We start from the raw sequence: 115,343 nt of genomic DNA on the forward strand, positions 1-115,343 counted from the left end.
GCAATTGAACTATTATTTAGATTCCAAGAAATCCTGTACCACCTGTTACTAAAACATTATTCTGCATCTTTTTTCCCTCCGCTAATCATAAAATTGAATCTATCATTCATTTGATGAATTATCATCATAGAACCTAAAGTACTGTTTAGGTCAAGAGTTTTGATTAACTTTTTTGAGGAGAGAAACAATGACTTATTCTATTAAAGAGGTCTCAGAGCTATTTAGCTTGTCGATTCCTACAATTCATTTTTATGACAAACAAGGGCTGCTGCCATTTGTTTCAAAAAATTCGTCTGGACACCGTGCTCTTACTGAGTCTGATTTGTACTTAATGCAACCCATTTGCTGTCTAAAAAATACGGGCATGCCAATCAAAGATATCCGAGCCTTTATTGATTGTGTTCTTAAAGGACCTGATACAATTGCTGCCCGCAAAGAATTACTTTCTACCCATAAAAGTAACGTATTAGCACAAATTCAGGAATTAAATGAGAATCTAAAAGAAATAGAAATAGAAATTGATACCTACAGTTCTACAGATGCTGTAAAAATCATTAATCTACAACGAAATTTTGCTTCTGCTGAAAAGGACGCGTATCACCTGCCAAATCCTTATACAAAAGTAACTCAGGGTTAAATTAGAAAAAAGAGTGATGACCTCAATCAGTCATCACTCTTTTTTCAATCCAACGATAACGAAACTATTTTTTTATTTATCTTCTCCCAGCGCTGCTTTTAAAGCTTGTGCCAAGGCGCTTTCTCCTGGTTCTTCTTTTTGAGAATACTTTTTCATCAGTTGGCGTTCTTCATGTTTAGTAATTTTTTTATTGCGCTGCTTTTTATCTGGAATCTTTTCACTTATGGAGCAAGTATTGCATTTGAAATAAGAGCCGTTCTTACCATCAATAATCACCATTTTCTTGTGGCATTGAGGACAACGGTGATTGGATACCTTGGGATCCTTTCTTCTTCTGTAGCTGCACTCCTGATTTGAACAAACATAAATTTTTCCATCACGAGTATTTTTTTCACGCAAGTTTTCACCACAGTCCGGACACTTTTTTTGTGTCAGGGAAAAATCCTGGTAGCGGCTTTCGCTTTTCTTGATTTCACTTACCAAACGGCTGGTATCCTGTTCAATCTCTTTCAAAAATTCCTTGCTGTTTTTCTTACCATGAGCAATTTGCTCCAATGTTTTTTCCCATTTCTCAGTTAGCTCAGGTGTCACCAGAGATGGATTCACCAACTGAAGCAGCTGCTTCCCTTTAGGAGAAACCAGCAAACCTTGTGTTGTTCTTTCCATCAATTCTGATTTAATCAGCTTTTCAATAATCTCAGCTCTAGTTGCAGGAGTGCCAAGGCTATGTTTTTCCATTGCTCCCAGCAGTGTTCCTTCATTAAGTGGTTTAGGGGGAGTCGTCATTTCCTTATTAATTGAAAAATTCGGCTGAATACTCATTCCAGTTTTCCAATCCGCTGTTGGGGCAGCAGCGGCTTCTTTTTCTTTTTTCCAACCAGCAACCTCTACTTTATTCTGTCTAAAAACAAAATTTTCCTTGCCGAAAGAAACGGTAATTTTTCGCTGATTTACTTTATGAGGCTGGGCAAAGATTCCTAGAAAACGTTCAACAATCATTAAATAAATTTTTTGTTCGTCATTGCTCAATTTTTCAAAGCGAGGACGCTGTTCAGTAGGAATCAAGGCATGGTGATCGCTAACCTTCTCATTATTAAATACTTTGTTCAAGACAACCTGACCATTATTTTTCAGGTATTCCTTCGCTTCTGGAAAGCTGGAGCTGATAGCCTGTAAACGTTCCTTCATTGTGTCTTTCATATCTGTTGTCAAATACTTACTGTCTGTCCGAGGATAAGATACGATTTTGTGGTATTCATACAGACTTTGTACCAGCGACAATGTTTTCTTTGCCGAGAACTGATAGCGCTGGTTGGCATCCCGCTGAATTTCAGTCAAATCGTAAGGTAATGGAGCAGCTTCTGTTTTCATCTTATCCTGTATATCTGAAACCTTTCCATTATTCTTACTTAGCTCTTTCACAAAAGCTTCTACCTCGCTGCGTTCTTTAAACGCAAATTGATTTTTTTGAACCAAGCGTCCTTTTTCTTTATGATAATTTAAATCTACACTAAAATAATTTTGCGGACGAAAGCCTTCAATTTTTTTCTCTTGATCTCTTACCAATGCCAATGTGGGTGTTTGCACACGACCGGCTGAAAGACTGTCCTGATATTTTACAGTGAGAGCCCGTGTCACATTCAGACCAACCAGCCAATCAGCCTTGGCCCGTGCCAGCGCAGAGTAGTAAAGGTTATCGTACTCTTTAGCTGGGCGCAGCTTTCTGAACCCATCCTTGATTGCCTTATCTGTCTGTGAAGAAATCCATAAGCGCTTCACTGGTTTTTCAAAGCGGATATATTCAAGAATCCAACGGGCAACCAGCTCGCCTTCCCGTCCAGCGTCTGTAGCAATCACTGCTTCTGTGACATCTTTGCGGCTTGCTAATTGCTTAATTGCCTTTAACTGATGTCCAGTTTTAGGCAGAGGCTTGATGCCTAAATTCTTTGGCACCATTGGCAACGTCTCCATTTGCCAAGACTGCCATTCTTTATTAATATCCTCCGGCATTTTTAATCCTAAAAGATGACCCAGTGCCCAAGTTACAATTACCGTAGGCCCTTCATAATAGCTTTTATTTTTTTGGTTTGCACCCAGCACTTTACTTAAATCTTTAGCAACACTAGGCTTCTCAGCAATAATCAGTTGTTTGTTCGCCATATATTTCACTCACTTTCCTGTTTCATCTATAATAATCTCTGAAAAATCAATTCCTACATAAAGCACAGCAAGATGCTTTTTTAGCCGAGTGTCTCGGGTATTTATTAGCATTTATTGCTTTAATCATCGACCAAAGAAAATAACATGAATTCCTAGTCTTTTACAGTATTAATATAGTTTTTCTCTTAATTAAAAAATTCAATGCCTTTATTCTACCACATTCTTCTCTCTCTTTGCTTTTTACTTAAGTCTTTCTTATTGAAATATAAAGTCAAAAACTACATACTTACTAATTGTAAGTGTAAAATTCAAAATAAAGGAGTTCTTATGATAGCAATCGAATTTTTTCATGATGTCATCTGTAGCTTTTGTTTTCCTGTGTCTTACCGAATGAGACAAATTCAAAAACTGTTGCCTGAAGTCCAAATTGTTCACCGTTCATTTCCACTAGCAAAAGAACCACAGGATCTAGCACAAATGTTTGGCAGTAGAGAACAAGCCAAATCGGAAATTCTTTCTCACTGGGTACATGCCAATCAAAATGATGAGCTTCACCGGTTTAATATTAAAGGAATGAAAAAAACAGATTTTTTATTTCCAACTTCAATGAATGGCTTGCTTGCTGCAAAAGCCGCTGGCGTTGTTGCAGGAGAAGCCGGTTACTGGGATATCTTTGTTGCTCTTCAAGAGGAGCTATTTGTCAAAAACCAAAATATCGAAGATTTGGCTGTCATTGAACGCCTAATCAAATCATCTTCAATCGACTTCACAAAGTGGCAGGAAGCCTTTGATTCACCAGAAACCCTGGCCTTGGTTGAAGCTGACTTTCATTTGGCTGATACCTACCAGCTGACAGGTGTCCCGGCATTAATTGTAAATGGAAAATATTTGATTAACGGGGCTCAGCCTCTGGAACAGATTATTCAAGCACTTCAGACAATTAAAGAAAAAGAGGCGCCCGTGATTGAAATTCTTGAACCAATAGACGCAAACAACAGGGCTTGTACAATAGAAAACGGGAAATGAGTATGTAACGATTAAAAGCAATTCTGCTATAGAAAATATGGCATAATCTGCCGGATTTAGTCATTTATTCCACGTGTAGCTTTTAATAAAGCAATTAAAAAAATAAGCTGCATATCTAAAATAGTTTTCCTATTTTAGATATGCAGCTTATTTCTAAATACGTCTATCTTACCTAATTAAACTACTTTTTTTGCTGTTAGTTGGCAACACTTCTTTTGCAGCACTTGGCTTTGCCGCATTGGTCGCCAGCTTCATAGAGATCCTTGCCGCTTTCAAAATTTACCGGCTGATCATCCTGCAGCAGGGCAAGTCCCATATACTGCTGTAAATCATCATCGCACTCTTCACACCAGCGCTCATCCCCATCATTCCAAAAGGCTGAAAGATAGTTAGGCTTTGCATTTGTATATGTATATTTTGAGGAAATTTCCTGCCACTTTTCTATGTAATATGCAGCTGCTTCGTCCAAACAGTCAAACGTCTTCTCTTCAATGATGTCATCCCGCCACTCTTCAAAAAACCACCATGGTTCATTATCACCATACATTAAAATTACTTGATACACTCTTTTCACCTCTTCAATTCATACAAATGCTATTGTAGTCAGTTCCAGATAAAGATGCAAGCAATTGAGCTTAAAAAGAACATCCGTTATCTTATTTTAACATAAAAGCTGGTCTAGCTATTAGAAAGATGCCTCTGATAAATCAATCAAAGGCATCCCATACTTTTAAACATATTGAAGAACTTCTGCGTCTTTATATGCCTGATCAATCAGACCGCCGCCAAGGCATTCCATGCCATCATAAAATACGACTGCTTGCCCTGGTGTTACTGCACGGACTGGTTCATCAAAAATGACTTCGGCCCGATCATCAGCTAAAAGCTTAACAGTCACGGGAACATCCTGCTGACGATAACGGAACTTTGCTGTACAGCGGAATTCCTTTACTCTTTCTTCATTTGTCGTAAAATGAATTTGGCTGGCATCCAGACGTGTAGCATAGAGTGTCGGATGATGGAAGCCTTGACCAACATAAAGAGTATTTGTTTCCAACTCCTTGCCAATCACAAACCAAGGTTCTTGCGATTGACCGCCTCCTCCAATTCCAAGTCCTTGCCGCTGACCAATTGTATAATACATTAATCCGTCATGCTGACCTTTCACTTCACCATCTTCAGTGACCATATTGCCGCGCTTAGCTGGTAAATAATTACTTAAGAATTCCTTGAAATTCTTTTCTCCGATAAAGCAAACACCAGTTGAATCCTTCTTCTTTGCAGTTGCTAAACCTGCTTCTTCTGCAATACGACGGACTTCTGATTTTTCCATGCTGCCTAACGGAAACATAGTTTTAGCTAACTGTTCTTGTGACAGCTGACTTAGAAAATATGTTTGATCCTTATTATTATCTACACCTCTCAGCATATGGACGGTTCCGTCTTCATCACGTGCTACTTGTGCATAGTGTCCTGTAGCCACATAATCTGCACCTAACTGCATAGCATAGTCTAAAAAGGCTTTAAATTTGATTTCTTTATTACACATGACATCGGGATTCGGTGTTCTGCCAAGTCGATATTCTGCTAAAAAATATTCAAACACACGATCCCAATATTCCTTTTCAAAATTCACCGAATAGTAGGGAATACCAATTTGATCGGCTACCTTAGCAACATCCTTATAGTCCTCTGTCGCTGTACAGACACCATTTTCATCGGTGTCATCCCAATTTTTCATAAAGATGCCTACAACATCATAGCCCTGCTCCTTTAAAAGCAATGCTGTAACCGACGAGTCAACCCCGCCGCTCATTCCGACGACAACACGTATCTTGCTGTTTGTCATTCTCTCACCATCATTCTTATAGATTCTGAAACATCCACGATTTGAAGGTCGCTGTTTTCCAGTGCTTTCCATTATACTAGGAATTCATGAGATGTAAAGATGTTCGCAAAATTATAAAAAAACCTAAATAATTATTGCCAATAAATACTGTTCCCCCGACAGGCATGGTCGCAGCTGCTGCCGTTCAATTAACTAATCACTTGCTGCAGCCATGCTTGATAAAAAGCCAGCTGCTTCTCTGTATGGAAAAAATGCTCACTGTCTTCCATAATCGTTAAACCAACTGTAAATCGGCTGGAAAAATCCTTTATCACTGACATATCTGTTAAGTTATCAAGGGTACCGTATAAAACAGCAGTTGGTATATCCCACATTACAATAGGGTGTGCCTTAACATAAGTATAGTACGCCCAATAGAGAGTCTTGAAGGGTGTGGCTATAACCTGCTGCTTTTGCAGCTGTTCAGGATTAACTCCCGCCCAAAGCATCATCTTTTCAATAAGCTGACCCATATCTAAAATGGGGGATAGAAATAAGGTCTGCTTTAGCTTTTCATCAGAAAAAGCTAGTAAGCTAAAATAGGCGCCAATACTATTGGCAAACAAATAAATGTCTTTTGCCTGTTTTTTTGCATAGACCATTACTTGTTCAAGCTCTTCAATATATATTTGAGCATTTTGAGGTTCTGCACCTATTCTTTCTCCATGAACAGGTAAATCGAAGCTGAGCACCTGAAACCCCTTCTTCACTGCTTCTTCAGCCAGCAGTGCAATAACTTTGTCTTCTTTGTTAGACTGATCGCCATGAACCGCAATGTATAATCGGTCTGATTGCTTTCCCCATAAAAGTGCTGGAATATGTTGGATTTTAATGTATTCTTTTTGCATGTTCTTCCTCTGTTTCTTTCAATTATTCTTTTACTTCCTGCTATTAATAAAATCAAGTTCTTTTTTCATTTAAAAATAGCTTTTCATTAGTCGATTGACCCACTCCGGAACAATTGCCTCATCTTTACAATCATACATGGGATAATATGGTTTAATGTCTAAAACCGGCGTGCCGTCAATTGCATCCAGCCCTTTCACTGTTAACGTAGTTTCCGAAACAGAAACTACCTCTACTGCTGTAATCCCGATTTGGTTTGGGCGATCCTTTCCTCTTTGGGAAAAAATTCCTACTAAAGGCATATCTTCCCTGTTCTGCGGCTTTCTTTGCAAATGATTTTTTTCATCAAAATGTGCTTGATTCAGATAATAGAGTATCAGAACATGAGAAAATTCTGATAAGTCTTTCAATCCACCAAAATAATTTGATTTTAGAATAACCTTGGATAGGTCTGTTCCCCATGAGTTATCCTTACGCTGGCTTATTTGATTATCTACAATTCCAATTGCTTAGACTTCAATAGGCATAGACACTCTCCTTTTTTCAACAGCCGTCTCTTCTTTTACAAATGACTGACAACTATTCTCTTTTCTCATTTTAGCATAAAGAGAACTTTCTTATAGCAGTAGTTTCACTTTTTGGGGAAACTAAACGCAGGGATATCATCATTTGCATTCATAGCAAATTTTAATCGTAACGATACAAGAACGGTTGACTGAAAGTATTAATCATGGAGAATAAGGAACGCAATCGTAATAGCACCTATTCTTTAGGCTATACTTTTTCTTGCTGCTTCGAAACTTTCAATAAAAATGCAGCTTATTTCAAAAAATCACTTCTACTTCTTCTTTTGTTCAGTTTTAAAACAAAAAAACGTGAGTGAGATATAACTCAAAGAGTTATGTTTCACTCACATGAAATTCGAATAAACAGTAATGCAGGAGCGCTTGTCAGATTTTAAACTGCGATGAGTAACCGCAGGAGTTGCCCGCTCCCATACAACTTAGACCTTCTATCTTGACTCCATTATAAAATTATCAGTCACTTAAATTTTTAAACTAATAATTCGTAAAGTCCAGCAACAACCCTGTCTGCCTCTGGAAGATTCTCTTTTGTTCCGATTCCAACTACATACATTCCTGCCGCTTTTCCAGCCTGAACTCCTGCTTCGGCGTCCTCAAAAACAGTACACACTGACGAATCTAATCCTAGTGCTTCTGCTGCCTTTAAAAAAACCTCTGGATCAGGCTTAGCCTTGGATACTTGATTACCATCAATAATTGCATCAAAAAGATCATAAATGTCTAAATTCTTTAGAATTAAAACTGCATTCTTACTGGCAGACCCTAAAGAAATCTTAATTCCGGCTTTTTTAAGCTGCAGGATGTATTCCTTTGCCCCTTTTAAAAGCTCATTTGTTTTCATATCTTTAATATAATCCAGATACCACTCATTTTTCAGTTCTCTGTACTTTTCCTGCTCTTCCTCAGTTAAATTAATACCGCCAATCTCCAAAAGAATTTCCAGTGAACGCACTCGGCTGACACCTTTCAATCGTTCATTTTGCTCTTCAGTAAAATCGAATCCTAGCTGATTTGCCAGCTTTTTCCAAGCCAGATAATGATACTTTGCAGTATCCACAATTACACCATCCAGATCAAATATTGCACCTTTCATCGTTTCCATATTTTACTTCCGTCCTTTCCTGCTTCCACTTGATAAATTCCGTCATTTCTACAAACTTTAAAGCTTAGCTTTGTCCATTTTTTTGGTAGCTTGGGGTTTGCTGAAAGCTTGCCGTTTTCTACCTTCAATCCGCCAAAGCCAAGAACTGCAGCCATCCAAGCGCCACCGTTCGCTGCCGGATGGGTTCCACCAATATAAATGGTTCCAGCAAATTGTTTCGTCTGTCCCGTTAAATCAACGGAGGCAGTCTTCATGAAGTACGGATATGCCCACTCAGGATCGCCAACATCACAGGCAAGCAAGGCATAAATACAGTGACTTAAAGAAGAACCATGCTCTGTTCGTGGTTCATAGTAGGTCCAGTTGGCTTTTTTTACTTCTTTTGAATAATCCTCTTTAAATAAGTTCAGCATCAACACGACATCTGCCTGCTTGATGATTTGTGTATCTGAAGCCACACCATAGGCACCGCCCCAGTATTCTTTCGGGTCGATTAGCCGCGAGCGAACCTCATCCACAGTTGTATCCTCCAGCTTAAAGTAGTCGTCAAACTGCTCAATAACACCGGTTTCTTCATCAGGTTCCGGAATATATAAAGCGACTTTCATTTTTTTTAGATTTAGAATTTCTTCCTCGTAATTCAGCTTTTCAATAAGCGCTCGGTAAAAATCCGGTTTTTCACTAATAATTTCCAGTGTTTTTAGTGCAATATCCAGTGTGTAAGACGCTATTTTATTTGTATACACATTATTATAAACACGTTCATGGTATTCATCCGGACCAATTACATCAATCAACTCAAACTGTTCTTTCTCAGAACGATAATAGGAATAGGAATAATAAAAACGGGCACATTCAAGAATGACTTCAGCTCCTCCATCGAATAAAATCTCCTGATCACCAGTCATTAAATAGGTTTGCCAAATACCGTAGGCAACATCGCCGCTAATATGAATTTGCTTATCACGGAAGTAGGTCCGCATTGGTCGTTTAGTGAACACATCTGTAACATTGTAGTCTGAACAAGCATCCTGTCCATTTTCCTGGCTTTCCCAGGCATAGAAAGCACCTTTAAAGCCATATTCAGCTGCTTTTGCTCTGGCCCCATCCAATGTGCGAATTCGATAATCCATCAAGCTTTTTGCTACATCAGGTGCTGTATGCAGGAAAAAAGGCAGCATAAACATCTCTGTATCCCAGAAAACAGCTCCTTTATACGTCTGACCTGACAGCCCCCGAGCCGGTATTGATACTGGTTGTCCTTTTCTAGGGGCGATACTTAGCAGCTGATAAATACTGTAACGTAATGCCAGCTGAGCTTCTTCATCCCCTTCAATTTCAACATCTGATACATACCAATAGTTTTTCCACTGTTCCTCATGCTGTTCTTTCAAGACTTCATAGCCGATATTGTTCGCCTTCCGGCTGCTCTCAAGTGCTGTTTCGACAGGATTCTCTGTATCCTTTGATGTGTAAACCGCAATTGTTTTAGTCAAAGTATATGTTTTCCCCGCTTCAGCGGTAAATGTAAATTTATGAAAAACACCGGCTTCTGAATCAATCAGCTGCGGCTGTATATCTTCGTCAAAAGCAGCTGTTTCAGCTGTGACTACGGTCTCTCCTAATTCACTGGTTACAGCAGATAAACCAATGACGCTTGTCTCTTTATGAACGGTAAAATCCGTTAAATGAGGACCATTAATATCCCAAATCTGCTTATCAATTCCTGTTAAAAGCCGAACTTCCCCAGTTTTCTCTAAAGAAAAAGAATAGCTCATGACCAGGAGATGGACGTCGCTGCTGCTTGCGAAACGCTCACTTTCAACTGTCACTAGCCCGTTGCTTCCCTTAAAAACTGTTTTTCGCTGATGAACGGCTTTGTACATGTCTAATTGCTGAAGATGCTCTTCAACATCGCTGGTTGTTAAATCGATGTTTTCTCCATCTACTGTTAGCTTTGTAAACAATCCATTAGGCGCATTAACGGGTTCCCGCCAAGCGGTTCCCCGTTGATCGTAAATTCCAGATAGATTACAGGCAACCAGCTCTTTCTTTGTATACTCCTCCAGCGTCCCCCGATAGCCGAAATAGCCATTACCGATAAGGAATTTATTTCCAAAATCTACAGCTTTGTCCAGCTGTTTTCCAGTCTCTGAAATAATCCAGCTCATGTTTTCTCCTCCAATTTTTCTTAATTTCGACAAAAAGGAAGATTGAGAGAAAATTCTTCATCCCTGCCCAATCTCCCTAATAGTGATTCGCCTATTTTCAAGTCCAGCTACTCCTCAGGCAGGTCTCACCAGTCGAGAAAAGCTACTGACAGTTCTTTAAACTTGCCATTGTTCTGGAATCATCAACTGACTGCTTGCTTCAGCAATCGTTCTTTCCTGTCCATAGACGGTCATTGTTACTGGCTTGCCGGCAACTGTTCGAAGAGTCGCCTGTTTATCAGCAACAGCAACTTCAATGATGCTGCCGTTATATTGGATTCTAAAGGAATAGCCTGTCCACTGTACCGGCAGTATTGGGTTCAAAACCAGCTGGCTGCCGTCACTCCGAAGTCCACCAAAGCCATAGACAATATTCATCCAGGCGGCGGCAATAGATGTCGTATGAAGCCCTTCATTCGTATTGCGGTTGTAATTGTCCAAATCCATCCGAGTCGCAAAGCTGAAGAAATCAAAGGCTTCATCAAATTTGCCTAATTCAGCCGCTAATACAGAATGAATAGACGGTGACAATGAAGATTCATGAATCGTTCTAGGTTCATAGTACTCGTAGTTTACCCGCTTAGATTCTTTAGAAAACTGTTGATTGTATAAGAATTGGAACATCAAAACATCCGGCTGTTTGATCATATCATTGCGATAGATACGATCATAGGACCAGTGAGAATACAATGGAAAATCCGTCACAGGAATCTTTTGAATATCAATATGAGGCAAATCAAAAAATCCATCGTGTTGTTCGATAACACCATCTTCTCTTTCAAAGAACAGCGCTTCTTCTGCACAATGCGCCCAGTTTTCCCACTCATCCTTTGTTACGCCAGTTTTTTCCTGTACTGCCGCAAATTGCTCTGGCGCTTCTTTAAGCATTTGTTTCAGTATCTTCACTGTATACTCAAATGTCATTTTTGCCATATAGTTGGTATATGCGTTATGGTTGACCATCACCTGAAACTCATCCGGTCCCATTACACCGTAAAAACCGAATTTATTTGTCAGCTGACTCCAATCTCCCCGTGCTTCCAAAAAGCGGGAAATTTCTACCAGCATCTCTGCTCCATGACTGTATAGAAATTCTTTATCTCCTGTTAGGTGACTGTAATGCCAGATACCATATGCTACTCCTGTACTTGGCTGAAACTGTGTACTGGCATGCTGCCAAAGGTCACACGCCTCATCCCCATTCAGCGTAGCAATTGGATAACAGGCACCTTGACAATCCAATTCTTTGGCTCTGCGCTTTGCAGCCTCCAAAGTTGAATAGCGGAATTCAAGCAGGTTTTTAGCCGCCTTTGGATTGTTAAATAGATAGTAAGGTAAACAGCAGGTTTCTGTGTCCCAAAATGCATGACCGCTGTATGCTTCTCCTGTTAAACCTTTAGCCCCAATGTTGTTTGAAGCATTTTGTCCATGATAAGTCTGCTGCAGCTGGAAGATGCAAAACCGGATTCCCTGCTGGTTCTTTTCATCCCCGTCAATTCGAATATCAAAGTTATCCCAGATATTTTGCCAATAGTTTTGCTGAGCTTCTTGTCCTTTCGTATAGCCTTGAAGAGAAAGTGCTTCGACTGCGTCTGTTCCTTCCTGCCACAATTCATCTGTATCAGCAGGCTGTTTCTTAATAAGATTAGAAACAAGCTTTTCTACAATGACTTCTTGTCCTTCTTCTAAAATCAGCTGAAGCTCATATCCGATTAGCTTGTCTGATTCTATCAGTTTCTTTTCTGCTTTCTGATTACTATTCAGATGAAATCCGGAAAATATTTGCTGACCAGTAGAAATCGTTTGGCCGATAATTGCTAAATCTTCCTGCGCATTAAGCTGTCCTTTTCGTGTTTCTTTCCAGAAGGGGACTGGCTCCTGACCATGTTTTGTATTGAAATCAACTCCACTAATCAGCTGAAGATTTCCGTTAAAATTCAAAGGTTCAAACGAAATTTTTTGATAGCCGCTGCTTGAATTTTCCATATGTAGAAAGCGTTCAAATTGAACCTTTAAACGTTTTCCAGTTTTCGTTATCCAAACAAAAGATCGTGTTAAACAACCGGTTTTTAAATCGAGTACCCTAGAAAAATCTTCAAAAGTAATCGCATTCATATCCAACCGCTCACCGTCAATCATAATTCTTGTATATAACCAGTCAACCGTATTTAGCATGAAATGAGGTTTAGTAACAATTCCTTTGTAATGAGAAAGCGCCTCTTTTCGGCTGAACTCATAAATTCCATTAAAATAGCTGCCTAATAGAGTTTCCCCCGACGATCCTTCTTCAAAATAGCCGCGAACGCCCATATATTCATTTCCTAGAGAGAAAATAGACTCTGACACCTGCTCATATTCAGGATTAAAGCCATTTTCGATAATCTTCCAAGGATTAAGTTTAAAGTATTCATCTGCAATTTTTGCCATGTGCCTACACACCACCCGTTTTATTTAAAGTACGTTTTTTGAAACAGGCTGCAGAAATGTCCCAAAAAGACATTCCTTTGTTTACTGAATTTCTTACTCAGTCACTTTCGTTACAGATTGCCGGACAATCAATTCTCCAGAAAGAAAATAAAGCGATTGATTCTCTTTATCTGGCTCCTCAATAATTTCAAGCAGCTTAATTAATGCCATTTCTCCTTTTTTGACATGATCCAAACGAATAGTTGTCAATGGGGGATCATTAATTTCTGCATACTTAATATCATCGAAACCAATAACTGCTATTTTCTCTCTGTCGTATAATCCCTTCACCTTTAATGAATGAATAAAGGAAACTGCCAGAAAATCTGCAGTAACTACTACTGCGGTAAATTCAGTTAACCGGGCAGCCATCTGATCAAAATCATCTCTCGTATAAAGATGTCTGCGCTCAAAACTCAAATTACTGTTTCTCAAGGCTTTATTAAAGCCTTGATAGCGTTGCTCGATAACTCCTGTTGTATCTTCGTCAAAAGGATAGGTCAGAAACGCAAACCTTTTATGCCCATTTTCTATCAGGAAGCGGGTTGCTATAAGCCCCGCTTCAAAATCATCTGTATTGATGAACACCCGGTTATTCGAGTGCTCTGCCAGATAGCTCTCTTCATCTGTGAGATGGGTATCAACAAACACAACAGGTGCTTGAATAATTTTGTTAATCTCACTGAAGAATTCTGCGGATACACCAACAGCAATAAATCCCTCAAATTTCCAGTTTCTCTGAACAGCCTCTACGTCCTCCACTGAAGTAACATTATGAATCAAAGTAAACATACCGGCTTCCTTTGCCCGACGTTCAATTCCTTCCAGAACCTCAGTAACAAAAGGGTCGGAGAAATCAATATCTACTTTGTCTGAATAATAAAGCAGACCAATCAGCTTTGAAGAGGATTGTACCAGTGCTCTGGCATTCATATTTGGTGCATAATTATATTTTTTTATGATTTCCTCAATCAGATCAATCTTATCTTTTGAAACTCGATGGGCTTTTTTATTGATGACATTGGAAACCGTTGTAATACTTACGCCAGCCTCCTGTGCAATTTGTTTGATTGTTACCCGCATTTTCTTCACCATCTTCTTGTTTATTTACAACTATTATATCCATAAGGTAAAGAAGTATCCAATCTTTCTTTTTTTACTTCCCTGAACCGCTGGCCACACCAGCAATAAATTGCTTCTGGAAAATGATATAAACAATGATAACCGGGATGATTGAAATTGAAGTTGCCGCAAATAATCCGCCGTAGTCTGTTCCGTACTGTCCGTTGAACATTCTCAATCCGACAGAAATCAGCTGTTTCTTCTCATCATTAATCATCAGGAACGGCCATAGATAGTCTTCCCAGCTCCATAAAAACTGAAAAATTGCCAAACTTGCAATCGTGTTGCGCGACATGGGTAGAATGATTTTATGAAAGATGAAGAATTCAGATGCACCGTCTACTCTCGCCGCTTCCAGCATCTCATCAGAAATCTGAGAAATTGACTGCCGGAACAGGAAGATACCAAAACCACTGATCATTGCTGGAATAATTAGCGACTTATAGGAATCCAGCCAACCAAAATCAAGCATCATCTCATATTTAGGAATAATTGTTACTGCCCAAGGCAGCATCATCGTACTGAGTACCACACCAAAGAGCAAATTTCTTCCTCTAAAGCGATACTTAGCAAAAACAAATCCTACTAAAGCACTGGTGTAAATTGTGATTGCAGTTATCGTTACAGAGATGAACAGACTATTGAAAAACATCCGCATAAAATCAAACTTTTCCTGAACATCTATGTAGTTTTGAAAGGTATTCGGTGTAGGAAACAAACCGCCGTCTACCCGCACAATTTCCTGATTCGTAGCAAATGAGGAAAGCAGCATCCAAATGAATGGAACCACTGTTATCAATGCAAGGACTAGCAGAAGCAGATTGAACAGAATCCGTTTTATTTTCATTTGTCCAACTTCCCTTCTCCAGTGATTTTAAACATAATAATGGTTAAAATACCAATGATGACAAATAGGATGATTGCCATTGCTGAGGCTGTCCCAAAATTGTATTTTTCAAAGGCCTCGTCATAAATTAAATAAGAAATAACATAAGTGCTGGTTCCTGGTCCGCCTTTGGTCATAATCAAAACCTGAATATACGCCTGCAGATAAGTGATTAGTGAAGTAATAACTACAAACAGTGTTGTTGGACGAAGTAATGGCCAGGTAATCTGACTGAAACGCTGCCACTTATTTGCTCCATCAATATCTGCTGCTTCAAATACATCCTCCGGCAGCCCCATTAATCCGCCTAAAAAGATTACCGTAGCATAACCAAAGTCCTTCCATATTGTCATGATAATAATTGCCGGCATCGCCCATTTAGAGTTCATCAGCCAGTTAATATCCAGTTGAAAGAGTTTATTAATTAAACCAAACTGAGGATTGAACATCCACATCCAAACAAAGGAAACCGCAACTAATGGTGTGATTGTCGGCATGTAAAACATCCCTCTAAAGAATGTTTTGAAACGTGCCAATTTTGAATACAGCAGCGTTGCAAGACCTAATCCGATAATCACCCGGAACACCACTGAGAAAAATGCAAAGATAAATGTGTTGCTCATTGAGCTCCAAAACAGCTTATTCGTTAAGACATTTTTAAAATTATCCAGACCAACAAAATTATATTTATCAATCAGCGGATTCCAGTCATGAAGACTTCCGGCAAAAGCTTTATAAATCGGATAGACTAGAAAAACCGTAAAATATAGCACAAGTAAAGTAACCGTAATATTTTTCAAGCTGAAAAACGTAGGTTTAACTGATTTTTGTTCCATCATTATCCCTCCTTCATTCTTTTATTAAGTGGGGAAGGGACATGAATATCCCCATCCCCTCTAAGCTATACTTATTTTGCTTCGTCAAAGAATTCGTAACTAGATTCTAATGATGTAAAATCTGTATCCTTCATTTCAGATTCCATTTTTTCCTGTGCATCTTTAATCGCTTGTTTCATATCTTTACCATTGTATAAAACATCATCTAATGTCTGATCTGCTGTTTTTTCAACTGTTGCAGGAAATGCACCAGGCCAGATTAGACGGTCTACACGAGGAGCAATCGCATTCAATACAGGATTTTCTAAAATTTCAGAGTCATCCGCTAATGATTTCTTTGTCGGGAATGACGCTAATGCCAAAGCACCTTTTTTAGAATATTCATCATTAGCCAGACAATATCTCAGGAAGTCCTGTGCTACAGCTTGCTGTTCTTCTGACTGATTCTTGTTAATTCCTGGCGTACTTTCTCCATTGTAACGGTCATAAGCAAATGGTACATCTTCTGTTGGCGTCGGCGTTGCAAAAACACCAAAATCAATATCTGGATAGTTTGTATTCAGTTCATTTAAATACCAGCCCCACATATAAACCATTGCTGTTTGACCATTACCAAAGCTTTGTTTTGCTTCTTTCCCAAAGTCCTTTGAACCAACCTTATCTTTTTCATATAGATCAATTAGGAACTGCATGTTTTCTTCAGTTGTTTTATTATCGTAGTTTACGACCTTACCATCGTCTTTAAACAACAATGTGCCTTTTTGGTAATTCAACCCTTCATAGATTGCACTATAGTTTTCAAAGTTATAGTTAAAACCAGCCTGAGTGATTTGTCCATTTTCTGTTTTAGTCAGCTTCTTCGCGACTTCTCTAAACTGATCCCAGGTTTTTGGAATATCCGCATCGGTTAATCCAGCATCTTTCCACATTGCTTTATTATAATAGAAGTTTCCGGTATTAATTAAGCTGTCAGTATAATATACTTTTCCATCAATCACATGAGGATCAACTGATGTAAAATCAGCCTTTAAATCATCTACTGAAATATCATAAGGTGCTAAATAAGGGATTAGAATATCATGTTGTGAATTATGAATATTAAAAATTGCCGGACCATCTTTCCCTTTTAATGATAATGGCAGCTTTGTCCAATAATCTTCCCAAGGCTGGTTAACGACTTTGATTTCAACATTCGGATAGATTTTTTCATACTCTTTAGCCATCTCAATTGCTGGATCGCCCTCGTTCCAAGTCCAGTAATCAATTTTAATCGATTCGCCATCATTCACTAGCTTATTTGGATCAAATTTCACTGTTTCGCCGATTACGTCCATTCCTTTATCTTCTGTTGTGTCTTTGGTACCTGATGATGTTTGGCTTTCCTTGCCTGATGAGCATGCTGCCAAACCACCAATTAATAAAACTGAGAACAACGCTGCGATGACTTTCTTCTTCATTTGTAAGCCCTCCTATATTTTGTAGGTTTAACGTTAAACTTATACTTACAAAACAAGTTTAACGTTAAACTAAAATCTTGTCAAGCGCTTTCATTTGTTTTATTATTATTTTGTTTGTATTTTTTTTATTTGTTATTAATCGTTTGTTATTAAATCCAACGAATTTTTGCTGATTTCCAAGCTTCATAATTTTTGTAGATGTTATCGAATTTTTTTATTTTTTCGAATGATTTTTTATAACTAATTCTTTTACACACTTCAAATGCTTTAACATGTTTTTCAGCCTTTACACAAAAAAAGAATACCAGGTAAATCTTGAACTAGTTGTTGTATTGTGAGATGTATTACAGCTGATTTTTCCAGTTTTGTTTGTACTGAAGTCTTTAGTTAAATGATAGGCACAGTAATAACATAGCCATTTAAACAAGAAAAAAGACCCAAGTAATTTCTTGAGTCTTTGTCTACGAATCAATGATTCAAATCAATTAAGCTTTTTCCAGAACACCACGGCTAATCATTCCATCCATCAGGAAATAAAACTTCTCCTGACTCATTTGATGATTATCTCCATTGAAAATATTCATAGACTTTAGCCCATTTGCAGTTGTCACTGACATCTTCAATAATTTCAAATCCTTGGAAATCGTGAGTTTCAGCTTGAATCCTTCTTTACTTTGAGGGGTTGCATCCAGTGAACGAATCAGTTGGAAATTCCCAGAATTGGTTTCAGTAAACCCATTATCTCTAAGTGTGTATCGTTTTGCAGCGGGATTCACTTTATAAAATATTTCCGATCCTTGTGCTGCTGCTTTTTCTGTAAACGCCATTTATTTCACCTCTTTTGTTCAATTCATCTTTTATTATAGTGGTTGACACGAGTTTTTTCTAGTCTATTTTCATTAATTTCCTTTATTCAGTCAGTCGTTTTACTGTCTGAATCAGAATATCCATAAATTTTGCTATCTCTTCCTCTGTATTTTCATAACCGAAGCTAATCCGGATCGATTCATTAACAGCAGGATGTCCCTCACCATAAATAGCTTCCAGTACATGAGAAGGCTCAACTGTTCCAGCTGTACAAGCTGATCCTGTCGATACAGCAACGTGATTGAGGTCAAGGTGCATTAATAATAAATCATTAGGAACCCCTTTAAACCAAAGATTTAGGATATGAGAAAGTTTTTGCTCCTGCGAACCGTTTAGCTGGTAAGCAATTTCTGCTTCAGTCAGTTGCTTCAAGATCAATAATTGAAACTGTTGATTTTTCTTTTTTTGTTGCAGCTTCGCCTCAGTTGACAAACGTTCCACTGCTTTTCCCATTCCTGCAATACCAGCCAGATTTTCTGTACCAGCTCGTCTTTTTTCTTCCTGTTCCCCTCCATGCATAAAGGGGAGTAAACGGATTCCTTCTCTTTTATATAAAAAGCCAACACCTTTGGGACCATTTATTTTGTGGGCCGAAGCACTTAAAAAGTCAATTCCTATTTTCTGTAAATCAATTTCTTCTGAACCATAAGCTTGAACAGCGTCTGTATGAAAAACTGCTTGATGCTCTTTTAAAAGTTCACCGATCTCCTTAATTGGCATCAATTGACCCGTTTCGTTATTTCCATACATAATAGAAACAAGAATCGTTTCCTCATTTAACGCTTCTTCAAATGCTTCAATTGTTACCCTACCTGAGCTGTCTACAGGAAGATACGTTACATCAAAGCCCATCGTCTCCAGATATTTCATCGGCTCAAGTACCGCAGGATGTTCTACAGCAGTAGTGATGAGATGTTTCCCTTTGTCCTTCATTCTCAATGCAGTCTCAATAATCGCTGTATTATCGCTTTCTGTTCCACCACTAGTAAAGATAATCTCATGGGGTGCAGCATGAAGACTTTCCGCAATAATTTGACGAACAGCTTCCAGCTTCCGATGAGCCTCTCGACCAACACCATGGATGCTTGAAGGATTGCCGTAATTGGTGGTCATTACCTCAGTCATCTCGTTAATCACATCAGGATGCATAGGGGTTGTTGCTGCATGATCTAAATAAATGTATTTCATCGGATTCGTCCTTTCTTCATTATTACCGAGTTATTCTAACATAGAGCTTAGATTTCATCAAAGTATCCTTATTCTTCTTTTAAAAATTGCTGTTCCTTTCGATAGGAAAGAAAACTGCCGTACATAAAGACTGCGATTCCCAACCAAATAAAGCCAAATGCGGTAAATTGAGCAGTTGAATAAGGCTCGTGAAATAAGAAAACAGCAAATAAAAGCATAATTGTCGGATTAACATATTGAATAAACCCAACAATAATATAAGAAATCCGTTTAGCCGCCTCCGCAAACAACAATAGTGGAATAGCCGTTACAACACCAGCACCCATTAATAGTAGATTTGTTGAGCCGGTATAAGCCATAAATCCCTGTTTTGAAAAAAATAATAGATAAATCAGTGCAATTGGCAAAATAATTAGTGTTTCCAGTGTTAGACCTGTATACGAACTGACTTCTATCTGCTTTTTCAACAGCCCATATAGGCTAAAAGAAAAAGCCATGATGAGTGACGCATAAGGAATAACACCTGTTTGAATAGTTAGCAGCACTACCCCTGTCAAAGCCAGCAGGCAAGCGACAATTCCTATCCGATTCAGTCGTTCCTTCAAGATAACTGTTCCTAATAAAACATTAACTAACGGATTCATATAATATCCTAAGCTAGCTTCAGTCACCCGCCCCTGACTAACGGAATAGATAAAGGTGAACCAGTTGATTGAAATTAAAACCGCGGCTGCAACGATCCCTACTGTTTTCTTTTTGCTTTTTAGAACAGCCTTAACTTCTGCTAAAAATGCGGCGCCTTTTCTGGTCAGAAAAATATAGAGGCTCATAAATAAAAAAGACCAGACGATTCGGTAGCATAAAATATCCAATGCATCTACTTCTGGAAGCAGCTTCCAATACAGCGGGATAATTCCCCATAGTATATATGCTGCAAACCCTAATATAATTCCCTTTTTCTGTTCCTTCATTTTTTCTCCTCCCATCAAAACATCTATTAAAAAAATCATTATATAAATATTGAAAGCAAAAAAAATTCAAACAACTCCGTGCAGCATCCGTTTGTAAAAACCAAGAACTATTTTTTTTAGCCTTATGCTTTTTTCAGCAAACCTCTTTCACTGGTAAATGGGGTTTAAAAGAGTCTGGGACATAAAAATAAATTCCCAGACTTTTAGTATGCCTAAAACCGAATAAATGGTGGGACAGAAACAATTTATTCGGCAATAAGCTGTAATTTAGCAAAAATTTATAAGTCAATTTTCACAAATTCCTTCTTACTGCTTGAAATCAACTGTTTCTGTTCCAACCTCTTTATCTCAGCTCTAAAACTATTATTTTTTTAAGTGAAACAGCGGACTCATTGGTGTATTCTCGTGAATCCTCTTCAGCGCTTCGCCCATTAAATCAGCACAGGAAACAATGGTCAAACACTCTGGTCTACGGTCCTCTGAAACAACAACGGAATCTGTCACACACAGCTGCTTAATCGGCGAAGCATCAATCCGTTCTTTACCTCCCTGTGAAAGCAGCCCATGAGAGCCGCAAGCATACACTTCAGAAGCACCGTTTTCAGCTAAAATATCAGCTGCTGTTGTCAATGTCTCCCCAGTATTAATAATATCGTCAACCAGAATACAGATTTTATCTTGGACCTCACCAATAACATAGCCGGAACGCTTACCGTCTTCCTCATACTGATCCACAATCGCTAAAGACGCGTTCAGATATTCAGACAGACTGCGCGCCCGCTGAACCCCGCTGTTTTTTGGTGAAACCACTACAATATTTTCTCCAGTTAGTTTTTGATCTTGATAATGCTGAGCAAACAAAGGCATTGTAAAAAGATTATCTACCGGGATATCAAAGAACCCCTGAACCTGAACAGTGTGCAAATCCAATGTAAGCAGTCTGGTTGCACCAGCCTCCACAAGCATATTTGCCACCAGTTTGGCGGTTATCGGTTCTCTTGGCTTTGCTGTTCGATCCTGACGGGCGTAACCGTAATAAGGCAGTACCACATTAATTGTTTTAGCACTGGCTCTTTTCAATGCATCAATCATAATCAAAAGCTCCATCAGATGATCGTTGACAGGTGCATTTGTAGATTGAATGAGGTAAACATGGTCTCCCCGTATACTTTCTTCAATATTGATTTGAATTTCTCCGTCACTGAACTGACGAACTGTACTTTTTCCTAATTCTGTACCAATTCCAGCGGCAATCTTTTCTGCTAAGGGTTGATTGGCATTCAAACTAAAAATCCGCAGCGTTTCATCTTCATATTTCCGAACCATGATTTCCTCCATTTGTTATTTTTTCTTCGCTCATTTATTTTACCACTGATTGAGCGAAAAATCATGAAACATTGAAAACTATTGCTAAAAGTAGGAACCATTCCTATCTAACCAGCCTATTTAGTAAATAACGTTTAAGACTATTTATACTTTTGAAACTGAAATAATAGTTCTCCTTAAAAAAATCTCTGCAAAAGCTGCTCTTTCACGTTCATCAAAATTTCTGTGAACATAGAAAAGCCGAGGACTGAAATCCTCGGCATTCCTCCCTAATATTTCATTTACAGAAAACTAGGGTTATATCAGACTGGAAATTTAAAAAGATAGACTCAATTCCCAGCCTTTTAGCATAAATTTTGGGGAAATTTATGTGCATAACTACAATTAATTATAAGCAAATGCAATCAGATTGGTATCATCATTGATACATGCCTGCAGTGAGATTCGCTCGCCGCCGCCAGAACCAGTAATCATGTCCCACATGTCTGCTCCACTGCTCAGCTCTGCGCCATAATCATCGACCCGTACCATACTGCTGACTGTATAAGTCGTTGGTACTCCGGTACCATCTGTTACGATTATCTGGCTGCCGCTTCCTAAAGAAAAAACAGCATTAAAAATACCTGGGTTATGACCAATAAAATGTGTATTTAGTCCGTCGCTGCCAGACTGCACTGCCGCTCCTCCCCAAGTAGAGGCGGTTCCGTAAGGATTGCCGTCAATGATACTTTGACCGCTGCCCTGACCACCATTTTGATAGGGAATTGCCTGACCATTTATATAAATAGTCATAGGTTGATAAGCAGACGCTGAGTCATTTCCCTCAGTATTCTGCTGACTAGTTGAAGCAGCCGGTGCGGTCACAACTGCTGGTTGTTGCACAGCCTCTACCTGTTGCACGCTTTCAGGTGCAGTAATCGTAAAAGTTTTATCTGCCCAACCAATATTCCCACTGCTGTCAGCAACAGAAAAACGAATAGTTTGTGTACCGGCTTTAGATGTATCTAAATTTCCTTCTGCCCCAACTGCTGCAGAAAGATCTCCATCGTAATCATCATACGCTGTTACGCCTTCATAAATATTTACCAGTTGGCCGACACTGACCGTTACAGCATTTGCTGTAACTACTGGCGGCACAAAATCTGCACCTGTGTTACTGCTGCTCTCTGCTTCTTTCTTCGCTTTCAGCTCAGCTTTTGTGTCAATCGGCTTAGCTTCGGCTATAGAATCTGCAGTTTTGCTGCTTGTTTGATCTGTGGCAGCATCTGTACTTACTTGTGTGTGTTTTTTTTGTTCATCAGCTGATTTGTCATAGATTTCGGCAAAAGTAGTTCCTCCCGCAAAAGTTAGTAATCCTACAGCCATTGCGATTTTCATTACATTTGTTTTCATGTCGATCCCTCCAAGCTAATTGGTGAGATTTACATTTATCGATAAATTCAAATCTGCTTTTTATTAAATTTTTATGTCTTTTCAAAATTTATTGCTTTTCTATATTCTTATAATATACCTGTTAGTCTCAAACACATAACAATTCGATTGTTTTAAATTTAAAAAAATAGAAAAAAAATGGTATAATCGCTTATATAACAAGGCTATGTCAAAATGTTCTCAAACATAGGAAGATTTTGAAACGAGGAGCGAATTTATTATGGAACGATTATTATCAACAGATATGTCTCGACGTATCTTACTATTAAACCTGCTCTACGGCAGCGAGGACTGGCTAACAACTGAGAAACTCTCTAAAAAACTTCACTGTTCGACTAAAACAGTTATGATGGATTGTCGCTATATAGAAGGACGCTGGCCTGAACACCTCTCCATAGACATGTCCAAGAAATACGGTGTGAAGCTGTCTGTCTCCGCCCATCACTCGATTCATGATATCTATACAGATATCATTAAAAACTCAGATACTTTTTCTCTTTTGGAAACTGTCTTTTTTCATCCAGGAGAGTACTCGGAAAGTATCGAAAAAAGATGTTTTACCAGCAGTTCATCAATCTACAGATTATCGAAAAGAATTAATATTCCTTTGCGGGAAAGAAATATTATGATGGAGAGAAATCCGTTTATTTTTTCAGGGAAAAGCGAACGGGAAATCCGTTACTTTTTTACTTCCTATTTTGTAGAAGTTTACGGTATTCATCACTGGCCTTTTCAGTTAGATAAAGAGAAAATACTGGAACTAGTCAAGCAGATTAATGAAGACTTTCAGCTTTATCTCAGCGACATTCGTCTTATTCATATGGTGTTCTCAATCGCAGTAACCTTAACTAGAATTAATCAAGGTTTCTCTACAGAAAATGAATGGCCAACTTCTTCAGCCTTTTCCGGATTTTTAGCACAATCAAAGGTGCCTGATTATCAAGAAAAACTGGATTCAATCAATTCCTTTTCTAAAAAGGATCAAAATTACGACTGGTATAAAGATTTTTATTATACTGTTTTTTGGTGGATTTTTGGACAAGAAAAAGAAACGGACAAAGAAATAATCTCATCTGCTGCGGCCTCTTTAATAGAGGATCTTGTGAATGAACTAGATATCCCAATAGATGCGATTAGCAGTCAAAAAATCAAACAGGTCATTGAAAATATTTATTATCTCCATCAAGTGTTTCCCTATAAAAAGCACATTATTTATTCACGTTTCTTTTACTCAAGTAAGTCAATTCGCCAAAACTTTATTTTGTTCTCAAACACTATTTCTAAAACCTTAAGCCACTTGGAAAAGCGAGATCAGTTTCCTTGGAAATCCATGTATCTGAACGAAATTCTCCATGATTTTATGATGTACTGGAAAAATCTTCCTACCTACTTATACAGTAAACGCAGTCCCATTTCAATTACTGTACTTAGCGACCTTGGCAAAGAACATGCCGAAGTCTTGGGTTCCATCTTAAAATTGAATTTCTGCAATACTATTAATGTTGTCACTCAAAATACTTCGTATTTTGATTTCAATGCCCGCAAATCAACGAATAATTGTGACCTCTATGTTAGCAACCATCATATTGATTACTTTGCTAAGGATAAGATTGTCGTCGTAGAAGATATTTTATCCCCGCGAAACATTATTGAGTTGAGAAAGATCATTGAACGCAGTCAGTTGCGAGCACATAGAAATGCTAAAACTACTGCAGCGAATATGTGCTAAAGGATACGTGAAAAAATAAATGGGACGAAGCAAAAAGCTAAAAAAAGCATAGTCTCTCTCATATTGATGATTAGTTCCCAAAACGATTCATCATCAAACTAAGACAGTAAACGCAGGACATCAATTGTTCTTGCGTTCACTGTTTTTAAAAGATATCATATATCCAAACTACTTTATTTACATAAACATTTTTAGATTTATCTGTTGTTATAATTCAACCTTTGCGATGAAAATCACGAAAAAAGGTGATGATGCTAACTTAATCATCGGGGTTACACAGGTTAGCTCTATCTGCAGCTGAAATCGACGGTTAATTTTATAAAAACCAGTTGACAAGCTTATAGCTATACGTTATCCTGTATCTTGTGTTATGTAAATGCCGCCTTAGCTCAGTTGGTAGAGCACCACCATGGTAAGGTGGGGGTCGACGGTTCGAGCCCGTCAGGTGGCTTTCTAATAAACGCTGAGACGATTATTTTTTAATCGCTTCGTCGTTTTTTTATTTATGTATTTTTTCCCTTTCTAATCTTTAATTATCTCCATATAATTTGAAATTTTTGATTTCAAAAAATTCAGAGAATGTTGTGCTTAAATAAATAAAATGAGGAACAACTCTTGAGAAGCAATCCTTGTTACTTTTACGGATGAAATGTTTTCATTAGGCGAGCCTGTTGCAACAGAAGATATTGTAATTGAGTAGACTATTTTAAAGAAATTTATAAATAAGAAAGCTTTCTGGCTTTTTTATTTTGTTCAACGAAGTAGGAATAGCTGAAATCAAAAGTAAGCTTCAGTTCTTCCATCTATTCCCTTCCTCACTTATTTCCCCTAATTCAAAAGCAGAACAGCTGGAAGCTACTCTGCTTTTGATTCTATTCACCTTACAATAATTTTCATTTTATTCAATCTAACCTCAATTATCTCTATCAAACATTCATGCACTACTTATTCATTCTTCCTCAATGAATTGGTGTATCTCTTGCGCTAGCTGTTCAGCATTCGTGCCTATGGCAGGATGTCCACCTTCATCGAAAAGAACAATTTTTGCTTGTGGAATGTCTTTCTGAATGTTTTTATACTCCTGCTCAATCATTGGGCGAATCATTTTATCTTCCTTAGAAGCTGTAAGAAGCAGTCCGCTTTTAAAGGCTGACAAAGGTTTGAGAAATAATTCTTGTTCGGACTTTGAAAGTCTCAATAAGGCAGCAGTATCCTTGGCTACAACCTCTTGCCAATCACTACCTATACACCACTCGTAAAACTCAGCAGCTGCTGGATTGGATTGAGCAGTAGCTCTTTCTTGCACAAGCTCTTCAGCAAAACCAGTATGAAGCGTTCTTCCATCGAAGCTATCAGCTACGACACCTTTAATTAAATCCGGACGAAGTAATCCTGCATTAACTGCTGCCCATGCCCCTCCACTTGTCCCAACTAGATAAATACTCTTTAAATTGAGATGTTCAATCAGCTTAACCACTTGTCGAGCTTCATCCATCCATAGATTAGTTGGAAACTCTTCGACTCTATCCGACTTTCCATATCCTAAAAAATCAATCAATATAATTCGGTAGCAATTATAAAGAGGCAATAACGGCTCAAACATTTTTGATGAGGACGTATTTCCATGAAGAAAGAGCACTGGCTCTCCTTCTCCAGCTACTGAAAAATAAATATTCTTCTGTTTGTACTTGAAATAGCTCATAGCATTTCCCTCCTGTATTCATTTAATTGATTCTGATGAACAAGCAAGGCAACAGCAGTACTTAACCTTGCTGTTCTATTTTTTTATTCCAGCAGCCCATCACAAGCCCACCCTTCTCTATTTCTTTTAATAAATTGTACCATAATTTTGGTAAGACCCTGCTGAGAATCATGGTTTAGTTATCTACCCATGACTATTGTTTTCTTGACTGAATAACGACTCCGGCTAGATAATTCGAGTAAAGAAACTTTGTATTCCTTTTTTGAAATTCACTTTTTAGTCAATTTTCTTTTTAATGCTTTTACTAAAAATTTTACTTTAAGCAGTATCTTTTATGCTTATATTAAAAGATGAGAGACAGCTTTTGGTTGGCTCATTATAGCAACTGTTCCGCTATACCTCTTCTGATGCTGCCACTAAGGTTGACCAGTCAGATGCTGGCATTTCTTTACTATTTTGCTATAAAAATTTTTTCAAAATAATTAGAAATTCGGTGCCCTGTATAAAAATATTAAGCCACGAGCAATAAACCGGATATACTGAAAACAGACACAGCAATTTTCAGTATATCCGGCTTATTCTTATAGATGTTTTTTTGAATCAATATTTCTCGCCAACGATTATTCAACTGTAATTCTCTAGTCTTAAAGAAATTTTCTTCGATCGTTTCTTTAATCATACCTTTTACGTTTAGAGGACGCTGGAATTCCCAAAGCCTCTCTATATTTGGCTACCGTCCTGCGGGCAATATCGATATTCTTTTCTTTTAAGCTTTCAACCAGTTTTTGATCTGAAATGGGTCTGCTTTTGTCCTCAGCTGCAATCAGCTGCTGGATTTGTTGTTTCACATCAACTGCTGAACGATCTTCGCCATTCCGCTCAGTACTAGCAATCCCCTGAGAAAAAAAGGAACGCAGTTCAAACGAACCAAATTCGGTTTCCATATATTTTCCATTGACTGTCCTACTTACTGTGGATTCATGAATATCTAAAGTTTTAGCAATTTCTTTTAGGGTCATTGGCCTTAGCGGACGACTAACTTCAAGGAAAAACGCCTGCTGACGTTCCACGATTTCTTTTCCTACACGTAAAATAGTATCTCCACGTTGAACGATTGTTTTCTGCAGCCATTCAAATTCCTTTTTCTTTTCTACAATATATGCTTTTACTTCCTGATCATCCGTCTGCTCCATTTTTTTAAAATAGGCCTCTTGAAAACGTATTGCCGGCATTCCCTCCTTACTGGAAATCACCGTCAACTGCCCTTCATGATTCACAACCTTTAAATCTGGACGAATATATAGTCCTGCAGTCGAACCAAATATACTGCCGGGCGATGGAGTCAGTGTTTGAATAAAATCAAAAATCTCTTGTATCTCCGATAGTTCAATATCAAATTTTTTACTAATAATTGCCCATTTCTTTTGTGCAAAAGCTTCAAATTCTTCTTCAATAACTATATAGGCAAGCGCTGGAGCTTGATCATCCCTTTCAATTTGAAGCAACAGACATTCTTTCAAGTCTCTTGCACCAACCCCAGCAGGATCAAGCTGTTGCAGTAAAACTAATGCGTCCAGCATTTGGACTGCATCTGCTCCAATCTGCTTTTCTGCTTCCTCCAAAGAAATTGTTAGATAGCCATTCAAGTCAAGAAATTCTGCTAAAAATAAAATCAGACTCCGCAAATATGTATCTCGATAATTCAAGTGAATCTGATCAATCACATACTCAAACAAGGAAAGCGAATTATCTGGTATCTGATTCATTAGATTGGACTCTTTGTCATTATTATATTGACCGGTACCTCCGGCGGAGTATGTATGCGAGTTAAGACCACTTTGCAGCTCAATCAAAGGATTTTCCAACGCCTTATTTTCTATATATGTTTGCAGTTCTTCTGAATTATACTGCAATACCTGAATTGATTGCTGGAGCTGTTGGGTCATAGCAAGCTTTTGTGTTTGCTTCTGCTGCTGCGACAAATGCTGCTCAAATTTCATAAATTTCAATCTCCTACTTGTTTTTTTTCGAAATATCAGCTAAACTAGTATTCGTGCTTGCGTCCTTAGTGTAGTGGATATCACGTAAGATTCCGGTTCTTGAGACGGGGGTTCGATTCCCTCAGGACGCGTTTTTCAAACAGGAAAATAATATACTTTTAGTTACGTAAACCCTATGATATAAGGCTTCATACAGGATTATAACATACTTTTAGTTACATTCAAAATTCAAGTTTTTAGGTGAATTTGGGTGAATCTATGGTAAAACTATTAAATAGTCGGTCAATTTGAATATTTTTAAAATAACACATTTCGATGTGTTATTTTTTGTTTTTCCTGTTATAAAAATAACCCTACCTCATAACGAGATAGGGTTTCTTATTATCTATTTAGGTATTGTTAAATACCATTCATTAAAACGCAAATCAGAGGACCCTTTTCGGGTATTACCTGTTGAATCATTTGTACAACGAGCCATGATGTATACAGTTTTCCCTTTAAACTTTTTCGCATCAAAAGAAACATCAAATCCAGTTGTATTACCTGTTGAATACATTCTCGCTACATCCGGACGATTTTTCCCAGGCGCTTTAACTCTCGCTAACTCTCTTCCGGTTTTATAATCCATCACGAAAATATATTCGTAATCATAGTTTCCAATATGCCAACCAGCTGCAACAATTTTATTTCCTGAAAGTCCAAACTTATCCAAATGACCTTTAGACAACACTACATCTTTGACTGGGTAGTATGCTCCTGCTGTTAAACTATCAGAACCTGACGGCTTACTAGGCATTTCCGGAGTTGTTGCGCTTCCTGAGAGCTGAAATCCTTCCGCAATTGCATTAGCCATGTCACTAATAATTGAATTGAAATTATTATTATAAGCGGCCATATCTGAAGCATTATCAATAAAGCAGACTTCATATAAGCATGAGGACATTCCTAGTTGCTTAGCAATAGAAATGACCGAGAAATTCGTGCGCTTAACTCCGCGGTTCACAAAATACTTACTAAGCTTAGATACAATCTTTTGCTCTACTGCATCACTTGATTCAGATGTAGTAATGTATGCTTCAGTTCCTTTTGCCTGTTCATTAAACGAATTGAAATGAACTTCGAAAACATAATCAAATGTACCGCTAAAATTTAAACGTCCTGCTTGTGCTTCTGCAAATGCATTTTTGCGTTGGTCATAGACAGAAACATCTAATCCTTTATTACGTAAAGGAGATACCAGCGCATTAACAACCCTGCGGGTTTCAATTGCTTCGTTTGTATTAGTTCCCAATGCACCTGGGTCACCGGCACCATGTCCAGCTATTAATAGAATTTTAACCATTATCATTCCTCCTTTCGTGTGTTATATTTATTTGTCGCATCATACAGACCGCAAGCCATACCACCCGCAACCAATCCGCCAATCGTCATTTCAGCAACGTTTTGATCGAAACAAACACCCATGATAAAACCTAAAATAATCCCTAAAGTGATTGAAATTAAGGGTAAATATTTAGATGTAATAACCCCGGTCTGCTTCACTGCTTCAGTGACAATCATCATGATTGGTGCAAAACTCAAACCTGTCGCAAGTACGTGTGTAATAATCTCATCCATTATTTTTCCATCCTCTCATTGATTTTATTTACTGTTTTTTCAATATTTTCAACTTGTTTCAATGATTCAGTTAACTCATCAATTGTGTTTAAATACCTTTCTTCCCTTGAATTATTCTGTCTCATAACCCAAACTAGGAGAAAACAAAAAAGCACTGGGAAACCAATGCTTTCTGGATTCTCTAAAAAAGTTGAAATAAAATTGTCCATGTTTCACCAACTTCCTACGCTGTTCGTTTCCAAATATATACCGTCTGGTAAGGTTGTAAACTCGAAGCTGATGTTGCCTTCCCGGAGATATTGACACCTTGGTCTTTTGCCGCGGTATCAGCTACACCAGTAAAACTACTAGCCTTTACATTCGCGGTATAGGTACCGGACCTTGTTTTTGCTCCCAAATAAGTAGCTGAAATCTGCATTTGAGCATACGCATCTAAATCATGTGTGTGTGTCTTACTCCCGCCAGTTTTATTTGCTACAAAATCACTATCACTTTCATCAACACCAACCAGAACACGCCCTTTTATTCTCGTCCATGTACCACCCATGAAACTCGCTGGGTCATCTGCCTTTTCAGATTGGTAAATACTACCAACTGGATAAAACACATCGATTAAAGCTGCTATACTCGCACCTAATTTGGAAAAATTATCATTTATAGGTACATGATAATCCGGGTCCCCTTTTTTAAGTTCGTATAAATCCATTTATATTCCTCCTAATTTTAATGATAATAATGTAATGTAAGTGAGCCATAATCTGCTTTCATCTGAGCGGGTGCAGCTGCTGTTGCTGGGGCGGTATATAGAACAACATTGATAAAGCCTTGTGTGTCTACACTGTCTTTAACAAGGGCGGTTGTTTTAATTTCTGCAACTGAATTAGTATTGTTCGCTTTAACATTTTGCAAAAGTCTATCTATACGCTCAATACCCAAAACTACAGCAGGTACAGTTCCAACATTGCCAGTAGCTAAAATTCTAGCTTCTATAGTGTCAGTTAAATTAGTACGTAGTTTATTTACTTTTTGCTCAGTAGTTGTTAAACCTTCGAAAAATGATTCATCTATTTTTTCATACAATGCAACAGCATCATAACGTTGTCTTAGTAAACAACGTGCCCCTGTTGCGCTCGTCGAAAATGTTGCAAATGTTCCGTCTTCAATAGCAAAATTATCAATGTTTGCCTGGTCAACTTCTACATAAGTTGTTGTCGTGTGACTCGCATAATATGCTATTGTTAAACTATTCTTATTTAATAAAAAATTACCTGCTACCTTATTTTTAAAATCCGTAGTAACAGCGACATTTGTTCCAATACAGATATCATCTTCTATGAAATCAATCTGAAGAACCTTATGATTTGAAATCATTCGAACCGATTTATCTAACAGCATGACTTCTGGGTTAGTAAATTTATAGTAGCGAGGTACCTTTACTTTTAAACTGAACCTATCGAGATATTCAATTGCTGATTCAATCGTTTGTACATTTCCACCTCCAAGCCCCGTTGGTTCTTTTTCTAAGGGAACTGTTGACATTCCATATTCCCAATATAACACTCTTAGTTTAGGATACCCCTTAAAATCATGGTCAATTTTAATAATCTCAGCATTCGGATTGATTTTATCAAACTGATTCTGTAAGTTGCCAGCTGCATTTTCATCTAAGATATCCCGTATAGATTCAAACCAATCGAGGAAATTATTTTTATTTTCATTAAGCCATTCATCGTAAATATCTTGATTTGAGGAAATCCAAGACAGAAATTCTTCAATGATTCGTTGTAATTCTTCTTTCGCTTCCTCATACCAACCGTCATAGGTGTTTTGAGATTCTTTAATCCATTCCATGAAATACCGCAACATTTCTTCAAAGGTCCAGATATAGTTGCTGTCATGAATTCCTTCAGAAAATACACTTTTCATTACATAGAAAGAAAAATCTTTTGTTGAATATTGAAAGGTTCGCTCAAATTTTTCTTTTACATCACCATCTTCTTTTAAATCCAGAAATGCAAAATAACCTTTATTCTTACCTAAATTCTGCATATCATAATGAGAAAGTGTATAACGTAGCTTTCCATTTTTAGCATCCACAATTTCAGTAACCTTTTGTTCAGATATCCAATTGGATGTATTAGGATTACCCCGGACATAAAAGAGCGGTGTTAATCCTGTAAAGTCAACAGGAACACCGTTCTCAGTAATCGTTACATCAAATGTTTGTGATTCAGTGTCGTACTGTCGCACTCGGATGATTCCGACGTAGCTATTTGGTTCTGTCGTACTTAGATTCATTTGATACGTTGTCATTGACTCACTCCTTTCTAAAAATTAATAACATCGCGCGGGTTAATACGATTCCACTGTGAACCTTTCCAAACTTCGAAATGTAAATGAACACCTGAAGCTAATCCGGTTGCGCCCATTATTCCAATTACATCTGCATTAGTTACCTTCTGACCTTGCGAAACGTTAACACTGTCAAAGTGACCATAATAACTCCAATATCCTTCACCATGGTCAATAACTACATAATTACCACCCTCCGGGTGATTGTAAACTATCTCGATAACAGTTCCGTTTTTGGCTGCATAAATCGGCGGCTTACTACCTGCTGGCACACTCGCTAAATCAATACCACCATGAATTACAGTAGTTCCCCAGCCGATGTGGTCCCATTCTTGGGTAACCACATAATCGGAACGAACTGGATTTTGCCAACCTTCAGTACCTGAACCTAAATTCTTAAACTTATCGTACCAACGTTGCGCCATCCCTATTCGTTCAGGATGGGTATCACGCGGACGTTCAAAGTTCGCCTCAAATGCAGTTGTAGCAACTGAAATATCGGTGAGTTGTTTGAATTGGTCAACACTGAATGGATAAGCACTAGTAGGAATATACTGACCGTTATACATATGCCATTCTAGTAATTGCAATTGAACATTTAGACTTCGATAATCACCAGTAATCCCGGCTTGTTGAAGCAGTCTTTGAACATATGCCCGACCGCTTTCCCCCGCGAGTGGTGAAGTCCATTGCACTAATCCATAACCAGGACCGCCATTTCCTTCATCTGTATCCGGGATAATTCCGGATTCTTGTTCCATATTTCCTAAAATAGCTGCGGCGGCTTGTTCAGTGTATCCTTTTGATTTTAGAAATTGCCACACTTGCCAAGCATTTTTCTCTTGTTCTGTCGTCAATTCTGGCGGTGTGATTCCTCCACCTGTACCAGGAGTTATTTCTTTACCTCCAACAAACAACTTACCTGATACATTTAAGTCACCATGTATTTCTACATCTTTGTGGAATACTGTATTAGAACCAATGATGACAGCTTCAGCATTTTTATTTCCAGCCCAGGTATTCGGTATAATAGTAATAGGATAGCTTTTACTACCATCCTCATTTTCAATGATAAATCGCTGCAAATACGGAGCTTTTAATCCGAAAAATAAACCAGTTGATTTTGAACCATCCACCGTTACGGAATTTCCTTGGATGTACCCTAATGCTTTATTGCTTTTTAGGTCAAGAAAATTAATAATTCCATTATCCAACTTGATATCATAGTCATTATTCATAGAATGAATTTCAATTCCTTTTAAAATACCAGCAGTAATGAAATTAGCTACAATCGCACCGTCTTGTGTAATTGCAGTTTCAAAAGGACCATTCACACCATTTTTAGAATAACCAAGACCACCAAGATTCCAACGCCAAACCTTTTTGGCGTTGGAAGCCTTCGGTTTATCCATGATTAATATTTCTTCAGGCGCATCCTTCGGACGAAAACGGACATAACCACCTTTACTTCCAGTTATCCAATTGGAAGCATTGATGATTGCATTTTGTAATTCAGTAGACTTATTTTCTAATTTTTTAGCTACCTGGTTAACACTTGTGGTTACTGAACTGGTATACATTCCCAAACTATTACCTAATATGACTGATTTATATTTTTTAAGAGTAGGTAACCAAACGCATTCAACAACACGTTCTTCAACGTCACGAATTCCCATGTAATCAATAGTACAGTGGATAGTATCACCAAAGTGTAGCTTCGCTATTTCACTATACAAATCTTGATATTCAATTGTATTTTCAAGTGTCACCATGTCAATTACATGTGTCACAATCGGTTCATGAATTCGATCATTGTCAAAAAGTGATTGTCCCCATTTTTTCAGTTCTTCAATGGTTAAACAATCACTATTTTCCCTTTTACCAATTCGCCTATTTTCATCATTAACGCCCGCGACTTCCAAATATTTAAAAGTAATCGGTTCTTGTTCTTGATTATAATCAGTATCTTCAGGGACACCTCCGATTAAATACAGACTATTCACAATTCCTAAATCATCAGCCGTTTCTTGAATAGATGCCAGATTCACCCCTAAATCAACACGATAGCCATTGTCGTTGCCTATACGGTCAGTTAAGGTAAGCCTATAGTTATTCATATCCAATTCGGCTCCGGCAACGCCTACGAGGTTCTGATTGCCATTATTTGAACCTATAATGGCATCAATCGCATTGACTTCTTTTGCCGTAAACTGGTGATAGGTAGCTACATCACTTTCAAAAATAAAAGGCTGTTTAAAAGAAAGATTCTCCTTTAAACTAGTCATGATTTGTTTACCATTTCCGTTCGCGGTATATGACAGTTGAATGAAATTCCGATTCGCTTCATATCCCAAATGTAACGCGTTAAATGAAATGGATTCCATCGTTTTATTGATAGTTGTGATTTTAAAATATTGCCAGGTTAAATCCGACCATTGGGCTTTAATCCAGCTACCTTTTTTAATAAAATTAGAATTTTGACCTTTGATATGATAATTTCCATAGAAGCTATATTGCTGATTAATAATCCTTGAGATTTCAGGAGGGTCCATCCAGTCAATCAATGAAAAACCATTTTCTTCTAAATCAACCGGAATTTTCTCATAAATATAAATTTGTTCCATTATAGAAATACACTCCTTACTTTCATTTTAGCAGCTTTAATATTTCCGGATAGAATCAACTTATTTTCTCCCGGTTGCAATCTAATCCAGTTACCCTTACTTCGTTGTTGACTGTTGTTTTGAACATACATTCCCAGCTCATTATCAATAGTTAATAATCCCTCAAATGTATCCGAAAGAAAAAGAGAAGTTTCACCACATGAAATTGTGATATTTCCGCCACCAGATTCTATTTCAATATATGGTTTTGAAGGTTCATCACCTAAATCATAGATAATATTCTGACCAACTCGCAGTGATAAAAATTCTTCCCTCACTTTTCGTTTAAGAGGTTCACAACGAAATTCAATGCTGAAGGTATAAAAAACACCCCATTCATTTAAGAATTCCTGTTCTTTTCCCATGTTACAAATAGCTTGTGAATATTTATCCGAATCATTATGAGTAATTAATTTACCGGGACCTCTCAGCCATTTTTTAACCTCAGTTAAATTTTCATAAGGTATACTAACATTTGAAATCGTAAGCGTGTATGGTTCATAATCACCAAACCATTCATGTAACACACGATTACTACCAGCAACAACCGTCTCATTATATTTTCGAGCAGGAAGGATTTCAGATAATTCTTCTTCAATAATTAAACCAAAATCTTCAAAGGCGTTTAGGTTATTCCAAATGAAGTTTGGTGTGTCCTTATCTAAGAACATTTAAACGCCTCCTGTTCCTGCAGCAGCCATTCGCCCAGCTTGATAGACTTGTCTATTCACTTTTGAAAGTTCACTTGGATTATTCGCGTCTACTTTGCCGATATTCACCGTTTGATAAACATTAGGCGTGTTAGTTGCTCCGCTGATTCCTTTCCGGCGTTCATCATCGGAAAGAGGGGTGACCGTTGTTTTTCCATTTTTAGCAGTTAATAGTTCGGGTCCAGCTTCACCAACGATGGCTTGACCTTGTAATAAATGCCCTCCTTTAGCTAAATAAGGAATCTTAGAAATATTAATCCCTTTACCTCCAACACCAGGCACCCATTTTGGAACTTTTATACTATTCAAACCGCCAATGAAACTATTAATCAGTGTGATTAATGAATTTATTGGTGCTTTAAATACCGCAACAATTCCACTAACAATACCATCGAAAATACTAACCACACCCTCCCAGGCTTTACCCCAATCACCAGTAAAAACCCCGGTGATAAAATCAACGATTCCAGTGAATACTTTTTTAGCAGCCTCATAGAAATTATTAATATTATTCATAAAACCATCGAACCAAGTTGTGAAAAATCCAGCTAAGTAATTGAATATCTCAACTGCTACATCACTCACGCCCTGAAAGAATGCATTCACACCATCCCGGAACCATTTGACATTCTGATAAGCCCAAACCAAACCAGCAATCAGGGCTGCAATTGCTGCTATAACCAGGATAAACGGATTAGCACCTAAGAATGTAATCATTGATTGCCAAACACCAATGAAAGCTTTTACGCCAGTGATTATTTTAGTGACGGAACCCATCAGTGTACCAATGATTACCAGCACTGGACCAATCGCAGCGACAACCATTCCAATAGTTACAACCATTTGTTTTTGTCCATCATCCAAGGAATCTAACCATCCTTTGAATTTCTTTAACGCATCAATAGCAGCGTTAAAGAACGGTAACAATGCTATTTGAACAGATTCCCCTACACTAGCCATTGCCAATTTAGCATTATTCATCGCCCGGTTCGCTTCATCGATTGGATCTAATGTTGCTCCAAAAGTGTCTTCTACTGCTCCACCAGCACTTGCCGCAGATTCTGCTAAACCGTCAAAATTTAAAGCACCTCTTTTTATCGCATCTTCAACAACTGCTGCGCCTTTTGTTCCGAAAACCTCACTTGCAATAGTTAATGCCTCAGCTTCACTAGTGGCATTACTCAATTTATTACTTGTTTCTTCTAATCCTTGAATCAAATTCTTATTATCTTTAGCATAAGTAACTGAAGCTTTAGAAAGATAAGAAATCATTTTACTAGAATCAACACCAGACTGTTCAAATTTCCCAAGAATCGCCACACTTTCACCGAAACTTAAATCCAACGCTTTCAATTGTGGCGCACCTTTGACAGCAGCATCAAAAAGTTTATCTACGGATTGACCTGTATTTTGTGCGGTCTTGGTTACTGAATCTAAAACACTATTTAAATCGGAGTATTCCAAACCATATGCCTCGATTGACTGGCGCGCAGATATCGCTGATTGTGAAACATCAGTATCATTAATTTCAGCAAACATTAGCATGTAATCTGTTGATGATTCTAATTGTTCATCAAGAAATCCAAATTGGGTGTTAACCTCTCCAATTGCCTCACCAACTGTTTGTAATTCTAGGTGTGTATTTCCAGCCACATTTTCAAATGATTCAGCTAGACGGTCAGCCTGTTCACCTGTAGCACCTGTTTTTACAATAATTGTGTCTAGTGCTTCATCAACTTCATTGAAAGCAGATAGACTTGCAGCACCAATTCCAACTATCCCGGCTGACAAAATACTTAATTTTTCACCAACACCTTTTATTTTGTCCCCAGCTTCTTCAATTTTTTGAAGCTTCTCCGCTGTAGAAATAGATAAATTTCCTTGTTCTTCAAGTGCTTCATTCGTTGCTTCTAATGCCGAGCGAAGTTTATTTTCGCCAGTTTCAGAATTAACAAGCTGCTTATACAATTTTTGAGACTGTTCAGAATATTCACCAGTTTCACGAACGGATTTTTCATATTCTTCACGTAATAATGCAGTCCGCCTTTCAGCAAGCTGCAATTGCTTTTCAAGTTTTTCCTTAGTAGCTCTTAATTTTTCTGTTGCGGTCGCATCACTATCCATTGCAGATACGTGACGTTTATATTCAGCAGCAGCAAGATTCATTTCATTGTTAATCTGCTTCACTGTCTTTGCATATTCAACTTCGCCATTCATTCGAAAATTCAGAACTACATCAGATTCATTTCCATTTGCCAAGTTTTTTTCCTCCTTTCTACCACCATGGGCTGTTATCTAAAGTACGTGTTTCAGGTGCTTCAAATTCAGTGTTACTTTCTAACCACTGAATATATGATTTAAGCCACAAGTTAGGTGTAGACTTTAAAAAGAAAACCTCACTCCAATTTAAAAGAGTGAGGGCGACATAAATATAGAAAGACCAAGGTGTTCCTATTTCAGTTGTTTTCTTTTTTGATTTTTTCGTTGGTGGTCCTGTGGCTTCCTCGATTTTTTTAAGTCTTCAACCTGAAAAGTTTGATTAGTAAATAGTTCCATACAAACACCATATACACTAATAACATCTTTCCCCATTCCGATAAATGTCGTAATCGTTTCAAGGTCTTCATCTAATCCACCGGAACGCAGCATGCCATAGATAAGTGCTCGCATGATTTTAAAGTCCCCTGGTGACAATGTACTTAGTGTAATCTTACCGCCGGAACGTTTTAACATATCATTCATGTCATTTTCAAAAATAGAATAATCGCCACCATAACAATCAGCTACATATTCCATAGTTTCCATTGTAAAATTAATCGGGAAATCTTTTCCTTTAATTGTTACGGTAGCTTGATTTGATAATTTACTAGTATCAAAACCGTAATCACTCAAACGTGCCAATTATTTATCCTCCTTTTCTATTTTTAAAGAAGCTGGTGAAACAGCAGCTAATTCTTGCCATTGTGTTTCATCAAAAACAGGCTGCTTAATGAATTTTTCAAATAAATCAATTGTTGCACTTTCACGTGTGGTATCAAAAGAGGCGTGCATAACATGATTATTTACTAGTCCAGTTGCAACCATATTCAGCGTTACGTCTTGAATATCACTAAGTTCTTCCTCAGTCGTCACATATTCTTCATCAGTGACATTTGAGATTTGTACTTTTGGATACCAGACTGCTTTCTTATGTCCTCCTTCAATATTTCCAATGAAACCAAACGCAAAAAATGGATATTCTTTCGCTAAATTTTTAGCAAATGCTGCACCATCCACTGAATTCACCGCAGTCAAAACATCCAATAATGAAATAGGTATTCCAACATGGTCAAGTCCTAATTCGTGTTTAGTCTCCCGGCTCACACGCCGGAACATTTTACTTGATGCCCATTTTTCCTTTGTTGAACCATTTCCCTTTACGGATAATTTAGTCGCAATCGGCAACCGCACAATTTCACCGTAAACAGGTTCTGTTTGAAAGTCTTCAGTTGTTGTCATTGGTACAAAAAACACGTCGTCAATACCTTCAAAATAAAAGATATCCGCCATTTACTCATCCCTCCATTTGATTCATTACTTGCTGAATCATAATATTTTCAATTTTTGTTTTATTTTGTTGATAAGTTCCACTTGCAAAGTGTTGTGCGCGCTGATTTACAGTCCCATTTTCAGCAAAGCGCCAATAAAAAGCTGTATCTTCAAACATTACTTTGACTTCAGTCTCAAAGATTTCAACTTTAATGTGTTCTCGCATGTGTTTTTTTCGCAACAAGCTTTGTGGAATATTCGGCAATAGTTGTTCTAAATAAAAAGTTGCAGCAGCTTCAAGTGATTCGATTGCAATCTTTTTCGGGTCTACCCTGCTTAATCTTCCAAAATAATCCGCTTGCTGCTGAAATCCATTAGACATTTTCTATCACCCTCACCTGTGTATAAAATTGTGTGATTGTTTCATCATTTTCATCACCCTGCATGGAAGCAAAAGAAGAATATGATATTTGATTTGATTCAAATACGCTCTCAATTGGCTTTAAATCTCTTTCAGTTCCATCTGTGAACAAAGATACTTGATACATCGGAAGTCGCTTAAAAACGCTACTAGATGCCATTTTCTTACGCTTTACTATGAATGAATAAACAATATATGGGTAGTCCGTTCCCTTAGGTGCCTTATTCCTGAAAACCTGATAATTCGTTTCATCCAATAAAGCGCGAAGTCGTTCAAAACTAGTCAACATATGTTAAACTCAACTCCATTTCACGAGTATCCATATTGGTAAAAATACGCGTGATATTATAGTCAATATTTCCAATTCTAACGCCGTTGAATTTCTCGGTGATAGATTTATCCAGACGTATCTTAATACGTCTCACAACGTCTGTACGAGCCTGTTGTGATAGATATTTTTCTTGTGCTGTGATTCCAATATCTTGATAGCGTAATACACGTTTGTTTTGGCGATAAACTGCCGGGCGGTCGTCCCGGTCAACAAACTCCCAAATGACTTGTAAATCAGCTATCCATCTCAGATTGTTCGTTTGTCGTTTCATCCTTCACCAAACTTTCTTGTAAAATAAGTGGTGTTAACGCATTAAATGCTGATTGCATATCAGCTTCAGGAATACGGAATTCAAAAAAGATTCCGCCAATGTAATAAGCAACAAGTGAGTTTTCATCACCTGTTGCTATCTTTGCGTATTTTTTCCCTTGTTCAAAATAAAAAGAAAGTAAGGAATCATCCATACCTTCTTCAAATTGAATATGGTTTTTAAATCCGTCTAGGCTAATCATAGTGACAAGCTATAAACAGGTGTTTCAAAAGGTCCATAAATCAACTGACCATCATTAATATGGTAAATCTTATACCCAATTTTATTTTCACGAGTAAATAATTGGTCAAGTTTTTCAATTTCCATTGAATCAATTACATCCTGGACGTGGAAGTATGAGTAATTACCAAAATAAACAACTGGTACCGCTGGATCAAAACTTTTAGCTGATTCATCATACTTATCAGTATAATCAGTAACTTCCACTGGGAAATTAAATAATTTAAACTCAAAATCATCATTTCCGGAATCCTTTAGAATTGGATTTCCGTTATTGTCAAGCATTGATTCAAGTTCAGTCTGTGCGGCGCGATTAATCATCCAGCAAGCATTCTTACGCATTGACGTTTGCAATGCATTTTTAACCTGCACTAACTTCAAATATTTGTTTGTTCCAGTCGCAGCAAATGCTACTGCTTTATTGCTTAAACTCCCAGGGTTTTCAGGATTTGAAAAATACCAGAATGTTTCTTTTCTTAAGTACGCTTTTTTCAATTCATCAAGCACAATTGCTTCAATGTCATAATCTGACATATGTGTTAATTTCTTGGTAACCTTAATAATCGCATCGAACTCAATAGGATTTAAATAAACATCTGTGAATTCAATTTCAGTGAAAGGAATCAAAGTATTTTCATCACGTTCACTGGTAACAATATTTGCATCACTCTTTTTAACCTGAACTGGAAAACCTTGAGTACCACTTGTATTATGTTTGGTTGCAAATTTACGAAGTGGGTTTTCCTCTTGTAAATACGTGATAATTTCTTTTGACAATTCTTCAGGAACTAAGACCTTTCCGTTATTAAATGCAATCCCAAACGAACGCGCTTGTCCTACTGTAATTCGACCAGCTAAAACGCGTAAGAATGCACTACGTTTTGAAATTTGTTTCAATTTACTTTCACCTCTACTAGATAATCCCTTTCCAATAATGCCAAGCACTCGATTACGTGATTGTTCATCAACCGGATTATCTTCATCCTGATTTTCTTCTGCAGCATCAATTTCATCAGAAACATTTTCAGCTGCTGCACCTAAATCTTCCACGACATCACCAAGTTCAGTGACATCTTCTTCAGGTAATTCAGCTATAGCATCGGAAATTTCTTCAAGTTCAGATGTTATTTCTTCCACTTTCACCTCGATTTCTGTTAACGCATCACGACTGATATTGTTAACTTTTGCAAGACCTTCTAATTCTTTTAACCGCGCTTTCAATTTTGCAGCTCGTTTTTCTAATATCTTTCTCATTTTCATTATTTATATTCTCCAATCGTACTTAGTATTTTTTTTCGTAACTTAATTAATTCAATGTTTTGCTCCTGGAATTTACTCCTTAAATTTGCTTCAGTATCTTCATATGCCGGAAGCGGTACAATGCTAACTTCCCACAAATCAACATTCGTAATTCTGATAAGAGGTATTTCACCAGAAAAATCTTCTTCTTGACCTGTAATCCAAAAACCAAATGAACATTGATTGATATCGCCGCGTGACATAGATTCCTTCAAATCATTCGCAACCGTAGTATTAGGTAATGTAACTTCAAATCGTAGCCCTTTTGAATCTTCTTCGAGCTTCAAAGTATTCGCACTAGTTCGACCTAATACATAATTCCAGTCGTGATTAAATAAACATCTTACATCTTTATTTTTTGACAAAGATTCAATAAACGCCCCTGGTGCAATTTCTTCTTCATACCAACCTTCAATATTTGTTCTTGAATTAAAAACAGACGCATACCCTTCAATGACAGTTACTTCACTACCATCATTCAAAGTTCGCGTCTGCATATTCTTAATATCAAAACTTCGCGTTTCTAACTTAACCAGTTGATTCACCTTCTTTCATTTTGGATTCATTTAATTCACTTAATTCATCTAATCCAATCAAATCCTTAGAAGCGTATAGCTTCGTTGAGGCATCAGTATTTAATCTATCTGCTCCCAAATCAACACGCGCATCATCCGGCGTGTATGTCATCGTACGAATTAAACCTGAAGCATTATTAATTTTTTGTGACATTGTCAAATATTTCTTAATATCAATATTCAAATTAATCTGTTTATCACTATCAGCTCCAAAAAATAAATAGCTTAAATGTTCACACACATTTTGAACAAATGGGTCAACAACAAAAGACTTCAAATAGATAGCCGCCTTTTCCAAATCAACTTTTAATAATGCATTATAAGCATCTGGATCAAATCCTAAAAACTTCGCTAACTCAGGTTTATAAACATTCAGATATGAAAGAATCTTGTCGTCCTGGACTGGACTTTCAAAACCCTCTAATGAATATCCTTTTGATAGTGGAATGATTAACGTTTTTCCTTCATCCGGTATTTCTTCTAGTAAATCTGTTATAGCTTGAACCATTGTATTTTGAAGTGTATTTTTAGGTGATAAATGTGTTTCTAGTTTTAAAAGGTAAGCCAGCAAGCCACCTTTTTTATATTTATCAGTCAATGCCTTTTCTGCATTCATAACACCTTCAAGTGTGTTTTTCGCTAAATCCATAATGCCGTAGCCTTCATTATTGGATACGCCCATATTTTTAATTTGACACACTTCATTTTGAGATAACGTATATCCGTTATACTTGAAAACTTTAATCGCCTGGTCTGTTATCTCCGGTTGAATTCCTTTGATAATGTGCAATTGCTTACTATCCTTCGCAATAAAAACTTCACCATTCAGCAAATAAATATTTGCTAACAACTTTTTAAATTCAAATCCTGATAAATATCCATTCGGACGGTTGAGAACCTTCAGGGTGTTTTTATCAACAAAATTCACACCATCAGTTTTTTCCACTTCCCACTTCCCACATGCAAACATATTGCTAATAGCTGACATGTAATGATAAATATCGCTGGAAGATAAAATATTTTCATCGCCCAATGCAAGTTGACCAGATAAAATTGAACTCCCAAGGTCATATTTATTTGAACGTTTTCTTAATTTACGAATCCATGACCTAATACCCAAACTCCCACCACCTTTCTATTTTCTTTTATATAGTTGGCGAATATATTCAATGTTTTCTTCTTCATTTCCTACATCATCCATTAGTGTCATACTTTCCTTATGACCAATTAAAAAAGCCACAAAGCCGTCTATATGCTCCGGTGACTTTCTTTTTGAAGGTGCTTTTTGATTATTTATATTAGTAACCACTTTTGCGTTATTGGTACAAAAAATAAAAAGTGGATTGTCTGTTTTAACTCGTCCCTGGTCAACTAACGCTTCAAAATCATCAAAAGGTTCATTCATAACAGTCGGGTATTGTGGCACCTCAACACAAACAAAACCATTTAGTTCGAATCGTTCAACTAATTTCTCAGCCATCGCCGGGTCATAATTGATTTGCATAATATCAAGTTCATACTTTTCATACATGTCAATGACAAAATCAAAAACTTCATCATAGTCAACTGTACGACCTTCACACAAGGTCACAAACCCTTCTTCGGCATAATGAGAATATGGAATATTTCGTTGTTTTTCTTTTTCCTCAACGTTGTGTTCAGGAATAAAATACATCTGCTTTATGAGTAAAATATTTTTCCCTTCATCATCATATGTTGGAATATTAAATGAAACACAAGTTAAATCTGTTGTGCGCGATAAATCAATTCCAACAAATACCTGGTGACCAGAATAATCACCAAGGTCATCCACTAAGCAATTTTCTATTTGTTGCTTATCAAAATACGTTTCGGCATAATTAACAAACACATCCAAGTGTTTACTCATGAATTCTGCTTTTCGAAAAGGATTTCGTTTAGCATCTTTAAATTCGCCTCTAAGAAAATCAAGGGTCAATGAAATACCAAGATTTGGATTAACCATTTTCCAAACTTTTTCATCTTCCCAATCGTACCCCTTGTTTGGTTCATAAATCATTATTAACCAGTCATCATCATTATCGTTATCAAGTATATCTGTACCATCGTGATATATTTGAACACCTAGCGCACCGCTGTTTTTCCCCGCAGTGCTACAAACATTAAAAAAAGGCTCAGGTTGCGCCGCTTGTCCAGATTTTAATGAATCGTATCGTTCGGTATCTTGCCATTCATGCACTTCATCCGCAACTACAATATAAGTGTTTTTCCCATCTGTCTTTTCACGTTTAGAAAGAACACGCAAAGTATTTTGATACTGATAATCACCTTCAAAGAAAGAATAATTTATGGTTGTTACTTTCTTTTCTTTCCTATAAACATAAGTACCTTCTAAAAGCTCTTTATCATTCTCTATAACGGTTGCAATTGGATGTGCAACATTTTGTGCCTGGTCAAAATCAGAAGCTACACAATAGAATTGTGCGCCTTTCATTCCTTCACCGTACATTCCATATAGAATGGGGGCACCTTCCATTAAGCTCTTACCATTTTTTTTTGGCACTTGTAAATATGTTTTTCGAATCACCCTGATGTCTCTTTGCCATTCATCACTCCATTTATACCATCCATACATATTTGAAAAATAGAATTTTTGCCAATCTTCCAAAATAAGTGGCTTCCCAGCCCACTCACCAGTTGAATGTTTATAAAATGTTTCAGTGAACAGCAACATCAGATTTGCTTTTTCTAAATCAAAAAAGATATCAGTACGTTTTTTCCATCGCTCGTAGCGTTTGACTGATTTTATTATTGAATCAGGATATGCCAATTGATTATTTAAAACATCATTCGCAAACTTATCCGCATAATTGACCTTCATATCAATCATGATGAATCACCAGCCATTTTTTTAAACTGTACCAATTTATTATTGGTTGATTCGTCAGGAATTGAATCTTCTTTTTTGGATTTTTTTTCATTTTCTGAAGATAGTGGTTTCACATATCCTAATTCTTTACCCTTCATATCCAAACCAAGTTGATTCAGCAGCTTCGCTTTTTTATCGCTCCAAACTTCCACTTGTTGTGCTAAAGGGTGCTTCATTTCGTTTCGTGAACCATTTTTATTCGTGTGCTGCTTTGTTGATTTGAAACCACTGTCTTTCCACTCAGAATACTTAATGTGATAGACTTCGAACGCATCCAGATACACTTCAATCAAAGGGTGTAAAGCTGGCGTGTACTTTCCAAGTGATTTTAATATTTCCTCAATTCTTTGACGTTCAAAATCCTTTTCTGTCAATGCTTCATCAAGTAATTTTTGACGTTTTGATTTTCTTCCCAAGCATTTAACCCCCTTTCATAATTTGAAAATGCTCCGGAGGTGTCCGTTGTGGTCCCCCTACCCTATCCCCATGAAAAAATTATTTTTTAAAATTGACAGGGGGGCTTAAAAATAATCAGCCGGATTAAAATTTTTTCGTTGAATTTTCTGATATTCGTTTTGTGGTTGATATTCAACTTTAGGATGACATGATGAACACACAAGTCTTAGATTATCAGTATTCAATTTCATTTCAGGTCTTAACCAAATTGGCTTGATATGATCGACTTGACTATCTCGACCAAAGACAGGTTTACCACATACCGTACATTTATACTTATCCCTTAAACGTACATAATCAGAAACTTCTTTCCATTCAGCAGACTTATAAAAAGACTTATTCTTTGAATAGTATCTTTTAGCTACCTTCTTACGTCTCTTATGTTCCTCACAATACTGACCTTGTTCAATCAGTGCCTTACAACCATCTTGCCTACAATATTTAGCCATATTATTTATTCGTTAGGCTGCATAATAGTAGACTTTGTTTTCGGGTCCCACACCTCAGTGCCGAAAGGTGTACGTCTGATATAGGTAGTGACATTTTCAACACCTTCAGATAAATCATCACTAGTTGCAGCTTCAAGTGATTCGGGTGCAGCAGCTTCATCATTTTCATTGATTGCGGGTTCAATTACTTCAGGTACTTTGATTTCATTATCAACTGATTCAATCACTTCTTGTTCTTCTTTTTTTTTTCGTCCCATTTCCTTCATTCCTTTCAAAGTAAAAAGCACCACACAAAGCTTGAATAAGTCATAAAAGGAGTTGTTCACATCCTTTAATATGATTTGCTTGTGTAGTGCTTTTATATATTTTTCTCACAATAACATTTTACAATATTTTTATGAAGATAAACATCAGGTAAAAAACTTACATTTTCCTTATAAAAACCTTATGTTTTTCGGATGAAAATCGGATGATTTTCTTATTGTTTCCGGATATCAATTTCTTCTAATGCTTTAGAATACAAGTATCCTACGTGTTGAACTGAATAAGCTTTATCTTCAGCTATTTCTTCAAGTGTTTTATTATCTACAAAATATGATTCTAGTATTTCAGCAAAGCGAAAATCATCAATCTTATCAATACAATCATATATTTCAGTTTTAACTTTCTTACTATTAGTTGTTAGCCGTTTAATTCGATGTTCAATTTCTTCTTTTTCTTCAAATAAATCATCTTTTGATAAAGGTATTCCTCCGGATGGCATATCTTTAATTTGAACTGACTGCAATCCTATTAATCGATTTTCAATCAGTTTTAGTTTATCTTTTAACCGCTCAATTCTTAGTAAGTAGTTGCGGTATCGTTTAAGATAATACTTTTTTGCCTTTACTTCCTCTTTCAACTATAAACCTCCCTTATCAGTTACGATGAATTTTTAGCATCGTAACCGTCATAAACATTGACGTATCAATGGATACAGCGATTTTTTTGTAAAAAGGTTACGGTGAAACCCTTATTTTTTTTATTATATAAATATATACTCAAATTTTAGTACACTATTATATAAAAAGAAGTTGAAAACCACCGTAACACCGTAACTAAATCGCTGTAATCCTTGTTACTCTAAGTGTCTAGTGGTTACGGTATATCGTAACTAGTTACGATGAACACCGTAACCATGACCTTTTTTTTTATTTTAACCATGATTATAAGGTGAAAAATGGGTGAAAAATACTCCAAATGGAGCAAAATCACCCCACCTTAAAATGGTTAAAAAATAATTATGTTTCATTTTTTATGAAGATTCTTTTTGATTTCCCATTAATCTTTTGTACTTTTGTTGTCATTCCTTTTAGCCGATTAACTTCACGACTAAAATTATTTGTTGCTATAGCCTGATAACCATTTTCTACACACCACACTTGATACATTCGATGAATATCAGCAACGGTTTCATTTTCAAGTTTAGGCTCAACGTCTTTAAGGAAACCAATGACAGGATTGTTTTGTTCTTCATATTGTTTCGTTTCTTTTTCGACTGTCCTGGAAGGCGAAAATTTTCTGTTTTTTAACAATCGTTTTAATCCAGTTATTGCAAGTTGCAGCACATATTCCATCGATTGTTGCGATACTAATTTGTCTTGAATAAATGGGTCAAAATCTTCATCATCGGCGGTAAATTTTGCATTGAAAGGAATCATCATCAATCGCCGCATCAATCCGTTGCTAGTATCATTAATTCGCGGCATCCGGTTAGCACTAAAAATTAACTTTGCATAATTGGCAAAATCAAAAGGGTCACGTCCTTTTCTTTCCACGTTCAATGCCTCACCAGTAACCAGCTTTTTAAATTCTGAATTATCTTTGATGTATTCACCGGAAATATCATCACCGATATTTGCTAACTTACCGAAAAGTTCAGCAGTTTTAAATCGTTGATTTAATTCTTTAAGGTCCAATGATGACGTATTACTTTCACCAGCTAGTGTTCTAACAATTTTTAAAAACGATGATTTACCGTTTGAACCACCGCCAGTTAAAATAAAGGCTTTACCTAATTCATTACGTCGTAAAAGGATATAACCAAACACTTCTTCTAAAATCTTTCGCAGTGATTTATCATTACATGCTATTTTATTTAATGTGTTATCAGTCACATCATAGTATGAATCTTTCACATAATTAACCGGTATTTTATTTTTGATAATTATATCGGGGTTAAAATCCGATAGTTCCCAATTATCTAAATTTAAGATACCATTTTGGACAGCGACAAATTTAGTTTGCGCAAGTGGTTTTTCTTCAGCTTTCAATTGAATGTAACTTAATACTTCCAACCGCCTCGCCTTTGTTAGATTTGGCAAATGCTTAATCATAGCGCGTTCAATGTCATTCTGTTTATCTGAATAAACACCATCAACGTAAATGTGCAGCACGTCTTGAATGGATACAATGTGATGTTCTGCAATTAGATATTTAGCAAACTGGTCATGTAGAAATACCTTATCTTTATAGAACGACTGCTTCATAAAAGCTTCATCGCGTAAAATAGTATTAATTTCACTATCCGGAAGTGGTGATGACAATACAAACTTATTAATGATACGGATTGTTTGCCGGATTTCCTTTTTACTCATTCCAACGGATTGTAATTTCAAGATATAATTGAATAGTTCTTGATTACGATTACCATCATCTATTTCAGTAATTGGACTATGTTTATCTGTTTTTTTCACTTTCAACATAGGATGTAGCCATTTTGGAAGTGAATCATGGTCAGTTGCTTTTCTCAGCCATTTTCTAGTTTTCCCATCCATTCGCAGCGGGTCGGCAGTGTTTTTAATACCTAATTTAACAGTAACTTTTACACCGATTGCAGAATACCAATCGATACTATTTTTTGTTAATTCATATCCCTTGAAATAAATATGGATTCCCTGATTGGTTTTTAAGATACTACAATTGATGTCTAATGACTTGATGATTTTTATCAAAAGTTTCGATTCTTCAGGCGTATCGATATCAATCATCACAAATTCATCTTCCAAAATTCCTACATAATTATCAAACTTTCGAACAGTCTCATAGGATAGTAATTTTTTTGAATCGTTTTTAAATTTTTCAGCAGCATGTTTTTCAGTACCTTTTAGATAACCTCTATAAATTTTTCTCACCTACCTTTCATTCGAAAGTAATTCATTTTAAAAAATTATAATTGTATCACCATATTGACACGTTCAATCGATTTCTCATAATATTCCTTCTCTTTTTCAAAGCAGATATATTTTCTATTAGTATTCAAGCAAGCGACTGCTGTAGTTCCTGAACCGCTGCAATTGTCCAGCACCGTCTCGCCGGGTTTAGTGTACGTTCTTATCAGGCACTCAAAAAGGCTGACTGGCTTCTGTGTTGGATGTAGTTTTGATTTCTGTTTATCTGTGCCAAATTTCAAAACACTGCGTGGATAACGTTCAGTACTATCGTAAGACGTCAATTGGTAGTCGTTATAGTTTGTTGATTTTTTACTATTCCTCTTATGCTCAGCAGAAGACACCTTTCTAGTATGACCTTGTGTCATTTGTGGGATATACTGTGGCAGTTTCTTGTAAAATATAAGAATGTTTTCATGTGCTCTTAAAGGCATTCTTTTTGCATTCAGATGTCCAGTAGCAGTTGTTTTTTCCCATATCAGCTCATAACGGAATAATTTAGTGTTACTCATGATAAGCTGGCTTGTGAAGGGCTGGCATCCTGTCAAAACTATTGCACCATTATCCTTGATGATTCTTTCATACTGCGCCCAAAGTGGCTCTAATGGAATAATTGAATCCCACTTATTCTGCGTAGTCCCATAAGGTAAATCCGTTAATATCATATCTACTGACTTATCAGCTATACTCTGCATACCTATCAAACAGTCTTCGTTATAAATTTTGTTTAGTTCTATCACTTAAGATCTCCTTCATATACTACGATTGCACATGGAAAAGGTGCGTTGTGTGGATGTGGAACACCTTTATTTTCAAATCTTAAACGACCTTCTAGAAATTGAATCTCTGTTTTTCCAAAAATGTATTGATGCCACCTTTTTGTTTCAACCCTTGCTGGAAGTAACAAAACAATCGTATTACCATTTTTCTGGTGCTCCTCATACGCTTTCTTAACAAACGCATTTTGCAATTTAGTTTCATATGGAGGGTTACAGAAAATACTGTTGTAAGACCCCCAATCCTGAACAAGGGAATCGTCCTCTTCAGTAAAATAGTTTTCTAGTTTTGCATTTTCTTTACTTGCTGCAGCATCTAAATCAAAGTGATATTTTTCATTTAGCTTATTGAACAGCTGCTGTGGTGTTTCCCAATCTTGCTTCTTGCTACTGAAATGTAATTCTGTTTTCATATCTGAAAGGAGTAAAGATATCTTTCTGCTGGCCAGCAAACCTCCAGCCCCTTTCTGTTAAATTTTTAACCAAGAAAATCAATTACTCTTTTTTTAGCTAGTTGAATATACCAGTCCCGGTTTAACCAATCGGGCACCTTTTTATTTTCAACATTTGTATTAATGATTCGGCATATCTCAGGTGTATATCCGATTTTTTCAGTTTTCCCATTCTTCATTTTTCTAAGTTCTTTCCCTGTTTTACTAGCAAACAAACGAAAAACTTTTTCTTGCTGTCTTCGTTTTCCATAAACAGCACATTCATATTTATTTGATATCTTAACGACTTTTTGGAACTCAATTAATTCGTTACATTCAGATATTGTTTTTTCAACTGGTATCCCATGAACCAAATTAGCAACTACCGCCTTATTGACAATTGGCAAGTCATAATCTAATGAGTTTAATTCTTTTACATAAGCACCTTTAGATTTATATCCACCTGCGTAGTCAACGATTACATAATTGTTTACATCTTTTTGGAAAATCTTTTTATAGAAATCAAAGCTCATGTGTAAATTACTTCGTTCTTCCCATTCAAAAACAATATCATCAAATAGTTCAAAATCAGATTTCTTAATTTTGACTAAAATACCATCAGTATTTGACTGAATCAATTTGAATGACGGTATAAATTCTAATTTCTCAATTAAATCAAGAATGAACAACTGACCATAAATACACACCAGTAACCGATTGCGCGGGTCATACATTGCATTATACTTATCACCCATAGCACCATAGGTGATATTACAAATTCGCTTATATGGTTCACGTTCAGTTTTCCTTCCCTCAGCTTTTAATTTTAGGCTAGTATCTAAAATGTATTGGAATTTTTCTGGTTTTGAAACACCACGCGATAATAAGTCATATTCAGTCATTACAGTTGGATACAGTTGATCCACATCCGCCATAATCATATATTCATCTTCTGAACATTCATAGGTGAATTTAGGCAATGCACCATGTACTCCACCAGCTGCAAAAACATGTTTTACATCAGAAACCACACACTTTAATTCTTTTGGTTCACCAGTGTACGTTTTAAAAAACTCAAAGACATTGGTGTATTTTTCAATCTGTAGATTATCCGGTAAAAAAATATCAAATTCATCATCATATTCCGTTTTACGCGCTTCTAAAATTGTACTGGCAAGTTGGGCTTGAGTTTTACTAAGATGTTTCAATGGTAATTTGAATTCGGTCACAAGTGCCAGGTGCGATTGAAACTCGACAATTTGACGACTAAAAACTTCCATTGTTTCGTGCACATCATGTTGACAATAAAAAATGACTTCTTCAATCTCTTCCTTTGTCAATTTTCTATCAATATCAAATGGTACGGTTGTCTCCCTGATGTCGTGTCCCATAAATGCTTCAAGCTGCTTCAAGCTATAGTTTCGCTTAACCATCGCATCATAGGATATTAAAGGTATATTGTTAAATTGCCTACTAAACTCCCAGCCCTTCTTTTTTTTCACAATAATCCAATCGTTTACTTCTTTTGGATTGAAACCACATGTTAATGCTTTTAAAATATATCGGTCATATCCATTTGAATTAAAACCAACACACACATTTTTTTTATTCTGATTATAAAAATCAATCATTAAATTTCTATCGTTCACGATAGCTGTCACCTTTTTCAGTTCAGTATCAACGATTACAACTAACCAATCATATTTAAAAACTTCAAAGTCATAAAATAAGATGATAAATCACCTCTCATAAAATTAGGACCGGGATTCCTCCCGGTCTTGTGGTTATTAATCAAGAATTTCGATAATCTCAAACTCAGCAAATTCCGGATTCTTTGCACGACGTTGTTCAAGTATATAATTCCATTCATCTTCAATAATTTCCTCAGCGATATCCAAAATCAAGTCACTATAATCCTTGAAATTATCAAATTTCACTTCATCGTCATCAGCATCATATAATGCTCGAAGAATCTCATTATTTTTATGCACTTGGTACCCAAATGCCTTTTCATTGTGCGGCTGCATCACTCCATTGTAAAAAACTAGATTTCCAGCAAATTCACCTTCTAAAATTTCAAACTGAATTTTGACCATTGGGTCACCAGCTTTGGAGTGTCCTAGTTCCATGTTTCTCACTTTAACTTCATACTGGTCATCCGGAATGGTAGGGAAATCGCCACCACCATTTTCTTCCGCTGTTTTCACATCTGCTTGTAATGCATCAAGGTCTACTGTTTTATCAAATTTCGCCCAATCAAATTGTTTTTCCGTCATTATTCATCTTCCTTTTCTAAAATAGTTAATGCTACACTGTCATCATTCATTGAAACTTCATAACTAATATCATTACAATCCGAATCGTAAATGGTAAAGGTTTCATCTAAATCCGGATGATGGGTTAAAGCCCGAATCATTTCACGATAAGTTAAATCACGAAATATCATTCTTCATCACCGTCTTCATTTTCATCCCAATCGTTTTCAGTTTCATCATTCATCAATTCAGATTCCATTATTCCAGCTGGTGTATTGTATTTAAATTCCAGCTTAACAAGATAATATTCACCCGACTTATTAGCTTTTAAATTGATACTATGACCAATCAACTCGTCCGGCTGGTCCTTTCTAGCTTCAGTAACAATTGCATTTGCTTCTTCCTCAGTTGTTGCAAACCATTCTTCTTTTAGTGATAATTGACGTTTCATTTAGCTTCCTCCTTTAAAATGGTAAATCATCATCTGATATGTCTATTGTGGTCCCACGACGACGTGGGTTATTTACTTTGACTCTCTACGACGACGGCGACGAGTTGCTTTTTCTTCCTCAACTGGTTCATCTTCCGTCTTTGGTTTACGTTCCCGGCGCTTCCGTTTTGGAGGTTCTTCAGTGTCAGCAATCTTCATTTCGGTTGGTTCATCTTCTCCCGGTAAGGTCTCCATAGTTGTAGTTTCACCTGGCGGTGTTTCTTCATCTTCAGTTGTATCAACATCAGCTTTTTTACGCCGTTTACGTTTAGTTGCGGTTGGTTCTTCATCTGGATCGAAATCAGCGACTTCCTTCTTTTCAACTGATTTACGTTTTTTAAGTCCTTTGTTCGCAGCATCATACAGTTCAATTAATTCCTCATAATCAAGATTGATTTCATCAGCGGGTAAGTTCTTAATACGACCACCGCCAAAAACATAGTCCTTCGATTTAAATACAATTTTCCGTTCGTCATCATTGGCAACAACACGTGCCACAATATCTACCATTCCGGCAATTTTCAATGCTGGCTTATCTGCTAAATTGGGCTTGATTGCGGTGGTCTTGTCGCCACCCTTTTTTGTGATATCCTTTGATGTATCTTCATGTGAAATGAGAATGATATTTTCATACGGAAGATGGACAAGCCGCTTCATGGTACTTAGAAACTCAGTTCGTACCTTATCCCACGCCCGGAATGAATCATCTGATTCATGTTCAATTCCTAACTTTTCATACATGTAAAGTCGACAAGATTCATACGTATCTTCAAGTAAATCTAATACGATTGTTTTAAACTCATTCTCACCCTTTTCCAGCTCGAAAATAGCATCTTTCAGTTTGTCCCAGGCTAAAATTGTTTTAGTGATTCGCCCGGTAGTTTGAACCTCATTTGCGATATCGTAAAACGGTGCATCAACAAATTTAATATTGCCATCCGTATTCAGCATTAAAGGATTAGGGAAATCATTAGCAAACGTCGTTTTTCCAGTGAACGGTGCGCCGTATATCCAAATTACTCTTTTTTCTACTTTTTCAATGTTTCTTCGTTTCATTTCAGGTAAAATCATTTCTATCTCTCCATTCTCGTCTTGTATAGCTTCTAAATATTCAGGTGGGGTTAGTGTTGTGTAACGACCTTGCTTTTTCGCGTTAATGGCTGCGCAACTAAAACAATCATCGTTTGGATTTCTTTCATAAAACGTAGCTTGTTCAATGTCGCTTATCTGATTGAAGAAACTATCCACTTTAGATTTATCAAATTGAATATCTATGAATGTTACTTTTGCATTTTTCACTGTTTGCATTAGTCGCACTCTAAACTGATGCAGGCTTTCAGTTTTCTTTTGTCTGATATTCGTTTTTCCAACAAACAAATACCCTAATTTCTTAATCTTAAAACCAGCTTTTTCTAAAAAATATTTATAAATATGAAGCTGTTCTGATTCTCGATAGCTATCAATGTTATTACTGTATTTAAAATCAATAACCAGACATTGACCATCCGGACATTTAACAATTAAATCCACATATCCAACGTACTCAGGTTCATCAATTTTATACTCATGGATTAATTCACATCCAGGAAAATTAGATGCTAAAAATTCATTAACTTTCGGCAACATTCCTTCTAGCTTAATCGCTTCATTGACAATTTCATCAGTAATGATTGGATATGAATCATAGTAATGTTTAATCATTGTGTCCTTATTTGTCTCTATACCTTTGTGTAGTGCATTTCCAATAATCAATGGACTATTTGCTTCATAGTTTGGAATCTCAGCAAGTGAATCAATATAACGCAGTTTAAAGTGATACGGACATTGATTGAACAATGAAACACGTGAATAACTGTACTGCATTAAGATGCACCACCCTGTTCCGATTTGGGTGTATATTCGGTTTTGATATAAAAACTCATTGTTTTTAATTTTGATAGATTGAGTGGACAGTTGAGTAAGGGATATAAATTCGAGTGACTTTGAAAATATACATTTTCAAGTGTTCCATCTTCAATTAATTCAAACAAGTCTGCGAGTTCAATCGGTAAATAGATTGGTCGTTTACTCATAAAACCACCGTTCCTTCCATTCTTCGAAATCTTTTGGACGTAATATATACGCTTCTCCGCCGGATCCTTGTATTTTATTAATGTTATATATTTGTAGTTGTGAAGGTCTTCCCACGTCAGTTTTTAATTCGATACCATGAAAAGTTCCATCGATACACGCTAAAATATCAGGAATACCTTCTTTAGTGAATTTACTACCAGCCCAATATTTTACATACCAAGCATCGTGTTCTTTAAGGTAATCAATCACTTTTTTTTGAAATGCTGATTCCCTCATAATTTCACCAGGTCATCATAATTAATGACTGTCCTTTCACCGTCGCTGTATTGGACTAGCGCGCTACAATTATATTTCTTTTCAATTAAAACGGTATCTGAACCAAACGCGGTTGCTTTATCACCAACCGACAAATCATTTTCAATAAAGCTTCGTGCTTCATAAAATGAACCGTTTTGACCAGATTTCATTCGTATTTCCACATTACTAACTCGAATGTTTTTACGTGCGGGAGCTGTCATTTGTTCATTTCCTCCTTCTCAAAAAGTACATCAGTGTAATCTTTTCTCATTTTCAATGTTTCCAGTATTTTCCATTCAACACTTCCTTGTGTGAGTGGGTAATAATAAAAACATGGTCGTTCTTGTCCTATTCGGTGCGTACGCTTTTTACTTTGTTCGAATTGTTCCGATGATTCAGGAAGCGTAAAATAGATAATTTTGTTTGCCTTTTGGAAATTGTGTCCCATTGCACCAGCTTTGTATTGAATCAATGTCACGCTGTTTTCATATAATTCATACGCTGATTTATCTTTTAGAATTCCATTAATAGTTGAGATTGGGCGGCCTAAATATTCACAAATTTCTTTTAACGCATCATATTCAGCATTGAAATTATAGAAAATCACGATTCGATCATTGGTTGATTCAATTAAATCTTTTACCGCTGTTAATTTATGCTCATTTAAATGTCCTGCTAGCTGGCGACTGTATAATTTTGCTGTTGCTGGTGTATCACCAATAATCATTTCACCCGCAAATTCAACAATATGATGTTCTGAAAACTCACGATAATACTTTGTACTTTTTACTTGAATGTTTACATGTGTTTGTTCAGGTAAATCAAACACTTCATCAGTCTTCATAAATATCGCGCCATACGCTCGTAGTTTGCGTTTTAAACGTTCTACATTCTTATACCCGACAATCTTATAGCTACTGTCTACATCGTCCCATTCGCGCTCAGTGTACTGTTTAAGAAACGTGTTTTTACTTATCTTCCAACCAAGTAAATTTATTTGTGATATTAATTCTTCATACTTGCCACCAGTAGGTGTTCCTGATAACAAAATCACGTTGTCTGGACACAACTCATTTAAGATGAATTTAGAGCGTTTAGAGCGTTCATTTTTAATCAAAGAAGATTCATCTAACATCATTGTGAAATGCCTTAAACGTGATAATTCAGGTCTTCTCCATGCTAACTCATAGTTGATAATTAATATAGATTCTTCCGGAATAATATCCATCGATTGTTTGTCAAAAATTATCACTTTATACTCCGGATAGAATTCTTCAAAATGATTTTTCCAATCTTCAATTTTGGATTTTTGACAAATAACTAGATTATATTGCGTGTTAAGTTCATACATTTTTTCAGAACCAACGAAGGTTTTACCAAGTCCCATGTCCAAATAATAAGCTACTCGATTAAAATCATAAGTTTCATTTAATGCTTGCTCTTGATGTGGAAAAAGGTTTATCAATTTATCACCTTCTTTTTCCTCCTAAAATTTAATAGTTGTGTTACGATTCTAGACTATCTAATGTATCTAACAAGGCTTTAAGCTCAGCATCTTCAGCAGCTAATTCATTTAGTTTTCTACGTTGAAGGGCGGCTTTGGCTTTTTCATTAATTTCACTTCGCAATATTGATATTTTTACCAGTCGTTCTTTCTCAGATTCAATTTCACTAATATCGACTTTCTGAACGATGAAGGATTGAACTTCTTTGGAAAATGGTTGTTTCACATATTCGATAAATTCGGCAACTGAATAACCAAAACGAGTTTCTACAACAACCAAGTCACCTTCAACTAAGTCATCAATTAATGTGATATAGTGATAACTTCTGTTTAACTCATTATTTTTATCAATTTTGTTAATAAATTTTACGGATGCATACTTTCTTTTCCTGTGTTACACTCTCCTTAGAATCGTTATATTTATTTAGTGGCTTGTATCGTCGGCAAACGGTACAGGCTCTTGTTTTTGTTCAATAAGATTTTTCACTTTCCCGACTGATTCATTCAATATTGGAATACTCTTACAATCAGTTGATTTAAATACACTTCGTATGAGTGATTGAATTAAAATATTTTGACTAGCCGTTAAGCATACAGGATAATACTGATTACTTTTAATATAGAAAATCGCAAATTGGTCATTCATACTTTCCTCAACACTCCCAATCAATTTTTAATTGTTGAAAATCAGCATCGCCGATTGGTATACGTCCCTCAACTTGTTGGGCGATGTTATTCGTGACGTTATCGATTTCATTGTTTCTTTCATAGAAGAACGCGCCCACACCTAAGACTGGTCCAAAACTAACCACTGACCAAACTAAGTTGGTTGCTTCTAAAAACTGATTCATAATCTTAGGAGTAATTTGCTTAATGTGTAAATCTGGTGCAGTGATAAAATTTCCGTTTGTATGGCAACTCAATACTTTTTTTACGGCTTCATGTGTAGTCATTTACTCAACACCCCACTCTCAAAAGTTCATCATAAATAGCTTCATAGTTGTTGTGGTCAATAATGAGACGGTCAATCTGTTTGATGTTTTGCTCTCTCAGTGACTTTGCATTTTCCTGTTCGATAAGGATAGATAGGTTATGAACCTTCTCCCGGATTGCTTCCCTGACAAGATGAGTCTGCTTTTCTGTTAACATTTCGATTCCTCCTTAGTTTTTCATTTCGTAGGTTGGACGTTAATCTCTTCGGGACACACTCGCATTAGAGCGGAGATTATTTTTTTAACATCGTCAGTAGTCAATCTGTTGGTGATATTTGTGGAACCTTTACTACATGAAAGTTCAACCGTTCCATCATTAACAGCAGTAATATCAATAATTTCGGCACGTGGTCCGATTAATACTAAAAGTTTTTCTTTCATCGTTTATTCCTCCTTCCAAATTGGTTTTCTACAGCAATATCATATGAAAATAGCCAAATGACAATTAGCAGTAAAAAGAAAATTACAGATACATTCATTCCTAGCTTTCCAATTAGTATGCCAATACCTAGAGATACAATCAGCAAACCTTGTCTACGTAGTGAGTGAATTTTTTTCATATCTTTTCACCAGATACTCGCTCGATTTCTCTAAAACCGTTAATAATTCCTTCTAGGTAAACATCTTTAAAATTCCAATCCACCTGAATCAACTTATCCAATTCTTCCAAAATCACTAATGCTTTTTCATGTTCCTGCATTATTAAGTTCCTCCTTCATTTGGAAATCTCCCTATTTTTTATTTCCAGCAACCTCAAACCTTCTAACTCGTTGAGCATTTGACAAGTATGATATGGTTTCAGTTTCCCAGCATGTTTCAATGCATCGTGTTCAGCCTTGATTGCTTTCCTTCTCGATTGAATCAATGATAGGATTATTTTTTCCTGTTCAGTAGTGTATGCCATCTAAGTTCCTCCTTACTGATTCTTAAACCATTCAGTATGAACAAATTGGAGAAATTCCGGATGAAGAAATAACCACTCTCCACTGACCTTTTTAACCAATCCTTTATCAATCAAATATTGTTCAGTGAATGTTTCTCTAACCCATCTAACCGTTTTGCTTAGTTCTTCAGCAACTTGTTCAGTAGACAGCCATGGACGGATATCCACTTGTTGAACTGTCATTTCTGATAGTCGCTCATTTAAGCGTTTGTCAATTAGTTGTTCAAATTCATTAATTAAATTCATGTTTATCATTCCTTTAAGGTTGACCGACCTTTTAATTAAAATAGCTTTTATGATAATGTGAGTATTTTAATTTGATTAAAAATAGCGTAAATGCTATTATGCATTTAATAGATAATTATCACTATTTTCACCATTGTTATTTAACTAGTTAATTCAATGTTTTCTTTTGCATAATAACTACTAAACTCGTTTTTGTTGCCAAAAAAAATTGATTCAGTTGATACCAAATAAATTGACGGTATCATTTGGATATGTTCGAATTTCATGATGCTGGGATTAGTTTCCCATTTTGCTAATGTCTGGTAGTGTACACCAAATTTTTCAGCGGCTTCTTTTTGAGAATATCCCATTAATTTTCTTGCAGCTTCCAATGATATTTTCTTTGTCATTTGTAATCACTCCCTTCGTTGCTAATAATATATCACGACTAAAGTCGTTTAGTCAACGATTATTTTCGTTTTTTTAATTAAAGAACACTGTTATTTAAAGAAATCTCTCTTGATTTTAACGAAAAAACTCGTTATCATTAACAAAACTAGAATTTTATGAGGTGAATAAATAACATGGGAAGACCAGCTATAACTGAATTCGAGCAAAAATTAAGAGAAACAATTTCTAATAACCTAAAACGAATAACTTATGGTTACACGCAAGCCCAAGTGTCTGAAATGACTGGGATACCAGCTTCAACGCTATCCGGGTATTTTGCAAAGCGCTCTACTATTAAACGAGATAACCTAAAGAAAATAGCTGAAGCATTTAATGTTAAGGAATCCGACATTGACCCTAGAGCTAAGGAAAAGATTGATTGGAGTGAGTACGATAAGCAGTTAACACCTAAACATTTTGAGTTAATCAAGGAAGCTGAAGAACTTGACCTTAACCCAAAGGCATTGACCGTTGCAGCACATATTGATGATGATACGAGTGAAGAAGAACTGGATGAAATAATGAATTATATAAAATTCAAGAAGTCACAACGAAAAAAAGAATTATAGGAGATTAGTTTTATTTTAGGAGATAGAGCAATACTAAAAACTTACTACGCAGAAGGTGTTTCATTTGAATAATGTAGAGTTATTAATGACAAGATTTCCCCAAATCGAGTTTGAATTTGATAAAAAAATGCCAAAGGCATTGAAAGGACTGTATCTTGAAAACAAAATATATTTAAACCCTCACCAAACACAAGCTGAAATGTTTGGAACAGTTGCTGAAGAAGTGGCGCATCATTACACGTCAGCAGGTGAAAGGGAAAATCAAGATGATCTAGAGACAAGAAAGCAAGAATGGAAAGCCCGGTTAGTTGGTTCAGAATTAATTGCACACCCTGTTAATTTAATTGCTGCTAAAAGATATGGATGTAAATCACAATGGGAAACTGCTGAATTTCTAGGTATAACAGTTGAACATCTTCAACAAGCCCTTAGATTATATAAAGAAAAATATGGTACTTGCTTCGAATTTGAAGGGTACGTATTTGATTTTGGAACAACAGATACCCTTAATATCTATAAATTGCATAAAAAAATAAGCTGATTAGTGCAGCAACACCAATCAGCTCAACACCTTATTTCTAAAGTGTATTAGTCAAAAATATTATACCATAGAAATGAGGAAATAGAGTGAAAAAGTTAATTACATTGTTTGCATTATTGGGTACAGTATTCTTATTGGTTGCGTGCGGTTCATCTGAAGAAAAAGCTGATGATGGTAAAGATTTAGAAACAACAAACACATCTGTTTTAGAAACAAACAATGAAGAAAAAGCTGATTTCATTACTTTAGCAAAAAAGCATATTGAAGAATTTTATAATATAAATGGTGTTGATGTTGCAATGGATGTTAATCCATTCTGGATGCCTGATGATAAGAATGCAGACACTGGTGAAGAATATAAAAATATTCTTAGTGGAAATAGTACATTCAAGTATGATGGCAACACTTATAAATACGTATTCATTTACTCTAAGAAAGATGAAAAAAATTACACTGTATTATATTTGACTAGTGATTATAGTTCTAATGAAATATCAGTTCCATTGGAATCAGATTAATCACCATATCACTGAAAGGAGTGATGCCAAGCCAATTCTTCATAGGGTTGACCGACCGGGAAGGAACTGGAATAATGGCAAAACCAAAAAAATTACAAAACGGATTGTTTTCATATAGGTTTAAAGTTAAGAATCCTATCAATGGAAAATGGATAGACAAATATGTTAGAGGATACACCGCACAAGAATGCTATGATAAAGAAATCAAAATGAAAGCTGATGCTCTTATTGGAGTATCACCCGAACGCATTAACTTATTTTCATTCTTTGATTTATGGGTGAATACGTTTAAACGTGGTATTGTTGGTGAAGACCATTTGAATAAAATAGCTTCAACAAGAAAAACACTTGTTGAATTCTTCGGAGAATCTATTTTATTGCAGCAAGTAGACCGGATAAAATATCAACAATGGATTAACCACATGGGACTTAATCAGAATCGGGCTAGAAGAACGGTAATGGATAAACACAAGATTGCGAAGGCAATGTTCCAAGAAGCTATTGAAAGTGGTTATTTACTTAGAAATCCGGGTAATAAAATTACCATTGTTGGACGTGATACAACTGGTGAACGCAAAGTGACACTTGATTTGGATGAATGGAAAAAGCTTAGAGAAGTTATAGTAAACTCTAAAAGTACAGCTTCCAAATATGTTTGTTTGGTCATGATGTACTTAGGTACTCGTTTTAGTGAAGCTGCGGGGCTTTTAAAGGGTGATTTTGACTTTGATAATCACACCGTATCAATTACTAAGGCATATGACTATAAACGCACCAAGGCGAATACAACGACCAAAACAGCAAGCTCAGTTCGTGTCATTCATCTACCTAAACAACTAGAGGATATCATGAAAGAATATATGAACGAATTAGAGAAGCGGCGAAAAGTCGTTTCACTTCATTCACCTGATGATATCTATTTATTTACAAATGAATTGGGCTATCCAATTACTAATGCATCAATCAACAAGTATTTAGCAAAAAAATGTAAATCTGCTGGTATTCAAAGAATTACGTCACATGCCTTCAGACATGCCAAAACAGATTTATTAGTTCTTGCTGGCAATGATATGATATACACGCAGAAACAACTTGGTCACTCAGACACATCTACAACCCTTAAATATTATAGTTCATTAAATAACGATATTAAGGAAAAGAATGATAAAATAATAGATTCATTCTTTGAAAATGTAAAATGACTTAGGTGTGACTTAGGTGAATCAAAAAGAAAAAAGGCTGTACCCCTTGCGCAAGAAGGGATACAGCGATTCGCGTTTTGGCGCTCAGGACGCGTTTTTCAAAAAAGAGAGTAATAACTTATAGTGATATAAACATTGTCCCATAAGGCTTCTTACAGGATTATAACACACTTTTAACAGCAATCAAAACGTCGGTTTTCAAAGAAAACCGACGTTTTGATTTAATCTCCAGACTGTCGACTGAGCGAAAGTAAACAAGAGCAATATTGGTTTTTATACATCTTAGGATGTGTTTTTTTATAAAAAAGAACTGCACCATTTGTCAAGTTGACATTGATGCAGCTCTTTAAATTCAGATAAAGATACATTTGAAATAAGACAGTTCTTGTACACAGTCTTTTAGCAGCGACCAGTTTGCCTGCTTAGGGCTTGTCAATTTCTTTAAAAACAGTGGTTCCATATTGGTGAATTTTAGCAGTATACACTTCAAAAGAAAGAATAACCGGATTCTTATGATTCAGCAATTTTTGATAATCATTCAAGCGGTCTTCAATCACTTGATAATCCTCAATCGAATGAACAGAGAAAACACCTTTCAGCAGCAGGCTCTCAAATGTTCCATCATTATAACAGCAAACGTTCCCTTTGTTGTTTTGCTGAATATTCTTGACAGTATCGCCATCACCATCTACATAAAACTTCAATGTATGAAAATCAACTCTTGCAATCGGTTTAGACACAACTATTGTATTTGGAAATCCATTTCGATCATTCGTGGACAGTAAAAAAGAATTGCCCCCTGCAATTAATTTGCGAATTTCTTCAATCATCTCCACGCCGCCTCTTTTCATCTTTAATCTATTATACCTAAAGTGAAATGAATTAGGAATTATAAACCCCGAATTTTGAAGCAGAACTTCTGATTTTTCTACTAACACAAGAATACTTTACCAATGGTCTGGATAGCTAATCAGAAGCAGCTGACTTTATTGATGAGCAGCTTGCCTATTTTTTTGTTACCATAAACAACCTGCAGCATTAAATATAGTTGAATCGTTATCAACATTATCTGTCTGAGTCAGCAGACTTTTGAGCAAGAGGTGATAATGACAATATTGCTATCCACCCGTACAGCTAAATCTTTTTTATCCATTTATTGTTCTTTTCTTGCGTTTAAACACTAAAAAATGTTGGCAGATTTTCCTTAAGGACTTTCTACCAACATAAATTATTATAGAGACAAGCACCAATTAGTTCAGTCAAAAAACAAGCCATTTTGTCCATAAATATCTATCCAGCTAAATCCATCCTTTTACTTTACAGTAGAGATTGAGGTCGTGGAAAATAACTCGCCTAATACTGAGACATCTGGCGTATTAATATACTCAGCTAAGTCATCTTTCACTGTTTCAAATATGACTCGTGCAATTTCAGAATGACCAAATTCATTTGGATGCATATCGTTGATTAACTGTTTATCTGAATAGCCTAAATAACTATTTTTAGATTTGGGATCAATCGTATCTTTTCTCTCTGTCCACAATTCTCTGATATTCGCTACTGGTACTCCATATTTTTCACCGGTTTGAATAATAACATCATCATAAAGCTGAGAAATTTTCTCATCTCTATTCCAGGTTGTAACCAGTACGATGACTCTATTTTTTTCTTGCAGCTCAGTAATAACGTATGATAGATTTGCTTTGAACTGAGTCAAGCTTTCTTCACCACTATATGATTTAATATCATTGGTCCCATATTCAATCGTAATAAAATCAGGCTCCTGACTTTTTATCTGCTCAACACTCGAAATACCTAAGTCGCTTAGCTTGGCACCCGATTTATATACACCCATTTCATTTACTTCAATATTAAAATAAGCGCTGATTGCATCAGCCAAAACACTGATGAAACGTTGATCCTGTCTATAAGTAATTGCGCCATTGGAGATACTGTCTCCCATAGGAGAGTAGGTAATCCTATTTAAAGAAGAGAATGCTGGTACAGCATAAACATCTTCTCCTTGAACCTCATCGATAGAGAAAAACGTCTCATATCCCCAGAAAGCAAAACCGCCAACTACTAACACTATCAGCAGCCCAATAATCTTTTTCATCTATAATCCTCCCCTAAATAAACACTCCAAGGGTAATTATAGCAAATATGAAAATGATTGTTAACCCAATCCTAACATCTGTTATTTTTTCCAAGGTAAGCAGCAATGCTTGCTTAACAAGCAAATACGCATAAAACATGAAGCTAGCTTTAAAACAGAAGCATCTTTCTGCTTTTACTGCTTATTTCCAGCGAATCGGTATTTGACCTTCACCAGAAAAACTATAGTTGTCTTTTTCAATATTCCAGCTGAATGAGAGAAATTCTTCTTGACCTGTTAAGTTATGCCATTTTAGCCGTTCATTGCTTTCCATTAAAGAAGTCCCGCCTTCATCCTGAGAACTATAGCTCATTTCTGCATCCTGAAATTGGTCAGAAGGAACAATTGGATCATATAGCTCATAGGAAGTTGTCCCTCTTTTTAAAGTTATTGTCGGCATGATTCCTTCTGAAGAAATCATGATATGTTCCAGTTGATTTAACTCAGAAAGCGCAGAGATATCAGTTAATAAAGCTTGTGTATGCAGCTGCTCTTCTGCTTCTTCCTCTTCATTACCATAACCTCTCGTATAAAGTCTTAGGTCTTTAAGATTCTGTGCATTTTTTAGATCATATAAATTAAGCTGGTTTGTTATTTCGATATTGAGCTCTTCTAATTTAGTTAATTTTCTTAGTGGTCGGATGTCTTTAGTGTTCCCTTCTTCACCTACAAAGCTTTTGAGATTTACAGCAACCTCCAAACCATTAAAAGAGGTATAGTTATCATCAAAACCTCCGCTAAAGCGTTCCATTGAAGTTAAAAATTCTGGAGTAAACAAACCAAACTGCTGAGTGAAATCCATCTTTTCTTCCCATTTTTGATAAATTGCTTCATATGCTACATCATAATCGTTTTCAGAAATCAGACCAAGCTCCAGCTTCTCAGCTAGCTCTTCTAATTCTACATACCTCTGATCGTAAGCATAGCTATCAAAGGTACTACTTAAATCGTAAGTAATAGACCTGTCGTTAAAACGAACATAATCCCGATTCTCTGCCCTTGCTGTAGTCGGTAGTCCAAACAACAACCCTAACCCAACTATTCCCGTAACTTTTTTCCATCTTTTCACTTAATCATTCCTTTCTTATTGCTAATTAAATCATAACAGATGATTATATTTTGATAAATACAAAAAATAAATTTTAATATAAAAATTATTAAAAATATTTCGTAAATATAATGTTAAAAAAAATGATCAAATCTATTGTTAAAAATTTCAGAAGCTACTGACTGGCTATCCAGATAATTGGCGATGCTTCTCTTCTTTAAAAAGAAGAACTTGAAACAAAACCAGTAATTTCCTGGTTTTGTTTCAAGTCCTAAGAATTAATTTCACTTTTTTGTCCGGCCAACACAATTTTATATAGTGTGTTTTACTTATCTGCATTGCTCAGTAAGCCTTAGCTTTTTTATTTAATTATGCATTTAGCCCAGCTAATTCAAACCGGACATTTTGCTGCATTTCTTTGATTTGCTCTGCTTCCTCTGTATCCAGGTAATCTCGGTAGGCTTCTGCATCACTATCACTATAAGAATGAATATAACACATGGCCCATAGCTTGGGATCTTTAATCAGCTTATCTGAAAATGGATACAATAAAGCGAAATGTAGCTGGACCTCCTCCTGTAAATCAAAATAAAGAATATGATTATCATGAAGCAGCTCTTTTTCTAAAAACAGCTTAATTCGCTGATAAGAGGAGGTTTCCAGTGGTTTAGTCAGAGAAGCAGGAACGACTTGATATGTACGTCCGTCACGCCATAAAAACGTAACCTCTTTTTTATAATGTAAATGCGCCAATTCTTCCAGTACCCATGAACGGACGAGCTTATGAACGGCTTTATCAACTAGAACGACTTGTGCCATCTCCACAAACTCTTTCTGAGGTAGATAAACAGATTTTCTTATCAGTGCCAGCTGCTGATAGTAATCAACATTTTTCAGCTGAGCAAGCTCCTCTTTAAGGGCATTAATTTTTTTTACTTCAAACTGCTGATGAAGGAGTTCGGCCTGACGAATTTTTTTCTTTATTCTAACCAGTGAACGCATTTCACCGCAGTTTTCTTTTAAAATCTGTTCGTTCACAATACTGTGAGCACTAATGAAACGTTGATTCAGAATAAGCAGTTGAACAAATGTATCCATGTATTCCAGGCAGGAAAGATATTGTTCCCTCATCTCTTCAGCAAGAGCAAGTCCTTGTTTATTTTCTCCAGCTTTCACATATACACTCACCAGCAGATAATTTAAGGGAAATTCTTGACGAATAGCATACGCTTCTTCAAAATAGTCTATTGCTTCAAGATAATTTTCCTGATTTGCCGCTTCTTTTCCCAACTCGATAAATCGATCATAATTTCTTGGAAATTGTATTTTATTCGTCATCGGAAGTACCACCTTTCTATTTCCTTGCATTCACTATTTATACTGATAATAACAAAAAAAGAAAAGCCTGTATACTTGAAAAAAGGATTTTCAAATAAGCTTTTCTTTGTTTTTAGAAAATACTTAATATAAATTTCTCAAAATAACTGCCGTTTCTTCTGGTCCATCTGCCTTCATTTTTTCTGACTTCTTTAATAATGAAAAACCTGAATACCATTCCTTAGTCAGCTCGTCTTCAACTTTAAACTGTTTTATTTTTTCTACGTGAAAGGCTTCCGGATCCACTTCCTGAACACTATCCCAGCCAGTATCAATAAAAATTCTGGTTTCATCTGTAACAGCTTCGTTGCTCTCTAACTCTGTCACAATCTTTTTAAGTTCCCCAAACGTCATTGCTTGTACCTGATGTTCCATATCATGTTTCCTCCGCTCTTGTATTCGCTGTTGTGTTTCATTCTAACATATCTCAACCGCAGTTAGAAACATAACTGTATACTTTACATTTTAATAACAGCCGTTTTTTAATTAGGATATTCCACAATATAAAGTCTCCAAAGAAAAAATCCTATGATTCTTTCTTTGGAGATATTTTCAATGACTTGAAACAGGAATTTCATGATTGTTTAATCACCTGTATCAGCTACTATTCTACTGTTACACTCTTTGCCAGATTTCTCGGCTTATCTACATCATAGCCTCTTTGCAAAGTTGCAAAATAGGCGATTAACTGTGTAGGAACCACACTGACTAAGGCACTCAACAGTGGATGGACATCGGGAATAACCAGTTGGTCTGTTTCCTTAGCCAAAGCTTCTGTAACAATCACTATGGTCTGTGCTCCCCGGCTCTCAACTTCTTTTAAGTTTCCACGGGTATGGGCTGCTGTTTTTTTGTCAGTAATGATCCCAATAACTGGTGTTCCTTCTTCAATTAGGGCAATTGTTCCATGTTTCAGCTCCCCAGCTGCAAAGCCTTCCGCTTGAATATAAGAAATTTCCTTTAACTTCAACGCTGCTTCCATCGAAACATAATAGTCCATCCCGCGTCCGATATAGAATGCGTTGCGAGTGCTGTTAAGAAATGTTTCCACTAATTGACTAATCAGCATTTTTTCGTCGATAACTGCCTCCATTACAGATGCTGCTACGCTCAGCTCATGAGCAATATCAAACGCTTCAGCAGCCTGCGTCTTCTGGTATCTGCCTGCACTAACAGCCAAAATTGCCAAAACAGCAATTTGTGCCGTATATGCCTTCGTTGAAGCAACTGCAATTTCTGGTCCCGCATGAAGCAGCAGTGTATAGGTCGCTTCTCTAGAAAGAGTTGAACCGGCAGCATTGGTCAGCGTTAATGACGGAAGACCTAATTGATTGATTTGTACTAGCACCTGACGGCTGTCAGCTGTTTCACCACTTTGACTTAAAAAGATGAACATCGGTTTTTTGGACAACAACGGCATATTATAACTAAATTCACTGGACAGATGAACCTCTACTGGAATTCCTGTCATTTGTTCCAGAATTTTTTGTCCTGCCCAGCCTGCATGATAGCTTGTTCCACAAGCAATGATATATAACCGATCACTTTCAGAGACGGTTTTGACAATCTCTTTATTAATCAAATCTTTTCCGGAATCATCTAGATAGTTTTCAATAATTCTACGCATAACTCCCGGCTGTTCATCAATCTCCTTCAGCATATAATAAGGATAGGTCCCTTTTTCAATATCATTTAAATCCAGCTGTGCCTCATAAGATTCACGGAAAACCAAATTTCCTTTCTGATCCTCAATGTGAATACTGTCTGCTTTGACTGTCACTAGTTCTCCATCAGCAATTTCTACAAAATGGTTTGTCTCCTGAAGCATAGCCATCGCATCACTGCAAATCACATTAAACCCGTCACCCAAGCCAATCAGCAAGGGGCTTTTATTCTTAGCCACGTAGATAACCTCTGGGTGTTGATTATCTATCAAAGCAAAAGCGTAAGAGCCTCTAATTACATTTAAAGCAGCTTTCAGTGCTTCTCCAGCATTCGCTGTTTCTTTCGAAAAATATTCGATTAGATACACAACAATCTCTGTATCTGTTTCTCCCTTCAGCGTTGTTCCTTGAAGAAATTCCTGTTTTAATTCTTCAAAATTTTCTATAACGCCATTGTGAACTAATGTGAAGCGTCCTGTCGCTGAAGTATGAGGATGAGCATTTCTTTCACTCGGTTTTCCATGAGTTGCCCAGCGCGTGTGACCAATCCCAATGCTTCCATTGACTTCTTCTTTTATTTTACTTTGTAAGTCAGCGATTCTCCCTTGAGATTTTATCAAATGATCTTCACCAGCTTCATTCGTTACATAAATCCCGGCTGAATCGTAGCCTCGATATTCAAGTTTTTCCAATCCCTGTAATAATATTCCTGCTGCATTTTCTTTACCAATGATTCCGACAATTCCGCACATAATGTCTTTTCCTACCTTCTTCAATTGAGTCTTACACTACAATTTCATCATGTGTTTCCATCTGTGTGATTAGCTCTTTGTTATAATTTTACAATTATTTTTTAGACTAATCTGTAGAGTACAGTCCCTGAAGTCACCCGCCGAATCCTCGATAAACTTCTCCCTCGTCACCTGGTTATTTGCCAGGCCTGGCGCTCCCCTTTAATTGGTATACATAATCCTCCTTCTAAAAAGAATCATGGAAACATAATAAATAATATATCAACTCAGAGTATTTTGTCAACAAAAAAAACAAAACAAATAATTGGTATATACACAAAAGAAAGAATTTGATTGTCCATAATCATCTAAAAAAGCGTGTTTTCTTCTCATTGAAAACGATATTTTATACTAGACAGCCATTGAAAAAGTAAAAATAATTATTTTAATTTCTTTCAAAAAATAGAGTTTGGCAATAGTCGATTTTTGAAATAAAATTAAATCGTTCAACTTCTGATTTGATCTTTAAGAAAAGCAAAAAAGTTTAAAAAAGGCATATGCTGCACTTTTTTAAACTTTCTTTTTTTATATTATTTAACCCCAATTTCTGCTTCAACAACAGCAGAAATCGTATCTACATAATAATCAACTTTTTCTTTAGTTGGTGCTTCTGCCATCACTCGAAGCAGCGGTTCAGTTCCTGATGGACGCACTAAAATTCTGCCATCACCATTCATTTCTGCTTCCATTTTTTCAACAATTGCCTTGATTGCTGGCACTTCCATCGCATTATGCTTATCAGTGACGCGAATATTAACCAGCTTTTGCGGGTAGACTGTAATCTCTCCAGCCAGTTCAGAAAGTTTCTTGCCAGTCTGCTTCATTACATTCAGCAGTTGAATCCCTGAAAGCATCCCGTCTCCTGTTGTATTATAATCCAGAAAAACCATATGACCAGACTGCTCACCGCCAAAATTATAGTCATTTTTTCTCATTTCTTCTACAACATAGCGATCGCCGACTTGAGTAATGACATCTTCCATGCCAGCGGCTTCCACAGCTTTACGGAAACCTAAGTTACTCATAACTGTTGTAACGATTGTATTTTTTTTCAAGCGTTTTTTCTCAGCCAGATACTTTGCGCAAATGAACATTATTTTGTCACCGTCAACTATATTTCCCAGCTCATCTACAGCTATCAAGCGATCACCATCACCATCGAAAGCCAGACCTGCATCTGCCCCTTTTTCAACAACCATTTCCGCTAGTTTCTCAGGATGGGTAGAGCCTACACCATCATTAATATTCAAGCCGTTGGGACTCGTTCCCATAGTGAAGAAATCTGTCTCTAAATCAGCAAACAAACGATTGACAGAAGTTGCTGTTGCACCATTAGCAGCATCAATACAAACTGTCAAATCATTCAAATCTCCGGGAATAGTTTGTACAAGAAACTGAGAGTACTTTAGAAGCCCTTCTGGAAATTCTTCAACTGAGCCCAAGCCTTCAGCTGAGGGGCGCGGTAATGTATCTTCTTCGCTGTCAAGTAATGCTTCAATCTCCAGCTCCTGATCATCAACCAATTTGAAACCGTCTGAACCGAAAAATTTAATACCGTTGTCTTCAGCGGGATTATGTGAGGCAGATATCATTACTCCTGCAGAAGCCTTCTGCAGACGTGTTAGATAAGCCACACCCGGGGTTGCAATGACGCCTAGCTGGAAGACTTCAATACCTACAGACAACAAGCCTGCAATTAATGCTTGTTCAAGCATTTGTCCGGATACCCGAGTATCTCTGCCTACAAGTACTCGAGGCTTGCGCGATTCATCCTCTGCGTGCTGACTTAATACATAGCCGCCATAACGCCCCAATTTAAATGCCAGTTCAGGTGTCAGCTCCTTATTGGCTATTCCTCTAACTCCATCTGTACCAAAATATTTGCCCATCACTATTCTCCTTAATCACATTAGTTAATTTTGTGCACCTCTTATTTACTAGGATGACTCTTGGGTATCTGACGAGGAGGTTGAAGAAGAAGGCTTTTCGCCACCACTGCCACTCACCTCACTGCTAGTTTCCGAGGTTTTTGTTTCTTCTGTTTTACTCGAATTGCTAGTAGCTGTCCCTTCACCAGTCCCGCCGTTCACCTGACTATCAGAGCCTGAACGTAAGTATACTGGATTAATTGTTACTTCAATTTTAGTTGGTGACACTGTATAATCACCGTTTGCCGGAATACCGACTGTCTGCTTCACAGAGGTACTGATGCCCGTCACATCTACAGGGACTTCCAGAGTATCAATCGTTTCTAATACAGAATTAGAACCGCTGATTTCTACCATTTGTTCAGACACATCAAATGTATAGCCGGAAACATCTGCAGGAGGCGAGCCTGTACTTACAACCCTTAGAGCAGCTTCTTTCTTAGGCAGAGAAAGCTGTACAGTAACTTTAACCTGTGGTGCCGGATTTTCGATACTTAACACTTGACCTCTGCTGTCTAAAGCCTGTACATTGACCGTTTGTTTAATTGTATCGCTTGATTGAGTAACACTGGATAACGGTGCAACCACTTTAGCGATTTCTGCCATTGTCTCTTCACCAGTGGTTATTTCAACTTTTTTAGGACTAACTGCAATGCTTTCCACCTTATACCCTTCTGCGTTAAAGCTGTCGGGAATCTGTGCCTCTACGTCGAAGCTCTTTGTTACTTTTTTCTCAATCGTAACGGTAATTGTTGCCGGTTCAATATTTGCCGTAACTGCTGAACTCAAGCCTGTCACTCTTAGAGGAACCTCTGAAGTTCCAACAGAAACGTTCGTTAAATCAGCGACTACTTGAAATTTCCTAGTATCTTCATTCGCTTCAAGGTTTAGCTGAATCCGGTTTGCACTACTTAGATGCACTGTTACTGTATCTTCATAGCCGGAAACAAAGTATTGGTCTTGATCATAGTTCAATTGAATAGGGATACTGTAGAGCATTTCATCGTATACCTGACTAGTTGTAACCGTGTTTCCAGAATTTCCGTCTGAGTTAGCATTAAAGAAAAGCAGCAAGGCAAACAATAATGCCAGCAATCCGGAAAACCAATTGCTTTGTGAAGCCTTCTTCATTTCTTTTTCCCTCCTTTAGTCACACCATCAATAAAATGCTGTAGGAGGTTCTTTTTATCTTTTTCATCTTCGGCAGGAACCAGCTCTTCTCTGAGGATTTTCAAATATTCCTCTTGGGTGAGCTTGGAGATTAATTCATTGTTCAATGTCAAACTAACATCTCCCGTCTCTTCAGAGACGATGATTGTCACTGCATCGCTTACTTCACTAATCCCCACGGCGGCTCTATGCCGAGTACCAAATTCTTTAGGAATTAGATTACTTTCGGAAAGAGGCAGATACGCTGAAGCTACCGCAATTTTTCCGTCTTCAACAATAACCGCGCCGTCATGAAGCGGTGTGTTTGGAATAAAAATATTTATTAGCAGTTCTCCGGTAATATCCGCATCCAAATCGATTCCTGTCTCAATATACTCCTCTAAACCTGTGTTTCTTGCAACAGTAATCAGAGCACCAATTTTACGCTTTGACATATATTGAATCGCCTTGTCAAAAGCCAAAATCATTTTTTCATCTTCCTGCTGCTCATTTTTAGAAGGTTTGAAGAAAGAGCTTCTGCCCAAGTGTTCCAAGCCACGCCGGACTTCCGGCTGAAAAATGACTACGGCTGCAATTACGCCATACATAATCACCTGATTCATCAGCCAGGATAAGGTATGCAGTCCGACAATCTCACTGACTATTCGGATAATGATAAAAACAGCTACACCTTTTAGAAGCTGAACAGCTTTGGTTCCTCTGACCAGCATAATTAATTTATATACTAAGTACCAGACAACCAGAATATCGATAATATTTATAATAAAATTGCGGGATAATAAATCCGTCGAGATGAATTTCTGCCAATAACTTACATCAAAAAACTGACTGATTTGAAAAGATATCATATAGGTTATCACTTCTCTCTGAAGAATTCCTTTTTAGTATAGCATAAATTTTTTACAGATTACAGAATACTGATAAGCAAAAGAAACTTTTAGAAAAATGAACACACATTTTTCTAAAAGTTATGAAAAAACTAATCAATTTTCAATTTATCAACAGTTAACCCCGTTTGCTACGCTCAAAATCATACAGCCCAGTTTCCAGCCTTGATAAAGTAAAAACCGTATTTTTATCTATTCGTTTGATTCCTGACTTCTTTTAGCAGCCCGTTCTGCTCTTCTTGCAGCCCGGCGTGCTTCCGCTTCCGGATCTTTCACACGTTCTTTCTTTTCTCTGACAGGGCGACTTTCTGCTGTTACAGACATTTCGCTTTTTTCAAGTTTTTCCCGCAGCTTTTCTTCCTGTCCAGCTAGCCGTGCATAATTATAGAATCTTGTCTTGGCGTCATTAACCGTTTTTTCAAAGAGCTTACCAGCATATTCAGCTTGTGTCGCTTCTAAAGCCGAGAATCTAACTTGCTTGCGCATAAAGTCTTTCATCTCATCAAATACTGGTTTTTTGAAGTCCAAGGTCATCGGAAGTTTGCCTTTTTCTCTTAACTCAGGGTTATAGCGGTAAAGCGACCAGTATCCTGACTGGACAGCTTCTTTTGCTTCTTGAAGCGTCTGACTCATCCCGCCTTTTAAACCGTGAGCAATACAAGGAGTATATGCAATGATAATTGATGGTCCAGGGAATTTTTCTGCCTCTTCAAATGCTTTAATTGTTTGCATTTGATTAGCTCCAGAGGCTATTTGAGCAACATATACATTTCCGTACGTCATCGCCATCATCCCAAGGTCTTTCTTGGATACATATTTCCCGCTGGCTGAAAACTTCGCAATAGCTGAAGCTGGAGTTGCTTTCGATGTCTGACCACCAGTATTAGAGTAAACCTCATTATCCAACACCAGCATATTCACATCCGCTCCGCTGGCCAGTACATGATCGATACCTCCATAACCTATATCATAAGCCCAGCCGTCGCCGCCAATCATCCATTGACTAGGTTTGGCAAAAAGATCATTGTCTTGATACACCGCTTCAAGCAGCGGCTGTCCAGATTTTTCATTTTCTAAAGCTGCTTTTAACTTAGCTGCCCGTTGCTGTGTACCATCGCTGTCATGAAGATGAATCTGCCAGTCTTTCATTAATGCCTGCAGTTCTTCTGAAGCAGCAGACATACCTTCATCCATTTTTTCAGCTAGGTATTCCCGTCTTGTCTGATTTGCCAAAAACATTCCATAGCCAAACTCCGCATTGTCTTCCAATAGGGAATTCGACCAGGCAGGTCCTTGTCCTTGATCATTGGTTGTGTATGGTGCCACTGGTGCAGCAGCACCCCAGATAGAGGAACAGCCTGTTGCATTAGCTATCATCATACGGTCGCCAAACATTTGCGTCAGCAGCTTTACATAAGGCGTTTCGCCACAGCCTGAGCAGGCACCGGAAAATTCAAGTAACGGCTTGTTGAACTGAGAGCCTAGAACCGTATTGGCTTTTGCAGGGTTTTCCTTTTGTCTCAAGGTCATTGAGAAGGCCCAGTTCATTGCTTGTTCTTTTTGTTCATTGTATGGCTTCATCACAAGCGCTTTTCCTTTTGCCGGACACGCTTCTACACATAGTCCACAGCCGGTACAGTCTTCGATAGAAACCTGAATACGATATTTCAAGCCGTCTGCGCCGCGCATTTCTCTGACAATGTAGCCTGCTGGTGCTTCCGTCATTTCTTCATCATCAGCTAAGAAAGGACGAATTGCCGCATGAGGACAAACAAAGGAACACTCATTACACATTGTACAGCGGTCGCTAATCCATTCCGGAACTTCCAGAGCAACGCCCCGTTTTTCTACAGCAGTTGTTCCTAACGGCATTCGGCCATCCACCATGCCGTTATCAATCAATGTTCCGACAGAGAGCGCATTCCCCTCTTGTCGATTAATCGGTTCAACGATTTCTCTTACATATTTTGAAACGGTCAAATCAGTTTTTTCTGTACTTAGTTCACAGTCTTTCCAAGCCATTGGAACATCCACTTTATGAAGCAGTTCTACTGTTCGGTCGATTGCCTGAATATTTTTTTCAACGACTGCCATTGATTTATGCCCATAACTCTTCAAGGCTTCATCTTTTAGTATTGGTAAAACCTCTTCAAAAGGAATAATGTTTGCCAACTTAAAGAAGGCTGTTTCCATAACAGTATTGATTCTGCCGCCTAGTCCTACTTCACTAGCTAGCTTTACAGCATTAATTGTATAGAACTGAATATCATTTTCAGCAATATATTTTTTTAGCTTATTTGGCAAAAATCGTTCCAGCTGTTCGTCACTCCAAATAGAGTTCAGCAGGAAGGTCCCACCCTTTTTCAAGCCTTTCAGCAAGTCATACGTATGCAGATATGCAGCTGTATGGCAGGCAATAAAGTCTGCATTTTCAATCAGATAAGTGGAACGAATCGGTGTTTCTCCAAAACGTAAATGGGAGACAGTCAGCCCACCTGATTTTTTAGAATCGTAATGAAAATAGCCCTGTGCAAATTTATCCGTATGATTACCAATAATTTTAATAGCGGATTTATTCGCTCCAACTGTTCCATCTGATCCAAATCCCCAGAACTTAGCCTGATAGGTTTTTGGGTTAGTTAAGTCTAGTGACTCTCCTGAATCAAGAGATGTATTTGTGACATCATCGACAATTCCCAAAGTAAAACGGGTATTTCTTTCATTTTTTTCTTTTAATAGCTCGTCATAAACAGCAATAATCTGGTTAGGCAAAACATCTTTCGAGCCCAATCCATAGCGCCCGCCGATTACAGCAGGACGGCTGTCACTTTCATAAAGCGCACTCTGAACATCAAGCAGCAGCGGTTCACCGCCGGCACCAGCTTCCTTTGTTCGGTCAAGCACAGCTACTGATTTTACTGTTTTAGGCAGCTTCTCTAAAAACGTCTCAAGAGGAAACGGCCGGAATAAATGAATATTTAAGAAACCGACTTTTCGGCCAGCCGCTGTTAAATAATCTACAGTCTGCTCAATTGTCTGAGCAACAGAACCCATCGATACAATAATTTCTTCTGCGTCCTCTGCACCATAATAAGTAACCAAATCATAATTGGTTCCACGCAGCTTATTGATTTCTTTCATATAATTTCTGACAATAGCCGGGAGCTGCTCATAATATTGATTCACTGTTTCCCGCTGTTGAAAATGGATATCCGGATTTTGATTTGTTCCGCTAACTGAAGGATGGTTGGGATTCATACTTCTCTCTCTGAAATCCTGTAAGGCATCCTCGTTTAGCAGCGGTAGCAGTTCGTCATATTCCAGCACTTCAATTTTTTGAATTTCATGACTCGTTCTAAATCCATCAAAGAAGTTCATGAATGGTATTTTGGATTCCAATGATGCCAAATGCGCCACTGGAGATAAATCCATCACTTCCTGAACACTACTCTCACAAAGCATAGCAAAGCCAGTCTGACGGGCTGCCATCACATCTCCATGATCACCAAAAATATTTAATGCACCTGTTGTAACTGCTCTACTGGCAACATGAAAAACAGTCGGCAGCAGTTCACCGGCAATTTTATACATATTAGGAATCATCAATAGTAGTCCTTGCGATGCTGTATAAGTAGTAGTCAAGGCTCCTGTTTTTAATGAGCCGTGAACAACACCGGCAGCTCCAGCTTCTGACTGCATTTCAACAATTTTAACTGGTTGCCCAAACAAATTTTTTCGACCTTCAGCAGACCACTGATCCACCAGTTCAGCCATCGTTGAGCTTGGTGTAATTGGATAAATTGCTGCAAGCTCTGTAAACGCATAGGAGATATAAGCAGCTGCTGTGTTTCCGTCCATTGTTTTCATTTTACGCATTTAATTTCATCATCCTTCTATTTCAAAAAATAATTTCATCATTTATACATACCAGTTTATTATAACGGATACTTGAAGGTATTGAAACATTTTATAGATTTTTTCACAAACTTACAATAATTTATTATTTCTTTTTCCTCTGTTTCCTTCATAGACTGCCATATAATGCATAAAAGTCTTATTTTTTTCTGCTGACATACTATAGTTTTTACGATCAGCATTTGAAAAAATTGTGAAAAAAATAGTTATTTCTTCATCGGAAGAGTGTTTAGAATGGCATAAAAAAAGAACTATGCAATACAACGGCTGCATAGTTCTTCAATAGATATTAATACAATTCCAAATATTGTTCTCTTTCCCACTCAGAAACGGTCTGACGGAAGGCTGCCCATTCCATACGTTTTGCTTCAACAAAGTTTGCAAAGATATGTTCGCCCAAGGCATCTCTCATCACTTCATTTTTACGAAGCTCTTTAATTGCATTGTGGATTGTAGAAGGCAAGTCTTCAATTTGTGCTTCTTTTCGTTCTTCTTCATTCATAATGTAGATATTGCGGTCTACAGCGTTTGGCGGCGTTAGTTCATTCCTGATGCCGTCCAGTCCTGCTTGAAGCAGCACAGCCATAGCTAGATAAGGGTTAGCCGAAGGATCAACCGAGCGCAGCTCCAAACGAGTAGATAAGCCTCTTGATTCAGGTACACGAACTAGGGGCGATCTGTTTCTACCACTCCAGGCAACGTATACAGGTGCCTCATAGCCTGGAACCAAACGTTTGTATGAGTTTACTGTTGGATTGCACACAGCCGTATATGCACGAGCATGTTTCAGCAAGCCACCAAGAAAATGATAAGCAGTTTGGCTCAGCTGCATTGGTCCTTCTTCATCAAAAAAGGCATTTCCAGCTTCAGTAAATAATGACATGTTACAGTGCATGCCTGATCCATTGATCCCGAACAACGGCTTAGGCATGAAGGTTGCATGTAGTCCATGTTTTCTGGCAATTGTTTTTACAACCAATTTAAAGGTTTGAATATTGTCACAAGCTTCAATCACATCCGCATACTTGAAGTCAATTTCGTGCTGACCTGGAGCCACTTCATGGTGAGAAGCTTCGACTTCAAAGCCCAGACTTTCTAATTCCAAGACAATATCACGACGGCAGTTTTCACCTAAATCAGTAGGTGCAAAGTCAAAGTAACCACCTTTATCATTCAGGTCTGTTGTAATTTCCCCATCTTCATCAAGCTTGAATAAGAAGAATTCCGGCTCTGGTCCTAAGTTGAATGAAGAAAAACCAAGCTCCTTCATATCTGTCAAAGCCCGTTTTAAATTCCCACGAGGGTCGCCTGCAAAAGGTTCGCCATTTGGATTATAAATATCACAAATTAAACGAGCAACTTTCCCATGATCACTTTCCCATGGAAAAATCATCCATGTCGATAAATCAGGATACAAGTACATATCGCTTTCTTCAATACGTACAAAGCCTTCAATTGATGATCCGTCAAACATCATTTTGTTGCTTAATACCTTTTCCAACTGACTGACAGGTACCTCAACATTTTTAATCGTTCCCATAATATCCGTAAACATTAATCGTAAAAAACGGACATTCTCTTCCTCGGCAATTCGTTTGATATCATCCACACTGTTTTCTTTTCTTGTCATAAGTTCCCTTCACGTCCTTCATTTTTTTATCCGAAATTATAGTTTTGGTCCTTGCGATTGGAATGGATTCTGTTGAGCAAGTCCTCCCTGAGAAAGAATTTCATCGTATAGAATTTTCCGGACATCTTCATCAGTTAAAGGCCTGCCGGAATTTTTGCCGTTTTTCTGTTCCTCTAGCTTCATTGTGTATACCCGTTTGATTCCTGCCATATTTAGACCATCTGAAAGATAATCCTTTATCTCAAGCAGTGTATCAATATCATTCAATGAATACATTCGGCGATTGCCATCACTTCTTTCCGGATGAATCAGGTCCTGTTCCTCATAATACCGAATTTGACGTGCTGATAAATCAGTTAATTTCATAACTGTACCAATCGGAAAAACTGACATTGATCTCCTCAGTTCCTTTTCTCTCATATCCACCCCCCTCTCTTAGTTGGTAATAGAATAACAGCACTTTTTTCTCTTGTCAACGATTAATGTTAGGTTTCCTCACATTAATTATTTTTCGTTCGGTTTTAACGGTTTTTTCTTGTCTGGAAGCTGCTTTATCTTTTAAGCCGCTCTTTTCCGTTGTTTGTTTTTATTAAACTATTAAAATTAGGCTGTCTTGAATAGATCATTAGTCGAAACCTTAGACAGCTTTTACAAAAAACAGCAGAAGAATAATTGAAAAAAAACCAACTATCTCCTGCTGCTTGTAAAAATTTAAAAAATCCACTTAAACAAATTTATTGTTTTTTTGAATAAAAAACTTCATTTACTGCGTTAGAAACTGCAATTTTCACATGCTCTAAGGTAAGCCCCCCTTGTACATATAAGATATAAGGTGCCCGAATAGGACCATCAGCACTCAGCTCCATGCTTGCCCCCTGGACAAAGGTTCCTGCTGCCATGATAATATCATCTTCGTATCCCGGCATATAAGCAGGAATAGGAGTAACAAACGCATCGATTGGTGAAAATTTTTGAATTGCCTGACAGAAAGCTATCATCGCATCCTTATTTTTTAGTTCTACCATTTGAATTAGATCCGTCCGTTCATCATTCCATTTTGGCGTTGATTCCACACCGAACGATTCCAATAACGCCGCGGTGAAAACAGCTCCCTGGATTGCCTGACTAACCACATGAGGAGCAAGGAAAAAGCCCTGTAGCATATCATAGACAGCATAGAGCATGGCACCACCCTCACTCCCTACCCCAGGCGTCGTTAAACGATAGGCACAACGCTCTACCAATTCTGCCTTTCCTGCTAAATAGCCTCCAGTTTTAGCGATGCCTCCCCCAGGATTTTTAATCAATGAACCTGCCATAATATCCGCACCAACTTGAGTGGGCTCTAGTTCCTCTGCAAATTCGCCATAACAATTATCAACAAAAACTACTATATCGGGAGCAATAGCTCGAACTCTTTCAATCATTTCCTTGATAGCCTCAATCGTAAAAGAGGGTCTTGCTGCGTATCCTCTGGAGCGTTGAATTGCAATCATTTTGGTTTTCGCTGTTATTTTTCCTGCCAAGCTCTGAAAATCAACTGTACCATCCGCTAATAAATCAATTTGATCATAGCCAATATTATACTCTTTCATTGAGCCGATTCCATTGCCAGTAAGACCAATAACTTCCAGCAGTGTGTCATATGGTGTTCCTGTAATATACAGCAACTCATCTCCAGGTCGCAAAATGCCAAATAATGCTGTTGCTATTGCATGGGTACCGGAAATAATCTGTGGACGAACTAGTGCTTGTTCTGCACCAAAAACCTCCGCATATACATTTTCCAGAGCCGTTCTGCCCAAATCATCGTAACCATAGCCTGTCACCGGCTGAAAATGTACTTCTGATATTTGCTGGTTTCTAAAGGCTGTCAGCACCTTCGCCTGATTTGACAACGCAGTTTGCTGCAGCTTTTTTATCCGAGGTTCAATCTGCTGAGTTACTTCAGCTATTTTTTGAACTAGTTCGGGATGAAATTGTTCTGTCCAGCTCATTCTTCATTTCTCCTAACCCATTTTGATTCTTTTTTCGCAAAGCCGCGCACTAAATAGCTGTTTTGATCTTCCAAAAATTCTTCTGAAAATAAGATTGTCTGTCTTTTTAACGCGCTTAGCTCATGGCCTTGATCCGCACTTACTTCAAACTCATAAGGCACCAGCAGCTCCATCATTTTTTCGCGGATTCTATTAATCAGTTTTTCTTTATCCTGACTATTCTTAGCAGAAATCAACACGTTAGGGAACAAAGTTGGTACGAACTCATCCGTCTGCAGCAAATCACTCTTATTATAAATTGTTAAAACAGGAATTTTTCCCAAATCCAGTTCTGTTATTAGCTTTGTTACCGTTTGCTCATGCTGCGGTCGATTTTCAGCACTGGCATCCACTACATGAAGAAGCAAATCCATTTCTCTACTTTCCTCAAGCGTCGAGTGAAATGCTTCAATCAGCTGTGTCGGCAAGTCTTGAATAAAACCTACTGTATCCGTAATTGTAACAACCATCCCGTTAGGCAGCTGCCATTTCTTTGTTAAAGGATCGAGCGTTGCAAAAAGCTGGTCTTCTGAATATGTTTTAGCTGCTGTCAATAAATTAATAATTGTAGATTTTCCCGCGTTTGTATAACCAATCAAGCCGATTTGAAATACATCTGCATTTTGTCTTTTCTGTCTGCTTCGTTCTCTGTGCGCAGCAACCTCTTTCAGCTCTCTTCTGATTGCCGTCAGCTTATTTCTAATATGGCGTCTGTCTGATTCCAGCTTGGTTTCTCCCGGTCCTCTAGTACCGATTCCTCCGCCTAAACGGGAAAGATGCTTGCCTTGACCAATTAGTCTAGGCAACAGATAGTTCAACTGTGCCAGCTCTACCTGTAATTTACCTTCTCTGGAACGAGCCCGCAGAGCAAAAATATCTAAAATCAGCTGTACTCTATCAATTACACGAATACCTAATGCCTCACCAATCAGCTGATTTTGTCTAGGTGTTAGTTCATGATTAAAAATAACTAAATCCGCCTCATAGGCATCTGAAAAATTAATTAATTCTTCCAGCTTGCCCTTGCCAATCACTGTCTGACGGTCAATTTTTTGCCTTTTTTGTGTTAAGCAAAAGACAACTTCCCCTTGTGCCGTTTCAGTCAATTTTTTTAATTCCTGCATGGAATAATCAAACTGTTTTGTATTATCATCTGTTTCTACGCCGACCAGAATCACTTTTTCTTTACTACTCTCCATTTCTACTACCTTCTCTCCTGCTTCAGCCACTTTTCGATTGTACTGTCCAGTTCAGCCAAGCTATCGGGTTGCTGAATAAGATTAATCCAATTTGCCTGCATCCGGTTCCTAAACCACGTCAGCTGACGCTTAGCATAGCGTCTGGAATTTTGCTTGACTTGCTCAACTGCCTCTTCCAAACTAATTTTTCCTTGAAAATACGGAAAAAACTCTTTATAGCCAATTCCTTGTGCCGCCTGCATTTCCAGATTTTCATAAGTATATTCTGCTTCTTCCAACAAACCCTGTTTCAGCATTTCATCCACTCTTTGATTGATTCGCTGATACAAAAGTTCCCGTTCCGTTTCCAGACCGACCAGGAAATAATCATAAAGCTGCTGCGGCTGTTCTTTGGGCCGCATAATACTATAGCCTGTCAAATCAAAGACTTCCAGCGCTCGGATAACTTTCTTGCGGTTATTAAAATGAATTGCTGCTGCTGCCAACGAATCTTTCTCTTGAAGCTGCTGCCAAAGCGCTTCATTTCCATTCTGCTCCGCATAGCAGTTATACTCCTCACGCAGCTTTAGTGATTCATCTTCTTTTTTTCCGCCAAGCTGGAAGTCATAAAGCAAAGATTGAATATAAAGACCTGTTCCACCGACCACAATCGGCAGCTTGCCTCTACCATTGATTGCTTCGATGCACCCTCGGGCTTCACGTTGAAAATCAGCTGCTGAATACGAATCTGTAATATCCCGACAGTCAATCAGATAATGGGAAATGTCTTCCATCTCCCTTTTTGTTACTTTAGCTGTACCAATATCTAATTTTCTATAAACCTGCATGGAATCTCCGCTAATGATTTCCCCATCAAATTTTTTTGCCATATGTATACTTAATGCCGTTTTCCCAACTGCTGTTGGTCCAACAATGACTAATACTTTTTTCATTCCCAAATCATTCACCCATTAATAAATTATTATGCTTCCGTGATTTTATACTGTTCATTCTATCATTCCAAATTGCTCCTATCAAATGAAAGTACAAAAGGGCGGACATATCGATTACATGTCCACCCCTCATTTTCACAAATTGTTTAAACACCGTTTATCCATCATTTTATGACGACAAATTTAAGCATCCGCTTCTATACGAATCGTAAAATTACCTGTTCCGCGAGTTAGATGCGGACTATAAAACGGATCATGATCAATATATGTCTGCCATTTTTTCTGAAGGAGTTTCTTTTCACCTTCAAAACGCTGCAGTTTCTCTGGTGTTGTTTCATAGCCTCTGGATTTTGATTCAAAATGGTAGAGTTCAGCCTGATGCGCCCAAACATTATATCTTCCAAGCTCATAGACCTTCATACATAAATCAACGTCATTAAACGCCACTGTGAATTCCTCATCAAAACCACCGACTGCCTCAAAATCTGCCTTTTTCAATAAGACGCAAGCAGCTGTTACTGCCAGATAATCTACATCTAGGTAAAGCTGACCAAAATAGCCGATATCGCCGTTAGGGAAGTAGTGATGTCCGTGGCCGGCAACATTTCCCAGTCCCATAATGACACCTGCATGCTGAATTGTTTTATCTGGATAATAGAGTTTTGCTCCAACACAGCCTACACGGTCAAACTGAGCATAAGAAACCATCCTAGTCATCCAGTCCTCAGCAATAACTTGTGTATCATTATTTAAAAATAATACGTATTTTCCATTTGAATTTGCGGCAGCAATATTATTGATTTTTGAATAATTGAAGGGAATATTAATTTCTTCAACAATAAATCTTTCACCCAGCTTATTTTTATACCCTTTATAAAGTTCATCCATTTTCGGGTCATCACTCTCATTGTCAGCAATGACAATTTCATAATTAGGATAAGTTGTTTTCTCAATAATCGAATCCACACAAGTTTTTACATCATCATATCCATTTCTGGTCGGAATAATGATACTAACCAATTCTTCATCGATTACTTCATAAGCAACATCATAAAATCCCGGAGCAATTCCCGGTTGAATTGTTCCATTTAACTTACGCCGAGACAAAGCATCCCTCAATGCTTTTAAGCCGCCGTCACTTGCGTAATCCTTCTCCTTTTGAGACAACGCAGTAGAACCTGGGAGCACACGCCAATGGTATAAAACTTTTGGAATGTGCTTTATATGCGATTCAGGAATAATTTCAGTGAATCGCAAAACCAAATCATAATCCTGCGCACCTTCGACACCTTCTCTAAAGCCGCCGATTTCCTTTAGAATTTTGGTTCTAAACACACTTAAATGGGAGATGTAATTTGTCCCCATTAGTAAATCAGGTGACCATTCAGGTTTAAAATGAGGCTCAAATCTTGCTCCCTCTTGATCGATTTTATCTTCATCACTATAAATTAAATCTACATCAGGCTGATTGTTTATTTCTTTAACAATCTCAAAAATTGCATTGACAGACAGCTCATCATCGTTATCCAGCAGCGCAACGAATTCGCCAGTTGCCAGATTCAGTGCATCATTACTAGCTACGCTTATATGACCATTTTCAGATCGAAATACAGCTTTAATTCGAGGGTCTTTTTCTGAAAAGCTCTCTATTATCTTCTTAATTTCAGGATTAGTTGATGCATCGTCGCAAATACATAATTCAATGTTTCTATATACCTGATTTTGGACAGATTCAATGCAGCGAACCAACCATTTCGGCTCAACATTATATACAGGCATAATAATAGAGACAAGTGGTTGATCAGTTAAACTGGGTAACGCTTTTTCCCAATCACGAATCGTTTCTGTTTCATTTTGAGTCATCCACGCTCTATACTCGTCACCATTGATAAATTTCTCTAATTTATAGCGTCTAATTGTACTGCTAATTCCGTTACGCTTTAAGTACCCTAACCCTTTTCTAACCTTACCCAGCCTTAGCTGTAAAGGAGTTTCAGTCCCCTTTTCAACAGGATATTTCTTTTTCAGATTAACAGTATATGAGGTAGCCGCATTTGCCGTTTTAAAGTTAAAAACTACTTTTCCAGAAGGACTTTTAGGTTTAACAACAAATTCAAAACCGACGTTCATTTCATTAGGCAAATCAAAAAGAACATTAACATCCATTCGATAAAATTGACTAATTGTAACCTCTGCATTTATCTCATTCTGAGCGGTTATTTTAGGCGTCTCTTTACAACTTTCATCAAATGCCCAGCCTTTGACTGTAACTGTGTTGTCCTGTCCATTTCTGACAATGCTGTCTACTGTAACTGTTAAGTTCTTATCCATTTTTCCCTCCAGGTTTACAATGAGATTGAGTTCTTATACGGATCGTCTAATTGCTGTTCTGACCAGTTTAATCCCAGTTTTTCTATTTGCTCTCTTGAAACATCAATATCCATATGGTCTGATTCTTTAAGTCTGGCATAAGACGTATAAACGATATCTTTCCCTAAGTTTTGACGGATTTTCAAACTTAAATCCACACCTATCAGTTGGCTTCCCAATTCTTCAGAAAGCCCGCCAACTGAATCAAAATCAGCTCTTCTGAAAATCATACAATCTTCTGTCGCTGCATATATACCCCTTGGCAATGCAGCACGGTAATAATAACCCAGATTAGTTTCAGGGTTCCCACGTTCAGGATAGATTAATTTCATTTTATCTAGATCGATAGAAACACCAATATTCGCAATCATGTTGCCAGTAGAAGAAAGTTTTCCACAGACCGCGCCTGATTCTGATTGTCTACCATAGTTCATCAGCTCTGTTAGCCATGAGCCAGAAGTTGGCGCCAGTTTTTCATTCAGTAGTAAAACAAACTCCCCATCAGATTGTTTGATTCGTTCATTAATATCTCCATCGACAAATCTTAAGCGGCTATCGTTAATTGTAACTTTCACTTTAGATGATGTTGAAATGATAACTTCAAAATTAGCATAATAGGTTTTGCTTAATAATGTTGCTAAATTATCGTTTAAGTGTTTGCTGTCATGAACTAGTACGATTGAAACTTTTGGCTGATCCTCATATACAAAATCAGTTTTGTAGCAGCCATAAAATTCTGCGATTTTTACGTTAGCTTTAATACCCCGCCGAGAAAAGGCTGCTTCTAATGCTTTTTTACCAGCTGTATAGGCATAATCCTTACTTTCAGGATTTAAGGCAGTAGATGTTTCGATAGCACGCCAATGATACAAGATCCCTTCAATATGATGGATACTGCTTGCAGCTTCTGTAGCCCGCAGCACAAAATCATAATCCTGACTGCCATTATACTCCGTACGCAACCCGCCTACTCTATCTAGCAATTCACGTTTTAAAACCACAAAATGAGTGATGTAGTTATGTTGTAAAATTAATTGCTGATTCCAGTTTGGTTTGAAAAAAGCATCAAATCGTTTGCCTTCAGCAGTTACCTTATCTTCATCTGTATAAAAGAAATCTATTTTTGGATTCTTATTTAAAGCCTTAGCAATTTCATATAATGCATTTGGAGCTAACTCATCATCATTATCCATAAATCCGACATAATCACCTGTCGCAATTTCTAACGCTGAATTAGTAGCTTCAGAAATATGGCCATTCTTCTCACGGAAGATTAGTTTGATACGTTCATCTTCTGCTGCATATTTTTCCAGCAGAGGACGAATATGCTCTTTCGGTGAAGCATCATCCGCTAAACACAATTCCCAATTTTCATAGAACTGATCCTTAAGAGAACCCACACAAGCTGCCAGCCACTTTTCTTCCACATTATAAACTGGAACAGCAACAGATATTTTCGGCTGATAATCAAAGCTGCTTATTTCAGCTTTAATCTGATCTACATCATACTGCTCATGCTCTTCAACCCAGTGCTCATAAATATTTTGCTGACTCTTTCGATTTAATAACCAGTTAACAGAGCCCTTCAAGCCTTTTCTTTTCACCGCACCTAAAACACGGCGCAGCTTTGAAGGTACTCTTGGCGGATAATAGATACCGATATGGCGATTGATTGTAACCTTACAAACTCTTCCAGAAGCAGTCGTAATAATAAAATTAAAGAACTGCTCCAGCTCATAATCTGCCACTTCGATTTCGAAACCATATTTTTCTTCTTTCGGAAATCCAAATCCTTCATTGATTTCCTTCCGATACACTCTTTTTACTTTAAAATAAGGAGCACTATCAGTTGTCAACTGGAAATTCAACGGTTTCTTATCATCATTCGAAACACCCCAGCCTCTGATAAAGCTAGTATTGCTATCTTCATTACGAGTGACCTCATCGATATTCAGAGCGAGTGTCTGATTCAGTTCGTCTACTGGTGTACGCGGGAAGTTTTCTTCCCCTTTCCTATCAGCAGGTATCCATTCATCACTCTTTACTAGTTCGTAATATCGATCAGCTATTAACTGTTTTTCTTCCTGAATTTTACGAATAGATGCCATCATATCATTTATTTCCAATAAAAACTGTCCTTGAAAAATGTAATCAAAGTTAAGAACAACAGATTTTCCAGCAATTTCATCATGGTCAATTTTTATATAGGCAGGAAAAATATTTGAAAAGACAAATTTTTCCTTTTCATAAAATACCGCACTTGTCTCAAAACGATGAACTTGTTCACCTTCAACATCTATAAAGAAACGTAAGATTCCACCAATATTTTCAGGAAACGGCCAAATAGTTAGACTTTTCACCTCTTTAGCAATATCGGTAAAATAGTTGCGGTTTTCCCCTGTAAAGGTATTTAATACAACAATCTCTTCTTCTTCATAATCGCCGTAATCATAAACCAGTTTTACTCTCTTATAGTAATTTGAATTGTCTGGCGTTATTCTGACTGGCGCTTCAACAGGATGTTGTTTTAACGCGTAGAAATACTGATAAACTTCTCCAAAGGGCCGCTTTCTAAAGGCATCGTGGACCTCAATCGGCAGGTCTTCGTAATGAGCATCAATCTCATTATTTCCTACTTCATTGATTGTAAAATCTTCTTTATTAATATATAGTCCTAGAGAATCGAACACTTTCTCAAAACCGGATTGTGTATAGAATGTTTTATGTGTTGCGTCCAACAATCCATATTCTGTCCATTCAAGCTTATTGTTAAACAAATTAATTAGTACAGAATTATGCGCCAGGTTAGGAAATGTAATCAGAATTTCCCCTTCTGGGTTTAAAAATCCTTTGACAATCTCTAATGTTTTGACAGGGTTTAAGAGATGCTCTAATACATCAGCAAAAATGATGTAGTCAAAAGTCTTGCCTTCGAAGTGCTTTACCCAAGTATACTCTTCAATATTTCCATAAAAAGAATCATCAGCAAAAGTACTTACATGATCAAATAGTTCCTTATCCAGTTCAACAATAGAAACATTACAGTTTTTGGCCTTCTGCAGATATTCTGTCATTCTGCCATTTCCTGGACCAAACTCTAACACACGACTGTTTTCATTGATATATGCAGCTATCTTGCCAACACTTGTGCTTTCATCTAAATCCATTTCAAAATCATACTTCATTTCATGGTATCCTTCCATTCATGATCTAGTATCACAATGCCCTCGCCTGTGTACTGTCCGCTGATGAACATTTTTAAGTATTTTGTTTTATACTCCAATGGTACTGTGGCATGTTCTTCAAAGAAAGCAATATCAAAATAATATTCGCCTGTCAGAAGAGACATTTTATTGTATTCAATATAAAAAACATTTTCTCCTGATTCCCAAGGAATTTCAATTTTATCTAACAGAGTATTTAAACCACAGACATAATGATTATCAACAGTCCGAATCGCTACACCACAAACTGGTTTACGGATATCGGCATTTTTAACAGTATAATTAATTTTTACAACTACTTTTTCATCTTGCTGAACGATATCAACTGGCTGTAAGGTTCCATCAAGTAGCTCAGCACTTGTCACTTCAACAATATCAGGTACCGTTTCTTCATTCTTCATTACTTTTTCAGCTTCAATTGTTTTAATTGATTTCTTCTTCAGAAAGTTTTCATAGTTGGAAGTAACTTCCATTGTATCTCCTTCTTCAACTACTTCCCCATTCTTGAGCCAGTACACCCTGTCGCAAAAACGTCTAACAGAGTTAATATCATGCGATACAAATAAAATTGTCTTGCCTGAGTTTTTAATTTCTGTAAATTTATCCATACACTTCAGTTGAAATTCCAAATCCCCAACAGCAAGTGCTTCATCGACAATCAGAATATCCGGATTAACGTTAATTGCCACTGCAAATGCTAAACGGACAAACATCCCACTGGAATAGGTTTTTACCGGCTGATACAAATGATCACCAATATCGGCAAAATTAATAATATCCTGCTCCATCTCACTGATTTCTTCTCTACTAAATCCTAAAACCATCCCATTCAGATAGATATTATCGTATCCTGAATATTCAGGATTAAAACCAGAACCCAGTTCCAGCAAAGCTGATATTTTCCCATCAATTTCTAAAGTGCCAGATGTGGGTGTTAGTACTCCTGTAATGATTTTTAGCATCGTTGATTTACCAGAACCATTTTCTCCGACAAATCCAATCATTTCACCTTTTTTCACATGAACGTTGACATCTTTCAATGCATAAAAAACATCATGATAGCTTCTTCTTCTGGGATCCAAAGCTTCTTTAAATCGGTCAGAAGGTTTTCCGTACATATTATATGTTTTTGTTAGATTATCTATTTGAATTGCATATTCTGACATATCGCTGTCTCCTTAAATTCTTTTCTATTATAATACATCTGAAAAATGAGGTCTTAGTCGTTTAAATACAACTGCTCCAAGCAGCAATAGTACAAGCGTAAAACCCCAGAAATAAAGAGTCAGTGCCCAATGATCCCAAAACCAACCTTGACTCAAAAATGATTCCCTGTAGCCCTGCACAATGTAATACAATGGATTCAGTTTTAATAGTTGGACAATTCTAGGAGAAAACTGACTTGGCGACCATAATACAGGCAATGTCCACATGATTGTCTGCAAAAGAACCCCTATCAACTGCATGATATCTGGTAAGAAGGGTTGAATAGATGCAGTCAGCCAGGTAATTCCTGTAAGGAATGCACATAAACAAAATAGGTAGTATACAATTTGAAGTGTCTGCATTGTTGGGAAAAATCCGTGCAGAATACAAATATTTAACGTAATAAAAATAAAGAACAAGTGTGTATATAGATTGGACATCACCTTTGCTGTTGGCAATATTCGAATGTTGAATACAACCTTTTTCACTAAATAATTATAATCTCTAAACACACCAGTAGAAGAGGTTAATGAATCAGAAAAGAAAAACCACGGTACAATACCGGTTACAAGAAAAACAAGGAATGGGTATTTCCCATCTGTTAAACCAGCTTTTAATCCGAATCCAAAAACAAACCAATAAGTTAATACTGTTACCAACGGATTCACAAAAGCCCAAAAAATCCCAAAAAAAGAACCCGCATAACGTGATTTAAAATCATTAAAAGAAAATTGAATCGTCAATTTCTTATTTTGGTAAATATCTCTTATAAAACTTACTAACTCTTTCGTTGCTGTAATCATTTTTTTTCCTTTCTGCATCAAAGATATGTTATTTGTCGATTTACACTTTTATCTCAAAAAGTATTATATGCCATCTGGAGATAAGATGTATGTTGCTTTATAAAAATTTAATACTTATCTTCGAGGTCAACATGTCCATTTTACTGAAAAGAACTCTATAAATCAAGCTTCGACCAAAACTTGAAGTTTTCAGACCATGCGAAAAGAGTTTGAAATAAAATTCAAATTGAATCTATTTCAAACCCTTACTTTTAAGCTTCATTTATTTCTTTTTAGCTAATTAGACTAAAGTGATACTTTGCCTGCATTTATCGCACGAGTAATCCCATTTTTTGCATAAAGATACGCATGAACAGTAAACGAAGAAGCATTTTTATGATTTTGTTTATTTACAGTCACTTTATATGTGCCATTCGCCTGTTTTACAGCTGTATACCATTTTATATCTGATTGATTGCTTTTAGACCATACAGGTACCTGAATTTTATCAACTCCTGATTTTGAATTGGGAGTAACGATGACGTCAAAAGTACCTTTAGAACGATTAATATTAGTTGTGGCAACGTTCAAATCAGGCGTAGAGACAGTAAACGTATCGGTTCCAATTGCCTTCTTCGATCCATTCTTTAAGTTGACATAAGTATGAACATTATAGACTCCAGCAGTTTTATGTCTGCTTATTGGAATGTTTACTGAATATGAGCCGTCTGACTGTTTTGTGCCAGTGTACCATACTAAATCATCTTGACCGCCAGCCTGGCTCCATGTCGCAAAATAAACGGTTGCCGGCGTACCATACCCGCCCATATTCACTTTTGCTTTTGCAGTATATGAAGTTTCATTGCCGCTGCTGTCTTTAATTTCAGTAGTGCCGGAGACTGGCTCTAATGAAACATTAACTGTCCCTACAGATACAGCTGCACGAATCCCGTTACCTGCATCTACGTATGCATGAACAGTATATGTGCCATTATTAAATTGATGATTTGCAACATCAGCCACTACTTTGTATGTGTTATCTGACTGCTTTTCAGCTGTGTACCATTTTAAATCCTTTTGTCCAGGCTGGCTCCAAATAGGAACCTGAATTTTACTTATCCCAGATTTAGAGGATGAATTTATGCTAACACTGAATGTCCCTTTAGCAGCATTCTTTGTATCAACAGTTGCAGAAACTCCTGGTGTCGAAACCGTAAATGTTCCTGAAGTAATGTTTTTCATAGAGTTGTTTTTTAAACGCGCATACGTATGGACACTGTATATCCCAGCCGTTTTATGTCTTTTAATATCAAAATTGGCAGTATAGGTACCATCTGCTTGTTTTGCCGCAGTATACCAAACTAAATCATCCTGTCCATTTTGTTGACTCCAAACAGCAAACAAAATTGCTGAGGGGTCTCCATAAGCACCCATGTCAACAGAAGCAGTTCCTTTATAGGTCGTCTCTTTCCCATCTACATCTGCCACTGTAGTTATCCCATTAAGATTTCCAATCTCACTGACCGTTACTTCACCTAATGACTTAGCCACTCTAATACCATTATTCGTTGTCATATAGACATGAACTTTATAGTTCCCTACATTGTAATTATGATTACTGATTGTCGCACTCAGTTTGTAAGTTCCATCATTCTGCAGCTTCGCTGTATACCATTGAATATCTGATTGATTTGCTTGACTCCAGATAGGTACTTGAATTTCTTTTACACCTGAATTAGAAGACGGTTTTATAGTTACTTCAAATTTCCCCTTAGCAGCTGCCGCTACATCAACACTTGCTTCAAAGGAAGGCGGGGTAACCGAAAACGAATTACTACCAGTATTTATACTCTCAGTAGTCGCAAGCATTTGAACATAGGTATGAACCTGATACTTTCCACTAGTTTTATGTCTAGTAATATCAATATTTGCACTCCAAGTACCATCATTGTTCAGTTGACCTTCATACCAAATCAAGTCATCTTGACCGCCAGTGTCAGACCAAGCTGGAAAATAGACTCTATAAGGTGTATACCCTCCTGCACTAACAGAAGCAGTCGCTCTAAAGGTTGTTTCTGAGCCATTTGTATCATTAACAGTCGTTTGAGCAGTTACAGGGATACTTGGTTTCCACTGGTTGCCATTATTAGTAAACAAACCAGTATAGTCCGTATTCACATCAAATGGATGAGAAATACCTGGGAAATAAAAGTTGGATGACCACTGCCATGAAGAAAAATCACTGTTCCAGTTCTGAGATGCAGTTGGCGAATAAGGATATTGAGCTACCCAAATATTTCCTTTTCCAAAAAGACCTGTATTAAATAAACCTCCAGCTGTATCCAGCCAGCTTTGAGAAAGATAATAGGCAACTTTTGAATACCCTGCTGCATTCAATTTATTTTTAAACGCTGTCGTATTTGTATTTAAAGAAGCAATCCGCATAGTCGGCTCTTCAATATCCGAAACCATCACTGTATCCTTAGGTAAATTCAAAGATTGAGCTTTGCTAGCAAAGAAGGCTGCTTCATTCTGAGCACCGCTTGTCGTAGTATAGTGACTGTAATGATAGACAGATACCATCATTCCTGCTGCTTTTGCATTAGCTATTTGAGACTGAGCATACGGGTTAAAATAAGTAGTTCCTTCTGTTAATTTAACCACAACCCCTTTAACACCATAGGTCTTCATCATCTGGTACTGACTAGTTGTAATTGTGCCGTTGTGAGAAGAAATATCAATAAAGCTCAGAACGGGTCTATTTTTTTCACCAGCATAAACTGTATCGATTGTCGCTCGAGCCAGACTTCTTGCTGCTATAGCAAGGTCTGAACGACTACTAGGAGAAGGTTCTGTAAAACCATTTGGATCATTTACTTCCTCTTCAACATCACTTTCACTCATTTCAGCAACAGGAGCTTCCGATAGTTCCATTGAGGATTCAGTCGATGGCTCAGCTTCTTCTGACGACTGAGACTCCTGCACGCTGCTTCCTTCATTAAGTGGCGAAGGAAGCTCATCACTCAAAGAATTGTTTTCCTCAGGAATAGTTATTCCCGGTTCAGTATCTTCCGCAAAAGCATATGTCATTGGCAAAGCCACATTCATAAATAAGGCTAGACAACTAGCTGTAAAAAGTAATTTTTTCTTCATTAATTTAAAACTCCATTTTCTTTTTTTTAACCCGCTATTATTCAAACTTCATCTAAAACTTAAGTAAATTTGCATGTATAGTTTATCATTTTATTTAACAACTATTAAGTAAAAAACTATGTAGACACTTAATAGTAATCAAATAATCTTTTAATTGCAAGATAGATTATAACTTTTTAACTATTCCTTTAGCTTAAACAAGCTCTCAAAAAAATTTGCTCCTCTAATTATTTTAGAGTAAAATTGAAGCTAGTAACTATCAGAAAGTGAGAAAATAATGAATACAAAAGTGAAAAAAATTCTGAATATTTTAGGTAATATTATTACCCTTGTAGCAGTGTTTTTCGTCTTCAGAAAACTATTTACCAGTTCACTGGACTACACCATTTTATTTAAACAACAAAATATTTTCACAATTACAGGTATCACTCTTATTTTAACTATAATTATCATTACTAACTGTTATCCGTGGAAAAAATTGGTGGAAATCTTTTCTGCCAAGAAAATGCCCTGGCGGGATACAATCATGGTTTATACAAAATCTAATTTGCTAAAGTATCTCCCTGGGAATGTATTTCAGTATGTCGGTCGTAATGAGCTGGCAACCAAACGTGAAATACCACATCTAAAAGTAGCTACAGCGACTGTTTTTGATATTTTTATTAACGTTCTGGCAGCAGTTGTTCTATCGTCAATCTATTTTTTCCAGCATGGCTTTTCTTTTCATTTTAATTCACAGACGATACTTTTTATTTGTATCGGATTTATTGCTCTGATTCTTGGTGCTGCAGTGGTTGTCTATGCTTTTCGAGAAAAAGCTCATGCTTTTTTAAAAACAATAAAACAATTTATTACTCTTCAAACATTAAAAGGTTTTGTTTCAGCTTTGATTTACTATATATTTACAATGATGATTCAAAGTCTGTTGTTTACAGCTCTACTTGTTTATGTTCTTGATGTCAGCCTAAATCCTCAGTTGTTTCTTCAATTGTTTTCTGCTTATACATTTTCCTGGCTGGTTGGTTTTATTACACCTGGAGCACCGGCAGGCATTGGAATTCGAGAAGCAGTCATGGCTGGAGCCACTGGTGGTCTCATAAATGAGGGAGTAATTACCTTTGCAATGGTGATTTTTAGAGTCTTGACAACTGTTGCTGATGGTCTGGCATTTTTATTGGTCTTAATTTTTAACATGTTAAAAAAAGATGGCCAGCATAAAGAAAGTAGTATTGAAAAATAAAAAACTGGAACATTTCTGGAGTCTACTAGCTCCTAAAATGTTCCAGTTTTTTTGGGGTCTACAACATTTTGTGTTAGTGAAAAATCTGTCAGTATTTTTTGAATATTCAAAAAAATAAAGGAACAACAAGTGGAAAAAATAAACTCAATTGAAATTACAAAGCATCAGAACGGTTGTTTCCTATGGATAAAAATATTGGAAGTTATTTCTTAAGGTTTCATCTAAACTGGATAGTCAGTTCTGTCTGTACCATCCATTAGTTAAGCGCCTCTTGGCTCAGACAAACATGTCGATGAATTGCTTAGTTATGATTCTATATTACACATCGCTTATGACACCATTCAGTTTTCAAATAGCCCTTTCGTGATGCCCTACGTTTCTTTGAGGAACTCGATACGTTAGATGTCAGGATTCCTACTTGTTTTAAAAAGAAACAGACCTAAAAAAACAAACAAGGAATCACTAATGCTTTTCGTTATTCTTTCTCCAATGGTGTCACAAAAGAGCCAAACAGCAAGAATAAGGGAATCAAGTGTTTTACCCATAGTTATCGCACTTTCTATCATTTTCGTTTGCGTACTTATAATATTCAAAATCTTATTTTTCGCAGCATGAAGAAGAGCTTGAAACAAAATCAGAGTTTCTCTGTTTTTTGTTTCAAGCTCTTCAATGTCATTCAGTTTTTGTTCTAACAACACAAGTTGAAATAGAACCTTTTTGGTTTAGTTTTGATTATTTAATCTTAACTTTTTTTCCCACCACTTCATTGATACCCATAGCAAAATGAACACAACTGCCGTACCAATAGCAATTTTAGTAAACAGCAACTTATATTTCGGTTCATACTTAAATTCAACACTATGATTACCTGCCGGCACCTTAACTGCTCTCAAAAGGTAATTCCCACTATAAACAGCTTCCTTTTCCCCATCAACATAAACAGTCCAGTTGTTATCATTATACTCATTTAAAAGAACCACTCGTTGTTCTTCAAAATTAGTTTTGAAGGTAACTGTGCCATTTTTAAGATTTTCTATCTCTTCTATACCTTCACTAGATTTGATAGCGGATGTTGAAATTTCATCAACGTCTAGCTTTTCAGCTTCCTTTGCTGTTATAAACATCGTGTTTGGCTGATACTCATCAGACATAGCTTCTAAAATATCATTTTTTGAGTCTTTAACTACAATAGAATTTACTATCTCAAGCTGTTCAGAATATTCCTCAATGTCAGTTGTAAAGAAACCATCTTTACCATAGTAAGTTTCTTCAGCGTTCGTTTGTGCTAGAATTAATGAACCTGAGATTTCTTCATTTCCATAGAAGATTTCGCCATCATATACTTGTTCTTCGGTAGTATAAAAAGCCATTGGCATTTCTTTAGCTAGATTACTGGAAACTCTAAGCACATAATCCTTATCCAAAGAATTATCAATGCTTGGAAACTTAAAGGTGAATGGTGCATTATTTCTTAAGCCTTTAACTTTTGTTGTTGTCTGACTAGCAATACTACCCATATTTCTATCGATGATTTCAAAAGTTAATGTATCATTTTCTCCAAATTCATAGTCAGAAGTTCCAACTAAAACAGTCATTTGGCTTAATCCTTGTACAGTAGCAGTAAATTCCTGCTCAAAACCATGCCCTTTGTAAACACTCAAAGTTGGAACAAAGCTAGTATCTGCATATCTATCATCTAAAGTTGTTAGACTATTTGTAGAAATATATTTAACACCCAGATATTTAAGCAAATTAATATTATCAATGTGATTAAAACTGATTCTGGTTGGTGAATCATAAGCTGTCTTATCTATAGCTTTGTAATAATTAATTAGTTCTTCATTCGTATAGGCAAAATCATGACCTCTGATATCTCGAATCCCGTAAAACACATTTGTGGAAGGAAACAGATTCCAATTACCCAACATCGCAATTTTTTCCTGATTTTTTGTATTTTCCTGCATATATTTAATTGTATCAGTGGGCTCTGGAATCACATCAGCTGATTTATCAATCATCGGCAGATATTCTTTAGTGAATGTTCCCATGTCCCATATGACGAGTAAGGATACAATAGATACCAATATTCCTTTAAGCTTCTTGGATTTTGAAAATAGTGCCGCAGCAATGGCCATACTACTTCCAATTAACACAAGATAAATCCGATAAAATTCAGTTTGTCTTTCTGGGTCAAGCTCTGAAAAAACACCTAGCGTATTCGCAGCAACTAAAAACAGGACAAAGCCTATTCCAAGGCAAGCAATTAGTCCTAGCTTCTTCTTAACAGATCTCGTTGCATTCCTCATTAAATCATTTAAGTTTAAACCAGTTAGGATTGCTAGCGAAAAATTAAGCAATACAATTACTCGTGGTTTTGCCGACGTATTAATCATTGGTAGTCTTGTAAATACTACATCGAATACTCCGGTAAAAATAAGTAATAGCAAAACAACAGAAGTAACAAACCAGAAAACAGTCGTACGTTTCTCTTTTCTATTAATTAAAGAAAAAGGAAATAGAAGAACTGCTAATATTCCAGTGTACATTGTTCCTTCATTTACATGACCTTCCATTCCTGCAGAACGAATAGTTGGAAAAATCATCGAACGAATATGTTCAAAATTCAAAACTCGTGTTGCTTGATACTTCCTCGAATCAGCATAGCCATTCGAACCTACTGAAGTAAGTAAATCTCCAGTATAAGGAAGGCTAGCCACCGCAGCAACCATAATGGCGATAAAGAAACAGACAAAAATAATCATCATTTTTCTTTTGTCATTTTTAAAATTCTTGATAGTATAAACTAAAACGTATAGCCCCAACAAATATAAAAAGTAAGCAGTGTATGTCGGCATACCAGCTACTAAAGAAAAATAAGTTAATGCTGATAATAAAAACAGATACTTCAATTTCATTGTTTTAAAGAACTTCTCCGTCAATAAAAACATGAACGGTGCCAATATTGCTACACTTGTGTGAGGCCATCCGTGCCAATATACTAAAATAGAAGAGAAAGTGAAAATTATCCCCGCTATAAAAGAACTGCTTTTATTTGCTCCGTATTCTCTGACTAGTAAATACATTCCAATAAAACCTATAAGAAATTTGGATAAAGAAAACAAAAATATTCCAATATCCAACGGCAGCAGGAATAAATAATGCAGTGGAAACAGAAAGAACCACATGCTTTGCGGGACTCCTATCCCTGCTTGGGGATTCCAAAAGGTGAATGTAAAATCATGAATATAGTTAAAAAAAACAGTATAGTTTTGATCAACCACGTCTGAGAGCAACGGACCATCAATAGCCACATTCTGTGAACTGAACGGTGGAAAAGCGTACATTATATTTGTGAAAGATAGTTTAAAATCATCAAATACAATGCTAGAAAATACCAATAAAAATACAAGTATCAACCCTACATATATCCAAATATTACTTTTAATCTTATGAAGAAATTTTTGCTCTCTCATAGTTAGTATTTCTTTCCCCCGCTAATTATTTTTTTTCTTCTCTTTCTGATGAATCATAGTCTAATTTTCTAACTCTATATTGAATATCTTCCAAAAGTTTTCTGTTTGCAGAAATTAGATCCGCCTGCAAGCCAATAACAAATGTTTGAAAACCAATTAAAAGCAGCGTACTTGCTAGAATCAATGACTGAACATGACCATTACCAGCACCTTGAAGGAAAAATATCAGGAAACGAATACCTAAAACAGCCCCAACAGTAAACATGACTCCACCTAAAACAGTAAAGAACATCAATGGCTTATACATCATAAAAGCTCTTAAAATAGTTAACATAGATTTTTTTACATAGCCAAACATACTGCTAAATAACCTTGAAGGTCTAAGCTCACCATTTGTTCGAATTGGTACTGAGGTCATTGCAATTTTATTTCTACCGGCTTGAACGATAGTCTCTAATGTATAAGTATACTCATTAGCTACATTCATTTTCATAGCAGCAACTCGACTATAAGCTCTAAATCCGCTTGGGGCATCGGGGATATCAGATTTCGAAGCTTTTCTAACTACCCAGCTTCCCAATTTTTGTAGTCTCTTTTTTAGAGGTGAGAAGTGCTCTGTTTGAGCAATGGGACGCTCTCCAATCACAATATCTGTTTCACCATTAAGAATCGGGCGCACTAGCTTTTCAATGTCTGCTCCGTTATATTGATTATCGGCATCCGTATTAACGATGATATCTGCTCCATTACGCAGACAAGCATCCAGCCCTGCCATGAACCCCTTAGCAAGTCCTTTATTTCGTTTAAAGTTGACAACGTAGTCAACTCCCCAGTTTTTTGCAACTTCTACAGTATTATCCTGGCTGCCGTCATTAATAATCAAGACTTCAATCTTATCAATACCATCGATTTGTTTTGGTAAATCATTCAACGCGATTTCAAGTGTTTCTGCTTCATTATAACAGGGAATTTGAATAATTAATTTCATTTGTTTCATCCTTTTGTAAAGTTATTTTCAAAAAATACAGATACCCAATATCCATACTTCTAAATGTACTAAGAGTTATAAAAATAAGTGAGCATCATCTGAAATAGCGGCATAGAAACGAGCATAATCATTACACAAACCACTCTTTCTAGAAAAGCTTTATCGAATGGTGAGCGAACCCCTTTGTTTCTAAATGCAAGCAAAACAGGAAAGAGAATCGCTAACAAGTATCTTCCTTGAAATCCTTGAACAGCATTTTGACCTACTGGAGTAAAACTAACATATAGGGCTGTCAATGATAAGCCTAAAGCACCTAAACTTCCAACATAAAGAATTGATTTATCAATTCTACTAAGTCCATCAAACTCGTTAACAGGGTAGTTTGGCAAATCAAACCAAGACAAGAATAGCGTTGTTCCTGTCGTCAATAAGACAACCAGCGGTGTAGCATTCCCTAGATAAGCAAAGAAAGAGAACATATTTTGAATGTAGTGTATTGAGTTATCTGCTAAAAAGGTAAACAGCATTTGCAGATAGCCAATCGGATTTTTTAGGATTCCCAGTACTTGAAGCTTACTGTCAACCCCGTCCTTAGGCCACTGGACAATGCCTAGCTTTTGGGCATATAAATAGGTGCCTATAGCAACAACTGCCGTCACAATGACAACCGCACCATAATAGATTCGGCGTTTTGATTTATCTGCAAATTGATTTTTGCCCAGTAAAAACATAAACAAGAACATTGGCGCATAGGAAACTTTTGCAAAAGTAATACATGTATACAAGACAAACAAAAGTACAATGTCCTTAGCTGATGCTTTCTTTTTATTAACAAGAAGATCCAATGTATAAGCTAACGCCAGCAAAATACAGCCGGTTGCCAGAAAATCACAGGATAGCGAAGCCGCCAAAAAAATATTTATTGGCAACATTGCAAAAAACGCCATTAAACTTTTACAAACAGGTGTCTTCTTAACTGCCAGATAAGCTAAAAGTGCATATAATAAAACATTCATCATTCGCCCAAAAATCAAATAATATAGAATAGGCAGCTTGAAAATCATTGCAATTTTCATGCCTACACCACTGGGAATATAGGGAACAAATAAATTGATAATTGCGGTTGAATTATAAGCTTTCTTTTCTTTTTTCTCAGCAGATACATCAGAAAGATGCTGCTTAACGACAAGAAAATCATCATAGGACTGATATTCCAAATTAGCAGTGTAATCAAGTTTTTCTAACCCCACCGGATACTCTCGTTCTACACCATTTTTAGGAAATACATGTCCTTCTGCAAGGTCATAGGATTTAATAAAATGAGCAAACTCATCCCATGTATGATGGGGAGGAACTAATACAGAACAAAGTAAACCAAACGAAACAATCACTATTGGAGTAAAAATTTCCATTTTTATTTCAAGTTTCCTAAAGAAAATAATCAAAAGTATTAATAAACTAAACATAAAAATAATCAAGAATCTAACTTTATTAAATTGGAAATAGTTTGCGACTCTATAATTATCTATTTTAATTGCAGAATCCTTCATGTTCGAAAAACTCATAAATATTTCGTTTGTTTCTTGATTAAGAACAATTGTTTTTTCCTTAATCCCAAAATAATTATTATACACACTATTATATTTTCTTAAGAGATCTTTACCATTCACTTGTACTTCATATTTGGGAGGATTTTGGTAATCACCAACTGTTACTAAGCCAATATCATACTTAAAATTTTTAATGAGTTTCTTATCAAACTTCAAGGTAATATTTGCATTATTTTGCTCAGCTGTTAAGTTCCCTTGTTCATCCTTCTTAAAACCAGCCGTCTTTATTTCTGTAATTTTCAAATCAACGTTTTCAGCCGTAATATTTTTAAAATTAAACCCAAGTGCTTCAATTAGTACCGCAGCTACAAGCGCAGTCAGCACTATTAACCCAATTAGAAGCTTTTTGTTGTATTTAACTGCATGCCGCTTTCCCATTTACGTTTCCCATCCTTACCTTACAGTTTAAATTTTCATTAATATAATTCCAATGATAATGACCCCTGTTCCAATTAGCTCTTTGATTCCGATTGCTTCATTTAAAATAAAATGAGAACCGACTAAAATAGCAATATTTATACAGGCGATTGACAACGGATAGATGTATGAAAGTTCTGATTTATTTACTATTACCAACCAGAGTAAAAAACTGGCTAGATAGCAAAAGATACCCGCAAGTACAATCCATGACATGGAAAATGAAAATAGCTGCTGTTGAAAAACAACATTCAAATCTTTAGAACCTAGTTTAAATAAGATGAGGCCTAAAGAAGATAAAACAACATAAATAAAAAATAAAATCATTATTTTTTCTCCTTACTATTCTGAGATTTCAAAATGGACATTTCCTGAACTAGATTTTTGATTTTTTCTTCCTGATTGGACAATAAAATACTTTGAAATATTGCTGAAATCAACAAGAATAGAATCGCACAAAAATAAAGGAAATTAGAGGTTGTCTCAAATCCAAAAAATGAGCTCAAACTCTCAGCAAGTCTGGGTACTATACCAAATAACAGGAGAGCAACTCCTAAAACAAGGAGACTAGCTGCTCTTTTTAAGCTCAACTTATTACGATTAATTGAACGAATGACAAAAATGAAAAATAAGATTCCCACAATCATCATTTCTATTCTAAATAATGTTGTCAAATCAATCGCCCTCCTTCATAAAGGCTGAGATTAGTATCGCAGTGCCAACCTCTACCATATACTTTACAGATTTAAATGAATGGATGGACGATTTTCCACCTGCACGTTCCATCATATTAACTGGACATTCCTTTATCCTGGCTTTCCTTTTCAACAAATGAACAATTGTTTCCGGTTCTGGATATTCAGTTGGATAGCGGGTGCAGAAAAAATGAATGATTTCTTTGTTTGCTGCCCTATACCCCGAAGTCACATCATAAATCCTTTTGCTTGTTACAAGTTTGATTAGAAAAGAGATAATTTTTATCCCAGCTCGACGCATTGAGGTCGTTTGAAATTCTGAAGATGAGCCGTCAATAAAACGAGAGCCCACACAAAAATCATATTCTCCATCAATTATTGGCTTAACAATAGCATCTAAGCTATTAATATCATGCTGTCCATCTCCATCAAATTGGACAGCAATATCATAATTGTACTGAAAAGCATATTTATATCCAGTTTGAACAGCTCCGCCAATACCTAAATTCTGAATCAAATGAACGGCATTCAACTGATGTTCTTCAATGATTTCTTTTGTTCTATCCTTAGAGCCGTCATTTATTACAACATAATCCAGCGAATAATGCTCCTGCCGTTCTTCCAACTGCTTTTGATATGCCCATACCATATTAACAGTATTAAGAATATTGGCCTCTTCATTATATGCCGGAATAATTAACAGTACCCTACACATAGCAAACCCTCTCTCGCCAAACTTTTAATGCCATTTATTTTTCCCATCAACTAGAACTTTCCTGAAAATCTTAAGCACTAGTTAAAACCCTGAACCTTATTTACTTTTATTATTCAATTCCAGCCAGCATTTGTTCCAAAGCTTCCTGCCAAGTTGGAATCACAAATCCCAATGCTTCAGTCTTACTTAAATCCATCACAGAATATTGCGGACGTGTAGCCTTTTGTGGGAACTGACTAGAATCTACTGGTAATACTTCAACTTTAGTATCCTTCAAAATTTCTTTAGCAAATTCATACCAGCTACAGCTGTTCTCATTAGACAAATGGTAAATTCCATAGTTAGCTTGCTTTTCAATAATAAATACCATAAACTCTGCTAATGTTCTTGTCCAAGTTGGACGGCCAAACTGATCATTCACTATAGTCAACTGATTTCTTGTTTCTGCTAGCTTCTGCATCGTAAAAACAAAATTATGTCCATATTTTCCAAATACCCACGATGTTCGGATAATGTAATACTTACTCATTGTTTTTTGAACAATTTGCTCTCCCAAGAGTTTTGTACGCCCATATTCATTTTGTGGATTCGTTTGGTCATCCGTATGATAGACACCATCTTTTTTTGTACCGTCAAATACGTAATCAGTACTAATGTAAATCAATGTAGCCCCAACTTCTTCTGCTGCTTCAGCAACATTTTTTGTTCCGTCGACATTAATTTTTTCATCTAATTCTTTGCCTTCATCTTCAGCTTTATCAACAGCAGTATAAGCCGCACAGTGATAAATAACTGTTGGCTTAAGTTTAGAAATATATGCTCTGGTTGCTTCTGCGTTTGTAATATCCATTTCTCCGGCATCTGTGGAAACATATGTCATTCCTTGTTCGTCTAGTAAATGACGTAATTCTGTGCCCAGCTGACCATTCCCGCCTGTAAGTAAGATCATAATTAGTTTCGCCTCTTTCATTATTCGTTTTATCCGTTGTTCTTTCAAACTACCAACCTATGGACTTCTTAAAACTTTATACATGTTCATGTAGCAATATACTGATAAAATACGTTTTATTTAAAAAAAGAGGTAGAGACAGAAGCAAGCGTAGCTCCTTCTGTCTCACCATCTAATAATCAGCTCACTTGAAGGAGTAAGCAAGTTAAAAAGCTTAATCTAGTATCTATCTAACTATTATCAACAAATGAAACAATGATTGTTGCTTATTAATCATTGTCCATTTTTGGCATAATTAGCTTCTACAGCATCTTTTTCTGCTTTCCACCAAGCTTCATTTTCAGTGTACCATTTAATCGTATCGGCTAAGCCGTCACGGAAGTTAGTAAATTCAGGCTGCCAGCCTAATTCTTCACGTAATTTTGTTGAATCGATTGCGTAACGTAAGTCATGACCAGCCCGGTCATTTACATGCTCATAAGCATCTTTCGGCTGTCCCATCAACTCTAAAATCAGTTCAACAACTGTTTTGTTGTCTTCTTCACCATCGGCGCCAATTAGATAAGTTTCGCCAATACGACCCTTTGTCAAAATTGTCCAGACAGCAGAAGAATGATCATTTGTATGAATCCAGTCACGTACATTCTTTCCTGCCCCATATAGCTTAGGTCTAATTCCACTCAGTACATTTGTAATCTGACGAGGAATAAACTTCTCAATATGCTGATAAGGTCCATAGTTATTTGAACAGTTGGAAATTGTTGCCTGCAGTCCAAATGAGCGTCCCCAAGCTTTTACCAGCAAATCTGACCCAGCTTTAGTAGAAGAATATGGGCTTGAGGGATTATATGGTGTTTCATCCGTAAATTTCTCTCCTGGACCTTCTCCGTGCTTCGGCAAATCCTCACGCAGAGGTAAATCACCATAAACTTCATCAGTTGATACATGATGATAACGAACATCGTACTTACGACACGCTTCAATCAATGTGTATGTACCAATGATGTTCGTTTGAACGAAAGGAAACGGGTCATTTAAAGAATTATCGTTGTGTGATTCTGCAGCGTAATGAACCACTGCATCAGTCTCTTTTACCAACTTATCAACCAACTCGGCATCCGCGATGTCTCCGACCACCAGCTCTACACGGTCGGCAGGCAATCCAGCAAGATTCTCTTTGTTTCCAGCATAAGTTAGTTTATCTAATACTGTTACATGAACCTCCGGATGGTTATTCACCACATAGTGAACAAAGTTTGAGCCAATGAAACCAGCTCCTCCAGTAACAATGATGTTTTTCATCTACAAGATCTCTCCTAAACAGTTTTTAGATTTCACCATATACAAATGGATTTTCTGCTTCAAATTCTTTCAATGTAGGATGCTTTTGATCCTTTTCAGAAGTAATTGCCTTTGTAATATCAATTGGCCAGTCAATTCCTAGTTCGGAATCATCAAAAGCAATTCCTCCGTCTGCTTCGGCACTATAATAGTTATCACACTTATACATAAAATTGACATTCGGTGTCAGTGTAACAAATCCATGGGCATAGCCTCTAGGAACTAACAGCTGGCGATGATTATGTTCAGATAAAATATATCCTTCCCATTGACCATATGTCGGACTGCCTTTGCGAATATCCACAATCACATCCAACACAGCCCCAGTAACCACTCGAATCAGTTTCGTCTGAGCTGCCTCGCCTTTTTGAAAATGTAGTCCTCTCAACACGCCAGCTTCACTAGAAAGAGAATGGTTATCTTGAACGAAATCAAAATTCAATCCATGCTCAGAAAATTTTTCTTTTGAGTAGCTTTCAGTAAAAAAGCCACGGTGATCGCCAAAAACATCCATTTCAATAATTTTGACATCTTTAAGTTTTGTTTCGATGACTTTCATTCGTTTTGCCTCCTGTTATCCTTCAGCCAGTCTTAGCAGATATTGACCATAACCGTTTTTCTTCAGCGGCTGTGCTAATTCTACCAGTTGCTCTTTTGAAATATAGCCCATGCGATAGGCAATTTCTTCCAGACAGGCAACCTTCAGATTTTGACGTTTTTCAATTGTTTCAATAAAAGTAGATGCCTCAAGCAGTGATTCATGAGTTCCTGTATCCAGCCAGGCAAACCCACGACCCATTACCTCTACAGACAATTTATTTTTTTCTAGATAAACTTTATTCACATCTGTAATTTCCAACTCGCCGCGCTCTGAAGGCTTAATGTTTTTAGCGATTTCAATAACTTCGTTATCGTAGAAATACAAACCAGTAACTGCATAATTTGATTTTGGCTGCTCAGGCTTTTCTTCAATAGATAATGCCTGCATATCCCCATCAAATTCGACTACTCCGAAACGCTCAGGATCATTCACATGATAGCCGAAAACTGTTGCACCGCTTTCCTTAGAAGCCGCTCTTTGCAGCATCTTAGAAAGTCCTCCGCCATAATAGATATTATCTCCTAATACAAGACAAACACTGTCGTTTCCAATAAATGATTCGCCAATAATAAATGCTTGAGCCAAACCATCCGGGCTTTCTTGAACAGCATATTCAATATGGATGCCCAAATCAGATCCATCACCAAACAGACTCTCAAACCTTGGTGTATCATCTGGTGTTGAGATAATCAGTATTTCTTTAATCCCTGCTAACATCAATGTAGACATTGGGTAATAAATCATTGGTTTGTCATAAACCGGCATCAATTGTTTAGATGTTGCTTTTGTCAGCGGATATAATCTTGTTCCGCTTCCGCCAGCTAAGATAATTCCTTTCATGGGAAAACTCCTTCATATTTAAAATTTCATTTATTGCATACCATCGTCCATTATCTCATTATCCGAAGGACTTGTCATGTATTTTCCTAACATTTTACAAAATTGTAAAATAATTCTCATCTTTTCAATAGTAGACGTTTAATCAATGCCCATGCAAGCTGTATGCGCCAGCGTAATTTTTGAATACCACTGGAACTGGTGGCTATTTCACTGGCATTCGCTTCATGTCTTCTATAATAGGTAAGTTCTTTATCTAGAAAGGCACTCTTACCATGATAGTCGCTGATTAATCCCAGCCACATATCATGCATTGGAACAGTTGGCGGAATTGGCAATGCAATATTTTTCAAGCTTTTGCGGAAACACATCCCAGCACCAATATATCCGCTTTTCCAAAGATTAGATAAAAAACCAGTTTTTACCTTTCGGTAATCAAAATAGGATGAAAGAATCGGTTTCAGCGTTTCATCAACCACAATCAAATCGCTGACTACCAGTTCCTTCTCCGGATGAGCAGAAAAAAATGCTAATGTTTCTTTTACTTTATTTGGCAGCCAGACATCATCCTGATCAGATAAAAAAATGAAGTCCCCTCGACTTTCGCTAATTGCAAAATTATAATTAGCAATCACGCCATTACCTGGTCCGTTTCTCCACTTAATCCGCAGATCTTCTGCAGCAAACTGCTGAACAATTTCCTGCGTATGATCAGAAGAACCATCGTCAGAAATAATCACTTCATCCTCAGCATTGAGCTGAGGCAGGATACTCTTCAACTGTTCTGCAATATATTTTTCTCCATTATAAGCTGCAATACATACAGAAATCATGTTTTACTCCTTACCAATCTACGGTATTCCGCCCAAGTCCGCCGCCAGATTTTACGATTTTTCACCGTTAGAAACTGTTTAAGAATCCTCTTCAGCAAATGTTTCTTATGAAGGTCAAGCTTTGCTGTATCATACTTCGTATAAAAAAGTGTTTCTGCTGTCACAATTGATTCGTAGCGCGCTAGGCTGACTTGGCGATAATCTAAAACAGATAAATTATGCTGAAGCTTGAGAGGAAGAACATAAACCGCAGCTTTCTCCTTATTCAGCTTCCAAAATACCCAATGATCTAGAAAATCCAAAGGAAATTCCTCATTAAACTTAGAAATTGCTGTTCGACCTTTTTTAGTAAGTACTGAGCCAGAATTGATTGCCATCACCGGATCTTTCGCAACGCCAACTTCTGGATACGAACGCTCTCTGCTGATGTACTGATTACTAAAAACTGGTGAGATTTCCACTTGACCGGAGTACACATTAGGAACCAAAGCCCCCATCTTCGTTGTGTCAGCGGCAGAAAACTTCATTATATATTCAATATCTGAAACTGTTATTGCTGTATCCTGGTCTAAAAGCAGCAGCAAATCACTGTTAGCTTCATTACAAAAATCCAAAGCGGCATTATACGCTTTCGCCAGTCCCGGGTTGTCAGCATCATGTATGTAATGAACATTACTCAAGTCGAGCAGGTCATCTGTTTGCGGTACAGGACTATTATCATAAATGTAGAGAGAGAATTTTTCCAAATTCACAGCACCATAAAGAAACGTTTCATAACTTGGACAGTCAGAAAGCTTTTTTTTGTAAAGAACAATTACAGCGAGTAGTTGTTGGTCCATCAGAAAAACCTCCAGCCCCATTTATTAAAAAATTTACCCATCGACTGCATAAAAATTTTGAATAAGGCTCTGCTTCTATGAGCTCCTTTTTCATATAAGTGCACCACAGTTTCCAACGGCGTATACAAAATTTTATAGCCTTTTTGACCAAAACGAAGGCACAAATCATTATCTTCAAAATACATGAAAAAACGTTCATCAAAGCCTTGTATCTCCCTATATTTCTCCACATCGATAACCATAAAACAGCCGGAGCCCATTTTTATAAATGAGGTTCTGTCATCTGGAAGGTCACGGCATTCGTAAAAGCTTAGCCGTTTATCAAACAGCTTCTTCACAAAATTAAAGGGGATAAACCGAAGCATATAGTCAAAAACATCCAGCTTCTGTCTCACCAGATACTGTGTCGTTCCATCTTCATTCAATACTTTAGGACAGACCGCCGCAAGTTGGCTATCCTCTTGAATTCTTTCAATTAGCTTATCCAGAACAGCCTTTTTCACTAGAACATCTGGATTAAAAATTATTCCGTATTTTGTGTCAACGAGCTGAAAAATCCGATTATGGCCAAAACCAAAGCCTTTATTTTCATCACAGGAATGGATAGTGATGAACGGCTCATAGTCCTTTAGCCGAGACAAGTAGGTTTCTTCTGAAGCATTGTCAAAAATATGTATTTCATAGCTGGAGTCTTCACCGAGCTCCCTTTTTAAATCATTTAAAACATCAAATATATGTCTGCTGTTATGTGTCACAATCGAAAGTGTAATTTTTTTTGTCATTGTTCTGATAAACCCCTTAATATTCACCTTACAGTTTTAGTTAACAAGATGATTCCCTAAATTGGCAACATTTGCCAATAAAGCTTTTTTATATAAAAAAGGGGCTTGGGACAATAGTATGTCTCCATCCCCTAAAATCAAATAAAAAGTATTTCAAGATTGTCGCTTCAGAAGCAAATCGAATACTGCCAAGAATAAGAAAAGCTCTGGATAGATATCAATCAACAGCTGCTCGATTCCTTGCACTGTTCCTTGACTCCTTGACATTTTCCGGTTGGTCCGCCTTATCTTTCAAGTCAAAACACTTCTGTCACAACTACTATTTTATCTTGTAAAGTATACCATAGGCAGTAACATTTCCAAAATCACCGTTTCTTCTTTTTAGAATGCTTGCCTGCATGCTTATCCAACTGCTCCTGCCGGAACTCTTTGTTGCCAAATACTCGTAAAATGTACATCAGCGGCTGATGATTTTCACCAACCAGACCTATCAATTCAATGAACAGCTCCAAGCCGATTAAGCTAAAGACAATCAATAAAATTGAAGCTACCTGACTGGCATAGCTAAACAACAACGCTACAAATGAGAAAACCAGTGCTAAACCATAGATTGTCATTACAGCTCCCTTATGTGTAAAGCCAAGAGAAAGCAAACGGTGATGGAGATGCATTTTATCAGCAGATGAAATCGGACGCTTATTCATCAGCCGGCGAATAATGGCATAGACTGTATCCGTAACTGGTACGCCTAGAATAATTAATGGTGTAATCATTGAAATAAAGGTAGCATTTTTCAAGCCCTGCAGCGACATTACCGCAATCATAAAGCCTAGAAACAAGGCACCTGTATCTCCCAGAAAAATTTTAGCCGGATAAAAATTATAAGGAAAAAAGCCCGCTATACTTGCAACTAAAATAAAAATAACGATTGGTACGTAGATAGTATTGGCATGCAGAAAAAAATAACCAACTAGCCCTATTGTCGTCAAGCTAATCATTGAAACCCCTGAAGCTAATCCATCTAGACCGTCAATAAGATTAATAGCATTGGTAATCGCTACAATCCAAAGTACGGTAAGCGGCAGACTAAACCAGCGAAGATCAATCTGATCAAGAAAAGGCAAAGTAACATAATCAATTCTTATTTCGGCAACAAAATAAATCACTAAGGAAGCAAGTAAAATTCCTAAAGTTTTCTTTGAAGGCGACAATTCAAAAATGTCATCAATCAGCCCAGTTAGTACTACAATACCGGCGGCTAATAGGATGGGTAGAATATATTGCTGAGGAATAACCGACTGAAACAAAAACAGACAGGCAAAACTAAATGAAAAATAAATAGCCAGTCCGCCAGCAGTCGGCATATTTTTTTCGTTTATACGACGCTCGCCTGGTGCATCATACGCACCAATCCGAAAAGCCAGAAGCTTAACAACTGGTGTAATAATCAATGAAATCATGAATGTTAGTAAAAGACGAAGCATAATCTCATATATAAACATAGACATAAAAAGCCCTACTTTCTTAAGGTTCATCGTATATTATACAGAATAAGCCTTGTTTTACAAGACATGTAGAAAAAAACAACACTGTATAAAGTAAAAGCGGTCATTTGTTCCTCGGTACTAAACGATTTCAATCATTTCTTAAATTTTTTCTTTACGGAGCTGAATAACTGCTTTATCATGCCGTCACGGTCCTCTATCTCGCCATGAGATAAATAATCCTCTACAACTGCATTCACAATTCCGCCTAATACGATGATTGTCGCTGCAAAATTCAGCCACAACATCAAAACAATAAAGCTTCCAATAATCTGATAGCCGGAAACTCTTGAACTAAAATAAGTAATATAAATGCCGAAAACCTGCGATAATAACAGCCAGCCAATTGTAGCAAAAACAGCTCCCGGAAGTACGGAGCGGCTTTTAAGCTTGACATTAGGAACAACGAGATAAATTAAACTTAACACTAAGAACAAGCCCAACGCTGTAACCGGCCATTTCAACGCTTCAAACGTATCAAGAAAGTCGGTTGGTATATGAACAAATGGTTCAAGGAACTCTAAAATATTTTGTCCCAATCCCAGGACAACAACAACTCCCACCAATGAAACAAGAAATAATACAATAACTACCAATGAAACCAACCGCACAATGATAATATTTTTCCTAGGCTCCACACCAAACGCTTTGTTCATCGCGGTTTGCAGTGCATTAATACTTTGACTGGCACTCCAAAGAGTTGCTAGAGCAGAAATTGAGAGGAGCCCGCCGGAGCTTTGTGTCAGCAAAGATTTGATTGCCGGCTTTAAATCATTAAAAATTGTTTCAGGAATAATCTCCGCTACGTATGGAAGTACAGTATTAGGATCAATACGCAAATACGGTAAAAGGTTGCCAATAGTAATTAGCAGTGGAAACAGCGAGAGCAGCAGATAGTAGGCAACCACAACAGACGTATTTCCTATCTCAGAGCTGACCATCCGTTCCTGTGTTGTGTGAATAAAACGGTTGAGCTTTTGATTACTTTTCAGCTTATCCATCCACTTCATAAGTGCTCCCCTTTCTCATCCTATCTGTCAATTACTACTTTCCCTGAAAAATGATATGCTACCATCAAAATCTGCAGAGCTGCTGCCTATTCATAGCGACTCTGCAGATTTATTTTAATAGGTTAGTTCTTCCCCTTGGGAAGTTAAAATTTTAGGCCCTTCCTTTGTAATAGCCAGTGTATGCTCAAACTGACAGCTCAGTCCGCCATCCTGAGTATAGGCAGTCCAGCCATTTGGATCCATTTTCATTCGCCAGGTTCCAGTATTGACCATTGGCTCAATAGTAATAACCATGCCTTCTTTTAGCCGCAGTCCTTTTCCTGCTTCACCATAATGGGGAACTGAAGGACTTTCATGAATTGTCGGTCCTATTCCATGTCCCACAAAATCACGGACAACTGCTAAATTCTCCCCTTCGACATAGGTTTGAATAGCATGGCCGATATCTCCGATTCTGTTGCCAACTTTCGCCTGCTCAATTCCTATATATAAAGCTTTTTTAGTTACCTCCATCAAGTGCTCGATTTCCGGTGATGACTCGCCAACAACATAGCTCCAGCAGGAATCAGACATTGCTCCCTTCAAGTCGATGCACATATCCACTTTTATTAAATCCCCGTCTTTTAATACTTTTTTTCGAGGAAAGCCGTGACAAATCTCATCATTGATGCTGCAGCAGGTTGCGTACTTATATCCTTCATAACCAATTTGTGCAGCGACTCCGCCGTGGCTTTCAATGAAGTCTCTAACAAAGACTTCAATATCCCAACTGGAAATCCCAGGTTTAATAAAATCTCGTAAATGACGGTGAACATCCGCAAGTAATTCTCCGGATTCGTTCATCATTTCAATTTCTCTTGCTGATTTTAATGTTATCATTTTATTTCATCGTCTCCTAAAAATTTTTCTCACTTTTCTATTTTATCACAGATAAAAAATTCCTCCTACTTTAAAATCTATCCAAATTCTATCGCTTTTATGTTAAAATACTTAATTGGAGGGGATTAGCCTTGTATTTTATTTTGATTATTTCGTTTTTTATTGCAACATTAATTACTTATTTGTTTCAACTACTTTTATTCCAGTTTGAAACAAGAATTAAACTACTTTTAAATTCGCTAGATACCAGCTTATTTATTTGGCTTGTCACATTATTTTCTTATACAAATGTCTTAGGACATTCCATTGCGTTCGAACAACCGGTGGATAGATTGACCTATTTCTTAACACTTTTCACTACAACCATCGTAGTGTTATTACTGAAAGGCTATTACAAGGTGAAAAGAAAGCAGACTGAACAACTAAATACTAAAAGTAGATTTTTAATAAAGGATTACTTCTTTCTTTTTATTTACGCTTTGATTATTTTCTTTTCCACACTACTATATTCAAGCAGTGTGTGGTTGATTAATCTCTTTGGCCCGGTCAGTGTTGAGCAGCTTTTATATAATGTTCAGAATCTATCCGGATCCAGCAACGAGCAGGTTTTCAGCTATATTAATGGACCATTAATGCTAACGATATTTATTACTTATCTATTCATGAAAATTTATGTTTTCTCACCTAGACCGCTTATTAATTTAAAATCCAACAATAAATTTTATACTATTATTAGTAAGTGCCTACCTTTGGTCTTAATTTTACTTGTTCTTTCAAGCTCCATCTTTTTAAGTCTTAATCAGGTAGGAATTGCTCAGGTAAAACTTTATTTTCAGAAATCAAATTTTTTAGAAGTAGAATATGCAGACCCTAATAATGTACAATTACAGTTTCCTGAAAAGAAAAGAAATTTGATTTATATTTTTGTTGAGTCTTTTGAATCAAGCTACACAGACAATCTTTCCGGAGGGACTCAAAAGCACAATCTCTTAGAGGACCTAACCGTGTTACTTGGTGATGACGCTATAAACTTCTCAAATACAGAGGGTATTGGTGGAGCCTTGCAAGTTCCTGGAGCTGAATACACAGCAGCTGGAATTGTTTCTCAAACTTCAGGAATGCCTTTAAAAGTCCCATCAGGATTCGCAAAGCCGTCAAATGTCGTTGGGTTTGATATAGAAAACAATTTCGGTATGGATGAAAACTATACTTCTGGAGAAAGCAGTTATTTGCCAGGGCTTACTTCTATAGGCGATATTCTCCAAAAGAAAGGATACAATCAAACCTTCGTCATGGGCTCTGATGCAACTTTCGGGGGCAGACGATCCTACCTAACACAACACGGTAATTACGATATACTGGATACGATTGAAGCCAAAAATAGAGGCTATATCCCAGAAGACTATAAGGTTTGGTGGGGGTATGAAGACACAAAACTATTTGATTTTTCAAAGACTGAGCTAGCCTCACTATCAAAGCAAGAGGCTCCATTTAATTTGACGTTATTAACAGCAGATACTCATTTCCCGGATGGTTTACTGACAGAAGACACTCCGACTCCATATGACAATCAATATGCCAATGTTATTTCTTATACAAGCAAGCAGATTGCAGATTTCCTTATCTGGTGCCGTCAACAAGACTTTTATGAGAATACAACGATTGTTATCAGCGGCGATCATCTAACAATGGATCAAAAATTCGTTGCTGATTTTCCTAAAAATTATGAGCGAACCATTTTTAATATGTTTGTCAATGCACCAATTACTACAGAAAACTCAAAAAACAGAACATTTACATCTATGGATATGTTCCCAACAACCTTAGCCAGTCTAAACGTTGCCATCCCCGGTGACCGCTTAGGAATAGGAACGAATCTATTTTCTGATCGAATTACGATTGCTGAAACGCACAGCATAGAAACCTTACGGGAAAATTTGACTCAAAAATCTGAATTTTATGAGAAAAACATTTTACAGGAAGCATTACCTGCTAAAAGTTCCAGTAGTACTACAGCTATAGAAGGTGGTTCATCTTCTTCAGCTGCTGAAGAAGCTAAATCTGATTCCCAAGCACAGACATCTGTCGAAACAGAAACGGCAGAAGAAATACCTTCAGTAGCAGATACTGAGGAAGTACGAACCGGTTTAGAGATATCTACTAAAATAGGTCTCCAGCAGCCTATTGCCGGAGTATTACAATAGCAAGCATTTAAAAGAATTTTACAGGCTTAAGGAAGTTCTGTTATAATCTTATCTGTACTATTTTTAAGGAGGAAATGAAATGACACTGGCTAAAATCGTTTATGCAAGTATGACTGGAAATACAGAAGAAATTGCTGACATCGTCGCAGAA

Annotated in this window: 109 protein-coding genes and 2 tRNA genes (2 of these 111 only partly in view); 12 read left to right on the top strand and 99 right to left on the bottom strand. The window is 36.9% G+C overall.

All coding sequences use genetic code 11. The annotated features are described in order from the left end of the window. Positions 1-4 carry the 5' end (the start) of an NAD-dependent epimerase/dehydratase family protein gene (locus AC1Z3K_RS01775; RefSeq protein WP_461731636.1) on the bottom strand. Its footprint begins 668 nt before the window's first position, so only the first 4 of its 672 coding nucleotides appear in the window; it begins with the start codon at positions 2-4; its stop codon lies beyond the left edge, outside the window. Positions 5-187: 183 nt separating this feature from the next. Between AC1Z3K_RS01775 and AC1Z3K_RS01780 the strand changes: the two genes are divergently transcribed. Next, positions 188-637, top strand: a complete 450-nt coding sequence (locus AC1Z3K_RS01780; protein ID WP_461731637.1) for a MerR family transcriptional regulator — start codon at positions 188-190, stop codon at positions 635-637. Between the two features lie 72 nt (positions 638-709). Here AC1Z3K_RS01780 and AC1Z3K_RS01785 read toward each other — a convergent pair whose 3' ends face one another. Further along, complete coding sequence (locus AC1Z3K_RS01785; protein WP_426082139.1) at positions 710-2,797, bottom strand: DNA topoisomerase III; 2,088 nt, start codon at positions 2,795-2,797, stop codon at positions 710-712. Positions 2,798-3,124: 327 nt separating this feature from the next. On the opposite strand from AC1Z3K_RS01785, the gene AC1Z3K_RS01790 reads away from it, so the two are divergent. Next, positions 3,125-3,823 (top strand): DsbA family oxidoreductase, encoded by a 699-nt coding sequence (locus AC1Z3K_RS01790; RefSeq protein WP_461731638.1) that lies wholly within the window; start codon positions 3,125-3,127, stop codon positions 3,821-3,823. Between the two features lie 196 nt (positions 3,824-4,019). On the opposite strand, the gene AC1Z3K_RS01795 is transcribed toward AC1Z3K_RS01790, so the two are convergent. The 16 genes from AC1Z3K_RS01795 to AC1Z3K_RS01870 form a co-directional block, all read right to left on the bottom strand. Continuing rightward, the gene (locus AC1Z3K_RS01795; RefSeq protein ID WP_426082141.1) at positions 4,020-4,388 is read right to left on the bottom strand and encodes a DUF1033 family protein; all 369 of its coding nucleotides are present in this window, start codon (positions 4,386-4,388) and stop codon (positions 4,020-4,022) included. A gap of 165 nt (positions 4,389-4,553) precedes the next feature. Beyond that, on the bottom strand, positions 4,554-5,672 hold the full coding sequence (mnmA, locus tag AC1Z3K_RS01800; protein WP_461731639.1) for a tRNA 2-thiouridine(34) synthase MnmA: 1,119 nt from the start codon (positions 5,670-5,672) through the stop codon (positions 4,554-4,556). Positions 5,673-5,860: 188 nt separating this feature from the next. After that, positions 5,861-6,559, bottom strand: a complete 699-nt coding sequence (locus AC1Z3K_RS01805; RefSeq protein WP_461731640.1) for an alpha/beta hydrolase — start codon at positions 6,557-6,559, stop codon at positions 5,861-5,863. 69 nt (positions 6,560-6,628) lie between these two features. Further along, positions 6,629-7,063, bottom strand: coding sequence for a tRNA (N6-threonylcarbamoyladenosine(37)-N6)-methyltransferase TrmO (tsaA, locus tag AC1Z3K_RS01810; RefSeq protein ID WP_461731785.1), 435 nt, complete (start codon positions 7,061-7,063; stop codon positions 6,629-6,631). A gap of 547 nt (positions 7,064-7,610) precedes the next feature. Beyond that, positions 7,611-8,243: a beta-phosphoglucomutase gene (gene pgmB, locus AC1Z3K_RS01815; protein ID WP_461731641.1), complete on the bottom strand. Its 633-nt coding sequence runs from the start codon at positions 8,241-8,243 to the stop codon at positions 7,611-7,613. Further along, positions 8,231-10,414: a glycosyl hydrolase family 65 domain-containing protein gene (locus tag AC1Z3K_RS01820; protein ID WP_461731642.1), complete on the bottom strand. Its 2,184-nt coding sequence runs from the start codon at positions 10,412-10,414 to the stop codon at positions 8,231-8,233. Before AC1Z3K_RS01820 ends, pgmB begins: the two co-directional genes overlap by 13 nt. Before the next feature lie 156 nt (positions 10,415-10,570). After that, on the bottom strand, positions 10,571-12,880 hold the full coding sequence (locus AC1Z3K_RS01825) for a glycoside hydrolase family 65 protein (RefSeq protein ID WP_461731643.1): 2,310 nt from the start codon (positions 12,878-12,880) through the stop codon (positions 10,571-10,573). Between the two features lie 93 nt (positions 12,881-12,973). Further along, on the bottom strand, positions 12,974-14,002 hold the full coding sequence (locus AC1Z3K_RS01830; RefSeq protein WP_426082148.1) for a LacI family DNA-binding transcriptional regulator: 1,029 nt from the start codon (positions 14,000-14,002) through the stop codon (positions 12,974-12,976). A gap of 73 nt (positions 14,003-14,075) precedes the next feature. Then, entirely contained in the window at positions 14,076-14,888 is an 813-nt protein-coding gene (locus AC1Z3K_RS01835; RefSeq protein WP_461731644.1) for a carbohydrate ABC transporter permease, read from the bottom strand. Further along, entirely contained in the window at positions 14,885-15,763 is an 879-nt protein-coding gene (locus AC1Z3K_RS01840) for a carbohydrate ABC transporter permease (protein ID WP_461731645.1), read from the bottom strand. Before AC1Z3K_RS01840 ends, AC1Z3K_RS01835 begins: the two co-directional genes overlap by 4 nt. A 71-nt stretch (positions 15,764-15,834) precedes the next feature. Then, positions 15,835-17,220 (bottom strand): extracellular solute-binding protein, encoded by a 1,386-nt coding sequence (locus tag AC1Z3K_RS01845; protein ID WP_461731646.1) that lies wholly within the window; start codon positions 17,218-17,220, stop codon positions 15,835-15,837. Positions 17,221-17,705: 485 nt separating this feature from the next. Next, complete coding sequence (locus AC1Z3K_RS01850; RefSeq protein WP_461731647.1) at positions 17,706-18,047, bottom strand: DUF1831 domain-containing protein; 342 nt, start codon at positions 18,045-18,047, stop codon at positions 17,706-17,708. An 82-nt stretch (positions 18,048-18,129) separates the two neighbouring features. Then, the gene (locus AC1Z3K_RS01855; protein WP_461731648.1) at positions 18,130-19,275 is read right to left on the bottom strand and encodes a cysteine desulfurase family protein; all 1,146 of its coding nucleotides are present in this window, start codon (positions 19,273-19,275) and stop codon (positions 18,130-18,132) included. A 68-nt stretch (positions 19,276-19,343) separates the two neighbouring features. After that, on the bottom strand, positions 19,344-20,246 hold the full coding sequence (rarD, locus tag AC1Z3K_RS01860; RefSeq protein ID WP_426082155.1) for an EamA family transporter RarD: 903 nt from the start codon (positions 20,244-20,246) through the stop codon (positions 19,344-19,346). A gap of 363 nt (positions 20,247-20,609) precedes the next feature. Then, on the bottom strand, positions 20,610-21,572 hold the full coding sequence (locus tag AC1Z3K_RS01865) for a ribose-phosphate diphosphokinase (protein ID WP_426082156.1): 963 nt from the start codon (positions 21,570-21,572) through the stop codon (positions 20,610-20,612). A 384-nt stretch (positions 21,573-21,956) separates the two neighbouring features. Beyond that, positions 21,957-22,964, bottom strand: coding sequence for an immunoglobulin-like domain-containing protein (locus AC1Z3K_RS01870; RefSeq protein ID WP_461731649.1), 1,008 nt, complete (start codon positions 22,962-22,964; stop codon positions 21,957-21,959). Positions 22,965-23,223: 259 nt separating this feature from the next. Here AC1Z3K_RS01870 and AC1Z3K_RS01875 point away from each other — a divergent pair, with 259 nt between their 5' ends. Together AC1Z3K_RS01875 and AC1Z3K_RS01880 are read left to right on the top strand one after the other, a co-directional pair. After that, positions 23,224-24,732: an AcpB/EbpR/MafR family transcriptional regulator gene (locus AC1Z3K_RS01875; RefSeq protein ID WP_426082158.1), complete on the top strand. Its 1,509-nt coding sequence runs from the start codon at positions 23,224-23,226 to the stop codon at positions 24,730-24,732. Positions 24,733-25,110: 378 nt separating this feature from the next. Further along, positions 25,111-25,183 (top strand) — tRNA-Thr (locus AC1Z3K_RS01880). A 498-nt stretch (positions 25,184-25,681) separates the two neighbouring features. Here AC1Z3K_RS01880 and AC1Z3K_RS01885 read toward each other — a convergent pair. Together AC1Z3K_RS01885 and rpoN are read right to left on the bottom strand one after the other, a co-directional pair. After that, positions 25,682-26,434: an alpha/beta fold hydrolase gene (locus AC1Z3K_RS01885; protein ID WP_461731650.1), complete on the bottom strand. Its 753-nt coding sequence runs from the start codon at positions 26,432-26,434 to the stop codon at positions 25,682-25,684. A 671-nt stretch (positions 26,435-27,105) separates the two neighbouring features. Continuing rightward, positions 27,106-28,434 carry an RNA polymerase factor sigma-54 gene (rpoN, locus tag AC1Z3K_RS01890; RefSeq protein WP_461731651.1) on the bottom strand — a complete coding sequence of 443 codons (1,329 nt, stop codon included), beginning with the start codon at positions 28,432-28,434 and terminating at the stop codon, positions 27,106-27,108. A 59-nt stretch (positions 28,435-28,493) separates the two neighbouring features. Here rpoN and AC1Z3K_RS01895 point away from each other — a divergent pair. Beyond that, a tRNA-Arg gene (locus AC1Z3K_RS01895) sits at positions 28,494-28,565 on the top strand. Between the two features lie 254 nt (positions 28,566-28,819). Here AC1Z3K_RS01895 and AC1Z3K_RS01900 read toward each other — a convergent pair. The 43 genes from AC1Z3K_RS01900 to AC1Z3K_RS02110 form a co-directional block, all read right to left on the bottom strand. Further along, positions 28,820-29,776 (bottom strand): N-acetylmuramoyl-L-alanine amidase, encoded by a 957-nt coding sequence (locus AC1Z3K_RS01900; protein WP_461731652.1) that lies wholly within the window; start codon positions 29,774-29,776, stop codon positions 28,820-28,822. A gap of 2 nt (positions 29,777-29,778) precedes the next feature. Next, positions 29,779-30,051, bottom strand: coding sequence for a holin (locus AC1Z3K_RS01905; RefSeq protein ID WP_461731653.1), 273 nt, complete (start codon positions 30,049-30,051; stop codon positions 29,779-29,781). Beyond that, entirely contained in the window at positions 30,051-30,260 is a 210-nt protein-coding gene (locus AC1Z3K_RS01910) for a BhlA/UviB family holin-like peptide (RefSeq protein ID WP_461731654.1), read from the bottom strand. Before AC1Z3K_RS01910 ends, AC1Z3K_RS01905 begins: the two co-directional genes overlap by 1 nt. Positions 30,261-30,274: 14 nt before the next feature. After that, entirely contained in the window at positions 30,275-30,757 is a 483-nt protein-coding gene (locus AC1Z3K_RS01915) for a phage baseplate protein (RefSeq protein WP_461731655.1), read from the bottom strand. A 17-nt stretch (positions 30,758-30,774) separates the two neighbouring features. Next, the gene (locus tag AC1Z3K_RS01920) at positions 30,775-32,364 is read right to left on the bottom strand and encodes a BppU family phage baseplate upper protein (protein WP_461731656.1); all 1,590 of its coding nucleotides are present in this window, start codon (positions 32,362-32,364) and stop codon (positions 30,775-30,777) included. Between the two features lie 14 nt (positions 32,365-32,378). Further along, a complete protein-coding gene (locus AC1Z3K_RS01925; protein ID WP_461731786.1) occupies positions 32,379-35,030 on the bottom strand; it encodes a phage tail tip lysozyme in 2,652 nt (883 codons plus the stop codon). After that, positions 35,027-35,737 carry a phage tail protein gene (locus tag AC1Z3K_RS01930; protein ID WP_461731657.1) on the bottom strand — a complete coding sequence of 237 codons (711 nt, stop codon included), beginning with the start codon at positions 35,735-35,737 and terminating at the stop codon, positions 35,027-35,029. Before AC1Z3K_RS01930 ends, AC1Z3K_RS01925 begins: the two co-directional genes overlap by 4 nt. Continuing rightward, positions 35,738-37,993, bottom strand: coding sequence for a phage tail tape measure protein (locus AC1Z3K_RS01935; RefSeq protein ID WP_461731787.1), 2,256 nt, complete (start codon positions 37,991-37,993; stop codon positions 35,738-35,740). Between the two features lie 234 nt (positions 37,994-38,227). After that, positions 38,228-38,677 (bottom strand): hypothetical protein, encoded by a 450-nt coding sequence (locus AC1Z3K_RS01940; RefSeq protein ID WP_461731658.1) that lies wholly within the window; start codon positions 38,675-38,677, stop codon positions 38,228-38,230. Further along, positions 38,678-39,325 (bottom strand): phage tail protein, encoded by a 648-nt coding sequence (locus tag AC1Z3K_RS01945; protein ID WP_461731659.1) that lies wholly within the window; start codon positions 39,323-39,325, stop codon positions 38,678-38,680. Between the two features lie 4 nt (positions 39,326-39,329). Next, on the bottom strand, positions 39,330-39,686 hold the full coding sequence (locus AC1Z3K_RS01950; protein ID WP_461731660.1) for an HK97-gp10 family putative phage morphogenesis protein: 357 nt from the start codon (positions 39,684-39,686) through the stop codon (positions 39,330-39,332). After that, positions 39,679-40,014, bottom strand: coding sequence for a hypothetical protein (locus AC1Z3K_RS01955; protein WP_461731661.1), 336 nt, complete (start codon positions 40,012-40,014; stop codon positions 39,679-39,681). The genes AC1Z3K_RS01950 and AC1Z3K_RS01955 overlap by 8 nt, the downstream gene beginning before the upstream one ends. Continuing rightward, on the bottom strand, positions 40,004-40,327 hold the full coding sequence (locus AC1Z3K_RS01960; RefSeq protein ID WP_461731662.1) for a phage head closure protein: 324 nt from the start codon (positions 40,325-40,327) through the stop codon (positions 40,004-40,006). The genes AC1Z3K_RS01955 and AC1Z3K_RS01960 overlap by 11 nt, the downstream gene beginning before the upstream one ends. Next, positions 40,290-40,520: a phage gp6-like head-tail connector protein gene (locus AC1Z3K_RS01965; protein ID WP_461731663.1), complete on the bottom strand. Its 231-nt coding sequence runs from the start codon at positions 40,518-40,520 to the stop codon at positions 40,290-40,292. Before AC1Z3K_RS01965 ends, AC1Z3K_RS01960 begins: the two co-directional genes overlap by 38 nt. Before the next feature lie 44 nt (positions 40,521-40,564). Next, positions 40,565-41,866 (bottom strand): phage major capsid protein, encoded by a 1,302-nt coding sequence (locus AC1Z3K_RS01970; protein ID WP_461731664.1) that lies wholly within the window; start codon positions 41,864-41,866, stop codon positions 40,565-40,567. Next, entirely contained in the window at positions 41,866-42,450 is a 585-nt protein-coding gene (locus AC1Z3K_RS01975) for an HK97 family phage prohead protease (protein WP_461731665.1), read from the bottom strand. The genes AC1Z3K_RS01970 and AC1Z3K_RS01975 overlap by 1 nt, the downstream gene beginning before the upstream one ends. Continuing rightward, the gene (locus AC1Z3K_RS01980) at positions 42,434-43,600 is read right to left on the bottom strand and encodes a phage portal protein (protein WP_461731666.1); all 1,167 of its coding nucleotides are present in this window, start codon (positions 43,598-43,600) and stop codon (positions 42,434-42,436) included. The genes AC1Z3K_RS01975 and AC1Z3K_RS01980 overlap by 17 nt, the downstream gene beginning before the upstream one ends. A gap of 15 nt (positions 43,601-43,615) precedes the next feature. Continuing rightward, positions 43,616-45,349 carry a terminase large subunit gene (locus AC1Z3K_RS01985; RefSeq protein WP_461731667.1) on the bottom strand — a complete coding sequence of 578 codons (1,734 nt, stop codon included), beginning with the start codon at positions 45,347-45,349 and terminating at the stop codon, positions 43,616-43,618. Beyond that, positions 45,346-45,804, bottom strand: coding sequence for a P27 family phage terminase small subunit (locus AC1Z3K_RS01990; protein WP_461731668.1), 459 nt, complete (start codon positions 45,802-45,804; stop codon positions 45,346-45,348). Before AC1Z3K_RS01990 ends, AC1Z3K_RS01985 begins: the two co-directional genes overlap by 4 nt. 105 nt (positions 45,805-45,909) lie before the next feature. Next, entirely contained in the window at positions 45,910-46,293 is a 384-nt protein-coding gene (locus tag AC1Z3K_RS01995; RefSeq protein WP_461731669.1) for an HNH endonuclease, read from the bottom strand. Positions 46,294-46,298: 5 nt separating this feature from the next. After that, positions 46,299-46,550, bottom strand: a complete 252-nt coding sequence (locus AC1Z3K_RS02000) for a hypothetical protein (protein ID WP_461731670.1) — start codon at positions 46,548-46,550, stop codon at positions 46,299-46,301. Positions 46,551-46,771: 221 nt separating this feature from the next. Beyond that, a complete protein-coding gene (locus tag AC1Z3K_RS02005) occupies positions 46,772-47,194 on the bottom strand; it encodes a hypothetical protein (protein ID WP_461731671.1) in 423 nt (140 codons plus the stop codon). 379 nt (positions 47,195-47,573) lie between these two features. Continuing rightward, entirely contained in the window at positions 47,574-49,466 is a 1,893-nt protein-coding gene (locus AC1Z3K_RS02010; RefSeq protein WP_461731672.1) for a phage/plasmid primase, P4 family, read from the bottom strand. A gap of 35 nt (positions 49,467-49,501) precedes the next feature. Next, complete coding sequence (locus AC1Z3K_RS02015) at positions 49,502-50,242, bottom strand: DNA-methyltransferase (RefSeq protein WP_461731673.1); 741 nt, start codon at positions 50,240-50,242, stop codon at positions 49,502-49,504. After that, a complete protein-coding gene (locus AC1Z3K_RS02020; RefSeq protein ID WP_461731674.1) occupies positions 50,239-50,691 on the bottom strand; it encodes a DNA N-6-adenine-methyltransferase in 453 nt (150 codons plus the stop codon). Before AC1Z3K_RS02020 ends, AC1Z3K_RS02015 begins: the two co-directional genes overlap by 4 nt. Before the next feature lie 65 nt (positions 50,692-50,756). Continuing rightward, entirely contained in the window at positions 50,757-52,358 is a 1,602-nt protein-coding gene (locus tag AC1Z3K_RS02025) for a hypothetical protein (RefSeq protein ID WP_461731675.1), read from the bottom strand. Between the two features lie 138 nt (positions 52,359-52,496). Then, positions 52,497-52,985 carry a DUF669 domain-containing protein gene (locus AC1Z3K_RS02030; RefSeq protein ID WP_461731676.1) on the bottom strand — a complete coding sequence of 163 codons (489 nt, stop codon included), beginning with the start codon at positions 52,983-52,985 and terminating at the stop codon, positions 52,497-52,499. Continuing rightward, complete coding sequence (locus AC1Z3K_RS02035; protein ID WP_461731677.1) at positions 52,985-53,155, bottom strand: hypothetical protein; 171 nt, start codon at positions 53,153-53,155, stop codon at positions 52,985-52,987. Before AC1Z3K_RS02035 ends, AC1Z3K_RS02030 begins: the two co-directional genes overlap by 1 nt. Next, positions 53,152-53,415, bottom strand: a complete 264-nt coding sequence (locus tag AC1Z3K_RS02040) for a hypothetical protein (RefSeq protein WP_461731678.1) — start codon at positions 53,413-53,415, stop codon at positions 53,152-53,154. The genes AC1Z3K_RS02035 and AC1Z3K_RS02040 overlap by 4 nt, the downstream gene beginning before the upstream one ends. A 72-nt stretch (positions 53,416-53,487) precedes the next feature. Beyond that, positions 53,488-55,317: an AAA family ATPase gene (locus AC1Z3K_RS02045; protein ID WP_461731679.1), complete on the bottom strand. Its 1,830-nt coding sequence runs from the start codon at positions 55,315-55,317 to the stop codon at positions 53,488-53,490. Next, a complete protein-coding gene (locus AC1Z3K_RS02050; protein WP_461731680.1) occupies positions 55,317-55,526 on the bottom strand; it encodes a hypothetical protein in 210 nt (69 codons plus the stop codon). Before AC1Z3K_RS02050 ends, AC1Z3K_RS02045 begins: the two co-directional genes overlap by 1 nt. Next, positions 55,519-55,803, bottom strand: coding sequence for a VRR-NUC domain-containing protein (locus AC1Z3K_RS02055; protein WP_461731681.1), 285 nt, complete (start codon positions 55,801-55,803; stop codon positions 55,519-55,521). Before AC1Z3K_RS02055 ends, AC1Z3K_RS02050 begins: the two co-directional genes overlap by 8 nt. Beyond that, positions 55,800-56,045: a hypothetical protein gene (locus tag AC1Z3K_RS02060; protein WP_461731682.1), complete on the bottom strand. Its 246-nt coding sequence runs from the start codon at positions 56,043-56,045 to the stop codon at positions 55,800-55,802. The genes AC1Z3K_RS02055 and AC1Z3K_RS02060 overlap by 4 nt, the downstream gene beginning before the upstream one ends. Continuing rightward, positions 56,042-57,289 carry an SNF2-related protein gene (locus AC1Z3K_RS02065; protein WP_461731683.1) on the bottom strand — a complete coding sequence of 416 codons (1,248 nt, stop codon included), beginning with the start codon at positions 57,287-57,289 and terminating at the stop codon, positions 56,042-56,044. Before AC1Z3K_RS02065 ends, AC1Z3K_RS02060 begins: the two co-directional genes overlap by 4 nt. A 40-nt stretch (positions 57,290-57,329) precedes the next feature. Further along, complete coding sequence (locus AC1Z3K_RS02070; RefSeq protein ID WP_461731684.1) at positions 57,330-57,608, bottom strand: hypothetical protein; 279 nt, start codon at positions 57,606-57,608, stop codon at positions 57,330-57,332. Positions 57,609-57,981: 373 nt separating this feature from the next. Continuing rightward, positions 57,982-58,281, bottom strand: coding sequence for a hypothetical protein (locus AC1Z3K_RS02075; protein WP_461731685.1), 300 nt, complete (start codon positions 58,279-58,281; stop codon positions 57,982-57,984). Positions 58,282-58,285: 4 nt separating this feature from the next. Continuing rightward, positions 58,286-58,477, bottom strand: a complete 192-nt coding sequence (locus AC1Z3K_RS02080) for a hypothetical protein (RefSeq protein ID WP_461731686.1) — start codon at positions 58,475-58,477, stop codon at positions 58,286-58,288. A gap of 20 nt (positions 58,478-58,497) precedes the next feature. Continuing rightward, positions 58,498-58,701 carry a hypothetical protein gene (locus AC1Z3K_RS02085; RefSeq protein ID WP_461731687.1) on the bottom strand — a complete coding sequence of 68 codons (204 nt, stop codon included), beginning with the start codon at positions 58,699-58,701 and terminating at the stop codon, positions 58,498-58,500. Continuing rightward, on the bottom strand, positions 58,698-58,880 hold the full coding sequence (locus AC1Z3K_RS02090; RefSeq protein ID WP_461731688.1) for a hypothetical protein: 183 nt from the start codon (positions 58,878-58,880) through the stop codon (positions 58,698-58,700). Before AC1Z3K_RS02090 ends, AC1Z3K_RS02085 begins: the two co-directional genes overlap by 4 nt. Beyond that, positions 58,877-59,020, bottom strand: coding sequence for a hypothetical protein (locus AC1Z3K_RS02095; protein ID WP_461731689.1), 144 nt, complete (start codon positions 59,018-59,020; stop codon positions 58,877-58,879). The genes AC1Z3K_RS02090 and AC1Z3K_RS02095 overlap by 4 nt, the downstream gene beginning before the upstream one ends. A 15-nt stretch (positions 59,021-59,035) precedes the next feature. After that, positions 59,036-59,224: a hypothetical protein gene (locus AC1Z3K_RS02100; RefSeq protein WP_461731690.1), complete on the bottom strand. Its 189-nt coding sequence runs from the start codon at positions 59,222-59,224 to the stop codon at positions 59,036-59,038. Between the two features lie 12 nt (positions 59,225-59,236). After that, positions 59,237-59,509 (bottom strand): hypothetical protein, encoded by a 273-nt coding sequence (locus tag AC1Z3K_RS02105; RefSeq protein WP_461731691.1) that lies wholly within the window; start codon positions 59,507-59,509, stop codon positions 59,237-59,239. Positions 59,510-59,649: 140 nt separating this feature from the next. Then, on the bottom strand, positions 59,650-59,898 hold the full coding sequence (locus AC1Z3K_RS02110) for a helix-turn-helix transcriptional regulator (RefSeq protein ID WP_461731692.1): 249 nt from the start codon (positions 59,896-59,898) through the stop codon (positions 59,650-59,652). A gap of 174 nt (positions 59,899-60,072) precedes the next feature. Between AC1Z3K_RS02110 and AC1Z3K_RS02115 the strand changes: the two genes are divergently transcribed. From AC1Z3K_RS02115 to AC1Z3K_RS02130, 4 genes are all read left to right on the top strand, one after another. After that, positions 60,073-60,507 (top strand): helix-turn-helix domain-containing protein, encoded by a 435-nt coding sequence (locus AC1Z3K_RS02115; RefSeq protein ID WP_461731693.1) that lies wholly within the window; start codon positions 60,073-60,075, stop codon positions 60,505-60,507. A gap of 64 nt (positions 60,508-60,571) precedes the next feature. Next, positions 60,572-61,048 (top strand): M78 family metallopeptidase domain-containing protein, encoded by a 477-nt coding sequence (locus tag AC1Z3K_RS02120; RefSeq protein WP_461731694.1) that lies wholly within the window; start codon positions 60,572-60,574, stop codon positions 61,046-61,048. Between the two features lie 86 nt (positions 61,049-61,134). After that, positions 61,135-61,566, top strand: coding sequence for an LptM family lipoprotein (locus AC1Z3K_RS02125; RefSeq protein WP_461731695.1), 432 nt, complete (start codon positions 61,135-61,137; stop codon positions 61,564-61,566). A gap of 74 nt (positions 61,567-61,640) precedes the next feature. Further along, a complete protein-coding gene (locus tag AC1Z3K_RS02130; RefSeq protein WP_461731696.1) occupies positions 61,641-62,768 on the top strand; it encodes a tyrosine-type recombinase/integrase in 1,128 nt (375 codons plus the stop codon). Between the two features lie 422 nt (positions 62,769-63,190). Here the strand turns inward: AC1Z3K_RS02130 and AC1Z3K_RS02135 are convergent, their stop codons facing one another. The 20 genes from AC1Z3K_RS02135 to AC1Z3K_RS02230 all read right to left on the bottom strand — a co-directional run bounded on the left by AC1Z3K_RS02135 (position 63,191) and on the right by AC1Z3K_RS02230 (position 94,235). After that, positions 63,191-63,598, bottom strand: coding sequence for a pyridoxamine 5'-phosphate oxidase family protein (locus AC1Z3K_RS02135; protein WP_426082162.1), 408 nt, complete (start codon positions 63,596-63,598; stop codon positions 63,191-63,193). 482 nt (positions 63,599-64,080) lie between these two features. Further along, on the bottom strand, positions 64,081-64,884 hold the full coding sequence (locus tag AC1Z3K_RS02140; RefSeq protein ID WP_461731697.1) for an SGNH/GDSL hydrolase family protein: 804 nt from the start codon (positions 64,882-64,884) through the stop codon (positions 64,081-64,083). 181 nt (positions 64,885-65,065) lie between these two features. Beyond that, entirely contained in the window at positions 65,066-65,992 is a 927-nt protein-coding gene (locus AC1Z3K_RS02145) for a hypothetical protein (protein WP_461731698.1), read from the bottom strand. Positions 65,993-66,340: 348 nt separating this feature from the next. Beyond that, on the bottom strand, positions 66,341-67,309 hold the full coding sequence (locus tag AC1Z3K_RS02150; RefSeq protein ID WP_426082166.1) for a hypothetical protein: 969 nt from the start codon (positions 67,307-67,309) through the stop codon (positions 66,341-66,343). Between the two features lie 123 nt (positions 67,310-67,432). Continuing rightward, a complete protein-coding gene (locus tag AC1Z3K_RS02155; RefSeq protein ID WP_461731699.1) occupies positions 67,433-67,723 on the bottom strand; it encodes a hypothetical protein in 291 nt (96 codons plus the stop codon). Positions 67,724-67,952: 229 nt separating this feature from the next. After that, the gene (gene glmS / locus AC1Z3K_RS02160) at positions 67,953-69,764 is read right to left on the bottom strand and encodes a glutamine--fructose-6-phosphate transaminase (isomerizing) (RefSeq protein ID WP_426082169.1); all 1,812 of its coding nucleotides are present in this window, start codon (positions 69,762-69,764) and stop codon (positions 67,953-67,955) included. A 569-nt stretch (positions 69,765-70,333) separates the two neighbouring features. Further along, the gene (gene glmM, locus AC1Z3K_RS02165) at positions 70,334-71,692 is read right to left on the bottom strand and encodes a phosphoglucosamine mutase (protein WP_461731700.1); all 1,359 of its coding nucleotides are present in this window, start codon (positions 71,690-71,692) and stop codon (positions 70,334-70,336) included. Between the two features lie 48 nt (positions 71,693-71,740). Beyond that, on the bottom strand, positions 71,741-72,862 hold the full coding sequence (locus AC1Z3K_RS02170; protein WP_461731701.1) for a CdaR family protein: 1,122 nt from the start codon (positions 72,860-72,862) through the stop codon (positions 71,741-71,743). Further along, the gene (gene cdaA, locus AC1Z3K_RS02175) at positions 72,859-73,746 is read right to left on the bottom strand and encodes a diadenylate cyclase CdaA (RefSeq protein ID WP_426082306.1); all 888 of its coding nucleotides are present in this window, start codon (positions 73,744-73,746) and stop codon (positions 72,859-72,861) included. Before cdaA ends, AC1Z3K_RS02170 begins: the two co-directional genes overlap by 4 nt. Positions 73,747-73,980: 234 nt before the next feature. After that, positions 73,981-77,664, bottom strand: a complete 3,684-nt coding sequence (nifJ, locus tag AC1Z3K_RS02180) for a pyruvate:ferredoxin (flavodoxin) oxidoreductase (protein WP_461731702.1) — start codon at positions 77,662-77,664, stop codon at positions 73,981-73,983. Between the two features lie 328 nt (positions 77,665-77,992). Beyond that, the gene (glnA, locus tag AC1Z3K_RS02185; protein ID WP_426082176.1) at positions 77,993-79,333 is read right to left on the bottom strand and encodes a type I glutamate--ammonia ligase; all 1,341 of its coding nucleotides are present in this window, start codon (positions 79,331-79,333) and stop codon (positions 77,993-77,995) included. Positions 79,334-79,369: 36 nt separating this feature from the next. Next, positions 79,370-79,753, bottom strand: coding sequence for a MerR family transcriptional regulator (locus AC1Z3K_RS02190; RefSeq protein WP_426082177.1), 384 nt, complete (start codon positions 79,751-79,753; stop codon positions 79,370-79,372). A 314-nt stretch (positions 79,754-80,067) separates the two neighbouring features. Continuing rightward, complete coding sequence (locus AC1Z3K_RS02195; protein WP_461731703.1) at positions 80,068-81,330, bottom strand: methionine gamma-lyase family protein; 1,263 nt, start codon at positions 81,328-81,330, stop codon at positions 80,068-80,070. Beyond that, positions 81,327-82,568: a GTPase HflX gene (gene hflX / locus AC1Z3K_RS02200; protein ID WP_461731704.1), complete on the bottom strand. Its 1,242-nt coding sequence runs from the start codon at positions 82,566-82,568 to the stop codon at positions 81,327-81,329. The genes AC1Z3K_RS02195 and hflX overlap by 4 nt, the downstream gene beginning before the upstream one ends. 5 nt (positions 82,569-82,573) lie before the next feature. Further along, positions 82,574-83,500 (bottom strand): tRNA (adenosine(37)-N6)-dimethylallyltransferase MiaA, encoded by a 927-nt coding sequence (miaA, locus tag AC1Z3K_RS02205; protein ID WP_461731705.1) that lies wholly within the window; start codon positions 83,498-83,500, stop codon positions 82,574-82,576. 183 nt (positions 83,501-83,683) lie between these two features. Then, on the bottom strand, positions 83,684-85,831 hold the full coding sequence (locus AC1Z3K_RS02210) for a glycosyltransferase family 2 protein (RefSeq protein WP_461731706.1): 2,148 nt from the start codon (positions 85,829-85,831) through the stop codon (positions 83,684-83,686). Between the two features lie 14 nt (positions 85,832-85,845). Further along, positions 85,846-89,055 (bottom strand): glycosyltransferase, encoded by a 3,210-nt coding sequence (locus tag AC1Z3K_RS02215; protein ID WP_461731707.1) that lies wholly within the window; start codon positions 89,053-89,055, stop codon positions 85,846-85,848. Further along, complete coding sequence (locus tag AC1Z3K_RS02220; RefSeq protein ID WP_461731708.1) at positions 89,052-90,260, bottom strand: ABC transporter ATP-binding protein; 1,209 nt, start codon at positions 90,258-90,260, stop codon at positions 89,052-89,054. The genes AC1Z3K_RS02215 and AC1Z3K_RS02220 overlap by 4 nt, the downstream gene beginning before the upstream one ends. A gap of 27 nt (positions 90,261-90,287) precedes the next feature. Continuing rightward, positions 90,288-91,103, bottom strand: coding sequence for an ABC transporter permease (locus tag AC1Z3K_RS02225; protein ID WP_461731709.1), 816 nt, complete (start codon positions 91,101-91,103; stop codon positions 90,288-90,290). A 285-nt stretch (positions 91,104-91,388) separates the two neighbouring features. After that, the gene (locus AC1Z3K_RS02230) at positions 91,389-94,235 is read right to left on the bottom strand and encodes a GBS Bsp-like repeat-containing protein (protein WP_461731710.1); all 2,847 of its coding nucleotides are present in this window, start codon (positions 94,233-94,235) and stop codon (positions 91,389-91,391) included. A 277-nt stretch (positions 94,236-94,512) separates the two neighbouring features. Between AC1Z3K_RS02230 and AC1Z3K_RS02235 the strand changes: the two genes are divergently transcribed. Beyond that, positions 94,513-95,475 carry a lysylphosphatidylglycerol synthase domain-containing protein gene (locus tag AC1Z3K_RS02235; RefSeq protein WP_461731711.1) on the top strand — a complete coding sequence of 321 codons (963 nt, stop codon included), beginning with the start codon at positions 94,513-94,515 and terminating at the stop codon, positions 95,473-95,475. Positions 95,476-96,197: 722 nt separating this feature from the next. Here the strand turns inward: AC1Z3K_RS02235 and AC1Z3K_RS02240 are convergent. The 16 genes from AC1Z3K_RS02240 to map all read right to left on the bottom strand — a co-directional run bounded on the left by AC1Z3K_RS02240 (position 96,198) and on the right by map (position 112,988). Beyond that, positions 96,198-98,948, bottom strand: a complete 2,751-nt coding sequence (locus AC1Z3K_RS02240; RefSeq protein ID WP_461731712.1) for a YfhO family protein — start codon at positions 98,946-98,948, stop codon at positions 96,198-96,200. Between the two features lie 25 nt (positions 98,949-98,973). Beyond that, positions 98,974-99,936, bottom strand: a complete 963-nt coding sequence (locus AC1Z3K_RS02245) for a glycosyltransferase family 2 protein (RefSeq protein ID WP_426082188.1) — start codon at positions 99,934-99,936, stop codon at positions 98,974-98,976. Positions 99,937-100,004: 68 nt separating this feature from the next. Next, positions 100,005-101,924 (bottom strand): DUF2142 domain-containing protein, encoded by a 1,920-nt coding sequence (locus AC1Z3K_RS02250; protein ID WP_461731713.1) that lies wholly within the window; start codon positions 101,922-101,924, stop codon positions 100,005-100,007. 27 nt (positions 101,925-101,951) lie between these two features. Further along, the gene (locus tag AC1Z3K_RS02255; RefSeq protein ID WP_461731714.1) at positions 101,952-102,290 is read right to left on the bottom strand and encodes a hypothetical protein; all 339 of its coding nucleotides are present in this window, start codon (positions 102,288-102,290) and stop codon (positions 101,952-101,954) included. Next, a complete protein-coding gene (locus AC1Z3K_RS02260) occupies positions 102,290-102,637 on the bottom strand; it encodes a DUF2304 domain-containing protein (RefSeq protein ID WP_426082191.1) in 348 nt (115 codons plus the stop codon). Before AC1Z3K_RS02260 ends, AC1Z3K_RS02255 begins: the two co-directional genes overlap by 1 nt. A gap of 1 nt (position 102,638) precedes the next feature. After that, positions 102,639-103,373 (bottom strand): glycosyltransferase family 2 protein, encoded by a 735-nt coding sequence (locus AC1Z3K_RS02265; RefSeq protein WP_461731715.1) that lies wholly within the window; start codon positions 103,371-103,373, stop codon positions 102,639-102,641. A gap of 109 nt (positions 103,374-103,482) precedes the next feature. Then, the gene (rfbD, locus tag AC1Z3K_RS02270; RefSeq protein WP_461731716.1) at positions 103,483-104,322 is read right to left on the bottom strand and encodes a dTDP-4-dehydrorhamnose reductase; all 840 of its coding nucleotides are present in this window, start codon (positions 104,320-104,322) and stop codon (positions 103,483-103,485) included. A gap of 273 nt (positions 104,323-104,595) precedes the next feature. Then, a complete protein-coding gene (gene rfbB, locus AC1Z3K_RS02275) occupies positions 104,596-105,624 on the bottom strand; it encodes a dTDP-glucose 4,6-dehydratase (protein ID WP_461731717.1) in 1,029 nt (342 codons plus the stop codon). 25 nt (positions 105,625-105,649) lie between these two features. Then, positions 105,650-106,222, bottom strand: a complete 573-nt coding sequence (rfbC, locus tag AC1Z3K_RS02280; RefSeq protein WP_426082195.1) for a dTDP-4-dehydrorhamnose 3,5-epimerase — start codon at positions 106,220-106,222, stop codon at positions 105,650-105,652. Positions 106,223-106,237: 15 nt separating this feature from the next. Beyond that, positions 106,238-107,104 (bottom strand): glucose-1-phosphate thymidylyltransferase RfbA, encoded by an 867-nt coding sequence (gene rfbA, locus AC1Z3K_RS02285; protein ID WP_426082197.1) that lies wholly within the window; start codon positions 107,102-107,104, stop codon positions 106,238-106,240. A 116-nt stretch (positions 107,105-107,220) separates the two neighbouring features. Continuing rightward, positions 107,221-107,934, bottom strand: coding sequence for a glycosyltransferase family 2 protein (locus AC1Z3K_RS02290; protein WP_461731718.1), 714 nt, complete (start codon positions 107,932-107,934; stop codon positions 107,221-107,223). Continuing rightward, entirely contained in the window at positions 107,931-108,773 is an 843-nt protein-coding gene (locus AC1Z3K_RS02295) for a glycosyltransferase (RefSeq protein ID WP_461731719.1), read from the bottom strand. The genes AC1Z3K_RS02290 and AC1Z3K_RS02295 overlap by 4 nt, the downstream gene beginning before the upstream one ends. After that, positions 108,773-109,555 carry a glycosyltransferase family 2 protein gene (locus AC1Z3K_RS02300; RefSeq protein WP_426082203.1) on the bottom strand — a complete coding sequence of 261 codons (783 nt, stop codon included), beginning with the start codon at positions 109,553-109,555 and terminating at the stop codon, positions 108,773-108,775. The genes AC1Z3K_RS02295 and AC1Z3K_RS02300 overlap by 1 nt, the downstream gene beginning before the upstream one ends. A 365-nt stretch (positions 109,556-109,920) precedes the next feature. Further along, positions 109,921-111,063, bottom strand: a complete 1,143-nt coding sequence (locus AC1Z3K_RS02305) for a glycosyltransferase family 4 protein (RefSeq protein WP_426082204.1) — start codon at positions 111,061-111,063, stop codon at positions 109,921-109,923. 131 nt (positions 111,064-111,194) lie between these two features. Next, positions 111,195-112,109 carry a YihY/virulence factor BrkB family protein gene (locus tag AC1Z3K_RS02310; RefSeq protein WP_426082205.1) on the bottom strand — a complete coding sequence of 305 codons (915 nt, stop codon included), beginning with the start codon at positions 112,107-112,109 and terminating at the stop codon, positions 111,195-111,197. A gap of 114 nt (positions 112,110-112,223) precedes the next feature. Next, positions 112,224-112,988 carry a type I methionyl aminopeptidase gene (gene map / locus AC1Z3K_RS02315; protein ID WP_461731720.1) on the bottom strand — a complete coding sequence of 255 codons (765 nt, stop codon included), beginning with the start codon at positions 112,986-112,988 and terminating at the stop codon, positions 112,224-112,226. Between the two features lie 131 nt (positions 112,989-113,119). Between map and AC1Z3K_RS02320 the strand changes: the two genes are divergently transcribed. Together AC1Z3K_RS02320 and AC1Z3K_RS02325 are read left to right on the top strand one after the other, a co-directional pair. Then, a complete protein-coding gene (locus AC1Z3K_RS02320) occupies positions 113,120-115,192 on the top strand; it encodes an LTA synthase family protein (RefSeq protein WP_461731721.1) in 2,073 nt (690 codons plus the stop codon). 79 nt (positions 115,193-115,271) lie between these two features. Further along, positions 115,272-115,343 carry the 5' portion of a flavodoxin gene (locus AC1Z3K_RS02325; RefSeq protein WP_426082209.1) on the top strand. It continues 372 nt past the right edge of the window, so 72 of the gene's 444 nt are visible here — the first part of the coding sequence; its start codon is at positions 115,272-115,274; its stop codon lies off the right edge, out of view.

This window comes from Enterococcus sp. LJL128, from assembly GCF_056924295.1.

What these genes read in the sequence shown, in the direction of transcription:
- AC1Z3K_RS01780 (WP_461731637.1), top strand. Translation starts at nt 188, where the DNA reads ATGACTTATTCTATTAAAGAGGTCTCAGAGCTATTTAGCTTGTCGATT.
- AC1Z3K_RS01785 (WP_426082139.1), bottom strand. Translation starts at nt 2,797, where the DNA reads ATGGCGAACAAACAACTGATTATTGCTGAGAAGCCTAGTGTTGCTAAA.
- AC1Z3K_RS01790 (WP_461731638.1), top strand. Translation starts at nt 3,125, where the DNA reads ATGATAGCAATCGAATTTTTTCATGATGTCATCTGTAGCTTTTGTTTT.
- mnmA (WP_461731639.1), bottom strand. Translation starts at nt 5,672, where the DNA reads ATGACAAACAGCAAGATACGTGTTGTCGTCGGAATGAGCGGCGGGGTT.
- AC1Z3K_RS01805 (WP_461731640.1), bottom strand. Translation starts at nt 6,559, where the DNA reads ATGCAAAAAGAATACATTAAAATCCAACATATTCCAGCACTTTTATGG.
- pgmB (WP_461731641.1), bottom strand. Translation starts at nt 8,243, where the DNA reads ATGGAAACGATGAAAGGTGCAATATTTGATCTGGATGGTGTAATTGTG.
- AC1Z3K_RS01820 (WP_461731642.1), bottom strand. Translation starts at nt 10,414, where the DNA reads ATGAGCTGGATTATTTCAGAGACTGGAAAACAGCTGGACAAAGCTGTA.
- AC1Z3K_RS01825 (WP_461731643.1), bottom strand. Translation starts at nt 12,880, where the DNA reads ATGGCAAAAATTGCAGATGAATACTTTAAACTTAATCCTTGGAAGATT.
- AC1Z3K_RS01830 (WP_426082148.1), bottom strand. Translation starts at nt 14,002, where the DNA reads ATGCGGGTAACAATCAAACAAATTGCACAGGAGGCTGGCGTAAGTATT.
- AC1Z3K_RS01835 (WP_461731644.1), bottom strand. Translation starts at nt 14,888, where the DNA reads ATGAAAATAAAACGGATTCTGTTCAATCTGCTTCTGCTAGTCCTTGCA.
- AC1Z3K_RS01840 (WP_461731645.1), bottom strand. Translation starts at nt 15,763, where the DNA reads ATGGAACAAAAATCAGTTAAACCTACGTTTTTCAGCTTGAAAAATATT.
- AC1Z3K_RS01845 (WP_461731646.1), bottom strand. Translation starts at nt 17,220, where the DNA reads ATGAAGAAGAAAGTCATCGCAGCGTTGTTCTCAGTTTTATTAATTGGT.
- AC1Z3K_RS01850 (WP_461731647.1), bottom strand. Translation starts at nt 18,047, where the DNA reads ATGGCGTTTACAGAAAAAGCAGCAGCACAAGGATCGGAAATATTTTAT.
- AC1Z3K_RS01855 (WP_461731648.1), bottom strand. Translation starts at nt 19,275, where the DNA reads ATGAAATACATTTATTTAGATCATGCAGCAACAACCCCTATGCATCCT.
- rarD (WP_426082155.1), bottom strand. Translation starts at nt 20,246, where the DNA reads ATGAAGGAACAGAAAAAGGGAATTATATTAGGGTTTGCAGCATATATA.
- AC1Z3K_RS01865 (WP_426082156.1), bottom strand. Translation starts at nt 21,572, where the DNA reads ATGGTTCGGAAATATGAAGATGAAACGCTGCGGATTTTTAGTTTGAAT.
- AC1Z3K_RS01870 (WP_461731649.1), bottom strand. Translation starts at nt 22,964, where the DNA reads ATGAAAACAAATGTAATGAAAATCGCAATGGCTGTAGGATTACTAACT.
- AC1Z3K_RS01875 (WP_426082158.1), top strand. Translation starts at nt 23,224, where the DNA reads ATGGAACGATTATTATCAACAGATATGTCTCGACGTATCTTACTATTA.
- AC1Z3K_RS01885 (WP_461731650.1), bottom strand. Translation starts at nt 26,434, where the DNA reads ATGAGCTATTTCAAGTACAAACAGAAGAATATTTATTTTTCAGTAGCT.
- rpoN (WP_461731651.1), bottom strand. Translation starts at nt 28,434, where the DNA reads ATGAAATTTGAGCAGCATTTGTCGCAGCAGCAGAAGCAAACACAAAAG.
- AC1Z3K_RS01900 (WP_461731652.1), bottom strand. Translation starts at nt 29,776, where the DNA reads ATGGTTAAAATTCTATTAATAGCTGGACATGGTGCCGGTGACCCAGGT.
- AC1Z3K_RS01905 (WP_461731653.1), bottom strand. Translation starts at nt 30,051, where the DNA reads ATGGATGAGATTATTACACACGTACTTGCGACAGGTTTGAGTTTTGCA.
- AC1Z3K_RS01910 (WP_461731654.1), bottom strand. Translation starts at nt 30,260, where the DNA reads ATGGACAATTTTATTTCAACTTTTTTAGAGAATCCAGAAAGCATTGGT.
- AC1Z3K_RS01915 (WP_461731655.1), bottom strand. Translation starts at nt 30,757, where the DNA reads ATGGATTTATACGAACTTAAAAAAGGGGACCCGGATTATCATGTACCT.
- AC1Z3K_RS01920 (WP_461731656.1), bottom strand. Translation starts at nt 32,364, where the DNA reads ATGACAACGTATCAAATGAATCTAAGTACGACAGAACCAAATAGCTAC.
- AC1Z3K_RS01930 (WP_461731657.1), bottom strand. Translation starts at nt 35,737, where the DNA reads ATGTTCTTAGATAAGGACACACCAAACTTCATTTGGAATAACCTAAAC.
- AC1Z3K_RS01935 (WP_461731787.1), bottom strand. Translation starts at nt 37,993, where the DNA reads ATGAATGGCGAAGTTGAATATGCAAAGACAGTGAAGCAGATTAACAAT.
- AC1Z3K_RS01945 (WP_461731659.1), bottom strand. Translation starts at nt 39,325, where the DNA reads ATGGCGGATATCTTTTATTTTGAAGGTATTGACGACGTGTTTTTTGTA.
- AC1Z3K_RS01950 (WP_461731660.1), bottom strand. Translation starts at nt 39,686, where the DNA reads ATGTCTAATGGATTTCAGCAGCAAGCGGATTATTTTGGAAGATTAAGC.
- AC1Z3K_RS01955 (WP_461731661.1), bottom strand. Translation starts at nt 40,014, where the DNA reads ATGTTGACTAGTTTTGAACGACTTCGCGCTTTATTGGATGAAACGAAT.
- AC1Z3K_RS01960 (WP_461731662.1), bottom strand. Translation starts at nt 40,327, where the DNA reads ATGAAACGACAAACGAACAATCTGAGATGGATAGCTGATTTACAAGTC.
- AC1Z3K_RS01965 (WP_461731663.1), bottom strand. Translation starts at nt 40,520, where the DNA reads ATGGATGATTCCTTACTTTCTTTTTATTTTGAACAAGGGAAAAAATAC.
- AC1Z3K_RS01970 (WP_461731664.1), bottom strand. Translation starts at nt 41,866, where the DNA reads ATGAAAATGAGAAAGATATTAGAAAAACGAGCTGCAAAATTGAAAGCG.
- AC1Z3K_RS01985 (WP_461731667.1), bottom strand. Translation starts at nt 45,349, where the DNA reads ATGATTGATATGAAGGTCAATTATGCGGATAAGTTTGCGAATGATGTT.
- AC1Z3K_RS01995 (WP_461731669.1), bottom strand. Translation starts at nt 46,293, where the DNA reads ATGGCTAAATATTGTAGGCAAGATGGTTGTAAGGCACTGATTGAACAA.
- AC1Z3K_RS02000 (WP_461731670.1), bottom strand. Translation starts at nt 46,550, where the DNA reads ATGGGACGAAAAAAAAAAGAAGAACAAGAAGTGATTGAATCAGTTGAT.
- AC1Z3K_RS02020 (WP_461731674.1), bottom strand. Translation starts at nt 50,691, where the DNA reads ATGAAAACAGAATTACATTTCAGTAGCAAGAAGCAAGATTGGGAAACA.
- AC1Z3K_RS02030 (WP_461731676.1), bottom strand. Translation starts at nt 52,985, where the DNA reads ATGACGGAAAAACAATTTGATTGGGCGAAATTTGATAAAACAGTAGAC.
- AC1Z3K_RS02035 (WP_461731677.1), bottom strand. Translation starts at nt 53,155, where the DNA reads ATGATATTTCGTGATTTAACTTATCGTGAAATGATTCGGGCTTTAACC.
- AC1Z3K_RS02040 (WP_461731678.1), bottom strand. Translation starts at nt 53,415, where the DNA reads ATGAAACGTCAATTATCACTAAAAGAAGAATGGTTTGCAACAACTGAG.
- AC1Z3K_RS02045 (WP_461731679.1), bottom strand. Translation starts at nt 55,317, where the DNA reads ATGCAGTACAGTTATTCACGTGTTTCATTGTTCAATCAATGTCCGTAT.
- AC1Z3K_RS02050 (WP_461731680.1), bottom strand. Translation starts at nt 55,526, where the DNA reads ATGAGTAAACGACCAATCTATTTACCGATTGAACTCGCAGACTTGTTT.
- AC1Z3K_RS02055 (WP_461731681.1), bottom strand. Translation starts at nt 55,803, where the DNA reads ATGAGGGAATCAGCATTTCAAAAAAAAGTGATTGATTACCTTAAAGAA.
- AC1Z3K_RS02060 (WP_461731682.1), bottom strand. Translation starts at nt 56,045, where the DNA reads ATGACAGCTCCCGCACGTAAAAACATTCGAGTTAGTAATGTGGAAATA.
- AC1Z3K_RS02075 (WP_461731685.1), bottom strand. Translation starts at nt 58,281, where the DNA reads ATGACTACACATGAAGCCGTAAAAAAAGTATTGAGTTGCCATACAAAC.
- AC1Z3K_RS02080 (WP_461731686.1), bottom strand. Translation starts at nt 58,477, where the DNA reads ATGTTAACAGAAAAGCAGACTCATCTTGTCAGGGAAGCAATCCGGGAG.
- AC1Z3K_RS02085 (WP_461731687.1), bottom strand. Translation starts at nt 58,701, where the DNA reads ATGAAAGAAAAACTTTTAGTATTAATCGGACCACGTGCCGAAATTATT.
- AC1Z3K_RS02090 (WP_461731688.1), bottom strand. Translation starts at nt 58,880, where the DNA reads ATGAAAAAAATTCACTCACTACGTAGACAAGGTTTGCTGATTGTATCT.
- AC1Z3K_RS02095 (WP_461731689.1), bottom strand. Translation starts at nt 59,020, where the DNA reads ATGCAGGAACATGAAAAAGCATTAGTGATTTTGGAAGAATTGGATAAG.
- AC1Z3K_RS02100 (WP_461731690.1), bottom strand. Translation starts at nt 59,224, where the DNA reads ATGGCATACACTACTGAACAGGAAAAAATAATCCTATCATTGATTCAA.
- AC1Z3K_RS02105 (WP_461731691.1), bottom strand. Translation starts at nt 59,509, where the DNA reads ATGAATTTAATTAATGAATTTGAACAACTAATTGACAAACGCTTAAAT.
- AC1Z3K_RS02110 (WP_461731692.1), bottom strand. Translation starts at nt 59,898, where the DNA reads ATGACAAAGAAAATATCATTGGAAGCTGCAAGAAAATTAATGGGATAT.
- AC1Z3K_RS02115 (WP_461731693.1), top strand. Translation starts at nt 60,073, where the DNA reads ATGGGAAGACCAGCTATAACTGAATTCGAGCAAAAATTAAGAGAAACA.
- AC1Z3K_RS02130 (WP_461731696.1), top strand. Translation starts at nt 61,641, where the DNA reads ATGGCAAAACCAAAAAAATTACAAAACGGATTGTTTTCATATAGGTTT.
- AC1Z3K_RS02135 (WP_426082162.1), bottom strand. Translation starts at nt 63,598, where the DNA reads ATGATTGAAGAAATTCGCAAATTAATTGCAGGGGGCAATTCTTTTTTA.
- AC1Z3K_RS02140 (WP_461731697.1), bottom strand. Translation starts at nt 64,884, where the DNA reads ATGAAAAAGATTATTGGGCTGCTGATAGTGTTAGTAGTTGGCGGTTTT.
- AC1Z3K_RS02150 (WP_426082166.1), bottom strand. Translation starts at nt 67,309, where the DNA reads ATGACGAATAAAATACAATTTCCAAGAAATTATGATCGATTTATCGAG.
- AC1Z3K_RS02155 (WP_461731699.1), bottom strand. Translation starts at nt 67,723, where the DNA reads ATGGAACATCAGGTACAAGCAATGACGTTTGGGGAACTTAAAAAGATT.
- glmS (WP_426082169.1), bottom strand. Translation starts at nt 69,764, where the DNA reads ATGTGCGGAATTGTCGGAATCATTGGTAAAGAAAATGCAGCAGGAATA.
- glmM (WP_461731700.1), bottom strand. Translation starts at nt 71,692, where the DNA reads ATGGGCAAATATTTTGGTACAGATGGAGTTAGAGGAATAGCCAATAAG.
- AC1Z3K_RS02170 (WP_461731701.1), bottom strand. Translation starts at nt 72,862, where the DNA reads ATGAAGAAGGCTTCACAAAGCAATTGGTTTTCCGGATTGCTGGCATTA.
- nifJ (WP_461731702.1), bottom strand. Translation starts at nt 77,664, where the DNA reads ATGCGTAAAATGAAAACAATGGACGGAAACACAGCAGCTGCTTATATC.
- glnA (WP_426082176.1), bottom strand. Translation starts at nt 79,333, where the DNA reads ATGACAAGAAAAGAAAACAGTGTGGATGATATCAAACGAATTGCCGAG.
- AC1Z3K_RS02190 (WP_426082177.1), bottom strand. Translation starts at nt 79,753, where the DNA reads ATGAGAGAAAAGGAACTGAGGAGATCAATGTCAGTTTTTCCGATTGGT.
- AC1Z3K_RS02195 (WP_461731703.1), bottom strand. Translation starts at nt 81,330, where the DNA reads ATGAGCTGGACAGAACAATTTCATCCCGAACTAGTTCAAAAAATAGCT.
- hflX (WP_461731704.1), bottom strand. Translation starts at nt 82,568, where the DNA reads ATGGAGAGTAGTAAAGAAAAAGTGATTCTGGTCGGCGTAGAAACAGAT.
- miaA (WP_461731705.1), bottom strand. Translation starts at nt 83,500, where the DNA reads ATGAAAAAAGTATTAGTCATTGTTGGACCAACAGCAGTTGGGAAAACG.
- AC1Z3K_RS02210 (WP_461731706.1), bottom strand. Translation starts at nt 85,831, where the DNA reads ATGGATAAGAACTTAACAGTTACAGTAGACAGCATTGTCAGAAATGGA.
- AC1Z3K_RS02215 (WP_461731707.1), bottom strand. Translation starts at nt 89,055, where the DNA reads ATGAAGTATGATTTTGAAATGGATTTAGATGAAAGCACAAGTGTTGGC.
- AC1Z3K_RS02220 (WP_461731708.1), bottom strand. Translation starts at nt 90,260, where the DNA reads ATGTCAGAATATGCAATTCAAATAGATAATCTAACAAAAACATATAAT.
- AC1Z3K_RS02225 (WP_461731709.1), bottom strand. Translation starts at nt 91,103, where the DNA reads ATGATTACAGCAACGAAAGAGTTAGTAAGTTTTATAAGAGATATTTAC.
- AC1Z3K_RS02230 (WP_461731710.1), bottom strand. Translation starts at nt 94,235, where the DNA reads ATGAAGAAAAAATTACTTTTTACAGCTAGTTGTCTAGCCTTATTTATG.
- AC1Z3K_RS02235 (WP_461731711.1), top strand. Translation starts at nt 94,513, where the DNA reads ATGAATACAAAAGTGAAAAAAATTCTGAATATTTTAGGTAATATTATT.
- AC1Z3K_RS02240 (WP_461731712.1), bottom strand. Translation starts at nt 98,948, where the DNA reads ATGAGAGAGCAAAAATTTCTTCATAAGATTAAAAGTAATATTTGGATA.
- AC1Z3K_RS02245 (WP_426082188.1), bottom strand. Translation starts at nt 99,936, where the DNA reads ATGAAATTAATTATTCAAATTCCCTGTTATAATGAAGCAGAAACACTT.
- AC1Z3K_RS02250 (WP_461731713.1), bottom strand. Translation starts at nt 101,924, where the DNA reads ATGGGAAAGCGGCATGCAGTTAAATACAACAAAAAGCTTCTAATTGGG.
- AC1Z3K_RS02255 (WP_461731714.1), bottom strand. Translation starts at nt 102,290, where the DNA reads ATGATTTTATTTTTTATTTATGTTGTTTTATCTTCTTTAGGCCTCATC.
- AC1Z3K_RS02265 (WP_461731715.1), bottom strand. Translation starts at nt 103,373, where the DNA reads ATGTGTAGGGTACTGTTAATTATTCCGGCATATAATGAAGAGGCCAAT.
- rfbD (WP_461731716.1), bottom strand. Translation starts at nt 104,322, where the DNA reads ATGATCTTACTTACAGGCGGGAATGGTCAGCTGGGCACAGAATTACGT.
- rfbB (WP_461731717.1), bottom strand. Translation starts at nt 105,624, where the DNA reads ATGAAAAACATCATTGTTACTGGAGGAGCTGGTTTCATTGGCTCAAAC.
- rfbC (WP_426082195.1), bottom strand. Translation starts at nt 106,222, where the DNA reads ATGAAAGTCATCGAAACAAAACTTAAAGATGTCAAAATTATTGAAATG.
- rfbA (WP_426082197.1), bottom strand. Translation starts at nt 107,104, where the DNA reads ATGAAAGGAATTATCTTAGCTGGCGGAAGCGGAACAAGATTATATCCG.
- AC1Z3K_RS02290 (WP_461731718.1), bottom strand. Translation starts at nt 107,934, where the DNA reads ATGATTTCTGTATGTATTGCAGCTTATAATGGAGAAAAATATATTGCA.
- AC1Z3K_RS02295 (WP_461731719.1), bottom strand. Translation starts at nt 108,773, where the DNA reads ATGGACCAACAACTACTCGCTGTAATTGTTCTTTACAAAAAAAAGCTT.
- AC1Z3K_RS02300 (WP_426082203.1), bottom strand. Translation starts at nt 109,555, where the DNA reads ATGACAAAAAAAATTACACTTTCGATTGTGACACATAACAGCAGACAT.
- AC1Z3K_RS02305 (WP_426082204.1), bottom strand. Translation starts at nt 111,063, where the DNA reads ATGTCTATGTTTATATATGAGATTATGCTTCGTCTTTTACTAACATTC.
- AC1Z3K_RS02310 (WP_426082205.1), bottom strand. Translation starts at nt 112,109, where the DNA reads ATGAAGTGGATGGATAAGCTGAAAAGTAATCAAAAGCTCAACCGTTTT.
- map (WP_461731720.1), bottom strand. Translation starts at nt 112,988, where the DNA reads ATGATAACATTAAAATCAGCAAGAGAAATTGAAATGATGAACGAATCC.